Raw genomic sequence first — 114198 nt, forward strand, 5'->3', positions numbered from 1 at the left:
GCGGACGCAGTCGACGAAGTACTCGATGCGCCCGTTGATCATCTCGCCTACGAGCCCATGGATATCCGTATGGAAACCCGGGAAGCGCTCGTTGAACTCGCGCGCGAAACGCAGGTAGTTGACGATCGTCCGGTTGAAGCGCTCGCCTGGAATCAGGAGCGGAATGCCCGGCGGATAAGGCGTGAGCAGGATCGACGTCACGCGGCCCTCGAGTTCGTCGATGGGTACCCGATCGACCTCGCGGTGCGCGAGCTTCGCGAATGCTTCCGATGGTTTCATCGCGGGCTCCATGCTCGACAGATACATCTCGGTCGTCAGACGCGCGATGTCGTTTGCACGGTACACGCTGTGGATCTGCTCGCACAGATCGCGCAGCCCGATGCGCTCGTACGCCGGATGGTGCGACACGAATTCGGGCAGCACGCGCCACAGCGGCTGGTTGTTGTCGTAATCGTCCTTGAACTGCTGCAGCTCGGTCACCATCGAATTCCAGCGGCCCTTGGTGATGCCGATCGTGAACATGATGAAGAACGAATACAGGCCCGTCTTTTCGACGATGATGCCGTGCTCGGCCAGATACTTCGTCACGATCGCGGCCGGAATGCCGGTTTCGCCGAACTCGCCGTCCACGTCGAGCCCCGGTGTGATGATCGTCGCCTTGATCGGGTCGAGCATATTGAAGCCTTCGGCGAGCGGACCGAAGCCGTGCCAGCGGTCGTTCGGACGCAGCATCCAGTCTTCGCGCGAGCCGATGCCTTCTTCAGCCAGTTCTTCCGGGCCCCAGACCTTGAAGAACCATTCGTCGCCATACTCGGCATCGACCTTGCGCATCGCGCGGCGGAAGTCCAGCGCTTCGGCAATCGATTCCTCGACCAGCGCGGTGCCGCCGGGTGGCTCCATCATCGCGGCCGCCACATCGCACGACGCGATGATCGCGTATTGCGGGCTCGTCGACGTATGCATCAGATACGCCTCGTTGAAGCGGTGCTTGTCGAACGTGCTGTTCTCGGAGTCCTGCACGACGATCTGCGAGGCCTGCGAGATGCCGGCGAGCAGCTTGTGCGTCGAGTGCGTCGCGAACACGAGCGCGCCCGTGCGCGGACGGCCCGCGCCGATCGCATGCATGTCCTGGTAAAACTCGTGGAACTCGGCATGCGGCAGCCACGCTTCGTCGAAGTGCAGCGTGTCGAGCAGGTCGCCGAGCAGGTCCTTGATCATCTCGACGTTGTAGATCACGCCGTCGTACGTGCTCTGCGTGATCGTCAGGATGCGCGGCTTGAGGTTCGGGTTCTTTGCGAGCGCTTCGCGCGCGAACGGATTCGCCTCGATCTTCTTGCGGATGTTTTCCGGCTTGAATTCGTCGCGCGGAATCGGGCCGATGATGCCGAAGTGATTGCGCGTCGGCGTGAGGAACACGGGGATCGCACCCGTCATCGTGATCGCGTGGAGGATCGACTTGTGACAGTTGCGGTCCACCAGCACGATGTCGCCCGGCGCGACGGTGGCGTGCCAGACGATCTTGTTCGACGTCGACGTGCCGTTCGTCACGAAGAACAGGTGATCGGCGCTGAAAATGCGCGCCGCATTGCGCTCCGACGCGGCTACCGGGCCGGTATGGTCGAGCAGCTGGCCGAGTTCGTCGACGGCATTGCAGACGTCGGCGCGCAGCATGTTCTCGCCGAAGAACTGGTGGAACATCTGGCCGAGCGGATTTTTCAGGAACGCGACGCCGCCCGAGTGGCCCGGGCAGTGCCACGAATACGAGCCTTCCTCCGCGTACTGCACGAGTTCCTTGAAGAACGGCGGCGCCAGCGAGTCGAGATACACCTTCGCCTCGCGGATGATGTGGCGCGCGACGAACTCCGGCGTGTCCTCGAACATGTGGATGAAGCCGTGCAGTTCGCGCAGGATGTCGTTCGGCAGGTGGCGCGACGTGCGCGTCTCGCCGTACAGGAAGATTGGAATGTCCGCGTTGCGGCGGCGCACTTCGGTCACGAATGCGCGCAGCGCGATGATCGCGGCCGCGAGTTCGGGCGTCTCGCCTTCGACCACGACGTTCTCGACATACGGCAGCAGCTCGTCGTCGTCGATCGACAGGATGAAGCACGACGCGCGGCTCGACTGCTGCGCGAACGAGGTCAGGTCACCATAGCTCGTGAGCCCGAGCACTTCCGCGCCTTCTTTTTCGATGGCTTCGGCCAGTGCCCGGATGCCGGAACCCGAGATATTCTCGGAGCGGAAATCTTCGTCGATGATGACGACGGGAAAACGAAACTTCATGGGCGATTCTCCAAAAAGAACGACCGCTGCTTCTGATGCGCAGCGGTCACCCGTCTAGCCGGTGAGTCAATGCGCGCTGCGCGTTACGTTTTGGGCAGCGTGACGCCGTGCTGGCCTTGATATTTGCCGCCGCGATCCGCGTACGACACCTCGCAAATCTCGTCGCTTTCGAAAAACAGAACCTGCGCGACGCCTTCGTTGGCGTAGATTTTCGCAGGCAAAGGTGTCGTATTCGAGAATTCGAGCGTCACGTGCCCTTCCCACTCCGGCTCGAACGGCGTCACGTTGACGATGATGCCGCAACGCGCGTACGTAGACTTGCCGAGGCAGACGGTCAGCACGCTGCGCGGAATGCGGAAATACTCGACGGTACGCGCGAGCGCAAACGAGTTCGGCGGGATGATGCAGACGTCACCCTTGAAATCGACAAACGACTTCTCGTCGAAGTTCTTCGGGTCGACGATCGTCGAATTGATGTTCGTGAAGATCTTGAATTCGTCGGCGCAGCGGATGTCGTAGCCGTAGCTCGACGTGCCATAGCTGACGATCTTCCGGCCGTCTTCCGAGACGCGAACCTGCTCGGGCGAGAACGGCTCGATCATGTTGTGCTGTTCGGCCATGCGCCGGATCCACTTGTCGGATTTGATGGTCATATATGAATGCTACGTGACACGCGAGAGGGGTGAAAGGCCGGCCGGCAAGGGCCCTGCCGGGCGAAAGGCGCTTATTTTACGCGATCGAACGAAAGCTGACGGACACGCTGTAGAGGGACGCTCGAGAACCTGCCGGAGCCGGCCCGACCGCGCGCGCTCCCGGATGGCATCGAGCGATGCCGCGGCTGGCGACCAGCCGATGACATCATCGCATGTCACTGCTGCCGGATCACCCCGCAGGCGAGCGCAGTACCGGCGCCGTGCTGCGGGTAGGCGTACGGATCGGACGCGTCGCGGTGGAGGAGCACCGAGCGCTGCAGCACCGAGCGGATGCCGTCGAGCGACACATCGGGCGCCACGATAAAGCCGGTCGCCACACCGGTCGCATCTGCGCGAATATTGCCCAGGTCGCCCTCGACGCGCGCACCGATCTTCAGGCGCTCGGCGGCTGGCGAGAAGACCGCACCGGCACTGGAGCCGTCGGTCGCGTTGCAGTCGCCGCGCTCGTGGATCTGCAGCGCGTGGTCGCTATCTGGCGGAAGGCCCGTAAGATTGTAGGTGACCTGCACGCCGTCCGAGCGTTCTATGAAGGTCACGGAGCCGCGAGCGGTACTGCCGACGGTAGGCAGCAGTTGCGCATTGGCATGCTTTTCCTGTGGCCTCAGGAATACAGTACAGCCGCACAGCAGCAGGCTGCTGGCAGTCAGAACGATGAACGCATGCACCGCCCGTCCGTCGATTCGTAGTCTCATGCGATCCTCTTGCCGGCCCGCGACCGCCCGTGCGGCCGCTTTGCCGGACCTTCGAAGCCGACATGATACCGCGCCGCCAGCCTGCCGCATCGACGCTTGCGGCGGGTTGGCCGCATGGCCAGCGCGGTCCGGCCGGAACCGCTCAGGTGTTCTGCACGACGATGTTCGGAAACTTCGAGGTCATGTCGCGCGCGCGCTCGGCGATGTGAAGTGCCACCTTGCGCGCGATCGAACGATAGATTTCCGCGACACGCCCTTCCGGATCCGCCACCACGGTCGGCCGGCCGGAGTCGGCCTGCTCGCGGATCGCGATGTCGAGCGGCAGGCTGCCGAGCACCTCGACGCCGTATTCCTTTGCCATCCGCTCGCCGCCGCCCGCGCCGAAGATATGTTCTTCGTGGCCACAGTTCGAGCAGATATGCATACCCATGTTTTCGACAATGCCGAGAATCGGAATGCCGACCTTCTCGAACATTTTGAGGCCCTTCTTCGCGTCGAGGAGCGCAATGTCCTGCGGCGTCGTGACGATCACCGCGCCCGTCACCGGCACGCGCTGCGAGAGCGTCAACTGGATGTCGCCGGTGCCGGGCGGCATATCGACGATCAGGTAGTCGAGGTCTTGCCAGTTCGTCTGCCGCAGCAGCTGTTCGAGCGCCGACGTGGCCATCGGGCCGCGCCAGACCATCGGGTTGTCCTGCTCGATCAGAAAGCCGATCGAGTTGGCCTGCATGCCGTGGCCGGTCATCGGATTCATCGACTGGCCATCGGGCGACTCAGGACGCCCCTCTATGCCTAGCATGGTCGGCAGCGAGGGGCCGTAGATGTCGGCATCCAGCACGCCGACCGACGCGCCTTCGCTCGCCAGCGCCAGCGCCAGGTTGACCGCGGTCGTGCTTTTGCCGACACCGCCCTTGCCGGACGCGACAGCCACGATGTTCTTGACGTTCGGCAATAGTTTTACGCCACGCTGGACGGTGTGCGCGGCAATGACCTGCGATACCTGGACGCGGGCGTCCTTCACGCCCGGCACCTGAAGCAGCGCATCGACAACCAGCTTCTGGATGGCGTCAAACTGACGCTTCGCCGGATAGCCGAGTACCACGTCGAGGCTAACCGCTGCATCATTGACGGAAACGTTCTTGAAGTTCTTCGCCGCCGCGAACGGACGGCCAGTGTTGGGGTCGGTGACAGCCGCGAGGGCGGCGTCCACCAGGGCCCGATCGATGCTCATTGAAACTCCGCGGGAACAGTTGCGGCGCGGTCGAATCGAAGCATCGGCCGGCTGCACGAAATTGAAAGAAATTGTTGCTCGGCATTGTGCAAACAACGCTTGCCGGGCACCCTTCGGCGGCTGGAATCTATAGGGCCGAATCACTGCGTGCCTCAGCCGTCATTGTAGTGGCTCGCGCCGCGCCCTGCCGGAAGACCCTCTTCCATTATCGGAGTGGGCATCCGGCGCTTGTCATCGACGACTCGTTTTTCTGAAGAGAGGATCCACAATGAACACGAAAACCATCTCCCGCCTCGCGGTCTTCGCGGTCGCGGGCGCGCTGCTCGGCGGCTGCGCCACGCAACAGGGCACTAACACCGCTGTTGGCACGGGCGTCGGAGCGGGTGTCGGCGCAGGTATCGGCGCAATCTTCGGCGGCGGCAAGGGTGCGGCGATCGGCGCGGCGGCAGGTGCAGCGACGGGCGGCATCGTCGGCTATAACTGGCAGTCGATCCACAACAGGCTGTCGGGCGCAACCAAGGGCACCGGCACGCAGATCACCGAGCAGCCGGACGGCTCGCTCAAGCTGAACATCCCGAGCTCGGTCACGTTCGATACGAGCAGCTACGCCATCAAGCCGACGTTCGCACCGGTCCTCGATCAGGTGGGTCAGACGCTGGCCCAGAGCCCGGAGGTGAACGCCCACGTCGTCGGCCACACGGACAGCACGGGCTCCGACGCGTACAACCAGACGCTGTCGGTGAACCGCGCGCAAAGCGTCGTGGATTATCTCGGAACGCACGGCGTCGCGCCGCAGCGCCTGTCGGCTGAAGGCCTCGGCGCGTCGCAGCCGGTCGCCGACAACAACACGGAAGCGGGCCGCGCCCAGAACCGGCGCGTCGAGATCTATCTGCGCGCCATGGCTCAGCCGGGTCAACAGCCTAAGTAACGGTCTCGAACGAGAACAATCGGCACCGGCTGCGTGTCCGTCCGTACCACGCCGGGCGCGCGCCGGCCGTCGAATTGAAGGCTTCGGGTAACTGATTCGAAAAATATTTCGAACTCTCGCGCGAATCCGTTGTCTCTGTTTACGGTACGTGGCTGGCGATGCCGCCGCGTTACCATTCTCCTCTTGTCGTTGTTGCTCCGGGGCCCATTAGCCCCGGTTTTTTTTGGTTCTTCACGGGTGCTCGCCGCGCCATTCCGGCCTCTTCTTTCAGTTCCGGCCAGCTCCGGCTTCAGCCCAGACTCCCTGCCCGCCACTTCCGCCACTTCCGCCACTTCCGCCCCTCCGCATTTCCCGAACGCCGTTCGAACGGCTGCGCGTCAGGCTCCTGCTGCCATGCCTGCCGGCCATCCGGCCTGTCCCGCTGTAGCTCGCTGCCCTGATAGAATTGAAGTTTCGTCTCTCCGCAAGTCCCAGAATCCCTATGTCAGCACCCGCCACCGATCTCACCGCAGGCACGCCGCCGGGCCGTCGCCAGATCCTCGTCACGTCCGCGCTGCCGTACGCAAATGGGCAGATCCATATCGGCCACCTGGTCGAATATATCCAGACGGACATCTGGGTGCGCACCCTGCGCATGCACGGACACGAGGTCTACTACGTGGGCGCCGACGATACGCACGGCACGCCCGTCATGCTGCGCGCGGAGAAGGAGGGCATCACGCCGAAGCAGTTGATCGACCGCGTCTGGCAGGAGCACAAGCGCGATTTCGACAGCTTCGGCATTTCGTTCGACAACTACTATTCAACCGACTCCGAAGAGAACCGCGTTCTGAGCGAATCCGTCTACACGGCGCTTCGCGACGCGGGCCTGATCGAGGCGCGGGAGATCGAACAGGCATACGACCCGGTCAAGGAAATGTTCCTGCCGGACCGCTACATCAAGGGCGAATGTCCGAAGTGCGGCGCAAAAGACCAGTACGGCGACAGTTGCGAAGTGTGCGGCTCGACCTACCAGCCGACCGAGCTGGTCAATCCGTATTCGGTGGTGTCTGGCGCCACGCCAATTCGCAAGAAGTCAACGCATTACTTCTTCCGTCTGTCGGACCCGCGCTGCGAGAACTTCCTGCGTAGCTGGGTCGGCGGCCTCGCGCAGCCGGAAGCAACCAACAAGATGCGTGAATGGCTCGGCGATTCGGGGGAAGCCAAACTCGCCGACTGGGACATCTCGCGCGACGCGCCCTACTTCGGTTTCGAGATTCCCGGCGCGCCGGGCAAGTACTTCTACGTATGGCTGGACGCACCGGTTGGCTATTACGCGAGCTTCAGGAACCTCGCGGAAAAGCGGGGCATCGACTTCGACGCCTGGACCCGCAAGGGCGCGACCGCCGAGCAGTACCACTTCATCGGCAAGGACATCCTCTATTTCCACACGCTGTTCTGGCCGGCGATGCTCGAATTCTCGGGCCATCGCACGCCGACCAACGTGTTCGCGCACGGCTTCCTGACGGTCGACGGCGCGAAAATGTCGAAGTCGCGTGGCACCTTCATCACCGCGCAGAGCGTGATCGACACGGGCCTGAACCCGGAGTGGCTGCGCTACTACTTCGCGGCCAAGCTGAACAGCACGATGGAAGACCTCGACCTGAACCTCGAAGACTTTCAGGCGCGCGTGAACAGCGACCTCGTCGGCAAGTACGTCAATATCGCAAGCCGTGCGGCGGGCTTCCTGATCAAGCGTTTCGACGGCCGCATTCAGGGCAGCGCAATGCACCATCCGCTGCTCGCCACGTTGCGCGCCGCGATACCGCAGATCGCCGCGAACTACGAGGCGCGCGAGTACAACCGCGCGCTTCGCCAGACGATGGAACTCGCCGATACGGTCAACGCGTACGTCGACTCCGCCAAGCCGTGGGATCAGGCGAAAGACCCGGCTAACGCCGTCGCGCTGCACGAGACCTGCTCCGTCAGCATCGAGGCGTTCCGCCTGCTGTCGCTGGCGTTGAAGCCGGTGCTGCCGACGCTCGCGCAATCCGTCGAAGCGTTCCTCGGCATCGCGCCGCTCAAGTGGTCGGACGCCAACGTGCCGTTGAGCGGCGACCGGCCGATCAACGCTTACAAGCATCTGATGACGCGTGTCGATCCGAAGCAGATCGAGGCGCTGCTCGCGGCCAACCGCGACTCCCTGCAGGCAACCGAAACCGGTGCGCCTGCCGCCGACGCGAAAGCCAGGGCAAAGGCGAAAGCCGCCGCGGCGAACGGCAAAGCCGAAGACAAGGCGGACAGCGAAGAATCGGCGATCATCTCGATCGACGACTTTGCGAAGATCGATCTGCGTATTGCGAAGATTGTCAACTGCCAGGCGGTCGAAGGATCGGACAAGCTTTTGCAGCTGACGCTCGACGTCGGCGAAGAGAAAACCCGCAATGTGTTTTCGGGCATCAAGTCTGCCTATCAGCCGGAGCAACTGGTCGGCAAGCTGACGGTGATGGTCGCGAATCTCGCGCCTCGCAAGATGAAGTTCGGCCTGTCCGAAGGGATGGTGCTGGCCGCATCGGCGGCCGATGAGAAGACCGAGCCGGGCATTTACGTGCTCGAACCGGACAGCGGCGCGAAACCAGGCATGCGCGTAAAGTGAAACAGCGTGTCTGAAGCAACCAGCCGTACAAAAAGCACGCCCGAAAGCGTGCTTTTTTATTGCGTAGAATCCGCCGCACTCACCAGCGCCAGCGATCAAACCGCCTCGTGTAAAACAGGACAAAGCCCTGGAACGTGCCGGCATAAACCGCCACTGACCAGTAGCGCGTCAGGTTCACCGTCGCCTTGACCGCGTTGCTCGCCGTCTGCAACCCCTGTTCGTAGCCGATCACGAGCCATTCGTTGATCGCCTTCGCCACCATCACCACCTCCGTATCCGTCAAGCCGACCTCGCTGGGCCCGATCGAAAATTCGTCGAGACCGAATGTCTGCGCGATCCGCTTTCCGCCCGTGCTGCCGAGCAAAGCCAGCGCAGCCGTCATCGTGTTCTGCTGTCCCTGGTTGTTGCCCTGCTCCGTGCCATGGCCGAACAGCAGCCACGAGAGTTTCTCGTTGTCCGGCACGTTCGGCTCCGAAACCAGCTTCACTTGCGGCGACTGGATCGTCCCGATGACCTGCACGCCCGCTTCGACCTGCTGGTTGCGCCGCATCGCCAGAATATTGATGCCAGGATTCGCGACCGGTCCATTGAACGTGAAAAAGCCGTTTTCGATCGCAAGCCTGCGGCCAAACGCGGTGTAGGTCGACCCTTCGGTCACACGGACGTTGCCGACCGCGCGCAACGGCATGTTCGGCGCGCTCATTGCCGTAATCGTGCCGCGCAGGCCGAGGTCCGCGCCCTGTCCACGGAAACGGAAGTCGTTGCCGAGATCGAGATCGATGTTGGCGCGCGGCGCGAACGGGCCGACGGACCGGTCCGAGCCAGCCGCCGAAGGCGGCGGCTGCCGACGGACCGTGCCATCCGGCCGGACGACGACGACATCGTCGCCGAGCCTCGGTGCAGCCTGCTCGGGCATGTCGAAGAGCGCATGGTCGACCTTGAACTTGCCGTTGATCGCGAGTCCGCCGAGCGGCCCCGCACTGACGACAGTCGCGCTGCCGGACAGCGACAGCTGGCGGTCCGGCGAGGCAAACAGTTCAAGCCTGTCCGCCACGATGCTGGCCTTGACGTCGGGATCCGGGCCGCCCAGCTTCACCTCCCCCGTCGCGCGAAGCGTGCCGCTCGCGCCGTGGAACTCGACCTGCTGGAAATCGACGAGGTTTTCCGACAGCGCGATATGAATCACGCCGTCCTTCAATTGCACGCCTTGATCGACGAGTGTGGCGGACAGCCCGTCGCCAGTCAGCGCCCCCGACACCTTCGGCTTCGCCACGGTTCCGGTCAGCGCAAGTTTCAGCGCAATGTGCCCGTCGAGCAGGTAGCTCGGACCGAACAGCCCACCCGTGGTCGTCAGCGAAGGCACTTCCGCGTTCACCGAGCCCGCAAGCGGCGCTTCTTCGCTGAGGGTTAGCAGGCCATCCTGCATGACGAGGTTGGTATGCGCGGCGACGTCGATGACGCCCAGACGGCTCGCCTGCGCGTGAACCGTCGCGTTCATACGATTGCCGGCGCTGAAATCGACGCGAGCCGCGATGTCCGCAATGCCGAGCGACGCGACGCCGCGTCCGACCTCGACGGTCACATCGCCTGCACGGCGTTGCAGCTGGATATGACCGCTCGCCGTATCGCCGAGCGCGAAATCCCAGTCGCCGTCGAAAACAAGATCGGTCTTCAACGGCGGCGGCGTGCTGGTGATTTCCTGCCGCAGCTCCAGCAGGCGCGCCAGCGAAATCCCGTTGATCGAGCCCGCCGAGCGGATGCGGCCGCGGTCGAAAACGAACGACTTCAGATCGAAGACGGCGTTTTCGAGCGTCATGCGCGTCGCACCGAGCGTCACGCGACCGGCGCTGGCGCTCAACGACAGCGGCGACTCGAGATTGACCGCCGGTGTGCCGCGGTTCTGCAGATGCGTCACCGTGCCGTCCCAGTGCGGACCGTCGCGCGCGTCGGTGAGGTGGCCGTTCGCCGCCAGCGTCAAATCCAGTGGGCGTTCGTGCACCTTGCCGGCTGCTTCCGCGTCAAGCGTGTGGTTGGCCCGTGTGCCGCGCAGATGCGCCTTGAGCGTTGCGAGTTCGACGCCGTCGGCAGCCAGGTTGCGCGCATCGGTCGTAAAGACGAGCGCGCCGTTCGCACCGTCGCGCAGTTCAGCATGACCCTCGGCGTGACCGACCCGATTCGCACCGAATTCGACGCCATCGGCCTTGTAGTTGAGCACGACGTCCGGGTGCGCGAAAGTGCCCGTGAGGTCGCCGTCGGCCATCACGACGCCCGCGATGCCAAAGCCGAGCCGCTCCAGCTGCGGCGCATCGACCTTGAAGCGCAGACGGTCTCCGCGCGCACCGAAGCTGCCCTGCACGTCGACATCGTTGCCCGCTACAGACAGATTCGCGCGGCTCGGCAGAATCCGCGAGCCAGCCAGCTGGATCGTGCCTCCGCCTGTCAGCGGCAGGCCGTCGTAGACGCTTTCGCCGAGCCGGAAGTCGGCTTTGGTCGTGAAGGTCGGCCCGAGTACGCCGGCAGCACTGATCGTGCCGTTCACCCGCGCCTCGATCTTGCGCGCCGCGGGTGCCGCCCGGTTCGCCGCGTGCCCGCCCGACGTGCCCCTGGCCGCCGGGGCGGCAGCCGTACGGGACGGCGTCTGGGAGGTCAGCGCGAGCGGATCGAAATCGGTCAGCGTCGCCTTCAGGTTGTAGCTCGAACTGGCGTCGTGCTTGATCGCGCCCGACAGATCGACGCGCCCTTTGCCCGCCGTTACCCTGACGTCGTTGAAACTCATGCGGGCCGGATCGAACGTCACCTTGCCCTGCGCGCGCAACGCGGCCCGCTGGTCAGCGAGATCGAGCGTGATGCTTTGTATGTCGTCGTTCAGGCGGATGCCGATCGGGCCGGCGAGCTGCGTCGGGCGCACGCTCGCCTGAAGTGCGTTCAGATCGAGGCCGGCTACCTGCAGGTTGAACTGCCCGCGTTTGCCCGTGAGCGAGCCGCTGCCCGTGATCGTCGCGTTCCTGACGATGCGCACCTTCAGGTTCGAGATGTGCTGCGCCTCGGCGTCGAGCCGCACGTCCGCGCGAGCGTCGATGAGCGGCAGAAGGTGCTCGCCGATCGCGCCGGGTCTGGCGTTGACGATCGATACCGAGCCGGCCACGGCAAAGGCGCCCGGCTTCGCCGAATGCGCGGACTTCGTGACCGGGGCGCCTCGTGCGCCCGGTGCAGGTGACGTCGGCACGCTACCGGGGGCGCTTGAGGCAGCCGTCGCTGGACCGCTCGTGCCTGCGACACTCGCTGCGAGGCCGCCGCTCGCCCCGCTGGCAACCATCGCGGCGGACGCAGCCGCGCCCGCTTCACCCAGCACCGCGGGCTGCAACTCCGCCCGCACCGCGAGGTCCGCGAACGGTGCACCGGGCGCGAATGCCTGCGGATTCACGTGATCGAAGGTTACCGTCGCGCGTCGCAGCGGCACGGTGTCAAACGGCGTCGCCTCGACGCGTGCTTGCCCCTTAAGCTTCAGGCCGCTCGCGTCGAGTTCGGCGACAAGCATCTCCAGCGTCCCCGTCACATGCGCGTTCACCTGCACCGGTTCATCGTTGACCTTGCCTGAATAACCCGCGTCGCCGGTCAGGGGAAACGGCTTCACGCCGTCGAGCGACGAGCGCGCCGTGACCTCGCCGAACGGCGTATCGAGCCGGTCGACCGCCGCTTCGTGATGCCGGCCATCGCTCTTGCCATGGAAGACAAACCGCGAGAACTCCGTAGTCGATCCACCCTCATGCAGCAGCAACTGGTCGACCCGCAGGTCGCGCACCTCGAGCTGCAACGGCAACTGCAGGTCCGCCGGCAAGGTCATTGGGCCGGCAGTGGACGTCGACGGCGCGACCCGCGCGTCGATTGTGCCGATGTGCAGGTAGTCGACGGCAAAGCGCCAGGGTTCATGGGTCAGCGCCCAGCGGCCCGCGATGCGGTCAACCTTGATATCCGTACCGCTGCCGTCGAGGCTGCGCCATTCGACGTGACGCAGGCGCAGCCCCGTCGCGATCGTCCCGCCGTCGAGCGTGCCGGCAAGCTGCCCGTCCAGCAACTTCACGGCCGCGCGCCATGCGAAAGCCGTACCGCGCTCGGTCGTCAAGACGCCGTACAGCGCGCCCGCGACGAGCACGACGATCAGCACGGGCGCCATGGCCGCCCATGCGAGCCGCCGCCACAGACGCCGACGCGCCCGCGCGGGCGGCGGCGTGTCCGCGCCGCCCGGCCCGTCAGGCGGAGGAGTGCCTGGCGTGTCCGGCGGCGGGATGGCGGAGGAGTCCGTCGTCATGAATGATAGAAATCAGAAAGCGATGCCGAGCGTCAGGTACGGACGCACACTCTTGTTGCGAATACCGTAGGCCAGGTCGACGTTAATCGGCCCGACCGGGCTGCGCCAGCGCGCGCCCACGCCGACGCCGGGGTAGAAGACCTTTTCGCCCCACGTGTCGGTGGCGGTGCCGATGTCGAAAAACGCCGCCGCGCCCCAGTTGCGGCTAAACCAGTGCTGGTACTCGGTCGTGCCGGTGACGAGGTATTTGGTCGGCAGGGTCGAGCCGGCGACGTTGTTACCGATGCTCTGGAAGCTGTAGCCGCGCACTGAGTTCGAACCACCCGCCCGGAACAGCAGCGACGCCGGAATCCCGCTGGAACCGCCGCTCGTGAAGACGCCGCCCAGTTCCGCGCGCAGCAGAATCAGGTCGCGCTGGCCTATCGGCAGATACTGCATGCCACGCGCGTAGCCGCGAATGAACGTCTGGTCGGTCGCCACGTTCTTGATGGCGAAGCCCGCCTCCACGTGGATCAGGTTGCCGGAGCGCGGGAACAGCGGATCGTCGGTATTGCGGCGCGTCCAGCTCCAGGACGGCACGAGCGCGCGGCTCGTGGTCGGCGGCCCGACATTCTGGGTCAACCGGTCCTGGTAGTACAGGATCGAGTACCCGTAGTCGATGAACTGCGCCGTGCGCGTGCGCTCCACACCGACGCGTGCGCTATAGATGTGCGTATCCGACACATCGGTGTCCGTATAGGACGCCAGCACGCTGTTGACCCATGCCCGCTCGCCAGGCGGCATCGACAGCTGGATCTGCCCGAATCGCTGGGTCTGGTCGATGCGCCCTGTGATGGAAAACGGGTAGGCCCGGCCGAACGTGTTGAGATAGGAATACGAACCCTGCACCTGGGGGCCGTTGTCCGTCGAGTAGCCCACGCCGCCGCGGAAACTGTTGTAAGGATATTCGCTGACCTTCACCTGGATCGGCGTTTCGAGCGGTTTTGCGGGGTCATTGCCGACATCGATCGCGACGCTTGCATAGTAGGGCGTGTTCTGCAACTGTCGCTGCAGTTCGGCGACCCGCTGCACATCGTAGATATCGCCGACTGCGATTGGGTTCACGTTATGCACGATCTGCTCCGGGTAGCGGCGGGTACCCGACACATCGAGCGGTCCCATCGTGAAGGTCGGGCCGCTGTCGTAGGTGACGCTCAGAGTGGCTTCATGCGTGCGCGGGTCGATGAGCGCTTCGGAATGGTAAACCTTCGCGGCGACATAGCGGCGCGCCTGGAGGGCTCTGAGCGACGCGTTCTTCGCGTCGTCCCAGCCGCCCTGTGAAAACGGATCACCTTCATGCAGCGTGAATGCAAAACGCGCGGTATTTTCCTGCTCGGGATCTTCGGTCACCACGGGCCCGCGAAACGACAGCGAAATCGACGAGATGGTGGTTTGCGGCCCCGGATCGACGTTGATGATCACCTCGCGGCGGCCGCCGACGGTACGCACGTCAGTGCGTATGACTGGCGAGAAATACCCTTCCGTCGCAATGAGATCGCGCACCTGCTGCGGCGTGGCGGTCACGAGGAATTCGAACTGATCGTCGCTGATGTCGTTGCGGCTGGCGAAACGGGCGATGTCGAGGTGAGCTTCGAGGAGTTTGCGCAGCGAACGGGGCGAGGTGTTGACGTCGACCCTGTAGGCATCCCGCGCGTGGGCTTCGCTGGCGGTCAGGACGGACATTAGTACGAGCGTCCCGGCGACGAGCCACGCGCGCAGATGCCGCCACGGGCGCGATGTCCCGCGCGCGGCGTAAAGGCGCTTGCCACCGGCTGATACACGCCCAATGCGCGATGGTTCGATCACACACCCCGCCAAGCAGGACCTCCGGCCATGGTTGAATTGTTCCGCCCGGCACCGCGCAAACGGACCGAAGCTCGTTATTTGACCACATCAGGGCCAGAGAGCCATATCAAATATGGTGTCACGACGGCGCCGCAAAAACGCGCGTGCCGTCTGGCAGCACCTGGGGAGGCGCCTTCCGGCATGACCGCCGCGCCCGCCTTGGACGCCCCTTCCGGCATCTTGTTCCGCGAGTTTTCGACCGCGCGTAACGCTTGCGGTAAAATTGCGTTCGACATCGCCGGTCGCTGCCTGCGCGGCCGCCGCACTTCTCTATCACGGACGTCGAGCCATGTACCAATCGGACATCACCCAGTTCCTGAATCAGCTGAAGCAGCAAAAGCCCAATCTTGAAGCCGAACAGCGCCGCGGCCGCTCGCTCCTGTGGGACAAGCAGCCGGTCGATCTGGACGAACGCGCAACGCAACAGTCGTCGCGCGTGCAACAGACGCCCTACGTCTATTACCAGAACTTCTGAGCGTGTCCACCGCCGACGAGGCCCGCGCCGCAAAGCAACGTCCCGACGCCGCGCTCGCTGCGCCCGCGACCGACTCGACGCCTGACACCGTCGACGGGATTGCGTTTGCGCGTCTGTACGGCGAGCCGCTGTTCAAGCTCCCGACAGACCTTTACATCCCGCCGGATGCGCTCGAAGTCTTCCTCGAAACGTTCGAAGGCCCGCTGGATCTGTTGCTGTACCTGATCCGCAAGCAGAACTTCAACGTGCTCGACATCCCGATGGCGGATGTGACCGCCCAGTATCTGGGCTACGTCGAGCAGTTGCGCAAGACGAATCTCGAGCTCGCCGCCGAGTATCTGCTGATGGCCGCGATGCTGATCGAGATCAAGTCGCGGATGCTGTTGCCGGTGAAGAAGCACGACACCGGCGAGGAAGCGGAAGATCCGCGCGCCGAACTCGTGCGCCGCCTGCTCGAATACGAGCAGATGAAGCTTGCCGCGCAGCGCCTCGACCAGTTGCCGCAGCTTGGCCGCGATTTCCTGCGCGCGGAAGTCTATATCGAACAAAGTATCACGCCGCGCTTCCCCGACGTGAATTCCGACGACCTGCGCGCAGCGTGGGCCGACGTCATCAAGCGGGCCAAGCTGGTGCAGCATCACCGGATTTCGCGCGAGGAGCTGTCGGTGCGCGAGCACATGAGCGTCATCCTGCGGCGGCTGCAGAACGCGCGTTTCATGGAGTTCTCCGAGCTGTTCGATACGACGCGCGGAGTGCCGGTCGTCGTGGTGAATTTCATCGCGATGCTCGAACTGGCGCGCGAAACGCTGATCGAGATCACGCAGGCCGAGCCGTTCGCCCCGATCTACGTCCGTCTGGCCTATCTGCCGGCCTGACGGCCGGACCGGCGATGCAAACGCCTGCCCAAGTCTGGGATATAAGGTGGCATATGAGCTGGCGAAATGCCTCATTTCGGTGCGGCGTCGTCATAAATCCACTACAATCCCGCGCTCCGAACCCCTCTTCACTGCGCCGGGGAGCGCGCCGTAAAACAGCGGGAGATTCGTCGCCGCGGCGCCCCGCTCCGTGCAAGGAACCCACCGTCCGATCATGAAAGTCATCAGCTCGATCCACGAATTGCGCGACCAGTTGCGTGGCCAGAATCGCACCGCCTTCGTCCCGACGATGGGCAATCTGCACGAAGGGCATCTTTCGCTGATGCGCCTTGCGCGCCAGCACGGCGACCCGGTGGTGGCGAGTATCTTCGTCAACCGGCTTCAGTTCGGCCCGAACGAAGATTTCGACAAGTATCCGCGCACGCTCGAAGCCGACATCGAAAAGCTGCAGAAGGAAAACGTCTACGTGCTGTTCGCACCGACCGAAAGGGATCTGTATCCGGAGCCGCAGGAATACCGCGTGCATCCGCCGCACGATCTGGGCGATATCCTCGAAGGCGAATTCCGGCCGGGCTTCTTCCAGGGCGTGTGCACGGTCGTGATGAAGCTGATGACGTGCGTCCAGCCGCGCGTCGCCGTGTTCGGCAAGAAGGACTATCAGCAGTTGATGATCGTCCGGCAGATGTGTCACCAGTTTGCGATGCCGACCGACATCGTCGCCGCCGAAACCGTGCGCGACGCCGACGGCCTAGCGCTCAGCTCGCGCAATCGCTATCTGCAGGCGGCCGAGCGCGCCGAGGCGCCGGTGCTCGCCGCGACGCTGAACCGGGTGCGCGACGCCGTGCTGGCCGGCAACCGCGATTTCGCGAAGATCGAGCAGGACGCGATGGCGTCGCTAGCCGCGCGCGGCTGGCAGCCCGACTACGTCGCCGTGCGCAAACGCGTGAACCTCTTGCCGCCGACGGCGCAGGATACCGACGCACCGCTCGTCGTCCTCGCAGCCGCGAAGCTTGGCGCAACGCGCCTCATCGACAACCTCGAAATCTGACGCCGCGCACGCAAGTGCATCAAGGCGCCCAAGGCAAAGGAACGGCCATGCAACGCAATATGCTGAAATCGAAGATCCATCGTGCGGCGGTCACGCACTGCGAACTGCACTACGAAGGCTCGTGCGCGATCGACGAGAACCTGCTCGAAGCGGCGAACATCGTCGAAAACGAGCGCATCGATATCTGGAACATCAACAACGGCGAGCGTTTCTCGACCTACGCGATCAAGGGTGAACGCGGCAGCGGCATGATTTCGCTGAACGGCTCGGCCGCGCGACGCGCGCAACTGGGCGATCTGGTGATCATCGCGGCATTCGCGATGGTCGACGAAGCCGAGCTGAAGGCAGGCTGGAAGCCGGATCTGGTGTTCGTCGACGAAAACAACCGCATCAAGGGCAGCCGCGATCACGTGCCGACGCAAAGCTGGACCTGAGCCAGACCGGCCGCGGTCCCATCAGGCGCAGCAAAGCCGACCGCTGCGCTTCTTTATTGCCCGACGCCGAACGAGCGGTCACGCCTTGTTGCTGGTCCAGTCGATGATCGGCTGCCACTGTTCGAGGTCCTTTTCGACGCGGCTTTTCGCAACGTCCCACAACGTCAGGCCGTGCGCGGCCAGCTGCACGTAGTTCTGGGTATCGCGCAGAAAGCCCAGTACAGGCAGATCCAGCCCCTCGACGAACCGGTGCAGCTGATCGGCCGACTTCGTCCGCGCATCGACCCGCATGCCGACTACGCCGACCTCGATGGCGCCCTTCCGGACCGCCTTTTCCTTTGCCAGGCGTTCGAGAAATTCCTGCGTGGCGAGAATATCGAATATCGACGGCTGCAACGGGACGATCACCTTGTCCGCGAGATCCAGCGCGATGCTGAAGCGGTTGCCGTGCAGGCCTGCCGGGGTATCGATGACCGCATGCTCCAGCCCTTTCGGCGGCCTGGCGGGGGAATCGTGATCGACCTCCCACATTTCGATGGCCGCCAGCGTGCCGGGCCGGAGCTCGAGCCAGGCGTGGGCTGATTGCTGCTTGTCCAGGTCGGCGAGCGCCACCCACTCGCCGGAGGCTGCGAAGTAACCAGCCAGATTGGTCGCGAGCGTGCTTTTACCGACGCCGCCCTTCGGGTTCGCCACTACGATTACCGTCATGAATTCTCCCGGGAAGAAGGCTGGCCGGACCAGCCGGTTTGCCGTGCGTTCTCGTCAAGCCGATTCAGGCGTTGATAATATCGGCAAATCCCGCCGCACCGAAGTCTTTGGCGCCGCATTCCTTTTTCTTTTTTGCCCTGGAGTTTGAACACCATGAGCACGCTTCGCCCGGAATATTCGATCGACCGCCTCCACGAGCGGCAGAAGGGCACCCTTCCTGGTCTGCTTGGATTTCGGGTAGTGTCGCTGGAGCAGGGGTCGCTGACTGGCGAGTTGACCGTGCGCGCGGAGTTGCTCGCACCTAATGGGTTCCTGCATGCGGCTTCTGTTATCGGGCTTGCCGATACCGCCTGCGGGTACGCCTGTCTGGCTCATTTGCCTGAGAAGGCTCGCAATTTCACCACAGTTGAGTTGAAGAGTAATTTTCTGGGTACCGCGACTGAAGGGGTCGTGCGGACCGTGGCCACGGGAGTTCATCTTGGGCGGAGCACCCAGATTTGGGATGCCAGCGTTTTTGCGCCCGATGGGCGGACTATTGCGCTTTTCCGTTGTACGCAGATGGTTTTGTATTGAGGTTTTTTGCTTATTTTATTTGGTGTTGTAGTTTGTTTGCCTTTCCTTGATTTTGCTTTTGGTTGATTAGTGTCGCCCCTGTGCGGGGCGACACCAGTAAACCACTCACAAAAACTCAAAAAAATCAGGCATTAGCAACCCGCGGCGCCGGAGCCGCCCCAACCGCATAAAGCCCATTCCCGAGCAAAGCCTGAACAACGAGAGTGACGGCCCAAAAGGCCGGATACTCCCACCCGCCGTTGGGGGAAGCAAACCCCCAACCGTTATGCAGGTGCGCGGACATCGCGCCGAGCATGAACGGCAACAGCACAATCGCGACCCAGCGAACCTGCACACCAAGAATCAGCGCGATCCCACCAAACAGTTCGACGAAGGCTGTCACATAGCCAAGCCAGCCGGGCAATCCGAGCGAGACGAAAAAACCCGCCGTTCCCGGCAGGGTAAAAACGAAGATCTTCTGCAGGCTGTGGGCCAGATAAAGCACACCCAGGGCAAGCCGCAGCAAGGTGGCGGCCGCATCGGCCGTACGGGTCGAGTTCATGTCAGTTCCTCAGAGGTTGAAGGGACGACGCCTGCGCGTCATCGATGGAACGAACTTTATTCGAACCATTAAAGACGAAAAACCACCTCCATCGCTTAGATTATTTCCTGGCAGGAGTTAATCATCAAAGCACCCTTCAACCAATCGCCGAAAACAACTTCGCCAGATCAAGGTGTTGGGCCAGCGTATCGGCAAGCCGGTCGAGCGAAGCCTCCCGCAGCGCGGGATAGTCGATGGCCTGCGCGTCATCGAGCCCCGCCCAGGCGAGCAAGGCGCCGCACGCAGCAGGTGTGTCGAACAGCCCGTGAACATAAGTAGCGAGAATCTGTCCGTCGGCGGAAATCGCGCCATCCGGGCGGGCGCCCTTCCCTCCGTCAGCCGCCAGTTGCAGGGCGGCCCGCTCGAGCGCCGGTCCTGCGGTTTCACCCATGTGAATCTCATAACCCGACACCGCGGCCGGATCCGGAAGCGTCAGGCATCCCGACACGTTTTTTAGCGTCTTGGCCTGCGTCAGCCTCGTCGAAAAATCGAGCCATCCCAAGCCGGCGACCACCTTCCCCGGCGCGCCCTCGACGCCATAAGGGTCCGCAATCTCCTGCCCGAGCATCTGCATGCCGCCGCAAATACCAATCACGCGGCCGCCATAGCGCAGATGGCGTCGCAGCGCGTCTTCCCAGCCTTGCGCCCGCAACCACGCGAGGTCCGCCTGCACATTCTTCGAGCCCGGCAGGATCACGAGGTCGGCCGGCGGCGGCACGACGCCCGCGCGCACGTAGCTGAAATCGACCTGCGGATGCGCACGCAGCGCATCGAAATCCGTGTGGTTGCTGATGTGCGGCAACGCCGGCACGACGACGCGCAGCGTCCGCGCCACATCGCCGGAATGGGTGGCGTGCGGGTCGCGTGGCAGCATATCTTCGGCGTCCAGCGTCAGGCCGTGCAGATACGGCACGACGCCCAGCACCGGCTTGCCGGTCTTCGCTTCGAGCCAGTCGAGCCCAGGCTTCAGCAGACTGATATCGCCGCGAAAGCGGTTGATGATGAAGCCCCGCACGCGCGCCTGCTCGCTCTCCGACAGACACGCCAGTGTGCCCGTCAAGTGCGCGAACACGCCGCCACGGTCGATATCGGCGACCAGTACGACCGGGCAATCCACGGCTTCCGCAAAACCCATGTTGGCGATGTCGCGCTCGCGCAGATTCACTTCAGCGGGACTGCCCGCGCCTTCGACAAAGAGGGTGTCGAAGGCGGCCTGCAGGCGCGCGTAAGACTCCAGCACCGCCTCGAATGCGACCGGCTTGTAGTCGTGATACGCCCGCGCATCGAGATTCATGCGCGCCTTGCCGTGAATGATCACCTGCGCGCCGCGGTCGCTCGTCGGCTTGAGCAGCACGGGGTTCAGATCGGTATGCGCGGCGATGCCCGCGGCAATCGCCTGCAAGGCCTGCGCGCGGCCGATCTCGCCGCCATCGACCGTCACCGCGCTGTTGAGCGCCATGTTCTGCGGCTTGAACGGCGCGACACGTACCCCCGCGCGACGGGCAAGCCGGCACAGTCCGGCGACGAGCGTGCTCTTGCCGGCATCGGACGTGGTGCCCTGGATCATCAGCGTGCCGCGCGGCACATGGATGGCGTCGAGTGGGGAGGAAGTCGTCACGAAAATGGCGCAGAAAGGCGGCAGAGGCGAAGGCGGCATTATCCCTCGCGCGCTACATCAAGGTATACGCGGGGACAGCCGGTACAATCACGCGATGATTCCACGCGACCTCACCTTCGTTCTCGGCGGCGCCCGCTCGGGCAAGAGCGCGCACGCTGAACAACTCGCCAGCGACAGTGCCTGTCCCGTCACCTACATTGCGACTGCACGGGTCGCGGATGAGGAATTCGCGCAGCGCGTCGCCCATCATCGCGAACGGCGTCCGGCACACTGGAATCTGCTCGAAGCACCCGTCGATCTGGCGGGCGCAATCACTTCAGTCGATGCGCCCGGTCACTGCATTCTGATCGACTGCCTGACGCTCTGGCTCGCCAACCTGCTCTGCCCGCCCGATAACGCCCCGCTCGCCGAAGACCCGCACGCACGTATGCTCGCGTTCGAGGCGGCGCTGGTGTCGGCAAGGGGCAGGATCATTGTGGTCAGCAATGAGATCGGCCTCGGCGTCGTGCCGCTCGGCGCGGCGACACGTCTCTATGTCGACGAAATCGGGCGGCTGAACCAGCGCGTGGCGGCCCTGAGCACACAGGTCACGATGATGATCGCGGGCCTGCCGCTTTCGCTGAAAACGGCGGGCCATTGATGATGCTGTCGCTGCCGCTCATCGCAACGCTTGCGACTGCCTCGGTCGCCGTCGATCGCTGGCTTGGCGAGCCGCGAACGGCGCATCCGCTCGTCGGCTTCGGCAAGCTCGCAAGCCGTATCGAGGCGCGCCTGAATAACGGTGTGCGCGCCCGGCTGATGGGCATCGTCGCGTGGCTGCTGGCAGTCGCGCCGCCTGTGCTGATTGCCGCGTGGCTCGTCACCGTACTGCCGTTCGGGTATGCCTGCGCCGTGCACGTCGCGCTGCTGTGGTTCGCGCTCGGTGCCCGTAGTCTGCACGACCATATCGCGCCGATTGCGCGCGCGCTTGCAAAACGTGATCTCGCAGAGGCGCGCTTGCTGACGTCGCGGATCGTATCGCGCGAAACAGCGCATGCGGACGAAGGCGCGCTATCGCGTGCCGCTGTCGAATCCGCGCTGGAAAACGGCAACGATGCGATCTTCGGCGCGCTCTTCTGGTTCGCGATTCTGGGCGGCCCGGGCGCACTTGCGTTCCGGCTCGCCAACACGCTCGACGCGATGTGGGGTTACCGCACACCGCGCTATCTGCGCTTCGGCTGGGCGGCCGCGCGCTTCGACGACGTGCTTAACTGGATTCCGGCACGCCTCACGGCGGCGAGCTATGCGGTGCTCGGCGATACGCGCACCGCGCTGCAATGCTGGCGCGAACAGGCGCATCGCTGGGACAGTCCGAACGCCGGCCCGGTGATGGCTTCAGGCGCGGGCAGTCTGAACGTACTGATCGGCGGACCCGCCACGTATCACGGCGCAACCGAGCAACGCCCGACACTCGGCATGGGTCGCACAGCCAGTGCGCAGCACGTGACGGCGGCGCTGGTCCTGGTGGAACGGACCGTCATTCTCTGGCTCGCCGTGCTGATCGTGCTGGCGCTTCTGAGCGTACCGTTCCATGGCTGAAGCAATCGCGCACGGCGGAAATCTGCACGAAGCGGCGCGACGCTACGGCATCCCGTACGGTGAATGGCTCGACCTGTCGACAGGGATCAATCCGCACGGCTATCCCGTACCCCCCGTTCCCGCCGAAGCATGGCGACGGCTGCCGGACGAAGGCGACGGTTACGCCGCCTGCGCCGCACACTACTATGGCGCGCCGGACACCGCACATGTGCTGCCTGTAGCGGGCAGCCAGGCGGCGATCCGCACGCTGCCGACACTGTTGCCGCGCGGCGTCGTCGGTATTGCGCCGCTCACGTATGGCGAATATGCGCCAGCGTTCCGGCGTGCCGGTCATCGGGTCGCCACGCTCGACATATCGAGCGCGAAGTTGCCGGATGAACTGACGCACGCGGTCGTCGTCAATCCAAACAATCCGACTGCGCAACACGTCCCGGCTGCAACGCTGCTTCAGTGGCATGCCGAACTATCGGCGCGGGGTGGCTCGCTGATCGTCGACGAGGCGTTTGCTGATGCGATGCCATCGGCGTCGCTTGCGAACCGGACCGATCGCGTGGGACTCGTCGTCTTCCGCTCGCCGGGAAAATTCTTCGGGCTTGCCGGCGTGCGCGCGGGTTTCGTGCTTGCTACGCCCACGTTGCTCGCTGGCCTGCGTGATGCGCTCGGTGCGTGGACCGTCAGCGGTCCGGCGCGGCATGCGGTGAGCGCCGCCTTCGGTGATCTCGAATGGCAGCGCGATATGCGCACGCAACTTGAAGCGCAAAGCGCCCGTCTCGCTGCGCTGCTCGGTGCGCAAGGGTTGTCGCTGCATCGCACGCCGCTCTTCGCATGGACCTGCGATGCGCGCGCTCACGCCCTGCATCATGCGCTCGCACGGCGTGGCATCTGGACGCGCTTCTTTGCAGAGCCTGCCAGTGTGCGCTTTGGACTGCCCGGCCCCGATGCGCAATGGGCACGTCTTGAGCATGCTCTCGCCGCGAGCATGCGCGAAATCGCTGCCACTCCTCGTTTTGACAACCGATGATCCGCCGATTGCCGCACGTTGCCTTCCTGATCTTCGCTGGCCTGTTCGCGTGCGCACCGTCGGCGCACGCCACGACGGTCAGCGTCACCGACGACTCCGGCGCCACCGTCACGCTCTCAGCTCCCGCCCAGCGCGTCATCAGCCTCGCGCCGCATGTCACCGAATTGCTCTACGCGGCAGGAGGCGGAGCGAAACTCGTCGGTGCGGTCACCTATAGCGACTATCCGCCTGAAGCAAAACAGATTCCGCGCGTCGGCGACAACAAGGCGCTCGACCTTGAACGCATCGTCGCGCTCAAACCCGATCTGATCGTCGTGTGGCGTCACGGCAATGCGCAGCGGCAGCTCGACCGTCTGCGCGAGCTACATATCCCGCTCTTCTTCAGCGAGCCGCATCGTCTCGACGATGTCGCCGTCACACTGACGAAGCTGGGCGCCCTGCTTGGCACATCGCAGACCGCGGATGCCGCGGCGAACGCCTATCGGGCCGACATTGCGCAACTGCGCGCGCGCTATGCTGCGCGGCCGCCCGTCAGCGTGTTCTACCAGGTGTGGGATCAGCCGCTGATGACGCTCAACGGCGAGCACATGATCAGCGACGTGATCGCATTGTGCGGCGGCCGCAACGTCTTCGCGAAACTGGAGCCGCTTGCGCCCACCGTCTCAACCGAAGCGGTGCTCGCGGCGAATCCGGAGGCGATCGTGACCGCGTCGCGAGGCGCTACCGCACCCGACACGCAAATGCCGCAGCTCGACACATGGCGTGCCTGGCCAGGCCTCGCGGCAGTAGCACACAACAACCTATTTGCAATCGATGGTGACCTGATCAGCCGCCCCGCTCCGCGTATCGCGCAGGGCGCAGCGCTGCTGTGTCAGGATCTGGAGACAGCGCGCTCGAGAAGAGCGGGTGCAGGACAGTAAGCCCGGAGCACTCGAACTCGCGCTACCAGACTGCGCGGTCTCAAGCATTCCAGCGTACGAGCGCCCACCGCCCGGCCGCATCGCCTCCTCGCAACCAGGCCACACTGGCGAAGTCGACCGACCAGGACAGACAACGGTCAAGCGGGATCCCTAGCGCGATGGATGCCAGCACGCGAATCACGCCCGCGTGCGTGACGACGTGCACGCATGCGCGATCAGTCTGCGCCTGCACGTCGTCGAACCATTCCTGTACTCGTGCGCTGAACTGGGCAACGCTCTCGCCGCCATGTGCGCGAGCGTGCTGAAGATCGGCAGCCCATTCGTCGAGCAACGCGCGGTCGATTGCGTCCCAGCGTTGCTGTTCCCACGCGCCGAAATCCATCTCCTGCAGACGCGGGTCCGTGCGCCACTGACAGCCGCAACAGGCTGCCCACGATTCAGCCACCGATGCGCAGCGTCCAAGCGGGCTGGTCAGCGTAACGTCGGGCGCCGGTATGTCGAACTGCGCGAAGCGACTCGCCAGTGCTGAGACGCAAGCCTGCGGGTCGCCTGCAAGCGGTACATTGCTGCGACCATAGCAAACGCCCGCCTCGACCGCGACCGCCGGATGACGGATCAGAACGAGATCCATGCAAGCCCCGTCAGATAGATCGCGAGTTCGAAGACCTGCTGTGCAAAGCCGAGGCAATCGCCGGTGTAGCCGCCGATGCGCCGCACGAAATAGCGCCCCAGGGCGAAGCGAAGTGCGATCAGCACGACAAGCGTGGCGCAGCCCGCGCGCCAGTCCGGCCAGAAGAGCCATGGCAGTCCGAATGCGGCAACGAGCGCCAACGCACCGGGCGTCATGCGCTGCGCAACGGGCCTCGCCTTGCCTTCGGGCCGGACGTAATCGAGCGTCGCCAGATAGCTGATCGCGCAGGCGCGGCTCGCCGTGTGCGCCGTCACAATCAGCGACGCAGCGCGCAATGGCGGCAGCGAGACTAGCGTCTGCCATTTCAACGCGAGCGCAACCACGAGCGCAATGGCGCCGAACGCACCGATGCGCGAGTCATGCATGATGCGCAGCACGTCGTCGCGTGTGCAGCCGCCGCCAAATGCATCGCAGCAGTCTGCGAGACCATCCTCGTGAAACGCGCCGGTCAATAGCAGCGTCGCGGTCATCGACAGCAACACGGCGACGCCCGCCGGAAACACGCGCAACGCCGCGAGATAAACGAGCGCGCCAACCCCGCCCACCAACGCGCCGACGAGTGGAAAATACCGCGCCGCCGCGTTGAGATAGTGCGGCTCATAGCCGACCCAGCGCGGCACCGGTACCCGTGTGAAATAACCCAGCGCAGTAAAGAAATAACGCAGTTCGGCAAGCGGATTCATGATGGCGCGGCCCCTCTACATCCGTATGCGATTGGCTCAGGCGTCGCGGTCAGCCACACCGGCGGATTCGAAACTCGCCATCTCGTTGATGAACGCGACTGCCGCGCGCAACAACGGCAACGCCAGCGCGGCGCCGGTGCCTTCGCCCAGCCGAAGATCGAGCGAGAGCAGCGGAATCGCGCCGAGATAGTCGAGCATGCGCCGATGTCCAGCCTCATTCGACGCATGAGCGAACACGCAGTAGCCGCGCACCTCAGGCGCAAGCGCATCGGCAACGAGCAGCGCGGACGTCGCGATGAAACCGTCGACGAGAATCGTCATCCGCTCCTGCGCCGCCGCGAGGTACGCACCGGCCATCATCGCGATCTCGAAGCCACCGAAGGTGGCGAGCACATCGAGCGGGTCGTCGCTGACTGCGTGAATGGCAAGCGCCGACGCCAGCACGTTGCTCTTCTTCGCGAGACCGGCGTTATCGAGACCGGTGCCGCGTCCGACGCATTCGTCGATCGGCACGCCACAGAGTCGACTCATCAGGCACGCGGCCGCCGACGTATTCGCAATGCCCATCTCACCGAGGCCGATCACATTGGTACCCAGCGCCGCGTGATGGCGCACGCGTGCCGCGCCGGCCTGCATGGCGGCGAGCGCTTCTTCACGCGTCATCGCAGGCTCGTGCGCAAAGTTTCGCGTGCCTCGCGCGATCGGAATATCGACGAGTACATCCGACGGCGGCAACGGCGTCGCCACCCCCGCGTTGACGATTTCGAGCGTGAGCCCCGCCACGCCGCTCAGCGCATTGATCGCCGCGCCGCCCGCAAGAAAGTTGCCGACCATCTGCGCCGTGACGGCCTGCGGATACGGACTCACGCCTTCGTGCGCGATGCCGTGGTCGGCGGCGAATACGATCATCGCCGGACGTTCGATGGTGGGACGCGTCGTGCGCTGGATCATGCCGATCTGGCGCGCGAGCGACTCGAGACGGCCGAGGCTGCCAGGCGGCTTCGTCTTCGTGTCGATGATGTGCTGCAACTCGTTACGCAAGGTCTGATCGAGCGGTTCGACAACTGGTAACGCAAGTAGGGAAGAGGTCATGTTCATTTTCGTTGAGGGATTATTTGTGTCCTGATGCGTCGCCCGGCGCATGCGCGGGTGCATCGCGGGAACGAGTGCTTCATGGTCGCCGTCGCGGATCAGGATGAGCGGATAACCGAAGGCGCGGCTCGCGAGCGCCGGTGTCAGCACGTCGCGCGCGGCGCCCGCGTGCGCGCCGCCGTTTCCTTCGAGCAGTAACGCGTGCGTCGCAAAACGGCGCGCAAGATTGAGGTCGTGACACGAAAAGATGACGATTCGCGGTGTGTGCTGCACCCACGTCGTCAACGCTTCGAGGCAATCGATCTGGTGATGCAGGTCAAGATGCGACAGCGGTTCATCCAGCAGCAACAACGGTGCATCCTGACACAGCACCGCAGCCAGCGCGACCCGCTGACGCTCGCCGCCCGAAAGCGACAACACATCGCGCGTCGCCAGAGGGGCAAGGCCCAGCGTATCGAGCGCCGTGTGCGCCGCCGCGCGATCTTCGGCGCCTTCCCAGCCCCATCCCGAGAGATGCGGAAAGCGGTTGAGCATCACGATGTCCAGCACGCTCGCGCTGAACGCGTCGTGTTCGCCCTGCGGCATCAGCGCGCGGCGGCGTGCAAGATCGACTGGCGACCAGTCCGCGACGCGAAGGCCGTCGACTTCGACATGGCCTGTCGCGGGCGCAAGCAATCCGGCAAGCGCCGAGATCAGCGTCGTCTTGCCGGCACCGTTCGGTCCGGCGATGCACCAGACTTCACCGGCATAAAACGTGTGCGTGAAATCGTCGAGCAACGTGCGTGCGCCTGCACGCAACGTCACACATTGCGCACTAAGTGCAGGCGCATTGAGGGAAGGACGCGTCATCATCGCCGCCTGCGCAAGAGCATCCACAGGAAGACGGGCACGCCCGTCAACGCCGTAATCACGCCAACCGGCAATTGCGCCGGTGCGATCACGGTGCGCGCAACCAGATCGGCGCCCATCACGGCTACGCCTCCGGCAAGCGCGGCTGCGGGCAGCAGCATACGCTGGTCATTGCCGAAGCAAAGCCGCAGCATGTGCGGCACGACAAGGCCGACGAAGCCGATGGTGCCGCCCGTCGTGACGGCAGCGGCTGCTGCCAGCGAGGCCACGAGGTACACCCGCAAACGCAGCCGCATGACGGTGACGCCGAGCGCGTGCGCGGCCGCATCGCCGCGCAGCAGCACGTTCAGTTGCGGGGTAACAGGCACGATTGCGACGAGCCCGATCAGCACCGCGACAAGCGCGACCCATGGCGTGCCGCCGCCGTTCAGGTCGCCAGTGAGCCAGAACAGCATGCCGCGCAGACGGCTCTCCGGCGCGACGCTCAGCAGCAACGTGATGACCGCGCCCCAGCCCGCTGCAATCACGACGCCTGTCAGCAGCAAACGCGGCGATGTGTCCTGCGGCTCGCCTCGCCACAAGTCGTGACGTGCCAGCCCCAGCACAAGCAGGATCGACAGCAATGCGCCGGCAAATGCGCTGGCGTCGACGATCCACCATGCGCAACCCGCGATCATCGCGACAAGCGCGAAGCTGGCCGCGCCGCCCGACACGCCTAGCACGTACGGTTCGGCGAGCGGATTGCGCAGCAGCACCTGCAACAGGGCACCGGCAACGGCGAGCAATGCGCCGCACGCAAATCCGGCAAGCGCGCGCGGCAGGCGCAAGCTGCGGACGATTTCCCCCGCGAGGTCCGTCGATGCCAACGCGCTGCTGCCATGCCACGGCAGCAGCGCAGCCAGCACGCGCAGCGGAGACACGGGCACGCTGCCAAGCATGAGCGATGCGACAAACACGACGACCGCCAGCACGCCGAGCACGAGCCAGATCGTCGCGGCGCGCTTCGCGGTCATGCCGGCAACGGTACGCAGTGCGAGGCGACTCATGGGCGTGGTTTCAGAAGACACAATGGCTCAGTACACCATGCGCATCACTGCTGCTGCCAGCCGAGCGTGAGCCAGGCGCCGCGTCGTGGCGTGTTGTATGTGTAGGCCAGTTCATAGTCCTTGTCGAAGAGATTCTGGATCTGCGCCGCCACGTACCACGCCTTCGTGATGTTGTAGCGCGCGGACAGGTTCACTACACCATAGCCGCCGAGCGTGTTGCCGGTATCGTCGCGCTCGCCGCTTACGATCCACTCGCCGCCCACGCGCCATCCGGCAACGTCGCGGTTCACCGAGAGCGATGCGAAGCGGCGCGCGCGCCGATTCAGATCGGTGTTCGTGTCTTCGTCGACGGGATTCTGCAACGTCACCGAAGCACGCACGTCAGTCTTGCCCAGATGGCCGCTCCACGATCCTTCGAGCCCCTGCACCTTCGCCCGCCCGACGTTCTGCGCAACATACACGCCCGGCGTGACCTGTTGATACTCGATCAGGTTCGTATAGCGCGTCTGGAACGCGGTCAGTCGCAACACGCCCAGGGCATCCGATGCGTACTGCAACGCCGCTTCAATCGAATGACTGTGTTCAGGCTGGATCGACGGATTGCCGCTCCCCGGAAAGTACAGATCGTTGAAGGTCGGCGCGCGGAACGCATTCGACCAGCTTGCGGTCACCTTCCAGTGCTCGTTCAGATCGTGGCCATAGCCGAGATAGTAACTGTTCGCGCCGCCGAAATCGGAGTACTGGTCGCGCCGCACGTTGGCCTGGAACTGGCTTCGGCCGAAGCGCCCCGTATAGCCGATAAACCCGGAGTCCACGTGACGGGCGGGCGCGCCGTACTCATCCGAATCGAGGCTCTGGTCGAGATGCTCGTAGCCTGCCTTGACCTTCTGCTGCGACGCGAACGTGAAATCGTTCTGCCACGTGTACTGATTATTGTCGGTGTTGAAGTGGTCGGCATAAAGGCCGTTCAACGCCGTCGTGCTGCGATCGTTGCCCGTCGCGACGACGAAGTGCGTCGCCCACCAGTCGGTCACGCGACCGTCCGCGAATGCCGACGCCTGCTGAACCCTGCTGTACAGGTTGTTGAGATCGGTGGGCGCGCCGAATGGATCGTCGAAGCTGTTGTTTCCGTTCGACTGGAAATAGCGGATGCCCGCGTCCCACCTGTCGTTGAATGTGTGGCGCAGCGATGCCGAGATGCTTTCGTTCAGATAGCCATTGGCGTTCGGATTGACCGGCGCGAGCGCGGGATCGATCGACGAAAAGCCATCGTCTTTCGTCCGCGCGAGCGACAGGCTGAAGGTCGTCGCGCCGTCCCTGTCGAGCGCACCGTTCACGCCGGCCTGCTGGCTTTGCGTGTGATAGCTGCCGTAGCCGACGGAGAAATTGAAGCGCGGTGGATGATCGCCGCCGTCCTTCGTGAACACCTGCACCACGCCGCCAATCGCGCCGGAACCATACAGCGCCGACACATTGCCGTTCACCACTTCGACGTGATCGACCTGGTCGAGCGGGATCTGCTCGATCTGTGCGCTACCGAGGCTGACCGAATCGACACGCACACCATCTATCAACACGAGCGACTGCTGTGCCGAAGCGCCCCGCAGGAATAGACTCGAGGACGAACCCGGGCCGCCATTGCGCACGATCTGCGCGCCGGGCGCGAGCTGCAGCAAACCCGGCAGATCGCGCGCCGTGGTGTCGGCGATGTCCTGCTGGTCGAACCGCGTGGTCTGAGGGATCGCGTCGGCGAGCGGCTGCGCGCCGCGCTCCGCAGTCACCACGATCGGCGTGAGCGTGGTGCTGGCGGACTTCGTGGCGGGAGCGGCCGTTGTGCTGGAGGTTGCAATGTTGCCCGGCGCGACCGACGGCGCCGTATCCTGCGCGAGCGCAGGCGCTTCATCCGTGGTTGCGGGCAAGGCTTGCGCGCCGAGCGGCAAGCCGGCCACGGCGAGTAGTGCCGTGCCGGCGATGGGCGTGTACATCCGGTTGTTTCCTGTGGATAGCGTGCCCGGCCTGCTTCCCCGCGAGCCGGTGCGTAACAGGGCGGTCCGCCGGCGTGAAGCCACGCGGACGACGCCCCTCACTCTGGCCGGTATCCGGGCTGGCGACACATCGACCCGCCTTCCCACGCAAGAATTGCGCAGTGGCATTGCGCGCCTCGCCGGAGACGCGCCCAGGTCGACCTGCATGACATCATGCGGTCGCTTACCGTTGCGGGGGCAGCACAGGTTGGCTCGTCCTGGCGGACGCGGCTTCCTGTTTCCCGTTTAACTGCGCACGATGTGAAAACGCGCGCGGGCACCAAAGTGCCGCAAGTGTAGGAGGGGCTTCCTGGGGCGTCAAGAATGGTCGATTCCTGCAATTCGCGTGCGCACGTCGCGTGCAATGTGAGCAAAGTTTCCGCATGTCACAGGCACGAAACTCGCTCGAAACAGGCATAAAGCAGGTATAAAGCAGAGATGTTACGTCTCGAAACGAGACAATTGTCGGAAGCTGTCACATTCCGCGCTAAAATGCCGTGTCTTTAGAGGACGCAGCACATGCTCACCGAACTCGAAACACTCTCACAGAATATTGGCCGGCTGATCGAAATCAGCCAGCGTCATCACGAAGCGCGTCGCGCGCTTGAAAAGCAGCTCGCCGACGCTCGCGCAGAATGCGAGGCCGCGCGTGCCGAACTCGAGCAGATGCGCGAAGAGCGCAACGCGCTGCAAGCGGAGCGCGATTCGCTTTCATCGAAGATCGACGACGCCCAGGTGCGGCTGAACGCCATCCTCGAAAAACTCCCGCGTGCGAAAGCGCACGCCGAGCCGGACAATCAACTTGATCTGCTCGCGTCGTCGCAGCAGGAAGTCGAAACCGAAGCCGGCGGCGACGTCACCCGCCACGGAGAAAATGCATGACCACAAAGCAGATCGAAGTCTCGATCCTGGGCCAGCCCTATCGTCTCGCCTGTTCGTCGGAAACGGAAGCCGCACTGCTCGAAGCCGTTGCTCGCGTCGATGCGGAGATGTCGAAGATCCGTTCGACCAGCAACGTTCGCGGCCAGGATCGCATTGCCGTCATGGCTGCGCTGTCGCTGGCATCGGAACTGCTTAAGTTGCAGGCTAGCGTACGTCACGGAGAATCATTTCCCGCCGAGGAAATCCGGCGTACAATGCACTCAATGAACGAACAGCTGGGCGCGGTAATCCAGCAGTACGGTGTGCAGTAAAAGTTGTTCAGAGGCAGGCCATCTGGAACATTGGGCCCGCTTCGGATTCAGAGCAATTCGCGAGGTAACCTCAAGCGTCTGGATCCAGTCAGTTTTATCAGCTTCCCTGCCTGGTTCGCCAAGGTCATATATTCCTTGAACCAATGCCATGTGCACGGTTGCGGAAATTTGCAGCACGGGTGTGCGCGTCACTCTGTCTGATGTACCCGAAGTGCTGCTAACTGCGACCAATTCTGAACTCCCGGTTCAGGATGCCGGCCTAGCGGCTATGGCGGGGACCTATTCAACGGCATCGGACATTCGTCCGATGCCGTTTCCGTTTGTAGTGTTCCGTTCGTAGTTCCGCATCGCTAGCACCGCGTCACGCATTGCGCTTATCCTGTGTTCTTCTCAACGTTCAAATCGACTCATGCGCTACTGGCTAATGAAGTCCGAACCGGACGAAGCAAGCATCGACCACCTCGCCAAAGCCGCTCGGCACACCCTTCCCTGGACGGGCGTGCGCAACTATCAGGCGCGCAACTTCATGCGCGACATGATGCAGGTGGGCGACGGTGTTCTCTTCTATCATTCGAGTTGTCCAGAGCCAGGCATCGCCGGGATCGCAGAGGTATCGTCGACGGCCTACCCCGACCCCACCCAGTTCGATTCGAAAAGTCCGTACTACGATCCGAAATCGAGCCGCGAGACACCGCGCTGGATACTGGTCGACGTGGCCTTCAAGAAGAAGATCCCGTTGATTCCGCTCGCAAAGCTGCGCGAATATCCTGAACTTGCGGACATGCGTGTGCTTGCCAAAGGCAACCGGCTGTCCATCACGCCGGTCACTGAAACCGAATGGCGCTTCATTACAAAGCAACTCGCCTAGCGGCTGTGCGCGACATCGCGCGGCATCGCCTGGCCGGACCGTCGCGTAGAGGAACCAACCTGATCTTACAGACGCCTAACTGATCTGCAAGCACCGTGCCACTCCGATGCACGGTGCCTGCATCGCGACAGCCTCGGCGGGCGCCCGATTGGACTTCAACTGCCTCCCGCCCGATATGAGGCATCGCTTACAACCTGTTCGAAGAAGGAAGCAAACGATGACCAGAAAACACGCACTCGCCTTCGCTCTCGCTGTCGCGTCCGCGGCACCGCTCGCGTTGTCGCTGGCGCCAGCAACCGCCCGCGCGCAGACTATCGTGCAGAATCAGCCGTCGGGCGTGTTGTCGCTGTCGGCGCAGGCCAGCACGGAAGTGCCGCAGGATGTCGTCAACATCACGCTGTTCTATGAACAGGAATCGAGCGACCCAGACTCACTCACCAGCACGCTCAACGAGCGCGCTGACGCGGCTCTGCAAAAGGCCCGCGGTGTGGCTGGCGTCACCGCGCGCACCGGGGCGTTCTCGATCTTCCCGTCAACCGATCGCGACGGGCGCATCTCCGCGTGGCGTGGCCGCACGGAAGTACAACTCGAGTCGCACGACTTCGCTGCGGCATCGAAGCTCGCCGGACAGATGTCGTCGATCATGCGGGTCGGCAATGTGTTGTTCTCGCTGTCGCCGGAAGCGCAGCGCGCCGCCGAACAGAAGCTCACAGGTCAGGCGATCGCGTCGTTCCGTCAGCAGGCCGCTTCATCGGCACAGGCGTTCGGCTACAACGGCTACACCATTCGCGAAGTCAACGTCGGACATAACAGCTTCATACCGCGTCCGATGATGATGATGAGCGCCCATGCAATGAGCGCCGATGCCAAGACCGCCGCGCCGATGCCCCTCGAAGGCGGCACGTCCACGGTGACGGTGAATGTATCGGGTTCGGTCCAGATGAAGTAATACGGCGCGCTCCATTGGGGCGTTTCGTTCATTGCCCGCAGAAAGGCAAAACGCCACGGCATGCCGTGGCGTTTTGCCTTTCTGCCTGTGAAGACGCATCAGTTCGCGCCGACCGCCTGTGATTGCTGACGCTTGCCGCGCCGATACGACCACACCAGCAGCGCGATGCCCACGAGGACCATCGGCAGCGAAAGCCACTGCCCCATCGAAAGCCCCAGCGCCAGCAGTCCCAGAAAATCGTCCGGCTCGCGTGCGAACTCCACTGTGAAGCGGGCCAGCCCATAACCGATCAGGAACACGGCGGACGCAGCACCCACCGGACGCGGCTTGCGCGTAAAAAACCACAGCACGAGGAACAGCGCGACACCTTCGAGCGCGATCTCATACAGCTGCGACGGATGCCGCGGCAGCATGTGATATTGCGCGAACACATCGGCCAGATGCCAGCGCGTCGTCAGTTCCGGATGCGTGGCGAGCCAGCCGGCGTCCTCATTGGCGGCACCCGGAAACAGCATCGCCCATGGCGCCGACGGATCGGTCACGCGCCCCCACAACTCACCATTGATGAAATTGCCGAGGCGCCCCGCGGCGAGCCCGGTGGGCACCATCGGTGCGACAAAATCGGTGACCTGCAACCACGTGCGCTTGCGCTGCCATGCGAACAGCACCATCGCGAACGTCACGCCGAGAAAGCCGCCATGAAACGACATGCCGCCTTCCCAGACCTTGAAGATATCGAGCGGATGCGCGAAGTACCAGTTCGCCTTATAGAACAGCACATAGCCGAGCCGGCCACCGAGAATCGTGCCGAGCACACCGTAGAACAACATGTCGTCGATGTCTTTCGCGGTCCAGCCTTGTGCGGAGACATGCGGCAGGCGCAAACGCAAGCGGCCGACAACGATCGCCGCGATGAACGCCACCAGGTACATCAGGCCGTACCAGCGCACCGCGAGCGGCCCTAGATGAATGGCGACGGGATCGAAATTGGGGTGAATGAGCATGTGTTTTTTTATGGGTGGTTCAACTACGGATTCGGTTACGGCAACTGCGACGGGCGCGGCAACAAAACATGCATTGGACGGCGCGTCGCCAGATGGGTTCGCGATAGCCTCGAAGCCATCCGTCAGCGCTTGCGCGCACCGTGCGCCGCGACCGTGGCCGCATGCGCGCGCACGATGTCGATGAAGCCCGCCAGCACTGGACTCACCTCACCCGTGCGCCAGACGAGACCCGTCTCGATCGCCGGCACGGATTCGCGCAGCGGCCGGTAGACGACGCCCGTGCGCCGCAGATTACGTAACGATTGCGGCACCAGCGCGACACCCATGCCCGCCGACACGATACTGACAATCGTCTGCATCTGGATCGCCTCCTGGCCGATACGCGGCGTGAGCCCCGCGACGCCGTAACAATCCATAATGATGTCATAAAAGCCTGGCGCGAGACGCCTTGGGAAGATCACGAGCGGCGCATCAGCGACGTCGCGCAAGCTGACCGGCTCGTCGCGCCAGTCCCCGTCAGGGTTGCTGCCGGCGTGCTCAGCCATCTCCGACGACATCGCGATCACCAGCGGCTCGCGGGCGATGGGCAGCCAGGATAGCTGGGCGAGATGCCGCGGCGGCAACGGCGCAATCACGAGGCCGGCGTCGATGCGGCCCGCAACGAGCTCGTCGATCTGCACGTCGCTGGTCGCTTCCGCAAGCTGCAGGCGCACGCGCGGATGGCGCGCGCCGAAGTCGCGCAGCAGAAGCGGCAGCAACCCGTAATCGGCCGTCGAGACGAAGGCGAGCGACAGCACGCCCGCTTCGCCCCGCGCGAGGCTCTGCGCGAGCGGCCTCAAGCCCTCGGCGCTTGTGAGAAGGCGCCGCACTTCGGGCAGCAGGTCGGCGCCGACCGGCGTCAACTCGACGGAGCGTTTGGTGCGCGCAAAGAGCTCGACGCCGAGCGTCTCCTCCAGCGCCCGGATCGCCTGCGACAAAGGCGGCTGCGTCATCGACAGGCGCGCCGCCGCCCGTCCGAAGTGCTTTTCTTCGGCGACGGCGATGAAATAGCGCAACTGGCGCAGATCGGGGGTCACGGGTAGCATCGATTAATATATTTTTCGACCTAATACAGCCTCAATAATATATTGGACACGCGCTGCGAGACACTGCATTCTTGCGCCACGTGCTGAACCATCCGCCCTGCACCTCGCGGGCGAAGGTCCCCCAATACCAGCACCCAGGACAAGTCAAACGGAGCTCCCCATGTCGTACAACCGTCGTTCGAAGAACATCACGCAAGGCGTCGCGCGCGCGCCGAACCGTTCGATGTATTACGCGCTTGGCTATGAAAAGGCCGATTTCGACAAGCCTATGATCGGCATCGCGAACGGCCACTCGACGATCACGCCGTGCAACTCGGGCCTGCAACGCCTCGCCGACGCAGCCGTGGCAGCGGTCAAGGACGCCGACGCCAACCCGCAGATCTTCGGCACACCGACCATTTCGGACGGTATGTCGATGGGCACGGAAGGCATGAAGTACTCGCTCGTGTCGCGCGAAGTGATCGCCGACTGCATCGAAACGTGCGTGCAGGGCCAGTGGATGGATGGCGTCGTTGTGATCGGCGGCTGCGACAAGAACATGCCGGGCGGCATGATCGCGCTCGCACGGCTCAACGTGCCGGGTATTTACGTCTATGGCGGCACGATCCGCCCAGGCAACTGGAAGGGCAAGGACTTGACGATCGTGTCGTCGTTCGAAGCCGTTGGCGAGTTCACCGCCGGACGCATGTCGCAGGAAGATTTCGAGGGCATCGAACAGAACGCGTGCCCGTCGTCGGGTTCGTGCGGCGGCATGTACACCGCGAACACAATGAGCTCGTCGTTCGAAGCGCTCGGCATGTCGCTGCTGTATTCGTCGACGATGGCCAATCCGGACGACGAAAAGGTCGGTTCCGCGGCGGAATCGGCGCGCGTGCTGGTCGAAGCGGTCAAGAAGGATCTGAAGCCGCGCGACATCATTACGAAGAAGTCGATCGAGAACGCCGTAGCGGTGATCATGGCAACCGGCGGCTCGACGAACGCGGTGCTGCACTTCCTCGCGATCGCCCACGCGGCCGAAGTGGAATGGACCATCGACGACTTCGAGCGCATGAGGAAGCGCGTGCCGGTAATCTGCGACCTGAAGCCGTCGGGCCAGTTCGTCGCCACCGACCTGCACAAGGCAGGCGGCATTCCGCAGGTCATGAAGATCCTGCTGGACGCGGGTCTCCTGCACGGCGACTGCATGACGATCACCGGCAAGACCATGGCCGAAGAACTGAACGACGTGCCGTCGACGCCGCGCGCCGACCAGAAGGTGATCTTCCCGATCGACAAGGCGCTGTACAAGGAAGGCCACCTCGCGATCCTGAAGGGCAACCTGGCAACGGACGGCGCGGTCGCGAAGATCACGGGCCTGAAGAACCCGGTGATCACGGGCCCGGCACGCGTATTCGACGACGAGCAAAGCGCCATGGAAGCCATCCTCGCCGACAAGATCAAGGCAGGCGACGTCGTCGTGCTGCGTTATCTCGGCCCGAAGGGCGGCCCCGGCATGCCGGAAATGCTCGCACCGACTTCGGCGATCATCGGCAAGGGTCTGGGCGAATCGGTCGGTCTCATCACCGACGGCCGCTTCTCGGGCGGCACGTGGGGCATGGTGGTGGGTCACGTTGCGCCTGAAGCGTATGCAGGCGGCACGATCGGCCTCGTGCAGGAAGGCGATTCGATCACGATCGACGCGCACAAGCTGCTGCTGGAACTGAACGTCGACGCCGCCGAACTGGAGCGCCGCCGCGCCGCATGGCAACAGCCGAAGCCGCGTTACACGAGCGGCGTGCTGGCGAAATACGCGGCGCTCGCGCTGCCGGCCAACAAGGGCGCTGTGACGGGTTGAGCTTGACTGCTCCCCTTCCTAAAGAAAAGGGGATTCCCACTTCGCGGAGCCCAGCCTATGCCTCAAAGAGACACGGGACTTACAGCCTCTCCATGGGCTGACACCGCCAGTCCGGCGGCCAGAACATTACGCGCAGCGTTGACGTCGCGATCGTGCATCGACCCGCATTCCGGGCATGTCCATGCACGGACCTTCAACGACATTTTGGCGACGGTATGTCCGCAATCACTGCATCGCTTGCTCGACGGGTACCACTTGTCGATGCCGATGAGCGTGCGCCCATACCACTGCGCTTTGTACTCGAGTTGCCGTGTGAACTCGGACCAACTCGCATCGCTGATCGACTTCGCAAGGCAACGGTTCTTCTGCATGTTCCTGACGGACAGGCTTTCGATGGCGATCACCTGGTTTTCGTTTATCAACCGGGTCGAAAGTTTGTGCAGGAAGTCCCTGCGGGCGTCTGCCGTCCTGGCATGCATGCGTGCAACTTTGAGCTTCGCCTTCCTGCGATTGGCCGAGCCCTTTTGCTTCTTAGCAAGGCGCCGCGACAACTTCGCGAGCTTCTCCTCGTTCTTGCGGAACACATTCGGCGCGGCGATCTTCTCGTCGGTCGACAGAATCGCGAAGTGCGTAAGCCCGAGGTCGACGCCGATCTTTCCAGCGGCGACCGGGCGCGCGCTCACCACTTCGTCGCACAGCATTGAGACGTGGTATCGGCCCGCCGTGTCCTTCGACACGGTGACCGTCGTTACCTTCGCGCCCCTGGGGATCGTGCGTGACCAGCGGATTGCGAGCGGCTCATCCATCTTCGCCAGCTTGAGCGCGGCGCCGTCCCACCTGAAAGCGCTCGTGGTGTATTCGGCCGACTGCGGGCCATCCTTGCGCCTGAAAGTGGGGTACTTCGCGCGCCTGGCGAAAAAGTTGGCGAACGCGGTTTGCAGGTGCCGAAGCGCCTGCTGCACCGGAACCGAACTCACTTCGTTCAGCCACGCGTGCTCTTCGGTCTTTTTGAGCGCCGTCAACGCCGCGGAGGTCTCGTGATAACCCATGCGTTCCTGCCGCCCATACCACGCATCGGTGCGCTGCCGGAGCATGTGGTTATAGGCGAAGCGCGCGCATCCAAACGTCCGGGCAAGAATCACTGCCTGCCCGGGCGTCGGATAGAACCGGAATCGGTATGCACGCTTGATGTCCATTCTTCACACAATACCATGGATCTGTGCGCTAATCCGAACTTTGAGCATGCGGCGCGCGCAGGTCCTTGAATTGCCGCGGTTACGCGTGTCGGGGGGAGTCGGTTACTGGGTACAGACAGGGCTGATGTTCAGCAGGCGGAAGGCCTTTTCCTGAACGGGTGTGGGCCGCGTGATCATCACGATCTTTGCGTCCGGGTTCAGAGATGTGTGGCAGACGTTGTAGGCGAGCGTGGCCAGATCATCGAGCAGCGTGCGGAAGCTATGGACGGGCAAGCCGTCCTCGCCAAGCCGCGTGGCATCCTTTGCTTTTGCCTGGTCCGAACGTCGTGCCTTGGCCACGGGCGAGGGCCGGGTTGCGCGTGCGAGCTCGATGTATTCATCGTCAAACAGCATCGGCTTCAAGGTCTCGCGCATGTGCCATTCGACGTAGTAGGCGAGCATGCACAGGAAGACGTGCGCCCGTACACGCTCGGCGTTCCAGTGGAATATGGGGCGCACGTTCAGATCGACTGTCTTGAGCGACCGGAAGGCACGCTCCACGACCGCCAGGCCCTTGTACGCCGAGACAGCCGCTTCGGCCGGCAGGTCCTGTTCGGGCACGCTGGTGCGCACCACATACAGGCCGTCGAGCGCCGCTTCCTGCCGGATCTGACCGGCCTTGCGCGTCCAGGTGAAGCCCTCGTCGGTGAAGCTCAGCTCGAAGTGCTTGGCCATCTTGTAGTGGTCGATGACGCGGCCCACGCGCAGGGCAATGGCATCGGCGCCCTTGAGGCGGTTGCGGGCACGCGTGGTCGCCTCGGCGATCTTCGTCAGCTCGGCTTCAGTGGCCTGCAGCAAGTCCTCGCGTTTGCGGGTCCGCTGCTCGGCCAGCAGCGGATTGCGGCACACGATGAGCCGCTCACCGGGGAACGCCTCACTGGTCAGCTCCAGCAGGTTGCGCTCGTCAAACAGCGAGGGCTGGAAAGGCCCCTTCTCCTGGGCAAGCGCGCTCACCTGCGGCGCGCGCAGGCTGCTCACCCAGTCCAGCCCCGCCGGGCGCAATACCGTGTCGATGCGCGCCTGCGTGAGCATGCCCCGGTCGCCCACCCAGGCGATCTTGCCGATGCCATAGCGGTCCCGCAGTTTCTCCACCTGCGAGGCCACGGTAGCCGGATCGGCGGTGTTGCCGGCAAACACCTCGACGGCCACCGGACAGCCTTCAGGAGTGCAAACCAGCCCGAACACGATCTGCGGATCGTCGCGCTTGCCATCGCGGCTGTAGCCGCGCGCGGCAAGCTCGCAGCAGTCTCCGGTCACCCACGTGGACGTGAGGTCATAGAGCACCAGCATGCTGCCGGCCAGATGCTTGCGCGCCAGCCGCTTCTCGATGTCTTCCTGGGCCTCGCCCAGCCAGTCGAGCGCGGTATAGACCTGTCCGAGGTCAACCTCGCCCAGCTTCAGCAGCCGCGACAGCGAGTGGGTCGCGGTCTCGTCGCGCAACATGCGATGGGTGGCCAGCTTCGAAGCGGGAGACACCACCCGCGCCACCAGCAGCGCCATGAGCATCGCGCGCAGCGCGGCCGGTGCAGCCGCAAACCACTGCTCGGCGCCGCAGGCACGCGCCGCGCCCAGCACCGCGGCCACATGTCCGTGCGGCAGGCTGCGCTCGATCACGAAGGCCTCTTCAGCCGAGGGCACTGCGACGCCACCGCGCAGCAGCACCTTCAGTCCTTCGATGACCTCGGCGGGCAGCGATGAGAGGTTGGCCAGGGTGCGCTTCTTCACCTTGTTGCCGTCGCGGAAGGACTCGCGCAACAGGATGGCGGGCGGTGAGTTGCGGTTGGGGACGTGTTCGATATACATGAACACTGATTAAAGCAAATAATCACCGAAAGTCAATATAAAAATACTAACTTACATGGCTACATGATAGTCCCAGAAAATAGCCGAAACCCTGCACTGATGCGGATTCCGGCTATTTGAGAAGTCAAAGCTCGGGCTAATTGGAGCACGGGAGCAACGTCAAAACCGTCTCCTTACCTCCCCGGCCTGAAGGCCGAGGTTTCTCGGAGACACTGATGAAACTGGCGTAGCGTCGACCGGCTGTGTTTGACAGGCCGGCTCGAACGAAGGGGCCAGGACAGGGGCACACGACGGGTCGTCTGCCCCTTTGCTTTTATAATGCCTGCACCACAGGTCGGGCACACGCACCGGCGGAGACCAGAATGAATCGAAAGTCGTATGCGGCATTGGCGCTCATCGGCACGCTGGTAGCCGGTGGAACGGCGTCTGCACAGAAACCCGCGGTCGACGGGCTCGCGCTCGCCACGGCGCAGAACTGCATGAGCTGTCACTCGGTGAACCGGCCACTCATGGGGCCGACATTGCATGACATCGCGGCAAAGTACGCGCCGCGCGGCGATGCGGCGACGTCGTACCTGTCGCGCAAGATCGTCGAAGGCAGCTCGGGTATCTGGGGCCCGGTGCCCATGCCCGCCAACACGCAGCTCACGCCCGATCAGGCCGTGGCGCTTGCGAACTGGATCCTGTCGTTGCGGTAAATCGCGGGCGGTGTTCGCCAGCCAGGCATCGGACAGCCCGCGGGCTGGCATGCACTACATGCATGGCCGACGAGGAGGCGAGTCAGACGTCCGAACGCCGCGCCGCTTCTTCCTTTACCGCGTCCTTCACCCATCCGGCGATTTGCACTTCGAGCGCCGATGCCACTTCGCGCGCGATCTGACCGACGAGCCAGGTCGCGTGGACCCGCATCGCGGCTTGACACCGCTCTTCGATCAGTTCACGCCCTTCGCCGCCCAGATAACTCGCAAGACGGCCGCGCAGACGCTCGGCCAGCAGATCGGCATCGATCTCGTGAGCGCCGTTCCCGCGCGCCAGTTCGGGCGCGTAGGGCTCGGCGAACGGCGTTGTCGCGACTTCAGTTGCGTCGTCGACGGGTGCGGGTTGCGGCACGAACGCAGGCGCTACCGTCTGCCGGTGTTCTGGCGGAAACTGGGGGGCGACCGCTGACGGCACCTCTCGCGCCACTTCCGGTGCAACCTGCGGCGAGGCATGGGCGGCGACATGAGGCACATCTTCCGGCGCAACCACGGGCTCTTCGGTCGTGGCCACGACGACAGGTGGCGGCACGTCTGTCGGTGCCGGAGTGGGCGCGCCAGGCGGCGCCGGTGCCTCGAGTACGTCCTCGACCGGCGCTGCGGCCGGTGCTGCAGCCTCGGCGGACGGATGGCGCGCACGCACGGGACTGCCCGCCACGAGAACGTCACTCAGTACCGGAATCGAAGTATCGTCGCTACCACGGGGACCGTGACTATCGTGGCTATCGTGAGAAGGGGACACGAAAACACTCCGTCGATGAATCGGGCGAACCGATAGGGGTCAAGACAGGCAGCTGAGTCAGGTTCACGCAGCAGACCACGCGAAAGGTAACCGCGGGTAACCGCACGCACCCGGCAGACATCAACCGCCCTGCTTGTAGTTGTTCAAAGGATAGCCGCGATCGCGGTAAAAGCGATAGCGCTCGCGACCTGCGGCGAGTTCGTCGGGCGTATCGCCGACGATTTCCAGAAGCCGTTCGAAGCGCGCGAACTGCGCCGGCACCTCGGCGCCAAGATTGAGCAGTACCTGATGGTGCGGCGCGTTATCCAGATTCGTTGCCAGTACGATAGGCGTCTGCGCGGCGAGCGGGCTGTCCATCATGCAGTGCGGCACGAAGTCGAGCGGCGAAAACGTCCACAACTGCTCGTCGAACGCGCGTAGCCGGGCGGGGTCCGCCAGCACGACGGTCGGCTGTTGCGCCTGATACGCCTTGCGTATCAGGCGGCAGGCGTACAGCAGCGAATCGCCCACGTTCGAATGAAAGTCGATCCGCGTCATGCCCGGCTCCGCCTCGCTACGCTGCAACGCGTCATTGCGCCGCGCGGTCGATCAGGAACTGCGCGAGCAGCGGCACCGGACGGCCCGTCGCACCCTTCGCCGCTCCGCTCTTCCATGCCGTACCGGCGATGTCGAGGTGGGCCCACGGATAGCTTTCAGCGAAACGCGACAGGAAGCACGCCGCCGTCACGCTGCCCGCCGGACGGCCACCAATGTTCGCGAGATCTGCGAAATTCGACTTCAGCTGATCCTGATACTCGTCGTCGAGCGGCAGGCGCCAGGCCGGATCGGCCGCTTCCTTCGATGCGTCGAGCAGTTCGCCGGCAAGCGCGTCGTCCTTCGCGAACAGGCCGCTGTTGTGATGACCGAGCGCGATGATGCACGCGCCCGTCAGCGTCGCGATGTCGATCACGGCGGCCGGTTTGAAGCGCTCCGCGTAGGTGAGCGCGTCACACAGGATCAGACGGCCTTCCGCGTCGGTATTGAGCACTTCGATCGTCAGGCCCTTCATGCTGGTGACGATGTCGCCCGGCTTGGTCGCGTTGCCGGCCGGCATGTTCTCGACGGCCGGAATGATGCCGACGACATTGATCTTCAGGCCCATTTCCGCCACCGCGCGCAGCGTACCCAGCACCGAGCCCGCGCCGCACATGTCGTACTTCATCTCGTCCATGCCTTCGCCCGGTTTCAGCGAAATGCCGCCGGTGTCGAACGTCACCCCCTTGCCGACCAGCACCACCGGCGCAGCCTTCGCGGCGCCACCCTGGTACTGCAGCACGATGAACTGCGGTGGCTCGACGGAACCCCGCGTGACCGACAGGAACGAGCCCATTTTCAGCGCTTCGGCCTGCTTCTCGCCGAGCACTTCAAGTTTCAGCTTCCAGTCTTTCGCGAGCTTCTTCGCGGTGTTCGCGAGGTAGGTCGGCGTGCAGACGTTGGCCGGAAGATTGCCGAGGTCGCGGGTCAGGTCCATGCCGTTGGCGAGCGCGGCGCCCTGCTTCGCGGCAACTTTGGCGGCCTTTTCGTCGGCGCTATCGACACTGAATACGATGCGCTTGAGCGCCCGCACGCTGGTGTCGGGCTTGCTCTTCAACTGGGTGAATTTGTACGTGAGTTCACGCAGTGCGAGGATCGCGGCGCGCACGTTCCAGTCGGCCGTGCGTTCCTGCACCGGCAGTTGCGCCAGCGTGAACGTGACCTGCACGACCTTGGTGCCGAGGAGCGCCCGCCATGCGGCGCGCGCGGCTTCGCCGTAGGCTTTCTGCGTAAAGACATCCTGTTTGCCGAGACCGACGAGCAGCACGCGCGAGGCGCCGATGCCCGACACTTCGTGCAGGAACAGCGTGGTGCCGCTCTTGCCGTCCATGTCGCCGGCCTTGATGATACGGGTCAGGAGGCCCTTGGCGGCGGCGTCGATTTCCAGCGCGGCACCCGACAGCGTCTGCGACTCGAACACGCCGATTACAATGCAATCGGACTTCCCGGTAAGGAACCCGTTTGACGTGCCTTTGTTCCAATCACAGGCTTTTATGCTAAAGTCCATCGCGCTCGTCCTCGGATAAAATCTGGGCTTAGGATGAAAGCCGCAATTATCCGCTATTTTTCCCGCGGCGGCTGCAAGGAAGGCGCAACAGGCGCTTCCGTCGGCACGCCCTCTCTTCATCAACAATGATCTTCGAACGCTCCCTCCAGCGCGAACTCGCGTATACGGCTGGTGCCGTGTTCATGGTTCTGCTGACGCTCGTGCTGACGACGATGATGATCCGCATCGTCGGTTTCGCCGCGTCGGGCGAGGTCGATCCGCGCGACGTGCTGGTTCTGATCGGCCTCACTGTGATCGGCTATCTGGCGATCATGCTTGTCGCGACGCTGTTCGTGTCGATCCTGTTCGTCCTCACACGCTGGTACAAAGACTCCGAAATGGTGGTATGGCACGCGTCCGGCGTGAGCCTCACGCGCCTCATCAAGCCCATTGGCGTGTTTTCGACGCCGATCATCGTCCTCATCATGTTCTTCGTGTTCGTTGGCTGGCCGTGGTCGAACCAGCAGAACAGGCTGATCCGTGCACGTTTCCAGCAGCGCGACGAGGTCTCGATGCTCGCGCCCGGGCAGTTCCGCGAATCGCCGGCCAGCCACCGCGTGTTCTTCATCGAGAAGATGACGTCCGATCAGGGCCGCGTCGAGAACGTGTTCGTGACGAGCACGGAAAACGGCAAGGTCAACGTGGTGGTGTCCAAGAACGGCCATACGGAGACGCACAAGAACGGCGACCGCTTCGTCGTGCTCGAAAACGGCCGCCGCTATGACGGCGAGCCTGGTCACCCCGATTTCCGCATCATGGAATTCGAGCGATATGGCGTGAAGATCCAGAGCCAGCCGGTGGTGAGTGCTCCGACCACGACGGGCACACCGACACTCGACCTGCTGCGCAATCCGACGAACGAAAACCTCGCTGAACTGGCGTGGCGCGCCGGGTTGCCGCTGATCGCGATCAACCTGATGCTGCTGGCCATTCCGCTTGCGCACCAGAATCCGCGCCGCAGCCGCACCATCAACCTCGTGATGGCCGTGTTGATCTATCTGACGTATTCGAACCTGTTGAACGTCGTGCAGTCGTGGATTGAACAGGGCAAGATGCCGTTCGTCGTCGGCCTCGTGTCGCTGCACATTGTCGTGGCGGTGATCGTCGCGGTCATGTTCTGGCTGCGCGTGCGCAATCGCCCGCTCTTTACGCGGGCGATGTTCCACCGCTCGTCGCAGGGAGCCTGACCGATGCGGATCTATGAAAAGTACTTCGCGCGGCAGATCTACCTCACGTTCGTCTTCATCCTGTTCGCGTTTTCCGGGCTGTTCTTCTTTTTCGACCTGATCAACGAACTGGGCACGGTTGGTCACGGCAATTACAAGTTCGGCTACGCAGTGCTGCGCGTCGCGTTGCAGACGCCCTCGCGCTTCTACGAAATCATTCCGGTTGCCGCGTTGATCAGCGCGATCTACGTGTTCGCGCAGATGGCCGCGAACTCCGAGTACACCATCTTCCGCGTGTCGGGTCTCGCGACGAACCAGGCACTGCGCTCGCTGCTCAAGATCGGGATCCCGCTCGTGTTCCTGACCTATCTGATCGGCGAGGTAGTCGGTCCCTACACGGACCAGTTGTCGGAACGTGTGCGGCTCGAAGCGCTCGGCTCGGCGGTATCGACGAATTTCGAATCCGGTGTATGGGTGAAAGACACGCTGACCGCGCGTGCAGACGGCGAGCAGGTGACGCGCTTCGTCAACGTCGGAGAACTGCAGCCCGACGCGACGATCAGCAACGTGCGGATCTATGAATTCGACTCGCTGTTCCGCCTGGCCAACGTGCGCATTGCGAAGAGCGGGAGATACACGCCGCCAGGCCACTGGTTATTGACGGACGTGACGGACACGCAGCTGATCGACGTCGCACCGCCGGGCGCCAAGCCCACCGATGCGCTCAACCCGGTTTATCGGGCGAAGCAGGTGTCGCTGCCCGAATATTCGCTGCGCTCCGAACTGACGCCGCAGATTCTTTCGGTGCTGCTGGTTTCGCCGGACCGGATGTCGATGTTCAATCTGTTCCGCTACATCCAGCATTTGACGGAGAATCATCAGGACACGCAGCGTTACCAGATCGCGTTGTGGCGCAAGCTGTTGTATCCGTTCGCCGTGTTCGTCATGCTGGTGCTGTCGTTGCCGTTCGCTTACCTGCATACGCGGGCCGGCGTGGTGGGTGTGAAGGTGTTCGGCGGGATCATGCTCGGCATGAGCTTCCAGCTCGTGAACACGCTCTTCTCGCACATTGGGACGCTGAATACCTGGCCGGCGCCGCTAACTGCGGCTACGCCGGGGCTGATGTATCTTGTTCTCGGGTTGATCGGGTTGAAGTGGGTGGACCGGCACTAGGGTGTCGTGTTGGTGTTGGTGTTGGTGTCGCTGTCGCGGTCTGCCTGGGGATTGCATGATGGGTATGCACGGTATCGTTCTGTTCGGGCATGGGGCGCGGGATCCGCGATGGGCCGAGCCATTTGCAAGGCTTGCTGCAAAGTTGCAGGCTTTGCGCGGCGAAGCCGGACCTGTGTCGCTCGCCTTTCTGGAACTAATGACGCCGGATCTGCCCGGCGCGATTGCTGCGCAGGTCGCAGGCGGGTGCGATGAGGTGACTGTCGTTCCCGTATTTTTTGGCCAGGGTGGGCATGTGCGGCGGGATTTGCCCAATGTCGTTGAACAATGCCGTGCGGCAAATCCAGGTGTTGTGATTCGTTGTGCTACTGCCGTTGGTGAAGATGAGGGTGTGCTCGATGCTGTTGTTGGGTATTGCCTTCGGCAGGTTCAGCGTTAGGGTTGGCTGTTCTCGCTAAACGGTTTTTGTGCCGGTGTCTGCTGCGGCTGGGAGCCTGTCCGCGTTTTTGTGGGCGAGGCGGTTGATGGAAGGGTTATCCGCGCGCCTGCTTGAATCGATCGACCTCATTTCCCTGACTGGGCGGTCCCCGTGGTGGACGGGACGTCTATCGGATCGTCAACCGGCAGAAAGACGCGCAATGCGCGCCTGCGGTTTGGGGTCAAGGAAAGGCAAAAAACTAGGCAGCGACCAGCAACCCACTTCCAACACCCCGAGCCCTGCGCTCGGCAAATGCCTCGCCAATCATCAAAAGACTCGGCTGCCCCGGATCAAGCCAAACCTGCGCATCGCCAGCTGCAAGCTCATCGAGCGTCAACGTAAGCGTCCGTTCACGAGCCGTACTGCAAGCCTCAACGATGGCGACGGGAGTCGCCCCCGCGCGCCCGGCGTCGATCAACTGCTGCGCGATCTCAGGCGCGCTATCGCGCCCCATGTAAAACACGAGCGAATCAGCATTCACCTGCTCACGGATAGCCTCCGTATCAGGCGCCCGGCTATGCGTGGCCAGCGCAACACTGCGCGACACGCCCCGCAGCGTCAACGACCGCTTCAAAGCCGCCGCACCAGCCAGCGCAGCAGTAATGCCCGGCACGACCTCATACTCGATGCCCGCGGCTTCAAGCGCCCGCATTTCCTCGTCGGCACGGCCAAAGAGCATCGGGTCGCCGCCCTTCAACCGCACAACGACGTCATGTTCCAGCGCCGCATCGACAATCTGCTTGTTGATAAACTGCTGCGCGGTCGAAAGCTGGCCACAGCGCTTACCCACCGCGATCTTGCGCGCATGGGGCGCGTAATCCAGCATCGCCGGCTCGACGAGCGCGTCGTGCAGCACCACATCCGCAGTGCCAAGCAGGCGCGCGCCACGCACGGTGATAAGGTCCGCCGCACCCGGCCCTGCTCCGATCAGATACACCTTACCCATCTGCTTCAACCTCGTTCGTCCAGTCCGTGCGACATGCGTACGCGCATGTCACTTACGCCGAAAACGCCCGGATCATGCCGGCCGCAACGGTGTGGTGCGTGGCCTCGTCGATCAGCACGAACGCGCCCGTACCCGGATGCGAGTCGTATGCGTCGGCGACGATCGGCTTTTGCAACGTCAGCGACACGCGGCCGATGTCGTTCATCGTCAGATCGTGACGATCGGTGGCGTGCGACAGCGTATGCACGTCCAGCACCTGTTTGATCGCGCCGATACGCGCGAACACGGTATTCGTGGCCTGCTTGAGCAGGTACTTGCGCTGCGTCGACAGCGGTGTGTCGTCGAACCAGCACAGGTCGGCTTCGAGCTTCTTCGCCGGTTCCGGCGCCTGCTCACGCCGCACGAACGTGTCGCCGCGCGAGACGTCGACGTCTTCCGCCAGGCGGATCGTCACCGTCTGGCCCGCAAACGCGCGGTCGACCTGCGCCGTGCCGCCCGGCACCGGCGCAATGATTTCCGCCACCGTGGCCTCGCGGCTGGCCGGCAGCACGACGATCGTGTCGCCCAGCTTCACCTCACCGGCTTCGACACGGCCCATATAGCCGCGGAAATCGTCGGCCTGGCTGCCGTCCTGGCGCGCCACCCATTGCACCGGGAAACGCAGCGCCTGACCGGCCGGAATCTCGACCGGCAACGCTTCGAGCAGGTCGAGCAGCGGCTCGCCGGCATACCACGGCATGCGCTCGCTGGCGGTCACGATGTTGTCGCCCTTCAGCGCCGACACCGGCACAAAGCGCACATCCGTCAAGCCCAGCTGGCGCGCGAGTTCCACATACGCATCGCGGATCTCGTTGAAGCGCGTTTCGCTGTAGTCGACCAGATCCATCTTGTTGATCGCGACGATCGCATGCTGCAGGCCAAGCAGCTTGACGATCGCGCTGTGGCGCTTCGTCTGCGGCAGCAGTTGCGCCACGCCGTTCGCGAACGTGACACGGGTCGCGTCAACCAGAATGATCGCCGCATGCGCGGTCGAGGCGCCCGTCACCATGTTGCGCGTGTACTGCTCGTGGCCTGGCGTGTCGGCGATGATGAACTTGCGCTTCGCCGTCGCAAAGTAGCGGTACGCGACGTCGATCGTGATGCCCTGCTCGCGCTCGGCCTCGAGGCCGTCCGTCAGCAGCGACAGGTCGATTTCGTCGCCGACGGTGCGCTTGTTCTTTGCGCGCGACAGCGCCGACAGCTGGTCGGACAGCACCGCCTTGCTGTCGTACAGCAGGCGGCCGATCAGCGTGCTCTTGCCGTCGTCGACGCTGCCCGCGGTGATGAAACGCAGCACGCCGAGGTCTTCTGGTTGACGAATACTCATGATTGCATTGCCCTCGTGTGCCTTAGAAATAACCTTGCTTCTTGCGTGTTTCCATCGCGGCTTCCGACGTCTGGTCGTCCATGCGCGTCGCGCCGCGCTCCGTGATTTCGGTCACGGCCGTCTCGGCGATGATCTTCTCGAGATCGTCGGCGTCGCTTTCCACCGGGCACGTGCAGCTGATGTCGCCCACCGTGCGAAAGCGCACCAGCGCCGTTTCGCTGGTCTCGCCTTCGCGCATCGGCGTGAGCGGCGTCACCGGCACGAGCAGGCCGTTGCGGCGCACGATCTCGCGATGATGCGCATAGTAGATCGACGGCAGTTCGAGCTGCTCGCGGGCGATGTATTGCCACACGTCCAGCTCCGTCCAGTTCGAGATCGGGAACACGCGCAGATGCTCGCCGTTGTGCAGGCGCGCGTTGTAGAGACTCCACAGCTCCGGGCGCTGCGCCTTCGGATCCCACTGGCCGAACTCGTCGCGAAACGAGAAGATGCGCTCTTTCGCCCGCGCCTTTTCCTCGTCGCGGCGCGCCCCGCCGATCATCGCGGTGTAACCGTATTGCTCGATCGTTTCGAGCAGCGTGACGGCCTGCGCCGCGTTGCGCGAATCCGTCTCGCGACGCAGACGCACCGTGCCGCGTTTGATCGAATCCTCGACGTGCCCGACCACCAGTTCCGCACCGATCTCTTTCGCGCGCCGGTCGCGGAAATCGATCACTTCGTCATAGTTGTGGCCCGTGTCGATGTGCACGAGCGGGAACGGCAGCACCGTCCTGCGGTTCGCGCCGAGGCCGAACGCCTTGAGCGCGAGATGCAGCACGACGACCGAATCCTTGCCACCCGAAAACAGCAGCGCGGGACGGCTGCATTCGGCAACCAGTTCGCGCAGGATGTGAATCGACTCGGCTTCCAGCCAGTCGAGGTGATCCATCCGGTTCGCCGTGTTGGCGAGCGGAGCGTTCAGTGCGGGATCGAGCGTCGTGCTCATGGTGTGTCCTTCCTTTTTTCGTGTCGCAGGCGGCGACTCGCGACGCGGGGTATTCATTCAATCGATGGGCTGTTGCAGCTGACGGCAAGGCAAGCGTACCGTCACGCCGCGGAATTTTCCGTGCTGAGCGCGATCGGGATCGTCGTGATGTGCAGCCCGCATTCCTTCGTATCGCGCGACTCCCACCACCAGCGCCCTGCCCGGCTGTCCTCGCCGGGACGGACCGCGCGCGTGCAGGGCTCGCAGCCGATGCTCGGATAGCCGCGTGCGTGCAGCGGATTCACCGGTACGTCGAACGCCTCAAGATACGCCCATACCTCGGTTTCGGTCCAGTCCGCGAGCGGATTGAACTTCGCGATGTTGCGCGCGCCGTCGTGTTCTTCCTCGTGCAGCTCGGCACGTGTCACCGACTGCTCGCGCCGCTGCCCGGTCACCCATGCGCTGACGTCGGACAAGGCGCGGTTAAGCGGCTCGACCTTGCGGATTTCGCAGCAACGCTTGCGCAGATCGATGCTTTCATAGAACGCGTTCAGACCATGCGAAGCGACGTATTCGTCCACGGCCGCGGCCTGCGGATGAAACTGCTCGATCTCGTAGCCGTAGCGTTCGCGCACGCGCTCGATCATGCCGAGCGTCTCCGCATGCAGACGGCCCGTGTTCAGCGAGAAGATCCCGATGCCGACCTTGCGCGACAGGATCGCGTGCGTGAGCAGCATGTCTTCGGCAGCCAGGCTGCTCGCCAGCTTCACGTTCGCGTGACGCGCGGCGATCGAGTCGAGCAGCGCGTCCAGCTGCGCGATTTTCGCAGCGAGTTCCGGCGTGATCTTTTCGCTCATGCTGAAGCCTTTTGTGCGGCAGCTTCACGACGGCGGAACAGCGGCGTGGGGTCGTCGACGGCGCCCTGATACTGCACCGTGAAGTCGTCGAACGCCTTCAGTGCATCGTGAATGTCCTTGTCTTCGCGCACGGCGTACGCGTCGAAACCGCAGCGGTACATCAGCCTGACCTGGTCGCGCAACACGTCGCCGATCGCGCGAAGCTCGCCCTTGTAGCCATAGCGCTCACGCAGGAGGCGGCCGATGCTGTAGCCACGGCCATCGCGGAACACCGGGAAGTCGACGCCGATCAGCGCGAGCTTGTCGAAGTCGCCGGCGATGTCCGCCGGTTCGCTGTCCGGCGCAAGCCATACGCCGAGTTCCGCGACGCTGCGCGAGGCGATCAACGCTTCGCGTTCCGCCTGCCACAACGCGAGCGGCACCAGCACCTTGCCCGCCGGCAGCGCGGCCACTGCGGGCAACGTGCCGTCTTCCGCCGCGCGCACGACAGTCCAGTCATCATTCACGATCGCGCGGTTTTTGATAATCGAAGCCATCTGCTGAATCCTTTGAGCCTTGAATCCCGGCAAATCCCGGGTTACGCGTGAGCCGGTTGACGCGATGCGTACACGCGCTCCTTGAACGGTGCGATGCCGATGCGCTGGTACGTATCGATGAAGCGTTCGCCATCGATGCGGTTTTCCACGAACGTATCGATCACCTTCGACACCACGTCCGGCATCTCTTCCGCCGAGAACGACGGGCCGATCACACGGCCAAGCGCCGCGCCGTTCACGCCCGTGCCCTGCTCGCCGCCAAGCGTCACCTGATACCACTCGGAGCCGTCCTTATCGACGCCAAGCACACCGATGTTGCCGACGTGATGGTGGCCGCACGCGTTGATACAGCCCGAGATGTTCAGCGACACGTCGCCGAGGTCATACACGTAGTCGAGATCGTTGAAGCGTTCCTGAATCGCCAGCGCAATCGGAATCGACTTCGCATTCGCGAGCGAGCAGAAATCGCCGCCCGGGCACGCGATGATGTCGGTCAGAAGACCGATGTTCGGCGTCGCGAAGCCCTGCGCCTTCGCCTCTTCCCACAGCGCGTACAGATCGCGCTTCTTCACGTTCGCGAGAATCAGGTTCTGTTCGTGCGACACGCGGATCTCGCCGAGCGAATACCTGTCGGCCCAGTCGGCGACCGCTTCCATCTGCGTATCGGTGGCGTCGCCGGGCGCCACGGTGCGCGACTTGAGCGAGAGCGTAACCGATGCGTAGCCGGACACCTTGTGCGGCCGCACGTTACGCTCGACCCAGCGCGCGAACCCACGGTTTTCAAGCAGATGGTTTTCGAACGTCGCGTCGGTGTCCGGCAGCTTGTCGTACTGCGGGGGCGCGAAGTATTGCGACACGCGGTCAACTTCAGCCTGCGTCAGCGTCGAAGGGCCATCCTTCAGATGCTGCCACTCTTCCTCGACCTGCTTTGCGAACTTCTCCGGGCTCAACGCCTTCACGAGAATCTTGATGCGGGCCTTGTACATGTTGTCGCGACGGCCGTAGCGGTTATACACACGCAGCACGGCTTCGCAGTAGGTCAGCAGATGCTGCCACGGCAGGTCTTCACGAATGATCGAGCCGACGATCGGCGTACGGCCCAGGCCCCCGCCCGCGAGGATGCTGGCAACCAGTTCGCCCTGCGCGTTCTTCTTCAGATAGACGGCGAGATCGTGCACCTGCGCGGCGGCACGGTCTTCTGTCGAACCCGACACGGCGATCTTGAACTTGCGCGGCAGCCACGCGAATTCCGGATGGAACGTCGACCATTGACGCAGGATTTCGGCCCACGGGCGCGGATCGACGACTTCATCGGGTGCCACACCGGCGAACTGGTCGGCCGTGATGTTGCGGATGCAGTTGCCCGACGTCTGGATGCCGTGCATCTGGACGGACGCGAGCTTCGCGAGAATCTCAGGCGTTTCTTCGAGCTTGATCCAGTTGTACTGGATGTTGGAGCGCGTCGAGAAATGGCCGTAGCCGCGGTCGTGTTCGTGCGCGATGCGCGCCAGCATGCGCATCTGGTCGCTGCGCAGGTTGCCGTACGGAATCGCGATGCGGTGCATGTACGCGTGGCGCTGCAGGTACAGGCCGTTCTGCAGGCGCAACGGACGAAACTCCTCTTCGCTCAATTCGTCCGACAGCCGGCGGCGAACCTGGTCGGCGTACTGCGCGACACGTTCATCGACGATGGTCTGGTCGTACTGATCGTATTGGTACATTCGGGGACCCCAGTTTTTGCGTTACTCGCAGCGTTCCGGCGGCCGGTGATCCGGCGGCCGGCGACCCGGTTATGCCGCGCCAGGCTATCCGCGTTTGTCAGCGCAAAAGACCGGGCGTTTAGACCGATCTCTCATTTGCTTATGACAAATACAGATATCCATATTGAAAAAGTTGGACAAATCGTAATAAACTCGCCTTATATTTCAAACGACTTAAAAATTGTTTTCATATGCTGAGGGGTTATAAATGAACCTGCACCAGTTTCGCTTCGTGCGCGAGGCGGTCCGGCAGAACTTCAACCTCACGGAAGCCGCCAAGGCACTGTATACAAGCCAGCCAGGCGTCTCGAAGGCGATCATCGAGCTGGAGGACGAACTCGGCGTGGAAATCTTCACGCGGCACGGCAAACGCGTCCGCTCGCTGACCGAGCCGGGGCGGATCATTCTTCAGTCGGTTGAGCGGATCCTGCAGGAAGTCGAGAGCCTGAAGCGGGTCGGTAAAGATTACGCGGCCCAGGATCAGGGCAATCTGGTCATCGCCGCCACCCACACGCAGGCGCGCTACTCCCTTCCGGCCGCGATCGCCGAATTCAAGAAGCGCTTTCCCAAAGTTCACCTTTCGATCCTGCAAGGCAGCCCGACGCAGGTCGCGGAAATGGTCATCCACGACCAGGCGGACCTCGCGATCGCCACCGAGGCGATCTCAAACTATAAGGAGCTGGTGTCGCTGCCATGCTTCCAGTGGCATCACGTGGCCGTGATGCAGCCGGATCACCCGCTGCTGGACCGCAAGCAGCTGTCGCTCGACGATCTGACGCAATACCCGCTGATTACGTACGACAACGCGTTCGCCGGCCGCACCAAGATCAACGAGGCGTTCCGCCTGCGCGGCCTGCATCCCGATATCGTGCTCGAAGCGATCGACGCCGACGTGATCAAGACCTACGTCGAACTGGGACTCGGGGTCGGCATCATGGCGGATATCGCGTTCAACGCCGAGCGCGACCGTCACCTGCGGGCGATGCCGGTCGGCCATCTGTTTGGCAGCAATGTGACGCGCGTCGCGCTGAAACAGGGCGCGTACCTGCGCAGCTATGTGTACACGCTGGTCGAACTGCTGTCGCCGAGCATGAACCGCCGGCTGATCGAGCAGGCGCTCAAGGGCGAGCATGAGACCTATGAGCTGTAAGCCTGTCCTTAAAACAAGCCTTGAAGCGACCCTTGAAGCACCGTTGATCCCACCGCCGATAAAAATCGCTGTTTCCCTTTCCGCCACGGAGACCCAACCGATGAGCTTTACGTCGTACAAAAAGAACCTGCGCCAGGTAGCCGCCGCTGCGGCACTGCTGGTCAGCACGGTCGCGCATGCCGATCTGAAGGTTGGCATCGATCTGTCGAGCACCGGCCCCGCCGCCGCGATCGGCATTACCAGCAAGAACGCGATGCTGATGTGGCCGAAGACGATTGCCGGCCAGAACGCCCAGTACATCATTCTCGACGACGGCTCCGATCCGGGCGCCGCCGTGCGCAACATCCGCAAGCTCATCAACGAGGACCACGTTGACGTGATCGTCGGGCCGAACATTACGCCGGCCGCGCTGGCCGCGCTCGATCCCGTCGCCGAAAGCCAGACGCCGATGATTACGCTGATCGGCTCGGCGAGCGTCGTCGAACCGCAGGAAGGCAAGCGCGTGTGGGCGTTCAAGATGGCCCAGACCGACAGCGCAATGGCCGACGTGATGACGCGCCATATGGCAAATCACAACGTGAAGACAGTGGGCTTCATCGGCTTCGCTGACAGCTACGGCGACAGCTGGCTCAACGAATTCACGAAGTTCGCGGCGCTGCGGCACATTCAGGTGGTCGCGACCGAACGCTTCAACCGCACCGACGCGAGCGTCACCGGACAGATCCTCAAGCTGATGGCCGCCAAGCCGGACGCGATCCTGATCGCCGGCGCCGGCACGCCGACCGTGCTGCCGCAACGCACGCTCGTCGAGCGCGGCTTCAAGGGGCCGATCTATCAGACGCACGGCATTGCCACGCCGGAGTTCATCAAGCTGGGCGGCAAGGATGTCGAGGGGACGCTGTTTCCGACGCAGCCGGTCGTCGTCGCGCGGACGCTGCCGGCCGATCATCCGGCGAAAAAGGCGGCGCTCGCGTTCGTCAACGCGTATGAAGCGCAATACGGCGCGAACACCGTCACGCAATTCGCGGGCGACGCGGCCGGCGTGTACCCTCGCCTGCATGACGCCGTGACCCGCGCGCTGAAGACGGCGCAGCCGGGTACGCCGGCGTTTCGCGCCGCGCTGCGCGATGAACTGGAGCACGCGCATGAGCTGGTGGTGCCGAACGGGGTCGTCAATACGAGCGCGAAGGATCACGTCGGGCTCGATCAGCGCGCCAGCGTGATGGGCATCATCAAGGACGGCAAGTTCACCTGGCTGAGCCAGTGACGCCTGCTGGACGGACCGCCCGGGCGATCGGCGGCAGGCGGCGACATTGCACCGCCGCTACCGACGCTCGTGGTGACACCGGAGGTTCGTACGATGCCGGACACCTCGGCAGCGTGGGTGAAGCGCACCGGACTGACGCACCCTGTCCGCGTTACTGATAGAGTGTTTGACTTCACCCTGCATTCACCATCATGCGCACTACCCGAGCCATCCACGCCGTCGAGCGGCTGAAAACCCGCACCGGTAATCCGCTTTACGCAGCGATCAGCCTGTCCGGTGGGCTCTTCTATCTTGTCGACAAGTCGAGCGGCACCGATAAAAAGGTCTCCGATCCGCTCACGCTCGACGACTTCGTGAAGTTTGTCGACGCATTCGGCCCGCAAAAACCCCGCAAAGCGAGCAAGCTCGACCTCGCGTTTGAAGAGCAGATCAAAAGAAGCCGCCGCTGAGCGTTGCGCTTTGCCGGTGATGTGATTCAGGGGCCTATGCCGGCTGTGCAAGTCCGCGGTGTGACTCAGCGGAGCAACCCAGCGGCGCGATGCAGTGCGTCGTTTTCGATGATCGTCACGCCCTGCCCGTCGCCGAGCGCGGCCGATACCAGCGCACGTGCCACTTCGTCGGCGGCGATCGAGCGCCACTTCAGCGGCAACACCACACCGAACCCACGCGCGATACTCTCCAACCGACGGCTCTCCTGCCGCTCCCCCATCAGGAACGACGGGCGCACGATCGTGACGGCCGGATAGCCGAGCTTCAGCAGCCCGTCTTCGACTTCGCCCTTTACGCGGCTGTAGAACGTTCTTGCGTGCGCGCTGGCGCCGATCGCACTGATGAGCGCATAGCGCGACGCGCCGCGACGGCGCGCCTCTAGTCCAACGCTCAATGGATACTCATGGTCGACCTTGCGGAAGGCCGCCTGGGAACCCGCCGTCCTGATCGTCGTGCCGAGCGCGCAGATCACGGCATCGACGGCAAAGATCTCGTTGCCATCGGGCAGCGCGTCAAGTCGATCGAAATCGACGACATGTTCGATCACGCGGTTCGCATGCCCCGCCCCCGTTATCGCTGCGCCCGAGGCCCGCCGCACGAGCGAACGCACTTCGGCCACGCGTGCGTCGCGCGCGAGCAGCTTGAGACACGCACTGCCGACCAGCCCCGTGCCGCCAACCAGCAGAACAGTGCGTTTGCGCGATGCGCCCGTAACGGTCGACGACGGTTGGGTAGACATGCCGGAACCCGCGGAGAGATGACGTGCCGCATCTTACCGTGCGTTCGTTACAGGTCAGCCGTTCTGCACCTCCTGAAACCCGGCATTGTTCGCGCTGCTCTTCAGCACGGCATCGATGAACCGCATGCCCGCGACACCGTCGTCGACCGTGGTCAGCAGACGGCTTTCCGGCGGAATCGGACGGCCCGCATCGAGCGCTTCGATCTGCAACGCGGCATCGCGATACAACTGCGCGAACGCCTCCAGATAGCCTTCCGGATGCCCGGGCGGCACGCGCGTCGCATGCGCGGCGACCGCGCTTGTCACCCGTGCGCGCGTGAAACGCACAGACGCCCCGCCAAGCGGCGTGAACCACAATTCGTTCGGGTTCTCCTGATCGAACGCGAGGCCCGCCTTCGTGCCATACACGCGCAGGCGCAGCGCGTTTTCCGCGCCACTCGCGACCTGGCTCGCCCACAGCATGCCGCGCGCGCCGTTGGCGTAGCGCAGCATCGCCTGCACGTGATCGTCGACACGGCGTCCGGGAACGAAGGTATGCAGTTCCGCCGACAGCGACTCCGGCGTCATACCCGTGACGAACGCCGCGAGGTGATACGCATGCGTGCCGATATCGCCGAGGCAGCCGGCAGGGCCCGATTGCGCCGGATCGGTTCGCCACCCCGCCTGCTTGTTCGTGCCCGCCCGCTCGACCGGTTCCGCGAGCCAGTCCTGCGCATACTCGACCTGCACGACCCGCACTTCGCCGATCTCACCGGATTCCACCAGTTCGCGCGCGTGCCGCACCAGCGGATAACCGGAATACGTATGCGTCAGTGCAAAGAGCCGCTGCTTCTCCCGCGCGAGCTTCGCGAGCGCCTGGGCTTGCGCCAGCGAAATCGCGAGCGGCTTGTCGCAGATCACGTGAATCCCCGCTTCGAGAAATGCCGTCGCCACCGGCGCGTGCAGGTGATTCGGCGTGACGATCGCGACCACGTCGATGCCGTCATCGCGTGCCGCTTCGACCTTCGCCATCTCGCGCCAGTCCGCGTAGCTGCGCGCGATGCCGAGCTCCGCTGCACTCGCCTTCGCGCGCCCGGCGTCGGACGACAGCGCGCCCGCGACAAGTTCATACTGGTCGTCGAGACGCGCGGCGATCCGGTGGACCGCGCCGATAAACGCGCCCTGCCCGCCGCCGACCATGCCCAACCGCAATCTTCGTATCATCGAATGCTCCTGAGGGACGCGGATGGACGCGCTACAGACCCAGCACCCGCCGGATCTGCGCCGTATCGACGCCACTGCCCGCGAAATCGTCGAAGGCCTTCTCCGCCACGCGAATGATGTGCCGCCGGATGAATTCCGCCCCTTCGCGCGCCCCGTCTTCCGGGTGCTTCAACGCGCACTCCCATTCGAGCACCGCCCAGCCGGGATAGTCGTACTGAGCCATCTTCGAAAAGATCGCGCCAAAGTCGATCTGCCCGTCGCCCAGCGAACGGAAGCGGCCCGGGCGTTCCGTCCAGCCGCTGTAGCTGCCGTACACGCCGGCCTTGCCCGTCGGCCGGAACTCCGCATCCTTCACATGGAAGACCTTGATACGCTCGTGATAGATATCGATGAACCCGAGGTAGTCGAGTTGCTGCAGCACGTAGTGGCTCGGATCGAACAGGATGTTCGCGCGCCTGTGTCCTTTCACGCGATCCAGAAAGCGCTCGAATGTCACGCCGTCGTGCAGGTCTTCGCCTGGATGCAGTTCGTAGGCGACATCGACGCCCACTTCGTCGAACGCATCGAGGATCGGCGTCCAGCGGCGTGCGAGTTCATCGAACGCGGCTTCGACGAGACCCACGGGCCGCTGCGGCCAGGGGTACACGTACGGCCACGCGAGCGCGCCCGAAAACGACACGTGCGTGTCGAGCCCGAGACGCCGCGAAGCCTGCGCCGCCAGCTTCAGCTGCTGGATCGCCCACGCGGTGCGCGCCTCTGGATTGCCGCGCACATGCGGCGCGGCAAAGCCGTCGAACAACTGGTCATACGCCGGATGCACGGCAACGAGCTGGCCTTGCAGATGCGACGCCAGTTCGGTGATCTCGACACCCGCGTCGGCGACGACCCCCAGCAGTTCGTCGCAATACGTCTGGCTCGATGCGGCCTGTTCAAGGTCGATCAAACGTCCGTCGACGGGCACCTGGATGCCCTTGTAGCCGAGACTCGCGGCCCACGTGGCCATGTTCCCGAGCGTGTCGAAAGGCGGCTTGTCACCCAGGAACTGGGCCAGGTAGATCGCTGGCCCCTTGATGGTTTTCATCGTTCGGCTCCCCGGTTAAAGGATGGAGTGCACGCCGCCGGGCGTGCGCGAGCGCCGCTCTTGCGGTCCCAGTCCCGCACCTCGCGCGCAGCAGCAATACGAAGCACATCAGAATGGCGATGCAGGGAAGTAATATTCTTTGGCGTTCTCCGACGTAACGAGCACCGAAGGCACGATCGTCGTCGGCGGCAGCTTCTCGCCCTTCAGGCGGGCTTCGCCCGTCAGCTTGATTGCGTCGTAGATGAACTTGGGCGAATACGTGACATCGGCCTTGATCAGCTTGTCGCCATCCATCACGCGCTTGACCATTTCCTTCGACCCCGCGCCGCCCAGCACTTCCTTGATGTCGGTGCGCTTCGCCTGGTCGATGGCCTTGAGCACGCCAACCGACATGTCGTCATCGGCGGACCAGACCGCGTCGATATGCTTGAAGCGTGTGAGGTAGTCCTGCATCACCTTGAACGCATCGTCGCGGTTCCAGTTCGCGTACTTCGCGTCGAGCACCTTCACGCCTGGGCATGCCTTCAGGGCGTTCGTGAAGGCCGTATAGCGTTCGTTATCGAGCGTGGTCGGGATACCGCGCAGCGCGACGATGTCGCCCTTGCCATCCAGCGACTTGCAGAAATATTCTCCGGCGAGCCTGCCGAAGGCGGTGTTGTCACCCGCGACGTAGGCGTCCTGCGCACTCGTGTCGGTCAACCCGCGGTCCACCACCGTCACGTAGACGCCCTTCTTGTGCACCTGCGCGACCGGCTGTGTCAGCGAAGCGGATTCATGCGGGAAGATCACGAGCGCATTGATCTTGTTGACGGTCACCAGATCCTGCAACTGGTTGGCCTGTTCGGGCGCGCTGGCCGATGACTTCAGGATCACCTTCAGATCCGGATGCGCTTTCTCCATGTCCTCCTTCGCCTTGTTTGCCCACCAGACGATGCCACCGGTGAAGCCGTGATCGGCAGTGGGAATGGCCACGCCCAGCGTGACCTTGTCATCGGCTCTCGCCGCACCCGCTGTACCCAGCATGCCCAACGCCAGCACGCCGGCACTGATCGCCCGAATGACCTGCTTCATGGTTGTGTCTCCTGTCATGGGGCGCATGGCGCCCGGTTTTTGGGTTTCCGGCGCTGACGCCGGGCACAGCGGTTACCGCTTGCTTCGGTTTCGAAAACGACTGCCTGCCTGATCGCCTGACGCAGGTTCAACGCCGCCCGCGCTGCAGGAACGCGACGATGATGATCACGACGCCCTGCACCGCTGCGTTCAGGTACACACTGATGATGCTGGTGAGATTGAGAATGTTCGCGATGACCGACAGCAGTACCGCGCCGATCACCGTGCCGACCACGCGCCCTTCGCCGCCCTTCAGCGCCGTGCCGCCGACCACCACCGACGCGATCGCTTCCAGCTCCCACAGGAGCCCGGTCGTGGGCGTAGCAGACCCAAGGCGCGGCACGTAAAGCACCGTCGCGACGCCCACGCAGATACCGAGCAGCATGTACGTGACGATCTTCACGCGATCGACGCGAATCGCCGCATAGCGCGCGACCTGCTCGTTGGAGCCGATCGCCTGCACGTGCCGGCCAAAGGCGGTGCGATTGAGAATGAGCGCGCCGCCGGCCGCGACAATCAGGAACACCCAGATCGGTATCGGCACGCCAAACACGCTGGCGTAGTAAACCGGCCCGTACAGATCGGACAGCGCGTTGTCGAGCGTGAGTGCGCCGCCGTCGGCGAGCCACGTCAGCACGGCGCGGAAAATGCCCAGCGTGCCGAGCGTCACGATAAACGGCTCGATGCGGCCTTTCGTGATCAATAGCCCATGCGCGATGCCGAACACGCCGCCGAGCACCAGTGCGAGCACGATGCCGATGAGCACGATCGACAGCGGCGCGAACGTATGGCTGCCGATGCCGTTCGCCAGCGCGTTCATCGTGTAGATCATGCTGCCCGCGATCAGCGCGGCCATCGATCCCACCGACAGGTCGATGCCACCCGAGATGATCACGAAGGTCATGCCCACCGCGATGATGCCGATGAACGACGTGCGCGTGAGCACGTTCATGAGGTTGTCGAAGGTCGCGAAGTCGTGATTCAGCAACTGCCCCGCGACGCACAGCACGATCAGGCCGAGTAGCGGACCGAGCCCGTACAGCCGGCGTGCGAGGCGCATCGCACGGCCCGGTTGCGTGGGTTCAGTGTGTGCCGGTTGCATGAGCGATCAACTCCTCTTCGGTTAGCTGGTCGAGCGTGAGCGTGGTCTGCAGACGGCCTGTGCGCATCACCGCAACGCGGTGGCACAGCCCGATCAGCTCGATCAGTTCGGACGAGATCACGATCACCGCGCGCCCCTCTCCGGCGAGCCGATGGATCAGGAAGTAGATGTCGCGCTTCGCACCGACATCGACGCCGCGCGTCGGTTCGTCGAGCACGATCACGGCCGGATCGGGATGCAGGAACTTCGCAAGCGCCAGCTTCTGCTGGTTGCCGCCGGAAAGCATGCGCGCGCGGATCGACGTATCGCCCGTGCGGATGCCGAATTGGGCGATGCCTTTCCCGAGTGCTTCGCGCTCCGCTTTCAGGTCGAGGAGCGGATGCGCATAGCGTTCGAGCGTCATCAGCGTGAGGTTGTCCTGCAGGTTCAGGTTCAGATGCAGCGCCTTGTTCTTGCGATCCTCGCTCAGATACGTGAGGCCGCGGCGCATCGCATCGCGCGGGTTGCGGATATCGGCCACGCGGCCCGAGAGTTCGATGCGGCCCGCCGTGCGTCTGCGCAGGCCGAGGATCGCCTCGAACGCTTCCGTGCGCCCCGCGCCGACAAGGCCCGCGAAGCCCAGCACTTCACCCCTGCGCACTTCGAACGACAGCGACTCGACCCAGCCCGGCACCGACAACCCTTCCACGCGCATCGCCACCAGTGCATCCGCGGGCGGCGGTGCCTTGTCGGGGAACATGTCGGACAGCTCGCGGCCCACCATCAGGTTGGCCATCTGCTGGCGCGCGAGGCTCGTCGTCTCGCCGCGTGCCACGAAACGGCCGTCGCGCATGACGATCACTTCGTCGGTGATGTGCTCGACTTCATCGAGCTTGTGAGAGATGTAGACGATCGTCACGCCGTCGGCCTTCAGCTTGCGCATCAGCGCGAACAGGCGCTCGGTTTCCGCGGGCGTGAGCGTCGCCGTCGGTTCGTCCATGATCAGGAAGCGCGCGCGCCGCGACAGCGCCTTGGCGATTTCCACCATCTGCTTTTCCGCGACGATCAGGCTGCGCACCTGCGTATCCGGCGATTTCGTCAGGCCGACCTGTTCGAGATAGCGCGCGGCCTCCTTGCGCATCGCGCCATCGTCGAGCAGCCAGCCGCGCTTCTTCTCGTGGCCCAGATACATGTTCTCGGCGATCGACAGATGATCGGCAAGATTGAATTCCTGGTGAATCAGCACGATGCCCGCGGCCTCCGCGTCGCGCGAACTCGTGAAGTGCCGCGTTGCGCCATCGACGGTAAGCGTGCCTTCGGTCGCGCTTTCGTAGCCGGCGAGAATCTTCATCAGCGTCGACTTGCCCGCGCCGTTTTCGCCGAGCAGGCCATAGATGCGTCCCGGCGCAAGATCGAACGACACGCCGTGCAGCACGCGTACCGGGCCGAAATCTTTCCGGATGTCATCGAAGCGGACCGACAGACTCATTGCGACTGCGCTCCTCTCTCGTTATATCTGCGTGACACGCAGAAGCGCTTATGCGCTCCCGCGCACGACAAGCCGGTGTGGCAACAGCACGCCCGGCACATTTGCCCGCGGGTCCGCGAGGCGTTTCAGCAACAGCCGCGCCGCGGTCTCGCCAAGTTCGCGCATCGGCTGCGCGACGGTGGTGAGCGGCGGATCGATCTGTGCCGCCACCGAGATATCGTCGAAGCCCACCACCGCGACATCGTCCGGCGTGCGCTTGCCGATGCTGCGCAGGCCGTTGATCGCGCCGATCGCAAGCGTGTCGGATACCGCGAAAATGGCGCTCGGCGCCTCTGCGCCTCGCTGCCCTGCCAGTTCAGCGGCGGCTTTCGCGCCCGCCTCGTAGTCGAGGCTATAGACATTGCGACGCCACGCGGGCAGTGGCATCAGGCCGGCATCGCCGAGCGCGTCGAGATAGCCTTGCTGACGCTGGCGCGCGTACAGATAACCGTCGTCGGAATTGATGAGGCCGATCCTGCGATGCCCGCGCGCAAGCAAATGCCGCACTGCGTCACCTGCCGCGCAATAATTGTCGATGCCCACATACGGCACGCCCATATCAGTATCGAACTCGCAGCACGCGACCCAGGGCAGCGCGCCCGAGTCTTCCAGCAGCGCGTGCTGAACCGTGTCGGGGTCGAGGCAGATCGCGCCGTCGGCCCGGTGGCGGCGCAGCATGTCGAAGTAGCTGCGCTCGCGGCCCGGGTCGGCGCCCGTGTCGCACAGCAGCATGAAATAGCCGTGCTGGCGCGCGACCACGTCGATACCGCGCACGACTTCCGAATAGAACGGGTTGCCGAAGTCCGGCACCATCGTGAGCAGCAGACGGCTCTCCGCGGTGCGCAGATTGCGCGCGAGTTCGTTCACGCGATAGCCGCTGGTCTCGACGGCGGCCAGCACCCTGTCCCGCGTCTGCGCACGCACGTTCGAGTGGCCGTTCAGCACGCGCGACACGGTTGCCACCGACACACCCGCCTGCTCGGCGACGCCGGCAATCGACAGGTCGTCGGACGATCGAACCGATGAAACCGGTTGGGGCGATTGAGCCGGCTGAGGCGTTCGAGCGTCACCCTGCCGCGGTCTGGACACAGAAGACGTCTCCGGAAAATGTAATCGATTACATTCTTGGACTACCAGAGGGCGAATCTCAAGGTCGATTGCGTAGGGATTTACACGGAGGACCGGCTCGCGCCCCATGTCCTGCTCGACACGGAACCGCCGTCCGGTTTGGTACAATCCCGCAGTTCCCCACACCTTCCAGTTGCCTACAACTCGCCGAACCCATCATGAATATCGAGCAAGCGCGTTTCAACATGATCGAACAGCAGATTCGCCCCTGGGAAGTGCTGGACCAGGATGTGCTGAACCTGCTGTCGATCGTCAAGCGTGAAAACTTCGTCCCGGCGGCATACCGCGATCTGGCTTTCGTGGACTTCGAAGTGCCGTTGCCCGCCGGCCAGCACATGCTGGCGCCGCGCATCGAGGCGCGCGTGCTGCAGGAACTGGTGGTGAAGAAGCATGAAAGCGTGCTGGAGATCGGCGCGGGCTCGGGCTACATGGCAGCGCTCCTCGCGCACCGCAGCCAGCAGGTGCTGACCGTCGATATCGAACCGGAACTCGCCGAACTGGCGCGCACGAACCTCGCGAACAACGGCGTGCTGAACGCCGAAGTCGCCATCGGCGACGCGTCACGCGGCTGGGAAGCCGCCGCGCCCTATGACGTGATCTGCGTGTCGGGCGGCCTGCCGGTGCTGCCACAGGAAATCCTCGAACAGCTGAAGATTGGTGGCCGTCTGGCCGCCTTTGTCGGCACTGCGCCGGTGATGAAGGCGCAGATCATCACGCGCATCGACGAAAAGCAGTTCCGCATTGCCGACGTATTCGAAACCTACGTCGAGCCGCTCATCAACGCGGTGCAGCCGCCGCGCTTCAAGTTCTGAGCGCTGCCGGTCCCGTAGTCTGCCGCACTGACTGCACCTATAACTGAAAGTCCCGCTGATGCAAAACCTGTCCGCTTCCGCTCTCGCCGAATGGCTCGCCGATACCTCACGCGCAGCACCCGTGCTGCTCGATGTGCGCGAGCCGTGGGAAATCGCAACGGCGAACATCGCCGGTAGCGTGTCGATCCCGATGCGGGAGATTCCGGCCCGCAGCGAAGAACTCGACGACGACGCCGAAATCGTCTGCGTTTGCCATCACGGCGCACGCAGCGCGCAGGTTGCGATGTTCCTCGAGTCGCGCGGCCATGCGAAGGTCTTCAACCTGCAAGGCGGGATCGACGCCTGGTCGCGTCAGGTCGATCCGTCGGTTCCCACCTACTGATCCACGCTGTGCCATGCACCGGGCCGTGATGGCCCGGTTGCCCCACGCTGCTAGTCCGTCTCGCGCAACACCTCCGCCACTGTCCCGAAGATCTCGTCGATCTGTGCTTCATCAATGATGAGCGGCGGCGAGAACGCAAGAATGTCGCCGGTATAGCGCGTCAGCACGCCCTTCTGGAAGCACCGCACGAAGACGTCGAACGCACGCGCACCCGGCGCGCCGTCGCGCGGCTGCAACTCGACGCCTCCCACCAGCCCGAGATTGCGCACATCGATCACATGCCGCTCGCCGCGCAGCTTGTGGATCGCGTTCTCGAAGATGGGCGACATCTGCGCGGCGCGCTCGAACAGGTTCTCGCGCTCGTAGAGATCGATGGTCGCGCACGCAGCGGCGACCGCAATCGGATGCCCCGAGTACGTGTAGCCATGAAACAGCTCGATCCCGGCCGGCGCGCCGTTGACGATCGAATCGTGCACCTTGTGGCTTGCCGCGACGGCGCCCATCGGCGCGGCGGCGTTATTCGTACCTTTTGCCATCGTCAGCAGGTCGGGCGTCACGCCGAAGTATTGCGCGGCGAACGGCGCACCAAGCCGCCCCCAGCCCGTGATCACTTCGTCGAAGATCAGCAGGATGCCGTGTTTGTCGCAGATCTCGCGCAGCCGCTGCAGATAGCCCTGCGGCGGAATCAACACACCGGTCGAGCCGGCCACCGGTTCGACGATCACCGCGGCAATCGTCGATGCATCGTGCAGCGTGACGAGCCGCTCCAGTTCGTCGGCAAGGTGCGCGCCCCACACGGGCTGCCCCTTCGAAAACGCCGCTTCCTTGATGTTGAGCGTATGCGGCAGATGATCGACCGCGGGCAGCAGCCCGCCGGAGAACGCCTTGCGGTTCGGCGCAATGCCGCCCACCGAGATGCCGCCGAAGCCGACGCCGTGATACCCCCGCTCACGTCCGATGAAGCGCGTGCGCTGCCCTTCTCCCCGGGAGCGGTGATACGCGAGCGCGATCTTCAATGCGGTATCGACCGCTTCCGAGCCTGAGTTCACGAAGAAGATGTGCTTCAGGTCAGCCGGCGTGTGCTTCGCGATTTTAGTTGCGGCCTCAAACGCTTTCGGGTGCCCCATCTGGAACGTCGGCGCGAAATCCATCTCCTCGGCCTGCGCTTTCACGGCCGCGACAATCTCGTCCCGGCAATGGCCCGCATTGACGCACCAGAGCCCCGCCGTGCCGTCGAGAATGCGCCGCCCGTCGTGCGAGGTGTAGTACATCCCTTTGGCCTTTGCCAGCAGGCGCGGCGCGCTCTTGAACTGACGGTTCGCCGTGAAAGGCATCCAGAACGCGGACAGGTCGAGCGATGCGGCGCCGGCGCCCTCAGCCGGATTGCCGGCGGCAGGCTGAACAGGTTCGCCGGGCTGCCCCGGGGTTTCACGTTGATTCATGTTGTGTCTCCTCGCAGTCGGTCTTCCCAGGTAGGTTGTTCAGCTGCGTCTTCCGGCTGGGTCTTTCAGTGTAGGCAGCGATACCCGCATGCACAACGGCGCAGCGTTGATGCACCGCATCCGCCCGCCTGAATGACGATGCGCTTCGTTGCAGCGCGGCACGCACCTTCGCGAGGCGCGAGCGGCCTGTCTGCACCAGATTCGCTCCCAAGCCGCATAACGCCGCGAAACATCCAACCGCGTTGCAGCGCGCCTCCCCCGCGACCTGAGCATCTTCCACTGCCTGGCATATGCCTTGCAGTAGGAGTTGGGCAATAAGCACGAAAACCGTCACAGCCGTACCGACGCCCAAACAGTCACTACTCAGATGGCAAGGGGAAACACATGAAACGTCGCAGTCTGCTGAAACTTGGCTCGATGTCGGGCGCGCTCGCGCTCGCGGGTCAGAGTCCTTTCGCAAATGCCCAGTCCAGCAGCGGTCCGATCAAGGTCGGCATTCTGCACTCGCTCTCGGGCACGATGGCAATCTCGGAGACATCGCTGAAAGACACCGCGTTGATGACCATCTCGGACATCAACAAGAACGGCGGCGTAATGGGCCGTCAGATCGAGCCGGTGGTGGTCGATCCTGCTTCGAACTGGCCGCTCTTCGCTGAAAAAGCCCGCCAGCTGATCACCCAGGACAAGTGCGCGGTCGTCTTCGGCTGCTGGACATCGGTATCGCGCAAGTCGGTGCTGCCGGTGTTCGAAGAGCTGAACGGCCTGCTCTTCTACCCGGTGCAGTACGAGGGTGAAGAGATGTCGCGCAACGTGTTCTACACGGGCGCCGCGCCGAACCAGCAGGCGATTCCCGCCACCGAATACCTGATGAGCGCGGAAGGCGGCGGCGCGAAGCGCTTCTTCCTGCTCGGCACCGACTACGTGTATCCGCGCACGACAAACAAGATCCTGCGCGCCTTCCTGAAATCGAAGGGTGTGCAGGAAACCGACATCCAGGAGGTCTACACGCCGTTCGGCCATAGCGACTACCAGACCATCGTCGCGAACATCAAGACCTTCTCGCAAGGCGGCAAGACGGCCGTGATCTCGACCGTCAACGGCGATTCGAACGTGCCCTTCTACAAGGAACTCGGCAACCAGGGCCTCAAGGCGACGGACGTGCCGGTCGTCGCGTTCTCGGTCGGCGAGGAAGAACTGCGCGGCATCGATACGAAGCCGCTGGTCGGCAACCTGGCGGCATGGAACTACTTCATGTCGGTGAAAGGCCCGGCAAACACGAAGTTCAAGAACCAATGGGCCGAGTGGGTCAAGACGCAAGACCTGCCCGGCGGCTCGAAGCGTGTGACCAACGATCCGATGGAAGCGACCTTTGTCGGCATCCATATGTGGAAGCAGGCCGTCGAAAAGGCCAAGAGCACCGATGTCGACAAGGTCCGCGTGGCGATGATCGGTCAGAAGGTTGCCGCTCCATCTGGCTTCACGCTGGAAATGGATGGCAACCACCATCTGCATAAGCCTGTGATGATCGGCGAAGTACGCGCGGACGGCCAGTTCAACGTCGTCTGGAAGACGAAGACGGCTATCCGTGCCCAGCCGTGGAGTCCGTTTATCGCCGGCAACGCGGGCAAGCCGGACGTCGTCAGCTCGATTCCGGCGTTCCTGCGCCGCTCGCGCGTTGCCTGAGTTCCGGGCCGATTCTGGAGTTGTAGTGCAGTAGCACGTCGGTCGTGCTGTAACGACGGCGCGGCATCGTTGCTCGTTTCGATGCCGCGCCGCCCCGCCGGTTCATCCCCAAAGGCCACCATGGCGTTTTCCATTTCCAGGTTCGCTCGCGGCATTGGCATCGGCATGGCGTTCTGCGCGCTGATGCCGGTTTCGTCGTTTGCGTTGACGCAGGCTGACGTCGCCCCGCTCGCAGGCGACGACTTCGACGCGAAGTCCGCCGCCATCGACAGGTTGATCGCCAATCACGACGCGCCCTCGATGGCGCTCCTGAAGGCGATGTCCGAAGACAGTGCGCTCGCCACCGATGGCGGCGAAGTGCTGATACAGGACAATGACACCGCCCGCGATGCCGTCACAGGAAAGACGGTTGCCGCAGGAGACGCGCAGGCAATCACGCTGAACAACATCCTGCGCTCGAAGGTATCGGGCGCGCTGTCGGGCCTTCAGCTCGACTCCACCGATCCGGCTGCACGAAAAGCCGCGATCGACGCCTTGCTGCAAAACCCCGATGCCGCGATGAAACCGATGATCGACCGGGCGCGCGCGCAGGAGACCGACCCTGTCCTCAAGAAGCGTCTCGATACGCTCTGGGCGATGACCGCGCTGCATGACAGCGATCCGGCAAAACGCCTCGAAGCCGTGCAGCTCGTGGCCGCACGGCACGATCTCGACATGAACGAACTGCTGCGTCCGCTGGTGGCGAAGAAGCCGGACGGCAGGTTCGCCGAAAGCGACGACCGCGTGCGCGCCGCCGCGCAGGTCGGCATCGATGAACTCGACGCGATCCAGCGACGCAGCCAGATCGCCGGCACGCTGTTCGCCGGCCTGTCGCTTGGCAGCGTGCTGTTGCTCGCCGCGCTGGGCCTCGCGATCACCTACGGCCTGATCGGCGTGATCAACATGGCGCACGGCGAATTTCTGATGATCGGCGCTTACGCGACGTACGTCGTGCAGAACCTCGTGCAACGCTACGCGCCCGGTGCGTTCGACTGGTATCCGCTCTTCGCGGTGCCGGCTGCGTTCGTGGCGGCCGCGCTGGTCGGCATCGTGCTGGAGCGGCTCGTGCTGAAGCATCTCTATGGACGCCCGCTCGAAACGCTGCTGACGACCTTCGGTATCAGCCTGATCCTGATCCAGGCGACGCGCATGTTGTTCGGCGCGCAGAACGTGCAGGTGGTGAATCCTTCGTGGATGAGCGGCGGCGTCAACGTGATGCCAAGCCTGATCCTGCCGTACAACCGGCTCGCCATTCTGGCGTTCTCGATGATCGTCGTCGCGATTGCGTGGGCGGTGCTGACCAAAACGCGTCTGGGCCTCTTCGTGCGCGCCGTCACGCAGAACCGGCGGATGGCCGCGTGCGTCGGCGTGAAGACCGCGCGTGTCGATTCGTATGCGTTCGCGTTCGGCGCGGGCATCGCCGGCCTCGGCGGCTGTGCGCTGTCGCAGATCGGCAATGTCGGCCCGGATCTCGGGCAGAGCTACATCATCGATTCGTTCATGGCCGTGGTGCTGGGCGGCGTCGGGCAACTGGCCGGGACGGTGATCGGCGGCTTTGGGCTCGGCCTCATCAGCAAGGCGATCGAGCCGTTCTGGGGCGCCGTGCTCGCGAAGATTGCCGTGCTCGTGCTGATCGTGCTTTTCATCCAGAAGCGTCCGCAGGGCATGTTTGCCCTGAAGGGCCGCAGCGCGGAGGCATGAGATGACATCCGCGACTTCTCCCGCTTCCGCTTCAGGTTCCGCTGCGTCGTCGGGCGCGACGCCGCCTGACGAACGCGCGGCGCTCGCGGGCTTTGCGCTCGGGCTTCCGCCTCGTCCCGCGCTGCTGTCGAGACGCGCATGGCAGGCGCTGATTGCGCTCATCATCGCGATCGGACTTGGCGTGCCGTTCACGGCGCTCGTGGTACCTGAAACAAGCTCGTTCCACCTGTCCGCGTACGCGATGACGCTATCCGGCAAGTTCATGTGCTACGCGATTGCCGCGCTCGCACTCGATCTCGTCTGGGGGTACTGCGGCATCCTGAGTCTCGGCCATGCGCTGTTCTTTGCGCTGGGCGGCTACGCGATCGGCATGTACCTGATGCGGGCGATTGGCCATGACGGCAAGTACGGCAGCGATCTGCCCGACTTCATGGTGTTTCTCGACTGGCACGCGCTGCCCTGGTATTGGGAAGGCACGCAGCACTTCTGGTATGCGCTGCTGCTGGTCGTACTGGTGCCGGCGGTAATCGCGTGGGTGTTCGGCTTCTTTACGTTCCGCTCGCGCGTGAAGGGCGTGTATCTGTCGATCATCACCCAGGCGATGACCTTCGCCGCGATGCTGCTGTTCTACCGCAACGAGACCGGCTTCGGCGGCAATAATGGCTTCACGGACTTCAAGCGGATTGCGGGCTTTCCGATCACCCATCCGGGCACGCGCACTGCCCTGCTGCTGATCACATTCGCGGTGCTGGTGCTGTCGTTCATTGGCGCACGCGCGATCGTGACGTCGAAGCTTGGACGCGTCGTCACGGCCGTGCGGGACGGCGAAACGCGGCTGATGTTCCTCGGCTACAGCCCGCTTGGCTACAAGCTGTTCGTGTGGACAGTATCGGCGGTGCTATGCGGGATTGCGGGCGCGCTGTATGTGCCGCAGGTCGGCATCATCAACCCGGGCGAGATGTCGCCGGGCAATTCGATCGAGATGGCGATCTGGGTGGCGGTCGGCGGACGCGGCACGTTGATCGGGCCGATCATCGGCGCGTTTGCAGTGAATGGTGCGAAGAGCTTTTTTACGGCGAATTTTGCTGAATACTGGCTGTTCTTCCTGGGGGCGATTTTCGTGCTGGTGCCGCTGTTGCTTCCGAACGGGATCATGGGTCTCATCGAACTTGCCACGCGCAGGAGGAGCCGATGATGAACGAGAATCCGATGGTTCCCGACCTTGCCTTGCCTGAGGAACCGGATGGCGGCCGTGCGCTGAGCGGCGTTGCATCGATGGGCCACGCGGTTACGCCTGGCGAAATCGATGTCTCGCACGGGACGATTCTTTATCTGGAGGACGTGACTGTCAGCTTCGACGGGTTTCGGGCGCTGAATGCTTTATCGCTGTCGATCGATGTGGGCGAACTGCGTTGCATCATCGGACCAAACGGCGCGGGCAAGACGACGATGATGGATGTGATTACCGGAAAGACCGAGCCTGATGCCGGCAAGGTATTTCTTGGACAGTCGATCGATCTGACGAGGATGAACGAACCGTCGATTGCGCGCGCCGGGATTGGGCGCAAGTTCCAGAAACCGACCGTGTTCGAACAGCATCCTGTGTGGGAAAACCTCGAACTGGCGATGAAGACCGACAAGGGGTGGTGGGCTTCGTTGAAAGCCCGGCTCGATCGCGAGGCGCAGGCGCGGATTGAGGAGACGCTTGGGCTGATCCGCCTGGAGAACGAGGCTCGCAGGCTGGCTGGCGAACTCTCGCATGGGCAGAAGCAGCGGCTCGAGATTGGGATGTTGCTTATGCAGCAACCGGCGCTTTTGTTGCTCGATGAGCCTGCGGCTGGCATGACTGATGATGAGACGATGGAGTTGGCTGTTCTGCTTAACAAGCTGCGCGGGACCTGCTCCATGATGGTGGTTGAGCATGATATGGAGTTTGTTGCCGCGCTTGCTGGTGACGCCGGAAGGGTCACCGTTATGGCGGAAGGGCGTGTGCTGGCTCACGGGAGTCTTGATGAGGTTAAGCGGGATGAGGCGGTGATTGAGTCTTACCTGGGGCGGTAGGTTTTTTGCGAGTGCGCTGGTTGTTGGTGCGTTTTCTTTTGCTTCTGGTTTATTAGCGTTGCCCCTGTGTGGGGCGGTGCCTACTAAGGGTTTGTTGGGGGGTTGGCGGTTTTCCCGGGTGGTTGCCTTTCCTTGTTTTGTTTTTGGTTTATTGGCGTTGCCCCTGTGCGGGGCGGCACCTACTTTTCTTTGTCCCCCAAGGGGACTTCCTTCGGGGCGTCTTCCAAAGAAAAGTAGGCAAAAGAAAAGCGCTTCGAAAACTTGTCTGTTCCCGGTGCGTCACCAATCGGGAATGGCAACCCATGAAGTGTCGCCCTCGCAAGGGACGCGACATTGGTCCGACGCCAGACCGTCCCTCGCGCAGTACAGCCTGTGACAAAGGGCTCATTCATCCCGCTCCGCACTACGTGCCTCGCGGAAGGGCCTGACAGGCGGTGAGCAGGATATTCGGGGCGTTGGAGCCGCCTGGGGTCACGTCTGTCGCCCGCCGCTAGTGCCGAAGTAAGCAGGTGTCTCACCGATTGGATGCTTGAGTGCGGGATGTTGGTGGCACATGAGATTGAGGTGGCTATGCATGAGCATGTGGTTGCAATGCGTGAGAGGCGAGACGATATGCAGCAGGCTGCTATGCCACACGGCGACGCACGTAGTGCAGAGTCGGATGAATGAGTGCTTTGTCACAAGCGGTACTGCGCGAGGGACGGTCCGGCGTCGGACCGATGCCACCTCTTTTGCGGGGGCGACACTTCATGGGGTGCCATTCCCCGTGGGTCACACACCTTTGAGCAGACGCGTTTTCGGCGCCTTTCTTTTGCCTACTTTTCTTTGGCAAGACAAAGAAAAGTAGGTGCCGCCCCGCACAGGGGCGACGCTAATAAACCAGAAGCAAATCAAGGAAACGCGACAATCCAAAACATCCAGAAAGAAAAAACCTGACCCGAGGCACAAGCCAAAAATGCTAGAAGTAGAAGCCCTAAACCAGTACTACGGCGGTAGCCACATCCTCCGGGATGTGAAACTAACCGTGCCGGACGGCAAACTAACCGTCCTGCTGGGCCGCAACGGCGTAGGCAAGACGACGCTCTTGAGATGCCTGATGGGCACAGTACACGCAAAGAGCGGTTCAATCGCCTGGCGCGGCACGCCGCTAACAAAACTCCCAACGTACGCGCGCGTGGCGCAAGGCCTGGCCTACGTGCCTCAAGGCCGCGACATCTTCCCGCGCTTGACCGTCGAAGAAAACCTTCTGGTCGGCGCCGCCAGCAAAAAAGCCCCTTCAAAAATCCCCGACAGGATCTATGAGCTCTTTCCGGTCCTCAAAGACATGCGCAGCCGCCGCGGCGGCGACCTGTCCGGCGGGCAGCAGCAACAACTGGCCATCGGCCGCGCATTGATGAGCGATCCGCAACTCCTGATCCTCGACGAACCGACCGAAGGCATTCAGCCATCGATCATTCAGGACATCGGACGTACACTGCGTCAGCTCGTCGAGGAAATGGGCCTCACGGTACTGCTCGTCGAACAGTATTACGATTTCGCCAAGGCGATCGCCGACCGCTACTGGGTCATGAGCCGCGGTGAAATCGTCGCGGGCGGCGAAGGCGCAAACATGGATTCAGACGGCGTGCGCCATCTCATCGCCGTGTAAGTCACATATAAAACCGGCATCAACCGGCATGCTATGCTCGACGACTCCAGCCGTCCTGATGCATTGCCGCGCGGCTGCACTCTCGAACCATTACGCATGTCGCTTCACGAAAACCACGCCGCACTCGCCACCGCGCAGACCGTCGCACACCGCGAGTGGCGCGCGCGGCTCGAACTCGGCTTCGCACTGCACGGCGAACGCACGACGCTCACGCATCGCCGGCATGACGGCCCGCTGCGCGTGCAACGGCCGCTCTACCCCGAAGGCCATGCAATCTGTCTTGCGGTGATCGTGCATCCACCTGGCGGTGTCGCAGGCGGCGACCAGCTCGATATCGATATCTCGCTCGATCCCGGCACGCACGCCGTGCTTACCACACCGGGCGCCACCAAGTGGTACAAGTCGAACGGACGCGTAGCCCGGCAGCACATCGAGATTCGCGTCGGCGCATGCGCAAAACTCGACTGGCTGCCGCAGAACAACATTGTGTTCGATCATGCGCACGCCGATCTGGACTTCACGCTGACGCTGGCCGAAGGCGCTACCGCGCTCGGCTGGGATGCAACGCAGCTTGGCCGTCAGGCTGCCGGCGAGCGCTGGTCGGCGGGCACGCTGCGCGCGGTGTGGCGTATCGTCGGGGCCGATGGCCAGCCGCTCTGGCTGGAACGCGCCCAACTCACCGCGAACGATCCGCTGCGCGATTCGCCACAAGGCCTCGCCGGTTTCCCGGCCTACGGCACGCTATGGGCCGTCGGCCCCGCCTGCAACGACGCGCTCGCAGAATCGCTCAGCGCGCAACTGCCTTTCGACGACGCGCTGCGCGCCGCAGCATCCTGCATATGCGAAGGCGTGCTGCTCGTGCGCGTAGTGTCCCGGTCGATGGAAACGCTGCAACGGGCGCTGACCAACTGCTGGTTGCAACTGCGCCCGGTGGTTCATGGCGTCGATGCCGTGCCTCTGCGCCTCTGGACCACCTGAGGCTGGACGGCTAAGGCGCTGCCGCCGCGTGGCAGGCGTTTCGGTAGTCGCGGTCGCCAGCCTTTACGCCGTCCGCGGCTCAACCAATCTTCGCCCTGCGCGGCGGTCCCGCGTGAATTTGCGTATTCTGCCCAAAAAAGACGACTCGCGGGCGCGCGTTGAGCGTCGACTCTCAAAGGCGGCCGATGCGGCTCGCGACGTCGGTGCGGCGCTCCGGCAGGTCGATGTTGAACTCGTTGATGTCACGCTTGAGGCCTGATTGCGGAAGCAGAATCATGAAGACGACGTCACGGTCACGCTCGTGATGCGGCCTTCATCGTAGTGCACGTGCAAGCAGCGCGCCTCGCGCCACACCGGCAGTTGCGACACTGGCACACCCGCGGCCCCGAAGTGCGGCTCGGGCGGCAGCGCCGGCACGGCATGCAGGGCATCGGGCTGTCGCGACAAGGTTTGTCGACGAAACACTCCAAACAAGGTGATCCAGGCAATAAGGACTGCCGCAACCCAGAGAAAGGGCACCAGGTCCACCTCGAATCCGACATCGACCATTTTCCGGAGAAGCACCCCGAGCCCCGGGTGCAGCCATCCGATGAAGACCACGAGCGGCTCACGCAAAATCCAAAGATAGGCCAGCCAGGCCGCGATGGTCAGCACCAGGTCTCGAAAACGCATCCACCACGGCGCCTGTGCCGGCGGAATCCAGGGCGGCCATTGCAGTGGCAGCACCAGCTTGACTGGGAGCTCGCCGTCCCGCGGGCTGGTTTGGGCAGGCGTTTCTGGATGCGTTGACGCTTCTGAAGCCAGGCGCACGCCCCGATCAGGACTGACCCAGGTGCCGCGCATCCGGCCAAGGCGCCAGATGGCGCGTGGCAGCCCGACAATCGATGACAGGGCCTGAAAGATCCAGAACACCAGGGGATACCAGACGAGCCAGAACAATGAGCGAAATATCCCGCGCTCGAAGCGCTCGTCCATCCACGCGCTGGTGAGGGCCTGTGCGAGGTAGGTCAGTGCGAGAACCTGGCCCCAGTCGTGTGGGTGGAGCCCTATGGCTGGCCAGAATCCCAGGAAGTTCGGCCCCGGATGGGACAGCAGTGAAACTTCCGCCCAGCTCAGAATGCCGATTCCGACCGCGTAGGCCCAGCAGGTGGACACTACGAAGTTGATCCAGACCGGTAGCAGGCGTGGCTGCTTCAGCAAGGCAGGAAAGACCGTCAGCATGACCGTCGTCCCACCCTCGCTCCATCGAACGCGCTGGCGCCACAGCCCGCGCAGGGTCTCTGGCATCAGGATCCAGCATAGCGCCTTGGGCTCGAATGCCAGGCGCCATCCAGCGAGCTGGACGCGCCAGCTCACATCGACGTCGTCGGTCAGGGCCGTACGTGACCACCAGCCGGCGTCCTGCAACGCGCGCTTGCGGAAGGCGCAAATGACCCCGGAGACGGTGAAAAGCGATCCATACACGGTCTGCGCGCGCTTGATGAGTCCGACGAGGGACGAAAACTCCCCGACCTGCAAGCGACCCAGGAGCGTTGCATGATTGCGTACACGCGGATTGCCGGTGAGCCCGCCGATCCGCGCATCAGTCTGGAAGCGGCGGACCAGCCATGTCAGCGCGTGCGGCTCGAGCAGCGCGTCGCCGTCAATGCACACCAGCAACTCGTGCCGGGCGGCCAGCGCCCCAGTGTTCATCGCAGTGGACTTGCCCTGGTTGGTATCCAGATGCACCACACGCAGCGCCGGCATCTGCAGGGTCAGCGCGTCGAGCCAGGCGCCGGTCCGGTCAGTGGAACCGTCGTCGATCGCGACGATCTCGAAGTTCGGGTAGTCGATGAGCGTTAGCGCCCCAAAGGTCTCGGCCAACTGCCGCTCCTCGTTGTGGCAAGGCACCAGAACCGACACCCCCGGATAGTCCCAGAGCCGGGGCGGTTCCTCTGGGCGCGGCTCATGGCGGCCGCGCAACCAGACGTAGAGCCAGCCGCCGCTGATCCAGTAAAACGCAGCCACGAAGGGATAACCGAAGCAGAAAGCGGTGATGATGGCGTGGAAGGTCATTGGAGTCACTCGCCGGGCGACCGTGCGTCAATGCCGCACAGGGAAGACAGCCGCCGACACTCCGGGCGCCGCGACAACCGCCTCGGGCAGGTCTGCAACAGGATTGTCAGGGCACCAGCCCAGTGAGACGCCGCCGTGGCGCTCGAAGTCCATGGCCGTACGGGCGAGCAGGTGTGCATCAGGCGGCGTGGCACCGGTGAACCAGCGGGCAAGCGTGGGATCGACCGGCGCGACGCGATTGTCGGCGACCTGATCGCCGAAGCCCGCGGGCACCAGGCTGATATCGGCGAGCGGGTGCGGCGTGGTGGTGGCGCGGCTCGGCGCGAGCCATAGCAACTTCAGCCCGGGTCGCGCGGCATCCAGCACGGCGAAAGCCCGCCAGCCGAGCGCATCTGGGCGATCGCTCTGGACGAGGGTATCGAGCATCGCCTCTCGTCGTTTGCGCGCCGCCCATGCGGACCAGCTCAGGGGAATGTCCGGGCGATGATCGAACAGGGGTGGCGGATCGTCGAAGCGCATAGACTGCGTCGGCGCGTCGGTGTCTTCGAGGAGCCACCCGTCCAGTGGCACCAGTCCGCCCAGGTCTTTGTAGAGACGCAGAACACGCGCTTCGTCGCCCAAGGCGGCGAGCGCTGCGCGGTGAGGCAGGCGAGCGTAGACCTCTACGCCGGCACGGGTGTGCATCTGCCAGGCAACGCGCGAGAGCCAGTCACCCGCAAGTGGCAGTTCGCCGGTCGGGAACCAGGCGGCGGTGATTCGCCCCTGGACGTCGCGGCGCACCGCGTCGACCACGACGCCGGTCACGCCCAGCGCGCGCACCCGCTCGATCGCATGGCCCAGGCGTTCGTTGCTCGCGTTCTCGTCGCCTGCCCACAAAGCGGCCGGGTCGAGGCAAACAAGACGATCTACCCGCCTCACATTCGGATCGGGCTGCAAATTCTCGACCAGTTCCACCAGCGGCGGGTTGTAGGTGGGCAGGTAGCGAGCGATTCTCAAGGGCTCGTTCAGGTAAGAGGGGCCCTGGTCGAGCGCGAATGCGAACTCGAAGCCCAGGTCGCGTGCCGCTTGAGTGCCGATCGCGTTGTAGCGACCGTAAGGCCACACCAGCGCACGCGGCGCGCGGCCCAGCTCCCGCCGCAGCGTGGCGCTGCCGGCCTCAAGGTCGGTCCGCAAGGCCGCCGCGAAATCTGCCTCGCTCTGGTAGCCGGCTCCGGCCGAATAGCTACGCGTCACGGTTGCGGGCATGGTGTTGCCCTGCGGGTTGCCGACGACTTCATCGTGCAGCGATTGGGTGTGCAGCGCGAATTCGACCAGGCCGGAGCGCTGCATCTCGCGCGCCTGATCCCAGGTGATGAAGCGCTCGCGCGACACCATCCGGCCGCCATAGCTGACCATCGCGCCCGCGGGCGGCTGCATCCAGTCGGTCACCAGCGCGGCTACGATCGGATAACCGTAAGCCAGAGCGAGCGAATAGACCCGGGTGTACAGACTACGGTAGCCATCATCGAACGTGATCAGCACCGCCTTGGCCGGCAGCGCCTTCTCGCCGCGACCGGCGCGCGCGAGGTCATCAAGCGAAATTGCGGTCCAGCCGTTGCCACGCAGCCAGTCGAAGAAGCTCACCAGGCGCTCGGCGGTGATCGCCTCATCGTCCAGGTCAGGCCTGGCGTCGACGACGTCGTGGAACGAGACCGTGGCGAAGGTTGGGCCTGGTGCGGCCGGCACAGAGGGTTGCTGCGCGAACGCGGGCCGCGCGTCAATGTACATGCCCGCCAGCACCAGCAACAGCGCCAGCCCGCGCGCCAAGGCGTGTTTCGCGGTGTTCAGGGAATGGTTCGCGCTCATCTTCCGAACTTGTGTTCGAACTTCAGGTAGCCGACCAGGGTGCGCTCGCGCTGCCCGTCGTACACATTGCTCGTCCACTCGATGCCCCAGGTCAGCTCGGTCCAGGGATCGGAACGCCAGCTCTGTTCGTATGCGGCGCCGCCGACCGCATGTGTGCCAAAGCCTTGCTCGTTGAACACACCCGCAGTCAGCCGCAACTGCTGCACGAACGTGCGTTCGTAGACACGCCACATGACATGCTTGATCTGTACTTCCAGGGAAGGATGCCACGCCTCTGTGGGATTGAAGTACGGTGTGAGTGCAAGGCTGTTGCGCTGCCATTCAATACGTGGTTTGAGCGTGACGTCCAGGTGCGGCCGATTGAGCAGCGGGAGAGCGCCATCAATCATCACCTGCTCCCGGCGGTTGCCGTCGCTGAAGTTCATGTGCTGCACGTTCAGGCCCGCATGCGTCGATCCGTTCCACGCATAGCGCAGGCCGCCGCGAATCGAATCCGCGGTGATGCCGTGGAAGTCCGCCTGCAACGGCGCTTCGGGTGAATGCTTCGCGGCATCTGCAAGGAAGGTCCAGTGATCGGTGGGCTCCCATTGCGCGGCGAGCGAGCCACCTGATGTGTTCAGGGAACCCATCTGAGACCATGCGAGTGCAGTCAGCTTCCAGTCCGGCCAGAGCGCCTGCGCGCCGCCGCCTACGCGGTAGCGTTCGGCGCGCCCCTCCTCCAGAGAGTCGGAGCTGCTGTCAGCCAGGCCGATTAACCGCCATGTGCCCGCGAAGGTCGCGGACTCGACCTGAAGGCTGGCGTCCATGCCGTTTCCGGGCCCGCGAAGTGCCTGGCTCGAAGCGTGCCTGCCAGCCAGATCGAATTGCACACTGGGCCCCGTTTCGGCGTCGAGTTCCCGCTCCACCCGCTGGACGCTCGAAATATCCGCTCCTTGCTCCAGCAGCGGCGCGAGGCGCTCGTCGGCCCGCAATATGCGATGGCGGCGTATGTCCGAATCCACCTGCTGGACGCGGATGCCGAAGTCTTCAGGTGCAAGCGCAGCTGCCGTGTCAATCTCGTCCTCGGCCAGGCGGGGCCAGCCCTGCTGCGCAGCGATGTCGGACTCCTGCGCGCGCAGCCAGGAAAGGCCAGGGGCGCCACGCTCGAGCGGCGCGACGAGTGCCCATGCGGCGGCCGGCATGTCGGCATAGCTGTGAATGGCGGCGTCCAACGACTGAGCGTCGAGCCAGGTGGCGTTCGCGCGCGGTGTCTGCAGTTTGCCGGCAGATTGCCACGGTGGCCCTGCCGCGGCCACAAGGGCGTCGACGGTCGCAAAGGCGGCATCGAAGTCTTCGCTTTCTACCTCGGCGTAGGCGCGCCCCGTCATCAGCGAGCGCCATGGGCTGTCCTCGTCCGCGCGCCCGGCGGGCGGTAGCTGCTCCAGCGCTTCCTGATAGACGCGGCGCGCTTGCGTGGGGCGCCGCAGTGCGAGCAGTGCATCCGCCTCGGCCTCCAGGACATAGACAGGCACCGTGTCCCCCGCCGAGCGCAGGGCTTCAATCTGGTCTACCGCATCCTGCCAGCGCTCGCGGTATCGCAGGGCCACCGCACGGTCGCGCTGCAACCGGATGATTAGCCCGGTGTCGGGCGGCACAGCGGCGCGTGCCTCGGCGAGCAGTGCGTCCAGGCGAGCCAGTGCGAGATCGACATCGTCGAAACGACGCCGCGGATCCGGTGAGCGCGAGTGGATGTCGATGGCCCAGCGCAGGCGCTGGCCAGCCACGCGACTGCGCACGCCCGCGTCGATGTGCGAGCCCAGCACATGGGCCGCTTCGCTCGGGGCACCGAGTTCCATCAGCACATCGGCCAGGGCCTGGGTAATTTCGGTGTTGCCGGGTTGCAGCCGCAAGGCCTGCGCAATGGCGGCGAGGGCTGCGTAGCGGTCGCCGGCACGCAACGCGGCGCGACCGCGCTCGAGCAGCACCGACGCATCCGTCCCGGGATCGGGTGGATTGTCGCGCCCGGATTGCGCGCTGACGGCTTCGACTACGCCGGGCGCAGTGATGACCTGGGCGTGCTGCGATGCGATCTGACCTGCCGCGCCACCGCACACGACCACCCCGGCCATTCCGATCCGCCACCTGAGGTAAGCCAGACAACTCCTCATAATCCTTGACGTCATGACGATTGCGATTCTTATTCTCTGCATGAACAAGATAGATCAAGCCGCAAACGCCTGACTGAACTGCCAGGTCCGCTTGATCTCGTCGGTGAGCGTTGGTGCATGAAGGCGACAGGCACACTCTACCTCTTACTACAGGTACTATGTGCCACGAAGCTGACGGCGGACGGACTTCGGGGATGCGGCGGCCAGCAAGTGGTTGAGGACCGCCACACCGATGGCTGCATTTGCCGGCGACAACCGGATTCACTTTACCCTGCGAACGGCCACTCGCCATCGCCGGGCGCTTACTGCATCGTATGGAAGGTTCACAACTACCGACTTCGCGATTGACGTGATCCGTACACAAAGGTCCGTGGTCCTGGCGAAGTCGACGTTTGAATGGATACTCGGATCGATCCCGCAGCAATCCCCATGTTCCGCCTGAACTCGGGACCTGCTTGCTTCCAGAGCAGTCGTCGTCGGCGTTCCGTGGTGATGCTCGTGTATTCCATGACCTGACTTCGACGATCCATTTGTCACGACCTTGCCTTCCCGGCTCGACATTCGACAAGCGAAGTGACTGAAACTAGCTAAACACGCGACGCCAGCAGTCTGATCCCGGCAATCCCGAATACTACGGCGAGGCAGCCTTCCAGTGCGCGACGGGTCCGCACGTACATCCTGCGAGCCGAGTCCGTCGAAAACAGTACGGCATAGCCGCCGAACACCAGGCATCCGATGGCCGCACAGCCTGGAATTAAAGCACTATGGGAAGATCCCGTGCTGTTCGACGATAGAGCAACAATTGAAACCCACACGAGGATAGCTTTTGGATTGGTGAGATGGAGCATCGCGCCGCGGGCGTAGACGCTCGTCAATGTCGGCGTTCGTTCGACCTTCAGCACGGATGCAGTTGCTGTCGCAAGCGCATTGCGTCCGGATTTGAAGGCCAGCCACAAGAGATATAGACCACCAAAAATCTTGACTGCAATGATGAATTGAGAATAGGCGATCAGGGCAGCCGACACGCCTAGCGTTGCCACCGTCGCCCAAAACATCGACCCCGAGATCACGCCGAGTGCGAACATCAACGCCGCTTTCCGGCCATGATTGGCCGCTATGGACATAATTGCAAGGTTGCTCGGCCCGGGACTCGCGGTGCCAACGAAATACGCTGCATAGGCAAGCAGCAGGCCTGTCGAGAAGTAGGCGTGTCCAGTCATGTCTGGGCTCCAGAAATTCAGAATGTCGATCAGTTCTTTCATCGAACGTGCTTCCGCCTCAGGCGTCAAGGCGTCTTCCGGACAGAGCGCGGCGATCATTGGCATGGCGTTATTTCTACTTCAGGTGTTTCTCTGAAGAGATCTTCGGGCTTTCACGGACCAGTTTCGTCGTGGACTCGCACAGGCGGGCCTACCGAGGCCCGTCATTGAGGCCGTGGCCTGGTCAAACGGCTCATGCGCGTCATGATGTTGCCCGTCTGTGTCTACCACCGCCTTCATCGCCACAACGGCGAGATACCCCGCCCGCGTTGCCTGCCTCTCCAGGAAAACCGGCGGCGCAGCAGCCCAGTACGCCCTGGCGCTTTCTACTGGGGGGAAGGCGGATTCAAAAGCTTGCTCAACGGCTTCAGTGGGCCAATTGGGAGGAGCGAGAATGTCATTAAGTGCGCTTTCCCCAAGGGAAGTGCCTCAAGCATTTCATGCGCTTGATTTACGTCCGTAACGTTCAGGATGAACGCCACCCCAGCCCGGTCTTGCAGTGAATACCACTGGTCAATCTTGCCCTCGAGGTAGAGCTGCGCCGTCTCGCGAACTTCGGTCGGAAGAATGTGTTGGGCAAGTTGCATGTCCGTGCCCGGCGGAAAGGTGCCAATCGCCAATATCTTCGTGGTTGGCGTGGTTGGCATCGGAGTGGTTTGCGCCATGGAGACTCCAGCAGAAGCGACCAGCACAGAGGCTGTTGTCAAATTAAGAAGAAGGCGTTTCATCATGTCCCGTTCTTTTCGCATTAGCCTGAAGGCTGCCGCTCAGAGATGTTCATCGCCACGTGCCGCAGCAATACGGCGTCGAAACAGTTGCCGTCGAAGGAAAAGTCCAGCGCACTGGCGGTATGGAACGACACACGTTCGCTCTACCCTGTGCGCTGGGTGAGATAGCGTGCGGCATCCACGAACGGCTCGCCGAGGGCCGGTCGCGCGATAGTGTTCGCGTACGCCATCAAGTGCATCAGGCATTGCAAAGGTACCATCGATTTTCACGAGCGACTATTCATCACAACGTTGACGGGTTATGAAGCAGAACTTCACAGTCAGCCAGGGCGTGCTCGACGGCGTGGAGGTGTTCCTGAGCGTTGCCCAGCATCGCAGTTTTCGCAAGGCAGCCGCGGAGCTCGGCGTGACGCCGTCGGCTATCAGCCAGACGGTGCGTGTACTCGAAGCGCGCATTGGTGCAGCGCTCTTCATACGCACCACGCGCAGTGTCGGCTTGACCGAAGCCGGCGAGCGATTTCTTGCGCGCGCAAAGCCCGCCTTCGAGGAACTGGTCGCCGCCAGTGAGGTTGCGCGTGAATTCGGCCAGCGGCCCGCCGGATTGCTGCGTCTCTCTGTGCCGCGCGCGGTCATCCCGATTCTGCAGGAGCTGATCGCATCGTTCTGCCGGGCTTATCCCGAGGTCGAGGTGGAGCTTGCTGCGAGCAAGGAGGTGATCGACCTCGCGGCCGAAGGATTCGATGCCGCCGTCCGGCAGGGGCATCTCGTTGCTCCCGACATGGTCGCAGTGCCGTTGACGCCACCATTTCGTCTCATCGTCGTCGGCAGCCCTGCCTACTTCGCGGAGCACAGCCAGCCCAGGCACCCGAACGATCTGCGCCAACATGCATGCTTGCGATGGCGGCGATCCAACGGCGCGCTCGCGCTATGGTCATTCAACGACAACGACAACGACCAGACGATCGAGATCGCCGTATCCGGCCCCCTCATCGTCAGTGACTTTCCCACCATGCTTGGCGCGGCGATCGAAGGCATGGGCCTTGCCCAGCTACCTGAACCGCTGGCAGCTACCGGGTTGAAATCCGGAGAACTGGTACAGGTGCTGGAGGCATACGCGCCGGTGAGGCCGGGGGTGTTTCTCTGCTATCCAGGCCGCCAGCAGATCATGCCGAAGCTGCGCGCGTTCATCGATCATGTGAAAAGCCGCGCGGCTGGCGATGGCAAGGTCCGGGTACAAGCTGACGCGAGGCGCGCGGGGTCTCGAAAAAGAGGCTGATAGTCTGCGTGAATTCCATGCATGGGACCGCGTTCGACTCGTCCCTGCTGCGTCGTTATTTCTCGGGTCAAGGACAGGCTTCGGAAGCAGAAGGGACGCTTGAGCGTCCGGGAGCCGTTCCCTCTGAATGGCCGTAGATGGCCGGGTGCTGCCTCATGCAATAGGAATACGCAGCCCGAACCTCACGAGGCTGCGACCGGCAGCACGCGACCCGGTGCGGACGGTCCCAGCCGTCGCAAGCATACGGCAGGTCTGGAGCGTACAGCGGTCAGTCAGGACGTGAAGCTCGGCGCCGGCACCAACGGAGTGGGCTTCGACGTCGGCATGGGCGGGAGGTTCGACGATGGTCGATTGGCAGGCACTCATCATAGTCGACGACGCGCGGGCGAGGCCGCAGGACAAAATCCCGCGCTCACGCCGCGACGCGCGGATCGCGCGCGCATGCGGCGTGATCCGCGATTCATCGTGTGCCAGGTTAGCCGTGGCCGAGCCGGCCGTCGCGCACCCGCCAGAGATCGAGCGGGTTGTCGTCTTGCAGCGCGGGCGGCAGCAGTTCCGCAGGTAGATCCTGATAGCAAACCGGCCGCAGAAAACGCTCGATCGCCGTCGCGCCGACCGATGTCGTGCGCGGATCGGACGTCGCCGGGAACGGCCCGCCATGCACCATCGCATGCGACACCTCGACGCCGGTCGGATAGCCGTTCGCGAGAATCCGTCCCGCCTTGCGTTCGAGCGTCGGCAGCAGGCGCCGCGCGAGCGCGACGTCGTCCGCCTCGACGTGCAGCGTCGCCGTGAGCTGCCCTTCGACGTGCTCCGCGAGCGCGATCATCTCGTCGACGTTCTTGCAGGTCACGATCAGCGACGTCGGCCCGAAGATCTCGTCCTCGAGTTGCGGGTCCGACACGAACGCTTGCTGGGTCGTCGCGAACAACGCCGGGCACGCGGCGCTCTTCGCGTCCGTGTCGGCGCCGCGCGCGAGAGCACGCACGTCCGCGCCCGCCCCACGCTTGGCGATGCCGTTCGCATACGCGGCCGCAATGCCGGCGGTCAGCATCGTCTGCGCGCCCTTCTGCCCGAGCGCCTGGGCGGCCGCATCCACGAACGCCTGCGTATCCGGCCCGTCGAGCACGACGACGAGCCCCGGATTCGTGCAGAACTGCCCGACGCCGAGCGTCAGCGAATCGACGAACCCGCGCGCGATCTCCGCGCCGCGCTTCGCGAGCGCGCCCGGCAGCACGAAGAACGGATTGATGCTGCTCATCTCCGCATACACCGGAATCGGCTCACGACGCTTCGCGGCGATGTCCATCAGCGCGAGGCCGCCGCCGCGCGAGCCGGTGAAGCCGACCGCCTTGATCGCCGGATGCGCGACGAGCGCCCCGCCGATCGCGTTGCCCGCGCCGATCGCGAGCGAGAACGTGCCTTCCGGCAGCCCGCACGCGCGCACCGCCTGCTGGATCGCGCGCCCGACGAGCTCCGACGTGCCGAGATGCGCGGGATGCGCCTTCACGACGACCGGGCACCCGGCCGCGAACGCGGATGCGGTATCGCCGCCCGCGACCGAGAACGCAAGCGGGAAATTGCTCGCGCCGAACACCGCGACCGGCCCGACCGGAACCTTCTGCAGACGCAGATCCGCACGCGGCAGCGGCTTGCGCTCGGGCTGCGCGGAATCGATCGTCGCGGCGAGCCAGCGCCCGTCGCGCACGTGCGACGCAAAGAGCCGCAATTGCCCGATCGTCCGCCCGCGCTCGCCTTCGAGCCGCGCGACCGGCAGCGCCGATTCCTGATGCGCGCGCTCGATCAGCGCGTCGCCGAGCGCGAGAATGTTCTCGGCGATCGTCTCGAGAAAGCGCGCGCGCGTTTCGAACGGCGCCGCCCGGAACATATCGAACGCCGCGTGCGCGAGCCAGCACGCGCGATCGACGTCGTCCGCGCTGCTCTCCCCAAACGGCGGCTCGAGCGCCGTGCCGCGCGCCGGGTCGAACGCGAACATCGTCCCTGCCGCGCCGCGTACCGACGCGCCGCCAATCAACATCTCTCCGGTGATCTGCATCATCGTCCTGTCTGTGTGCCCAGTTTGCGAGGTTCGTCGAGATCGATCCGGTAGATCCGGATCGCGTTGTCATGCCAGATCGCGCGGCGTGCCGCGTCGCTCAGCTGCCGGTCCGCCATCGCGGCCGCGAACGTCCGCACCAGCGCCGGATACGCGATCCGCAATCCGGCGACCGGGAAGTTGCTCGCGAACATGCTGCGCTCGGCGCCGAAGATCGCGACCGCGTCGCCGATGATGCGGCGATTCTCCGCGTCGTTCCATGCGGCGTCGCGCAGCCCGAATTCGGACAGCTTCACCGACACGCGCGGCTGCTCGGCGAGCGCCTCCATCCCGCGCCGCCAGCGCGCGAGGCCTGTGTCCGAACGGTCCCACGGCAGCCCCGCGTGTTCGAGCACGACGTCGACGGCTGGCGCATCGGCGAGCCGCGCGGCCGTTTCGTCGAGATGCCAGAACGGCACGCGCAGATCCCAGCGCAGCCCATGCGCGGCGAGCCGTTCGAGCGCGCGGGGCCAGCGCGGGTCGCTCAGCGCGCCAGGGCCGTCGACCGTGGCGTCCGGCGTCGCCGACGTGCGCGGCTTGAAGCGCACGCCGCGCACGAGCGGATACGCGGCCTGCTCAGCGAGGCGCTCGTCGGCATCGTCGGCGAGCAGGTCGACCCACGCGACGACGGCCGACGGAATCGGATGACGCGCCGCGACGTCATGCAGCCAGCGCGTTTCCGCGAGCGCGTCGTCGCGCAGGCACTCCGCCTCGACGTGCACACTCGCGACGACCGGCGCGCCGCCGGCCGCGCGCCGGAATTCGTCGACGCCGAAGTCGTTGCACAGGTCCACGTAATCGCCGAGGATGAAGTGCTCGGGATCGTACGCGCCCTGCAGCCATGGATAGCGGACTTCGCCGTTCAGGCGCCACAAGTGATGGTGCGCGTCGACGATCGCATCGGGCAGCGCGAGCGCCGCGTCGTCCGCGCGCGGATCAGCGACCGCCTGCGAGCACATAGGAGGCGTCCGGCTCGCGCAGCGTCGGCATCTCGTTGACAAAGCACCACGCAGTCAGGTCGAGCTCGCGCACGTGATCGTCCTGGAACGACACGTACGCGGCGGGCCGCGACGGATGGAACGACAGCGCGGTCGGATTCGCCGGCAACGCGATGCGCTCGATTTCCTCGAGCCGCTCCGCGTCGAATACCGAGATCGACTGCTCGCCCGAATTCGTCAGCAGCAGCAGGTCGCGGCCGTCGACCGAACTCGTCCGGTAAATGCGGTTCGGATCGCTGCGCGTCTTCACGCGGCGGCCGCAGGTCATCGTCGCGGTGTCGATCGCGACGAGCGTGTCGTCGCCGCGGTTCGCGACGAAGAGCGTCTTCTCGTCGCTCGACAGAGCGTTGCCTTCGGGGCGCGGCCCCGGCATCACCGCGCGCGGCGTCACCGTCGCATCGCGCGGATCGAACCGCGTGACCGTGTTCGACAGCAGATGCACGCCGTATGCGCGGCTCGCGTCGCGCGTCAACGTGACGAGGTGCGTCTTCACACCTCCGGACGGCACCGCCATGTTCGGCACAGTCTGCTCGCGCGGACGATCGAACACGAGCAGCATGTCGCTTGCCTCGCTCATCGCGTACAGGCGCCCGTCGGCGTCGCTCGCCATCCCGTGTGGCCGGTAGTACGGCCAAAGGTCGAGCATCCGCGTGAGTTTGCGCTCGTGCAGATCGATCTCGGCGATCCGGTGATCGCCGTCCTGGCCGCGCGTCCACGCGGTTTCGATCCCGAAGATGCCAACGTACGCGAAGCGGCGCTCCGCGTCGACGGTGAACTCGTGCGGGAAGCTCGGCAGCACGATGTGCTTGAGCGCCGCCTTCGTCTCGAGATCGTAGAAGCTGAAGGTATGGGCGCATTTCTGCACCAGCAGCAGGATGTGGTTCATCGTGAATCTCCGTCCTTCGAGGTTTCGCCGCGGCACGCATGTCGCGACGCGGCGAGTGTGGGTTCGTTGCGTGCGCAACCGTCAGTCGGTTTCTCAGTCCTCGCAGCGCTTCGGCAGCGTCAGCGCGAGCAGGCCGGCCACCGCGAGCGTGACCGCGAGGCTGTACACGCCGGCCGCCGAGCTCACGTGCTGGGTCAGCACACCGACCGCGTACGGGCCGCAGAAGCCGCCGAGGTTGCCGAGCGCGTTAATCAGGCCGCGCGCACTGCCGGCGGTCTCAGGGCTGCAGAGCTTCGGCGGAATCGCCCAGAACACGCCGGCTGCCGCCTGCAGGAAGAAGCCGCAGCCGATCAGGAACGCGAACGACACGAGCATCGTCTCGTGCGTCAGCACCGACAGCGTGAGGCATGCGGCGAAGCCGACGAGCGGCAGCAGCACGAACAGGCGGCGCTTGCCGGTCCGGTCGGACAGATACGACGTCGCGAACATGCCGACCATCATCGCGATGTAAGGCAGCATCGCGAGCAGGCCGATATTGCCCATCCCGGTGTGCGTGAGGTTCTTCAGCAGCGTCGGCAACCACATCGTGTAGCCGTAGATGCCGACCTGGTAGCAGAAGTTGATCGCGATCAGCAGCCAGATCGTCGGGTTGCGCATCATCGCGCCGAACGAGGCCGCGTCCGGCGTGCCCGACGCGCGCTTGCGCTCCTGCTCTTCGCGCAGCGCGTCGAGGATGTACGCCTTCTCGCGCGGCGATACCCAGCGCGCGGTCTTCGGGCCGTCGTCGGCGAACAGCATCCAGACGATCAGGAACAGCAGCGACAGCACGCCCGTGCTGAAGAACAGGTGGCGCCAGTCGTACGCGGCGAGGATGTAGCCGGACAGCGGCGCGGTGATCATCCCGGCGAGCGGCACGAACATGATGACCATCGCGTTCGCGCGCCCGCGTTCGCGATCGGGGAACCAGTTGCTGACCATCGTCAGCACGACGGGCAGCATCCCGCCTTCGGCGACGCCGAGCAGGAAGCGCAGCGTCAGCAGCTCCCACGTATGCGTGACGAGGCCGGTCAGCCCCGACAGCGCGGCCCAGCTGATGAGCGACCACGCGATGAATTTCTTGCCGCTGCCGAGCGCCGCGCGCTTGCCGCCGGGAATCTGGAGGAACAGGTAGCCGAAGAAGAAGATCCCGCCGGCCAGACCGGCCATCGTCGCGTCCATGCCGAGATCGGCGTTCATCCCGCCCGGCATCGCGAACGCGATGTTCACGCGATCCATGTAAGAGATGATGCACGCGAGCAGCAGCGGCGGAATCACGCGCAGCCAGCGGCGGCGTGGAATGGCTTCGCCGGCGTCGTAAGCCGGGTTGGCCGGGGTCAGCATGGTCATGATGTCTCCAGTTTTGGTGGTCGGCAGCGACGGACTTCTGATGGACCGCCTGTCACGCCGTGACGAACCGGCGCAGGGCCGGCCGCCGGCGCGGAACGCACGTGCGTTCCGCCTCTGCGCGGACGCCTGCCCGTCCGCGCGGCAAACGCGGTTCGCACATGGAACCGCGAAACGCGTGCCGCGCGCGAACGGACCTCAGCGGCCCCAGCGCAGCACGAGCGGATCGAGCCGGCGCGCGGCGTCGAGCAGCCCAGCGCGAACCTGCGGATGCAGCTCGGGCCACGGCGCGCGCGCCTTGTCGCACGCGATCACGCCGCCTTCCTTCAACAGCGCCTTCGCGGTCAGAAAGCCTGCCTGGCGGTTCTCGTAGTTGATCAGCGGCAGCCAGCGCGCGTACTGCGCGACCGCTTCGTCGCGCTTGCCCGCGAAGTACGCGTCGGTGATCTGGCGAATCCCGTCCGGATAGCCGCCGCCCGTCATCGCGCCGGTCGCGCCCGCGTCGAGATCGGCGAGCAGCGTGATCCCCTCCTCGCCGTCCCACGGGCCTTCGATCGCCTCGCCGCCGAGCGCGATAAGCTCGCGCAGTTTCGACGCGGCACCCGCGGTCTCGATCTTGAAGTACGACAAGGCCTCGATCTGGCGCGCGAGCTTTGCGAGGAACGGAGCGGACAGTGTCGTGCCGCTCGCGGGCGCGTCCTGGATCATCAGCGGGATGTCGAGGCCGTCGGTCACTTCCTCGAAGAACGCCTGGATCTGCGCTTCGGACACGCGGAACGTCGCGCCGTGATATGGCGGCATCACCATCACCATCGCGGCGCCCAGCGCCTGCGCGTGACGATTGCGCTCCGCGCAGATCCGCGCGCTGAAGTGCGACGTCGTGACGATCACCGGCACGCGGCCGGCGACGTGCTCGAGCGTCGTGCGCGTGATCAGTTCGCGCTCATCGTCGCCGAGCGCGAACTGCTCCGAATAGTTCGCGTGGATGCAGATCCCCTGCGAGCCCGCGTCGATCATGAAGTCGAGGCAGCGGCGCTGGCCGTCGAGGTCGAGCGCGCCGTCCTCGGTGAAGATCGTCGGCGCGACTGGGAACACGCCTTGGTAACGAGCTTTCATGATCACTCCACGATCTCGAACTGGTCGAGGAACTCGGTCTTCAGCGTGAGGCCGAGACCCGGCACGTCGTCGCGCAACTGCAGGTAGCCGTTCTCGGCGACCGGCTCGCCGTCGAAGATGTAGTAGAACAGCTCGTTGCCGACCTCGACGTCGAACATCGGGAAGTACTCGCTCATCGGCGACGCGAGCGTGCTCATCGTCAGATGATAGTTGTGCATCTGGCCCGCATGCGGGATCACCGGCACGCTGTACGCTTCGCACAGCGCGTTGATCTTGTGCGCCATCGTGATGCCGCCGACGCGGTTCGTGTCGTACTGGACCACCGACACCGCCTTGCGGTCGAGCAGCTGCTTGAAGCCGTACAGCGTGAACTCGTGCTCGCCGCCCGAGATCGGGATGCTCGTCAGCTGGTTCAGCTCCGCGTAGCCGTCCATGTCGTCGGCGATCACTGGCTCTTCCAGCCAGCGCGGCTGATACTTCTCGAGCTTCGGCAGAATCCGCTTCGCATACTCGAGGTTCCAGCCCATGTAGCACTCGAGCATCAGGTCGTTGTCGTAGCCGATCACTTCACGGACCGCGGCGACCGACTTCAGGTTCTCGACGACGCCCTGCTGCCCGTGCGCGGGCCCGTAGCCGAAGCGCATCTTGAATGCTCGGAAGCCCTGGTCGAGGAATTTCTGCGCCTCGGCCTGCATTTCCTTGAGGTCGGTGCGATAGAGCTTCGAGTAGTAGCACGGAATCTTCTCCTTCGTGCGGCCGCCGAGCAGCTTGAAGACCGGCTTGCCAACGCTCTTGCCGAGGATGTCCCAGATCGCGATGTCGACGCCCGAGATCGCGGCCATCCCGATCCCCTTGCGCCCCCATGCGTGCGTCGCGCGGTACATCCGCTGGTTCAGGTACTCGTAGTCCCACGGGTCCTGGCCGATCACGAGCGGCGCGAGGTACTGGTCGATGATCACCTTCGCGACCTGCGGCGCGAGCGCGACGTTGCCGTAGCCGACAGTCCCGTCGTCGGTCTCGACTTCGATGACCGTCCACGAATGGAAGCGGAACGTGCTCATCGTTTCCTGCGGCGCGTACAGCAGGTCCATCGCATTCGCGCAGAAATTGCCCTGCGGCGGCACGGTCTTGCCCTTCCATTGGAATACGCGGGCGCGGACGGACTTGATCTTCATTGCGGTGTCTCCTGAGATTCGATGTGTTTTGATGTGTCGTGAAGCGCGCGAGCGGCCGGGCGACCGTTACGCGGAAATCGTCTGCTGCCGGCGCGCGGCGCCCATCCGGCAGGCGATCTGCAAGGCCTGCCAGGTCGCGCCGACGTCGGCGGTGCCGCGGCCCGCGATGTCATACGCAGTGCCGTGCGCGGGCGTCGTGATCGGCACGGGCAGCCCGCCCTGCACGGTCACGCCGCGCGAGAAACCGAGCAGCTTGATCGCGATCTGCCCCTGGTCGTGGTACATCGTGACGATCGCCTGGTAATCGCCGGCCTGCGCCTTCAGGAAGATCGTGTCGGCGGGGAACGGGCCGTGGAACGGCGCGTCGGTCGGCCAGTCGCGCGCCTGCAGCTTCGTCACCGCGGGCTCGATGATGTCGATCTCTTCGCGGCCGCAGCTGCCGCCGTCGCCGCCGTGCGGATTGAACGCGGCGATCGCGATCTTTGGCGCCGCGATGCCGTTCGCGAGCAGCGACCGGTAGATCAACTCCGAAGCCTGCTCGATCCGCTCGACGCTCAGGTAGCCCGGCGCGTCCTTCAGTGGCACGTGCGACGAGATGCGCGACGTCCACAGCTCGCCGAGGGTGTTGAATTCGCAGAAGTAGCCGGTCACGCCGAGGTATTCGGCGAAGTGGTGGAGCTCGTCCTCGTGCTTCAGGCCGCCGAGCTTCATCGCGTGCTTGTTCAGCGGCGCGAAGCAGATCGCGTCGACCTCGCCGGCGAGCGTGGCGTCCATGCACAGGTTCAGCACGGTCAGCACCGAGTGGCCGCCGGCCGCGCAGACCTCGCCGACCTTCACTTGTGCCGGGTCGATCGTGTCGACTTCGACGAACGCGGGACGCGCGATCGACGGCCGGTTGCGCGCGGCGGCGAGCGACGCGATCGGCTCGACGTCGACTTGCACGCCGGCGACGCGCTGGCCGGCTTCCCACAGCCAGCGGTCGCCGATCAGCACCAGGTTCGCGCGGGACGTCGCGTCGGGGCGCGCGAGCAGCTTCGCGATCAGCTCGGCACCGATGCCAGCGGGATCGCCGAGCGTCAGCGCGACGACGGGCAAGGTCGACGGGGCCGTCATGCCGGTTCTCCTGCGGGCGCCGCGCGGTGCGCGACCGTTGAATTCGTCTGCATAATGTGTCTCCGTTTTCGCCGGAATCCGGCTGTTCCTGATATGGGGTTCATGCTAGGTAGACGGACCCCGCCCGTAAATTGAAAACTCTTGATGAATCGATAACCTGAGGTAATCAAATATGGGCTCGATCGACAAACGCGACTCGACGCCGCAGCTGCTGAACCGGCTGCGGATGCGTCAGATCGCGCTGTTGCTCGCAGTCGACGAATGCTCGACGCTGCACGCGGCGGCCGACCGGCTCGGCCTCACGCAGCCGGCCGCGACAAAGATGCTGCACGAACTCGAGAACGCGCTCGGTCAGCGGCTGTTCGATCGCGTCGGGCGCGGCCTCGTGTTGAATCCGGCCGGCGAGCGCGTGCTCGGCTACTTTCGCGGGATCCGGGGCAGCATGGAGGCGCTGAACCGCGAGCTCGCGGAGCTGCAGCTCGGCAGCGCCGGGCGGCTCGCGATCGGCAGCATCATGGCCGCGTCGCCGGGGCGGCTCACCGAGGCGCTCGTGCAGCTGAAGGCGCGCTATCCGCTGCTCGCGATCGACATCGCGGTCGACACCAGCGACCGGCTGATGCCGCAATTGCAGGAAGGCGTGCTCGAGGTCGTGATCGGCCGCGACGCCGGCAGCGACTGCGTGTTCCGCGCGGTCGACGACGAGGCGCTCGCGGTCGTCTCCGGCCGCAACCATCCGCTCGCGGGCGCGGGGCCGGTCGGGTTCGACGCGCTGCTCGAGTATCCGTGGATCCTGCAGCCGGGCGGCAGCCCGGCGCGCGAGGTCATCGAGGGCGAGTTCCGGATGCATCACGAGCCGATGCCGCGCGGGCTGATCGAGACCGGCTCGATGCTGACGACGATGAACCTCGTCGACCGCTCGCAGATGCTCGGCGTGATCCCGCTGACGGTCGCGCAGCGCAACGTGGAGCACGGGCTCGTCGCGATCGTCGACTACACGCTTGCGCAGAAGCTGCCGTCGTACGGCAGCCTCGTCCGGCGCGACCGGCCGCTCAGCATCCCCGCGCGGCAGTTCCTCACGCTGTTCCATCACGAGGACGACGGCGAGCAGCCAGGCGGTCAGTTGTCCGGCGTCGACACCAGCAGCACGTAAGCCGGCACGTCGGTCGTGCCGGCCAGCGGATGCACGACCGTCGCCTGCACCGACAGCGCGGCGGCGATGTCCGGCGCGCTGTCGATCGTCCCCGTGCGCGTGATCGTCACCAGGCGCGTGGGGCAGCGCAGCGTCTCGCGATACAGCGCTCCGTACCACAGCGGCCCCGTGCGGTGCGCGTCCTCGAGCACGTCAGACGCCGCGCGCCATTGCAGCGGCAGGAACTCCTCGCGATCGCATATGGGGTCGGTCGCGAGCCTGAAGACGATGGCCGAGCAGATCGCGGAGAACGCGCGAAGGCTCGTGAAAGGCGAGCCGCTGCTGAACGTCGTCGACGTCGGTCGCGGTTACTGAGTGCCGTTGCGACGATTGATCCGCACCTCGGCGCAATGCCGATCGATAACATACGGATATCGATATATCGCGTAATGAGATCGCTCAGAAATACGGGGTTCACCCGGTTATGGTTGGGCAGTGGAAGAAGGAGATTGTGGAGCGTGCAGCGGCGCTGTTTGAAGTGAAGCGTGGACCGAAGCCGGTGGACGATCAAAACGCGCCGGAGCGGCTGTACGGCGAGATTGGAAAGCTGAAGATGGAAGTGGACTGGCTCAAAAAAAAGTTGTCGCAGTGAGCCGGCAGCTACCTGCCAGCTGTGACCAGTATCACCGAATGCGGGACAGGCTACCTATACCGCAAGGTGCTGTCCGGGCGCATCAGCAACAGCATGGACGCCGGGTTCTGCGTCGACTGCCTGGAAGAGGCGTTGAGCCAGTACGGCAGGCCGGAGATCTTCAACAGCGACCAGGGTTCGCAGTTCACCAGCGACGCGTTCACCGGGGTGCTCAAGGGTGCCGGTGTGGCGATCAGCATGGACGGTCGGGGCCGGGCGCTGGACAATATTTTCGTTGAACGCCTGTGGCGCAACGTCAAGCATGAGGATGTCTATCTGAAGGGCTATGCGACGATGGGCGAACTGACGGTGGGGCTGGCGCAGTACTTTGCCTACTATAACGGCGAGCGGCCTCATCAGTCGCTCGGATACCAGACCCCAGCCGCGGTCTATCCGAGTGGCTGCGGTGGTGGGGCCAGGATTGTCGACAGGTTCAGCGGGGCGCTGGCGGAACCGGGGCAGCGCTGTTCAGCTGCGTGTGGTATCGATGCAGCTTAAATTGCGGTCCACTCTGTCTTGACACTGGGGTCCACTTTATCTGCCGCCAGCATCCAGGTCCATCGTCACCAGCTTCCTGACCACGACCATTGCAGTGTCCTCACCGCCCAGGTCGTGATCGAAGGAAATTTCGAACGGACAGCCGCGAGCTTCGAGAAGCGTAGTGGCCTCGAGGGACGTACGTGCGATTACCCAATCGGATGCGACGGGGTCACGGATGTCATCGATAAACAAGCGGTATCGGGCTTCCATTTTTACCGATCCTCAGAGCCTGGTCACGGCGACATCTGCGGTCTAAATGCGCCAGATACGCTGCGAGCTGCCGGTGCTGAGGATCTCCCTTGATGCCACCAACAACGTAAGACAGCTCCTCATTCGACGTAAGCGCAGCCTTCGTGATGTTAGCTGACCCCACAATTGCAGAATACCGGTCGCCCGCCTCGAAGTAGTACAGCTTCGTGTGGAGATACGAGCGACTGTGATCCACGACGATGTGCTCGACACCGAGCGTGGCCAGCCCATCGGCGGCGTCCTGTTCTGTGTGCTTGTCGTTGGAGTAAAAGATGACGCGGGCTCCCCGATCTACGGCCTTTTTCAGTTCATCCGCAATCGCTTTGATCCCGCCGAATTTCAGATGACCAGAGCACATCGAGATGATGTGTGCGTCGACCAACCCTTTCCTGATAGCTGCAAGATGACCGTGCTCGCCCGTCTTAGATTGATTCCAGATGAAAGTCGACATGGGTTGAATATTGTTTGTTAGCAAGGGCCTGCCCTGAAGCGAGGTTTCGGGCAGAAACCGGCCGTATCGCTGGCGATCTGAGCTGCGCGTTGGCGCCACCTAAGGAAATCGAACGATTGTAAACCTTGCGACAACGTCGGGTGGACCTTTCGTGCCTACGGCAGCCATGCGCCAAAAAGCAGACGCACGTCGACCCAAGAGAGCTGCTGGCCGGTCTGGAAGGCATTGCGGTAACTTCTTACCCTGTACGTGACGGCAGCACTTTTCCGTTTCGGCCCTCGCGGGCCGATCTTTCTCCTGGGTGGACGCAGTGTGCGGGATATCCCGATTTTTGCTGCGGCGCAAGGTGCAGACTTAAGTGAACAAAGTTCAAAGTAAGTGAATCTCGACATGAACCGACGCGCGGCTCGTTTAAACCAAATGGGAATGTCTTGTATCTCGTTTGGTAATCGGCTAAACTGTATCCCAGTTGGGCATCAATCGTTGCTCATTTGGGAGAAAATCATGACGGCAGAAGCAGTGGCAGGACGGCAGCATTCGCGACGTGCGAAGCCTAGCGCTTCGGCGGCAAAATCTGCAGCGGCCTCCAGGCTCGCTCACATAGGCACCAATGGGCTCGGCGCTCAGGAAGACGATTTGACGTTCTTTCTCGGTCTCGCCCCTACCGAACAGTCACGCCTGATTCGAGATGGCATGGAGGCGGTAATCGTCAGCCGAATCGCCACCGAACTGCTGGCAATTCCGGTGCAAACCCTGCTCGCCAGTCTGCGCCTTCCCAGCAGCACTATCAACCGCAAGATTGCGCAGGGAGAGCGGCTCAGTGCGGGAGAATCGGACCGTGCAGCTCGTACGATGCTGATTTACGCTCAGGCCAAGGATGTTCTCGAAGACGGCCGTCTGGCCGCTGAATGGCTGCTGCGTCCGAATGTTGAACTGGGCGGCGAACGGCCGCTGGACACGCTGGATACGCAAACGGGGTTTGACCGCGTGCGTGACATTCTGGTGCGTCTCGAACACGGCGTGACCGTATGAAGGTGTTTCGTCTTGCCAAAGAGAAGCCCGGAAAATACCGGGCCGATGATCTGAGCGGCAACGGTGCGGCGCTGGCAGGCGGCCGCTGGAATCCGCGGGGAATGCCGGTGCTTTATACGTGCTGCCACGCGTCGACGGCGGTCCTTGAGGCGCGTGTCCATGCGTCAGGATTGCTGCCGGTGGCCAACTTTTATCTGGTCACACTGGAAGTGCCGGACAGGGCTGCATCGAGCGCCTACGTGCCGGACCTGCCCGAGGACTGGAACGTGCTGGATCGCGATCCAGCGTCGACCGTGGACCTCGCGCGGCAGTGGCTCGAAGCCGGGAAACGGCTCGCGATGCGAGTGCCATCTGTTGTTTGCCCGAGTGACGACAACCTGATTCTTAATCCGTTGCATCCGGGCATGAAGCACGTAGTAGTACTGCACAAGCAGCGCTTCGAGCTGGACCGGCGGCTTTTCAAATAAACCCGGCGGCGATCGCGTTTGCGCGGTCGCCGTCAGACAGGACCATGACAGGCGGAGTGGTGGTATGAATCCCGTTGAAGCGAAAACGACCCTTGAGCAGCTGGCGCGCGGCATCGATCCCGAGACGGGCGAGATCATCGCTGGGCAAAGCCCGTTCAATAACCCGCAGGTGATCCGGGCCTTGTTTTTCGCTGTCAAGGAACTCGACAAGCTCGGCGGTGCTCCGGAGCCTGCCGGCCGAGCTGCCCGCGAGCGACCTGAGAATGCTGGCCGCTCGTGGTCGGATGAAGAGGATGCGGACCTGTTGAACACCTTCGACGCGGGCATGTCTCCGAAGGATCTGGCCGTAAAACACAGGCGCACCAAGGGTGCGATCGACTCGCGGCTGGTTCGCCTCGGCCGGGTGGCCCCTTGAAAGCAGGTTGCGTGGGAGTCGCGAAGCGCCTCATGTAGGGTAGGTGTAGCGGCCCGATAACATCTAGGGAAGCGCTGATCAATATGTTGGCACGCCGAGTTGCCGACGATGCCGCTCAAGCTTTTTTCGATGGGAGAAGGAAATGGCTACATTCGACGCGAGTTTGGCCCGATTGCGGACCTCACTTCGCGCTTTTTTCGTCTTCAGGACGGATTTCCCCTGCCCCGGCGCACATTTCCAGTGACGTGAATTGGCTCATGATTTCTTTCTCTTTGATAGTTGGCTCTTTTCTTGCTCTGAGCGCATAAATTCTCGAAGCACGTCGGACGCTAGCCGCTTTTCGGCCGCGCATGCGCCTTGGCGATCCGGGAAGGTATGCAGCGGTGCAGCTGCGATACGCCGGCTATCTCTTGACGATGGCCCGCTCCTCCCAATGGGTTTGCGACGGAGCATGGACACGGACTTGTGAGTGGCGGTACATCCGCTCAAATTCCAGAATGTTTGCCGGTCGCTGGAACAGAAAGCCCTGCGCGAACCTGATGCCGATTTCCTTCAACGCGTCGCGTTGCTCAACTTCTTCGACGCCTTCCGCGACGATCGTCAGATCCAGCTTGTTCGCGAGATAAGTGATGCCTTCAACGAGTTGGCGGCTTTGGTTCGCCACTCCATCAGTGAACTGCCGGTCAATCTTGATGAAATCGAAAGCGAAACGCTGCAACAGTGCGAGGTTGCTGTTGTCCGTACCAAAATCATCGACGGCGAACTTTACGCCGTAAGTCTTGAGATTCATCAAATTTTCGTGACTGTTTGCGAGGCCTGTGAGTAATCCGCGCTCCGTGATTTCAAGCACCACCTGAAAACGGGTCGGGCTTCGCTTGAGCGTCGAACTGATGTCGTGGGGAAAACAATGCATTTCGATGTGCTTCGGTGCGAGATTGACGTTCACCCGGAAGCCGTCCGGAAATTCACAAGCATCCAGTTCAGTAAGCGCCGTAGCCAGTACGAACTCCGTCAGGGGAGCAATCACGGTGGTCATTTCTATCTCACCGATGAACTTTCCCGGCAATACCAGCCCGAGACGCGGATGCTTCCAGCGTAACAGCGCCTCGGCGCCGACCCATTGCCCGCTTTCCAGATCAACGATTGCCTGGTATTCCACGTAAAACTCGTTACGCCGCAAACCTGCCCTAACCTGCCTTTCTAAGCGCTGCCGGGGCGTGAAGCCCGCGATATAGCCGGCGAGGAGCGTCGCAAACACAAAGAGACCGATGAACAGTGCAAGCACCTCGGTCGCGATCAGATCGGCCCGCAGTTTGTCGCCGTCGCGTTCGACCCCGACAACGATTTCACTCATGCTGGACTCGCGGGCGGCGGTCTTCAGGAAGCGCCCGTCGCTTGTGAGCGTTCCCCCCGTTCCGTCAGATACCGACGCGCTCTTCGCCCCCGACGCTTTCGCCCGGGCAAGGATGTCCACGACGTACGCCCCCTCAACGATGTATAAAACGCCATGCCGGCTGTCGACCGGAGCGTAAATTGCCATGACCGGTGTGCCCGGAATGAGTTGTGTTCCGCCAAGGAAGGCGATCTGCTGGGCATCGCCCGTCGGAACGAGATAGGAGGCGAGTGGAATGGACACCGGTCCACGGACGGTTGAACAGTATGCGCTACCATCCTTGACCAGCATGGCGGTCCGGCGATAGGGGACGGACACGTCTTTGAGCGTGAGTTGCGTCTGGACCTCGGAACACGGCCGTCCCGCAAGATTCGCCAGTTTGCGTTCGCCAGCGCGGGTCTCTGAAACGATGCGGTCGATCGCGTCGTCAATGTCCTGTGCAACAACCTTTTGCTGAGCTTGCGCCCGCTCAGACACGATGTGGTAGCCAGCCAGAAGAGCCAGCACGGTTACAGCCATCAGAAGCACCGCTCCGATGATCTTGCGCCGGCGGGACGCGGCGATTTCCCGCCACAGGACGGTTGCGGGTATTGCTGGTTTCGGCTTCATGCGCTTCCCCCTTTTTGCGCTTGGCGACACACCTCGATTTGCACCAACGCGGGTTGCAGCGGCAATCGGCCGTCGTCAGGTAAGCCGCCGCTTAAGAGCAAACATATGATTTATACCATTTCATGGATTGGAGGCAATCGATAGCCTGATGCGCATGGGGACTTTGAACCAGAAGCTGTCGCTCGCGTCGCCAATGCCTTGACGCGTTATTGGCTTGCGCATTCGAACGCCCGTCGCGGCTCACGTCGATCGATTTCCAGAAGTCCAATCCGACGCTCTACCAGAAGCTCCACAAGTGATAGGGAGAACTGGAACGCCTCCCCTTTAACGGTATCGGAAAGCAGAGAGCCCACGGGCACAAAGTGACCGCCGGCTCGACGCCGCCTGAGTCAGCCCGGTGCTCGCGCGAACTGGTCGCAAGTCCGGTACGACGCGTGTGACTGGCTTTGCCGCTGTCGTCCGCCGAGGCTACCGTGAGATATTTCAAAATGGACTTCGGAACATTTGGTTGCCCGAAGCCGTTCGTTATGGTGGTGCTGCCGTGAACTGCAGACGCCCGCGACGGCCGATGAAGCAACCTTGGCCTTTGCCAATCGAATGGCCGTTCGCTGGTGCTGAACCGCCGTCTGAACGTCCGAGCGACGTGACAGGCGAATGACGGTTCATGGCCGCGTGCTGCCTCATGCAGTCGGCATATGCAAGTCTAGCGCGATAGGTCTCGATCGGGAGCACGCGAGCCAGTATAGCGAACACCCGCATTTCTACATGACAGCCGGTCACGGTAGTGATCCGCGGATCGTCTTCGGTGGATAGCTCGCCAGCACGACAGCGGTGGTCACCGGGCCAAATCTCGCCAACGTGTCGATTGCAACTTCGAGTTGCGTCATGTCTTCGACCACGATGCGCACCATGAAGCAGTCTTCGCCAGTTATTCGATGCGCCTCGACTATTTCCGGCATTGCTTCGAAGGCGCACAGGCATTGCTTGATCTGAGCATGAGTGGTCCGGATCCGAAGGATGGCTGCAATGCCACGGCCCACGAGACCGGGATTGATCCGCGCCGCGTAACCTTCAATGACGCCTTGTTCCTCCAGTCGTTTGATACGGGCGGTGACGGCCGGCTGTGAAAGTCCGATCTGCTTGCCAAGCTCGGTGTTGCTGATGCGCGCATTGCTCTGAAGAGCCTCCAGTATCCGCCAGTCCAGCCGGTCTAAAGTTGCTTGCTTAGTTTTCATTTGTGCAGTCCGGCAATTTTCTCTGTTTTAACCGGTGGTAGCCGTCAATTCATTTGATCCGGCATGTTGCCAGAATCCATGCGCTTTTACACTGGATGCTCATTTAACATTGGAGAGCTGGCAGATGGACTACCCCGTTTTGGTTGTTCCCGGTATCGGCAATTCCGGTCCATTGCACTGGCAAAGTAGGTGGGAGGCGGCGCATCCCGAGTGGCGGCGACTCGTTGTCGAAGACTGGGATCAGGTCGCCTGTAACGATTGGATATCGGCCATCGGGCGGCAGGTAGCGAAAAGCGGCGACGACACCGTCATCGTTGCGCACAGCCTCGGATGCCTGGCGGTCGTGCATTGGGCGGCACACCGTTCGCCCCGGATCCGTGGCGCGCTGCTTGTCGCTGTTCCCGACCCGGTCACCCCGGCGTTTCCTGCGGCGGCCGCAACGGGATTTGCGCCGTTACCATCGGAACGGCTACCGTTTCCTACGATCGTTGTATCCAGCTCCAACGATCCCTATGGCGGCGCAGATCATGCGCGTCACTGCGCCAAAGCATGGCGGAGCACACTCATCGAAGTTGGAGAGAAGGGGCACCTCAATGCGGATAGCGACCTGGGCGATTGGCCTGAAGGGTTCAGGCTGCTCCAATCACTGGGCAAGTGATTGATATTTTGACTAGATCCGCTCGTTTCTCGCGCGACGCGGCGTACGGATTAAGCGGGTCACGGCCGCCGAAGCCGCATTCGCCGAAGTCCGGAAATCGTACCTAGTCGACAAAATGCCAACGATCTTGACTTTCGGGGGAAGTCCTTGCAAACGAAATAGGCCGACTTCAGCCCGATATGCGTCTCGCATTGCCGTCGTCGGTTTTGTTACCGAAGGCGAAGAGCGATGCTCGTCGGCCGATGCGGTCATTTTTATGGCGGCCGGTCAACTTCGCCATCGACCAATGCATCTTCAACGCTGACCTCTATAATGACCGAGCCCATACGATCGTTGCGCTGCGGGTGACCGATTCGCTACGGAGGGAGCAATGCTCAAAGGCGGCTGCTTTTGCGGAAAGGTCCGTTACGAGGTCTTGGGTACGCCCTTCGACTCCACAATCTGCCACTGCGTGGACTGTCGCCGCGCATCGGCCGCCCCGTTCGTCGCCTGGTTTAGCGTCAGGCAATCCGAGTTTCGATTCGTCCTTGGCGAACCAGGGAGCTTCGCAAGCAGCAAAGCGGTTTTGCGAGCATTCTGCGCGGACTGCGGCACGCACTTAACCTACCAACACGACGATTTCCCCGACGAGATTGATATATCGACGTGCAGTCTCGACGTGCCGGAGCAGGTTCCGCCCGAGCATCACACCTGGATGTCGCAGAGGTTGTCGTGGATTCATGTATCTGACGCCTTGCCAAAGCACGCGGGCAGCTATTCAAAACCCTGAATTCGAATGGCAGGCTTACACTCTGCCGACGGTCTGCGACGTCGCCCGGTGGCTGGCTCACGCGTGAAACACGCAAGGCTTCGAATCGCACGAGTTTTACGCGCATACTCGAGGCCGACGGACACCGCACGCGTTATCCGTTTCGTGATCGCAGCAGACACTCTTCCCCGCAGACTGGAGATCCGAATGAATGAAGACACCTTCAACCTCAGCGTACGCAAGTTTTTGAAAATGGTCGGCGTGAGTTCGCAGCGTGAAATAGAGCATGCAGTCGCCAAGGCCATCGCCAGCAGCGCCATTGCGGGCAATGAATCCTTTCCCGCGAAAGTTACGTTGGAGGTCCCGGGGCTCAAGCTGAAAGTCGATTTCGAAGACGAAATCAGGCTTGAGTAAGAGGACGAACACCACCCGCAGAGAACGCGTTTACCCGGATCAGATCCGCGGCCGCCGGAACGTTCTCGGCCACTCCGGTCATTCGAGCCCACCGGCGTCTGGCCAATTTTCAATGACCGGTGTCGGAAAAATCGAACAGGCGCTATCGACCCACTCCCGTCGTCCGCCTCCCATCGGCGGATGTCGGCTGTTCACCCGCAAACCGGACACTCGCTGGCGTTGCCGGATAGCCGTTCGTCACCGGAAACGCCGCAGTCCTACTGCAGCTTCAGTAAGCCGCTGAGCGCCAGAGCGACGGTCTTCGTAGCCCGCCTCAGATCTTCTATCGCCACTCGCTCGTCCGCCCGGTGTCCGTTTGCCTCAAGGAGTGTGCGAGGTCCGGCTCCGTAGATCACGGTCGGCACACCGGCTTCGCAGTACAGGCGGGCATCGGTATAGAGCGGCACACCTTCCGCCGTAATCTCCGTCTGGATCGTGACGCGAGCCGCCGCCTGCAATGCGGCGACGAGCTGCTCCGCGCCGGGCAACTGCCTCATCGGTGAGGCGATCAGCACCTCGCGGAATTCGACGCTGATGCCGGGCAGCCCGGCGACAGCGTGCCGCACGACTTCCTCCACGCGCGTTCGCGCGGCAGCCGCGTCTTCCTCCGGCGTCACGCGCCGATCGAGCCGCAGGGTCACCAGATCGGGCACGACGTTGGTATTGATGCCGCCTTCGATCAGCCCCACTACGAGTGTCGGATGTTCGATTCCGGTGGTCGCGGAGCGAATCGTGGCCAGTTCCGCGCGATGCGCATAGAGCGCCTGCAACACCGCCGTGGCCGCCTCAAGCGCGTCGTGTCCGGTGTCGGGGCGAGCGGCGTGCGCGGACTTGCCGCGCACGGCGACTTCGAGATGCACGCAACCGTTGTGAGCGGTCGTGATTGCATACGAGAAGCCGGCGCAGATCGCGAAGTCGGGCTTTACGATGCCGTTCGCAAGCAGCCAGCCGGGACCCAGCAAGCCGCCGCTTTCCTCGTCGTAGGTCAAATGCAGTTCGACCGTGCCTTGCAGCGGGGCAGCCGTCTCGATCAACGCGCGCAATGCGAAAGCGTACGTGGCGAAGTCGGACTTCGAGACTGCCGCACCGCGTCCGATCATATAGCCGTCCCGGATCTCGGCGCCGTAAGGATCGCTCGACCAGCCCTCGCCGGGCGGCACGACATCGCCGTGTGCGTTCAGTGCAATCGTCGGGCCGTCGCCGAAGCGATGCCGAACGACCAGGTTGGTCACACTGATCATGCCAGCCTGAACGACAGCGTCTGCCGGCACGACGTGTCGCTCGACTTCAAGGCCGAGCGCTTCTAGCGCGCGGGCGGCCAGATCGGCGTGACCCGCACAATCGCCGGGCGGGTTGTCAGAGGGCTCGCGAACGAGGGCGGCCAGAAATTCGACTTCAGCGTCGAAGCGATCGTCGACCGCTTCCAAAAGGGCTTGCGTGGTCATTCGGTCCATCAGTTCCGTGATGAAGGGGCGTAAAACGGCTGACGCGGCGGTGTTTCAGCAAAATAGTCGGTGTAAAAGGCCTTTACATGAGGGAACACGGCCGTGCCCAGTTCCCGCTCCGCCTGCTTCACCTCGTTGCGCGGCTTCGCGAGAGTCTGTTCGATCTCGTTGAGGATCGCATCGCGATCCACGCGCGTGAACCGGCCATCCCGGTACACCACTTCGCCGGCAATCATCACGGCATCGACAGCATTGGTCTTGGCGCGCTGCATGAGCGCATCGAGCATCGGAATGTTATCGTCCTGATACGGATACGTGGCGGTCTTCCAGTTCATCAGCACCAGATCGGCCAGGCGTCCGGTTTCCAGGCGCCCAATTTGTGCGCCGAACGGGGTGGTTCGAGCGCCATCCTCAGTGGCCATTTTCAGTATTTGTGGGCAGGTCGGCACGTCGTCGTCCATTCCCGGCGTGCGGTGTACCCGCAGTGCGAGGCGCATCTCCTGCAACATGTCGCGGTCTTCGTTGATACCCGCTTCGTCGAGCCCCATGCCGACCGTCACACCGTATCTGGCGAACGCATTCAAGGGTGCCACGCCACTGCGCAAACGGAGATTCGAACTGCAGTTATGGCAGATGCAGGTGCCGGTATGCGCGACCATTTCGATGTCTGCTTCCGTCAGCCACACGCCATGGCCGAGGGTTAGCGACGGACCGAGCAGACCGAGATCGTTCAGATGCGCGACCGCCGTCTTGCCGGTCCGGCGGCGCGCGTATTCCTTCTGATAGGCGGTTTCGAGCAAATGCATATGCATCGGTACGCCGGCTTTGTCGGCGCGTTCCTTGATGGTAAGCAGTGTCTCATCGCTACACCAGTGCAGGTTGGCAGGTGCAAGCTGAATCCGGGTCAGCGATTGGCCTTCGTTGTCCTGCGTGAGCATGTCGAACAACTGCAGATGATCGGCCAGCGGGACCTGCTGCGCTTTCAGATGCGCAGCGAGCTTAGGTCCGATGTCGGCCGGCAGGCGTTTGACGAAGTCTTCGTCGGCTTCGTAGACGAGCAGATTCTGCTCGCGCACGGCGAAGCTGTACGACGCGCGCATACCGATGTCCCGATACGCCTTCAGGACGCCTGAAGCGGCTTCATGTATCGACGACAGCGGACCAGGCCGCCAACCGTGGATGTGCTGCACGGTGGTAATGCCGGACGCAATCATTTCGAAGGCGGAGTACAGGGTATCGAGGTAAAGATCGATCTCGCGCGTACCCATCCGGCTCGCAAACCACAGTTCCAGCGCGTAGTCCGGAGAGCCGTGTTGCAGCGGCGTCAGGCCGACGTGATGGTGACTGTTGACGAAGCCAGGCAGCAACACCGTATCGGGCGAGCCGAGGCGCGGCGCGTTCGGATACTTTGCGATCAGCTGCTGCGCATCGCCGATCTCGACTATTACGCCGTCGCGTTGATACAGCGCGCCGTCGCGGATGACCTCTGCGGTGTGCCGGTCGGCAACGCCCTTGACGATCCAGCCAGCGACAATCAATGTTTCTGACATGGTTGCTTTTACCTGAATAGAGGAGAGTTTCAGAACGATGGTGTGTCGTATAGATCGACACGCCGATGGTCGAAGTAAGACAGCTTTTCGCGGGTCGCCGCGATCTCTGCATGCGCGAGCGTCGCGCTGACGATGCCAGGTCCTTCGTTGCCGGGCCGGCGGGCGAGTACAGCGCCGTCGGCGGCAATCACACACGACTCGCCATAGTTGTCGATGCGCACGCCATCGAGGAATTCGTCACCGGTCTTGTTCGCGCAAACGACCGCCAGCCCATTTTCCCGCGCGTGCGTGCGCAACTCCCCGACGAAGAAATCCATATCGTCGCCACCGCTGCCCGCGACGGGCACGATGACGAGATCGGCGCCGGCCGCACGCAACGCGCGCCAGCATTCTGGAAAGCGGCGGTCGTAGCAGACCAGAACGCCGATGCGCCATGCGCCTACCTGCACGACGTGCAGTGCGTCGCCAGGCGTGAAGTGCGCGGCTTCATCGTAGCCGGGCGGCGGGTCGTCGCCGACAGGCAGGTGAAGCTTGCGCGCAACCGGACCGGCGCGCAGCGGATTGCCGTCGGCGTCGAAGCCGAGCACGGCGTTGTGATACCGACCACTCGCCCGATCGATTTCGTAGAACGGTACGAACAGGGCGATGCCACGCTCCCTGGCCAGCGCGGCGCAGCGTGCGGCGAGGGGACCGTCGGCGGGCTGCGCCCAGTCACGATATTGCCCGCCCGGCGCGCTCGCGAAGTACGGCACCATTGAGAACTCGGGCAAGACGATCAACTGGGCGCCGTCATCAGCGGCGGCGCGCACGGCGGCAAATGCCACGGCCTCGTTGCCGGCAAGGTCGGTTGTGCAGGGAGGCAATTGCAGTGCCGCGGCCCGAAGTGTGCTCAGGGTTACCAGTCGATTCATCGGACCCGCTCCTGCTCGGCGAAGGCGCGATCGACTTCATCGCGCATCAGGTCGGTCAGGTGGACGCTGAGATCGTGGAACGCCCGGCTGCGCGTGTCCCGCGGACGAGGAAGATCGACCGGAATGATGGTCTTGATGCGCCCCGGGCGTGCCGTAAACACGACAATGCGGTCGGCGAGCGCAATCGCTTCGTCGATGTGGTGAGTGACGAAGACCATCGACACATTGCTTCGTTGCCAGACCTGGATCAGGAAGTCCTGCATCTTCGCACGCGTTTGCACGTCCAGCGCGGCGAACGGCTCGTCGAGCAGCAGTATCTCGGGCTTCAGCGCGAGTGCACGCCCCACGGCAACACGCTGGCGCATGCCGCCCGAGAGCTGGTCGGGCCGTTTGTCGATGGCTTCGGACAAGCCGACACGCTCGAGAATTTCCTCTGCGACACGCCGCCGGTTTTCCTTGGGCATGTGCTGCATTTTCAGGCCGAAGGTGATGTTTTCGCCCACGCTCAGCCACGGAAAGAGCGAGGCGTCCTGGAAGACGAGTCCACGGTCCGTGCCCGGTCCGCTCACCTCGGCACCGCCGCACACGATGCGGCCGCTGGATATCTGTTCCAGTCCTGAGATTAGATAGAGCAGAGTACTTTTGCCGCACCCGCTTGGGCCGAGGAACACGACGAATTCGCGGCGAGCGATATTCAGGTCGATGTCACGCAAGGCAACGAACGGTGCGCCGTCTGTCTGCCATGTCTTGCCGACGCCCTTGCAGGTGACGAGCGGCGGTTGCATGGAAGCTGATTCATTCTGGCTCATATCATTTCCCCAAACCGTTACCTGGCACCCAGAACAGCACCTTGCGCTGGACGATTCGCAGCGCAACGTCGAAGGCGAAGCCGGTGACGCCGATCAGCGTCATCGTGAAGAACGACAGGCTCGAGTTGAAGGTATTGCGCGCGAGCATGACGACCTGACCGAGCCCGCTGCCGACGCCGGTCGCTTCCGCCACCAGCACTACCATCCACGCGCCGAACAGGTTCATGCGCAGCACCATGAAGAGCGACGGCAAGATGGCCGGCAGAATCACATGACGGAACGTCTGCGCGCGCGTCGCGCCCATCACGGCGGCGACGTTAAGGTGGGTACGGCTGACGTTGTCGATCTGGCTGATCGTCGAGACGGTCATGACAAAAAAAAGCGAGATGAACACCATGAATACAGCGGGCGCATTCCCGATTCCGAACAGGAAGATCGCGACCGGGAGCCACGCGATCGGTGAAATGGGAGCCAGCAGCGTGATCGTCGGTAAGGTGAGGTTGCCGAGCAGGCGGAAGTAGCGGATCGCGACGCCCATCGCCACGCTGCAGACGAAGCCCAGCACCAGGCCGCTTAACACCCGCAACGTTGTTGCGACGATTGTCATGGCGAGCGACTTCAGCGCTGTCGCGTTGGACGTCTCGCCGATCACGTCAGTCGGGATGAAGTACTGAGCCTGCGACGCGAAGTTGCGCAGGAAGATGTGCGGCGGCGGCAACAGAAGCGGATCTGCCCAACCTGCGGCCCACGCCAGTTCCCATGCGGCAATGAAGCACGCCAGCGAGGCGACTCCCCAGCCAAGCGGCACGAGTCGCCGGACGAGGTTGGAGCGTGGCCGGCCACTTGCTGCCGGGCGCACCACGCGCCGGTGCGCGAAGAGGGTCGTCGGATCGGCTTTCATGCGGATTTCAGCTTGAGCTGGCCATAGAGATCGCCGTTTTCCTTGATCACCTCATTGAGCGGCCCCCAGTCGAACATGTCAGGGCCAGGAAGTCGCTTGATGTAGCGCAGGTCCTTCAGATTCTGCGCCCGCTGCAGGATGAAATTCTGGTTGCTGCGCTGATCGATCATCGCCGGCTGCTTCGCGGCTGCGTCGAGCGTGGCGTCGTAGCTCGTTTTGAAGTACTTGCCGACGGTGTCCTTGACGGCCGAGGCGCGGTCCAGTTCTTCCTGATGCTGCGCGACCATCATCGCCTTGATCAGCGCCTTCACCGCATCGCGGTTTTCGTGCAGGAGCTTGCTGCGCACCGCGAGAACGCAGTCGGAGTAGTTCGCGCCGTATACATCCACACCGTTCGAAAGCTGCACGGAGCCCGGCCTCGCCTTCAACGCCTGCGTCGCGTAGGGCTCGATGTGGCACATTGCATCGACGTTCCCGGCGATGAACGCCTGCGCCAGCTCCGGCGACGTGCCGAAGTAGCGCACCTTGACGTCGGCGAAACTCATGCCGGCCTTCTTCAGGTAATCGTACGGGAGCATTTCGAGCGTATCGGCCTGGAATGTGCCGATGGTCTTGCCGCGCAGTTGGGCCGCTGACGTGATGCCCGCCTGCGCGACGATCACGCAGCCCTGCACGCCCGAGCCTGCGACGATCTTGATCGGTGCGCCGGCATCGTAGAGCGTCATGAAGTTGGTGTACGGAACCACGGAGACGTCCACCACGCCCGCGCCGAAGAGCGCCGCGATGTCCGCATTGGACGGGGTGGTGACGAAGTCGAGCGTGACGCCCTGCGCGAGATTGCGTTCCTTGACGAGAAAGAACGGACAATTGCAGAGACCCGTGCCGTGCGTCGCCTTGAGGGTCAGCGGGCCGGCCGCCATGGCCTGTGGTAGATAGGCACCGCCCAACGCCGCGGCGCCGGCCAGACACGCACCGCGCATCAGGAATTCGCGCCGCGTACTGCCGAGTTCGGTCAATGGGTAACCATTCGGGTCTTGCTGAACAAATTTCCTGAACATCGCGTGGTCCTTAGAGAGGTTGAACGGCAGATGGGCATGTGAAAGTTTCCGCAGGCGACTGCGCAAGCGTTTGTTCCAGCAGATCGAAGCTGAAAATCTGTCCAATCGAGCCGGAAACCTGCATTCGTCCGAGCGCTTCCAGCGACCGGGCACGTGCGAGAATGCACTCGCGAAGCGGGCGAATATCGATGATCGGCGGCTGCGCGGCGACGCCGGCCAGCAGTTCGTCAAGCGCGAATTCGGGGTAGCGGTACGCGCTGGCGCGCAGGGCTTCGCGGGGATTGTTCGTAATCGCTTCCTGCGCATCGAGCATTGCGCGTAAGGCCGCGCGGATGATCTCAGGATGTGCGTCGAGAAAACTCTTGCGGGCGACGAGCAACGTGTCGGGATAGTCGCCGCCCCAAGCGTGCAAGCCGTCGCACAGCACCTCGAAGCCGCGCAGCCGAAGGCGGGAAATCCACGGTTCGATCAACGTCAGCGCCGCGAGGCGGCCGTCGGTCAGATCGGCGACCGCCTCGGCGAGCGATGGGTACAGCACGCGTTCGACCTGCATGAGATCCATTCCGTGTACCCGCAGTGCATCGTGCAGCAGGACTTCCATTGGATCGTCGGCGAAGGTTCCTACACGCTGGCCGCGCAGATCGCTCATCGACAGGCCCGGCTGCCCCACGAGCGCCATGCCGAGCTTGCCGCTGCCACCGACAATGCGCAGCGGGTCGGGCCGGGCATGATCGACCAGCGGCTGTGTAAAGCCGGTGGTGCCGAGATCAGCCTCTCCGCTTCTCAGCAATGCGGCGGTGGAGCTGAAATGTGTCAGCGGCGGTGCTTCGACCTGCAGGCCATGACGCTCGAACAGGCCGGTATCGACCGCAACGAACAACGCGAGATTGGAAAGCGCACTGCCGTGCGCCAGGAGCAGTTTTTGCATGACAGGATCTGGGAGTCAGGGAATCGCTGGGGCAGACGGCTTGCCGCACGCGAGGGCTTGACGATGTTTAGCGAAGACCGTGCCAGCGAGCGGGGCTTCGTATGAGCTCAAGCGCATCGCTTTGTTTACAGGATGTTGAGGATATTGTTTTAAATAAATCTTAAAACTTGTACACAATTGTGTCTCATCCTGTCTTCGAAAAACGCACCACAATGTGGCCGAAAGGCTGATTTTGCACCGCCATGTTGCGCTCGGCACAGTGACTGGGCATCATGCGTTCAAGCATTTTTAGCTTGATCTAACAAGGAATGACGGGACACAGTCGTACAATCTGCTTTGCAACAAAAATACAATCTGGCATATAACTTGTGTGCAATATCGGCGATAATTTGCACTGCGGCGAGGCAGTGCAATTGGTGTAGTCAACCGCGCACGTCGCCCTTGTCGTGATTCAACTCATTACCAGGACCCTTTCATGTCGACTGATAAGAAGAGGGCGAAGACGGCCGAAAACGAAGTGGCTGGCTCCTTCGACGGCGCGCATCGCCACGTGATTTACGAGCGCTTGATGAATGCGATCTCGGAGCATCGGCTGCAGCCCGGCACGAAGCTCGCCGAAGACCGGCTCGCCACTATTTTTGGCGTCAGCCGCACCACTGTGCGGACAGTGTTGCAGCAACTGGCGCACGAACTTGTCGTCACGATCGTGCCGAATCGCGGCGCGTTTGTTGCGAGCCCGACGGTGGAGGAGGCGCGCGAGTTGTTCGAGGCGCGGCGTCAGATCGAATTGCCGATCATCGAAAAGGTGTGCCGTTGCGCGACGAAGAAAGACCTGGCGCGTTTGCGCGCGCATGTGGCACAGGAAGATGAGGCCCGTAAGCGTGATGACCGGCGCACCTCGGTACGACTTTCAGGCGAATTCCACGTGATGCTCGCGCAGGTGTCGGGCAATCGCTTCGTCGAGCGTACGATGCGCGGCCTGCAGATGCTCACCTGCCTGACCATCCTGCTCTACAACGCGCCGACGGCGAAGGCGTGTCCACATGACGAACATACGCGCCTGATCGATGCGCTGGAAGCGGGCAACTTGAAGCTGGCGCAAAAAGTGATGATCGAGCATCTCGAACATATCGAAGCCACGCTCCGGTTGCATGAGCCCGAGGAAGAGCACGACGATCTGGAGGCGATCCTGTTCGATGGCCAATGACGTCGGCGTGCTTCAGGGCGCGGTGAGCGTTTCGAGTACCTGCCGCAGGAAGTGGTCGCATTCCGCGAGTTGCCACAACTCGACGGATTCGTCCGCCTTGTGGGCATCGTCGATGCTGCCAGGACCGCAGATGACAGTCGGAATTCCAGCCTGCGAGAACAGGCCGGCCTCGGTACCGTAGGTCACCTTGCGTGTCTCGAAGTCGTTGCACAGGCTCCGCACGAGTCGCGTGACGGCGGCTTGTTCCGCGCTGTCGAGCGCCGGGGTCGTGCCGACCTTTTCAAACGAGATCGACGCCATGTCGGCCACCGCGCGCATCTCCGGTTCGAGTTGCTCGCGGGCATAGCGGGCGATCTGTTCGAAAAAGCGTTCTGGATCTTCTGAAGGCAGGTTGCGATACTCAAAGAAGAACTCGCACTGCTCGGGAATCGTGTTGATCGCGATGCCGCCTGAGATCATGCCGGTCTGCGCCGTCGAAAATGGCACGTCGAAGGCGCGATCGAACGGGCCGTTGCGGCGAAGTAGATCGGCGGCCTCGCGGATGCGGCAGATCAGCCGCGCCGCATATTCGATCGCGTTGACGCCGCTCGGCGTGCGGGACGAATGGCCGGCCAGACCCTTCACGCAGCATCGGTAAGCATTGTTGCCTTTGTGCGCGACGACGGGCCGCATGCTTGTCGGTTCACCGACGATGCACCCAGCCGGGCGAATGCCGCGTTTCGCAAGTTCCGCCAGCAGCAACGGCGCGCCGAGACAGCCGACTTCCTCGTCGAAAGAAAATGCGAGATGAATCGGCTCGCGCAGCCGGCGCTTCTGGATGTCGGGTAACAAGCCGAGCGTCACGGCGATAAACCCTTTCATGTCGCACGAGCCGCGGCCGTAGATTCGATCGCCGCGGATGACCGGATCGAAGGGATCACTTGACCAGTTCTGGCCGGTTACGGGAACGACATCGGTGTGTCCGGACAGCACGACGCCGCCATTCGTCTCGCCGTGCATCGCTGGCAACGTCGCGAACAGATTCGCCTTTTGCCGGGACCGGTCATAGACGAGAAGCGCTTCGACGTCGCGGGCTCGAAGGCGATCCCGGATTGCTTCGATCAGGCCGAGATTCGAGCGGCTGCTGGTCGTGTCGTATCGAATGAGCTCCTCAACTAGCGCAAGGTAAGGCGCGCGATTGCTTGCGCTAGCTGTCGGCTGATCAGGCATGGCCAGTGACCTCTTTGTCTCGGTGTTAGATCGATCAATTCTATGCCGACGAAATTCTTTGAGGTGTGAATGCATATCCCGAGCCGCGGGGTGCGTTGATAGAGCGTTTTCGGCAGCTCCGAATGCCCGAATTCGGCCGGGGGTTAGTTGAGTTGAGGCGGAGTTCCCGAAGCTGCAACCCCTTCTGACCGTGCGCAACGGCCGAACGGACTAAGCCACTCGCGCGGTAAGGTGCTCCGATTGAGCTCTGGTGGTGCCCGAGAAGAAACCCGCTCTGCTTTCTGGACGAGGCAATCCGCGTCGTTCCTCCCCAGGAGCAGAGCTTTGACTCCGATACATATTGATCCTTCACCCAGACCGATCTCTGTAACGCCTGCACCGATTTGCTTAAGAGTACGTCGTAGCGGTCGACAGAGCCGGCGTCCTCTTCTTGTTTCAGGGTCCTATAAACGGTCGGACGCTGCCGATCGCGACAGGCAGCAGCCGGGCCACCTTCGGCCGTTCGAGCCGACATCGCGACCGGCTCTTTCTGGCCGACTACTGCCTGACGTGATGGTGTAGCCGGGTTGAATTCATTCGCATATGAAAGAGGAGCAACAGCCGAACCCTATGGCTGTTGCCCCTCGCTGAGACGTCTGACCGACGTCAACAGGCTCGACCCGCTTTTCGTCGCCTATCTGTCGAACCTCCATGAGCGCATTCGAATCTTCTCTCGCGCCGCCTCTTCGGCCGTAACCTCCGTAAGGCGCTCGTTGAAGTGACGCAGGTTCGGCAGCAAGTCGGCAAGCGGGCCGC

At 63.5% G+C, this 114198-nt stretch carries 101 protein-coding genes, 1 other RNA gene, 2 pseudogenes and 1 riboswitch (2 of these 105 cut by a window edge); of the genes and pseudogenes, 42 read left to right on the forward strand and 62 right to left on the reverse strand.

Annotated elements, in window-relative coordinates:
- The 4 genes from B0G77_RS00805 to apbC all read right to left on the reverse strand — a co-directional run.
- A protein-coding gene (locus tag B0G77_RS00805) for an arginine/lysine/ornithine decarboxylase (protein ID WP_133660431.1) crosses the window boundary here: on the reverse strand, positions 1-2280 show its 5' portion. The gene continues 6 nt to the left of window position 1, outside the view; the window shows 2280 of its 2286 coding nt (coding positions 1-2280); the start codon lies at positions 2278-2280; its stop codon lies beyond the left edge, outside the window.
- Positions 2281-2363: 83 nt separating this feature from the next.
- The gene (gene dcd / locus B0G77_RS00810) at positions 2364-2933 is read right to left on the reverse strand and encodes a dCTP deaminase (protein ID WP_133660432.1); all 570 of its coding nucleotides are present in this window, start codon (positions 2931-2933) and stop codon (positions 2364-2366) included.
- A 215-nt stretch (positions 2934-3148) separates the two neighbouring features.
- A complete protein-coding gene (locus tag B0G77_RS00815) occupies positions 3149-3685 on the reverse strand; it encodes a superoxide dismutase family protein (protein ID WP_133660433.1) in 537 nt (178 codons plus the stop codon).
- A 142-nt stretch (positions 3686-3827) separates the two neighbouring features.
- Positions 3828-4916: an iron-sulfur cluster carrier protein ApbC gene (gene apbC / locus B0G77_RS00820; RefSeq protein WP_133660434.1), complete on the reverse strand. Its 1089-nt coding sequence runs from the start codon at positions 4914-4916 to the stop codon at positions 3828-3830.
- Positions 4917-5184: 268 nt separating this feature from the next.
- Between apbC and B0G77_RS00825 the strand changes: the two genes are divergently transcribed.
- Together B0G77_RS00825 and metG are read left to right on the forward strand one after the other, a co-directional pair.
- On the forward strand, positions 5185-5844 hold the full coding sequence (locus B0G77_RS00825) for an OmpA family protein (protein WP_133660435.1): 660 nt from the start codon (positions 5185-5187) through the stop codon (positions 5842-5844).
- Between the two features lie 481 nt (positions 5845-6325).
- On the forward strand, positions 6326-8479 hold the full coding sequence (gene metG / locus B0G77_RS00830; RefSeq protein ID WP_133660436.1) for a methionine--tRNA ligase: 2154 nt from the start codon (positions 6326-6328) through the stop codon (positions 8477-8479).
- A 79-nt stretch (positions 8480-8558) separates the two neighbouring features.
- Here metG and B0G77_RS00835 read toward each other — a convergent pair whose 3' ends face one another.
- Both B0G77_RS00835 and B0G77_RS00840 read right to left on the reverse strand, forming a co-directional pair.
- Positions 8559-12788 (reverse strand): translocation/assembly module TamB domain-containing protein, encoded by a 4230-nt coding sequence (locus tag B0G77_RS00835; RefSeq protein WP_133660437.1) that lies wholly within the window; start codon positions 12786-12788, stop codon positions 8559-8561.
- A 12-nt stretch (positions 12789-12800) separates the two neighbouring features.
- A complete protein-coding gene (locus B0G77_RS00840; RefSeq protein ID WP_133663978.1) occupies positions 12801-14510 on the reverse strand; it encodes an autotransporter assembly complex family protein in 1710 nt (569 codons plus the stop codon).
- A gap of 451 nt (positions 14511-14961) precedes the next feature.
- Here B0G77_RS00840 and B0G77_RS00845 point away from each other — a divergent pair, with 451 nt between their 5' ends.
- The 4 genes from B0G77_RS00845 (at position 14962) to panD (ending at position 17504) form a co-directional block, all read left to right on the forward strand.
- Positions 14962-15147 (forward strand): DUF3460 family protein, encoded by a 186-nt coding sequence (locus tag B0G77_RS00845; RefSeq protein ID WP_133660438.1) that lies wholly within the window; start codon positions 14962-14964, stop codon positions 15145-15147.
- A 2-nt stretch (positions 15148-15149) separates the two neighbouring features.
- Positions 15150-16022 (forward strand): ScpA family protein, encoded by an 873-nt coding sequence (locus B0G77_RS00850; RefSeq protein ID WP_133660439.1) that lies wholly within the window; start codon positions 15150-15152, stop codon positions 16020-16022.
- A 214-nt stretch (positions 16023-16236) separates the two neighbouring features.
- On the forward strand, positions 16237-17070 hold the full coding sequence (gene panC, locus B0G77_RS00855; protein ID WP_133660440.1) for a pantoate--beta-alanine ligase: 834 nt from the start codon (positions 16237-16239) through the stop codon (positions 17068-17070).
- A gap of 47 nt (positions 17071-17117) precedes the next feature.
- Entirely contained in the window at positions 17118-17504 is a 387-nt protein-coding gene (gene panD / locus B0G77_RS00860; RefSeq protein WP_133660441.1) for an aspartate 1-decarboxylase, read from the forward strand.
- 78 nt (positions 17505-17582) lie between these two features.
- On the opposite strand, the gene B0G77_RS00865 is transcribed toward panD, so the two are convergent.
- Positions 17583-18212, reverse strand: a complete 630-nt coding sequence (locus B0G77_RS00865) for a ParA family protein (RefSeq protein WP_133660442.1) — start codon at positions 18210-18212, stop codon at positions 17583-17585.
- Positions 18213-18365: 153 nt separating this feature from the next.
- On the opposite strand from B0G77_RS00865, the gene B0G77_RS00870 reads away from it, so the two are divergent.
- Positions 18366-18785 carry a PaaI family thioesterase gene (locus tag B0G77_RS00870; protein WP_133660443.1) on the forward strand — a complete coding sequence of 140 codons (420 nt, stop codon included), beginning with the start codon at positions 18366-18368 and terminating at the stop codon, positions 18783-18785.
- A 124-nt stretch (positions 18786-18909) separates the two neighbouring features.
- Here the strand turns inward: B0G77_RS00870 and B0G77_RS00875 are convergent, their stop codons facing one another.
- Both B0G77_RS00875 and B0G77_RS00880 read right to left on the reverse strand, forming a co-directional pair.
- Positions 18910-19326 carry a DoxX family protein gene (locus B0G77_RS00875; protein WP_133660444.1) on the reverse strand — a complete coding sequence of 139 codons (417 nt, stop codon included), beginning with the start codon at positions 19324-19326 and terminating at the stop codon, positions 18910-18912.
- Between the two features lie 136 nt (positions 19327-19462).
- Positions 19463-21022, reverse strand: a complete 1560-nt coding sequence (locus tag B0G77_RS00880) for a cobyric acid synthase (RefSeq protein WP_133660445.1) — start codon at positions 21020-21022, stop codon at positions 19463-19465.
- Between the two features lie 55 nt (positions 21023-21077).
- On the opposite strand from B0G77_RS00880, the gene cobU reads away from it, so the two are divergent.
- Genes cobU through B0G77_RS00900 form a run of 4 tightly spaced genes read left to right on the forward strand, consistent with a single transcriptional unit; the run spans position 21078 to position 24502 of the window.
- Positions 21078-21623 (forward strand): bifunctional adenosylcobinamide kinase/adenosylcobinamide-phosphate guanylyltransferase, encoded by a 546-nt coding sequence (gene cobU / locus B0G77_RS00885; RefSeq protein ID WP_133660446.1) that lies wholly within the window; start codon positions 21078-21080, stop codon positions 21621-21623.
- 2 nt (positions 21624-21625) lie between these two features.
- Entirely contained in the window at positions 21626-22561 is a 936-nt protein-coding gene (gene cbiB, locus B0G77_RS00890; protein WP_208116446.1) for an adenosylcobinamide-phosphate synthase CbiB, read from the forward strand.
- Positions 22554-23582, forward strand: coding sequence for a threonine-phosphate decarboxylase CobD (cobD, locus tag B0G77_RS00895; protein ID WP_133660448.1), 1029 nt, complete (start codon positions 22554-22556; stop codon positions 23580-23582). The genes cbiB and cobD overlap by 8 nt, the downstream gene beginning before the upstream one ends.
- Positions 23579-24502 (forward strand): cobalamin-binding protein, encoded by a 924-nt coding sequence (locus B0G77_RS00900; RefSeq protein ID WP_133660449.1) that lies wholly within the window; start codon positions 23579-23581, stop codon positions 24500-24502. The genes cobD and B0G77_RS00900 overlap by 4 nt, the downstream gene beginning before the upstream one ends.
- A 40-nt stretch (positions 24503-24542) precedes the next feature.
- Here B0G77_RS00900 and cobC read toward each other — a convergent pair whose 3' ends face one another.
- From cobC to B0G77_RS00925, 6 genes and pseudogenes are all read right to left on the reverse strand, one after another.
- Positions 24543-25133 carry an alpha-ribazole phosphatase gene (gene cobC / locus B0G77_RS00905; protein ID WP_133660450.1) on the reverse strand — a complete coding sequence of 197 codons (591 nt, stop codon included), beginning with the start codon at positions 25131-25133 and terminating at the stop codon, positions 24543-24545.
- Positions 25118-25876, reverse strand: a complete 759-nt coding sequence (locus B0G77_RS00910) for an adenosylcobinamide-GDP ribazoletransferase (RefSeq protein ID WP_133660451.1) — start codon at positions 25874-25876, stop codon at positions 25118-25120. Before B0G77_RS00910 ends, cobC begins: the two co-directional genes overlap by 16 nt.
- Before the next feature lie 36 nt (positions 25877-25912).
- Positions 25913-26968 carry a nicotinate-nucleotide--dimethylbenzimidazole phosphoribosyltransferase gene (cobT, locus tag B0G77_RS44000; protein WP_243751085.1) on the reverse strand — a complete coding sequence of 352 codons (1056 nt, stop codon included), beginning with the start codon at positions 26966-26968 and terminating at the stop codon, positions 25913-25915.
- Between the two features lie 63 nt (positions 26969-27031).
- Positions 27032-27820, reverse strand: a pseudogene (locus tag B0G77_RS44005) (ABC transporter ATP-binding protein); the annotation flags it as partial.
- On the reverse strand, positions 27817-28863 hold the full coding sequence (locus B0G77_RS00920; RefSeq protein WP_133660453.1) for an iron ABC transporter permease: 1047 nt from the start codon (positions 28861-28863) through the stop codon (positions 27817-27819). The gene B0G77_RS00920 and the pseudogene B0G77_RS44005, both read right to left, overlap by 4 nt.
- 44 nt (positions 28864-28907) lie before the next feature.
- Complete coding sequence (locus B0G77_RS00925; RefSeq protein WP_133660454.1) at positions 28908-30848, reverse strand: TonB-dependent receptor; 1941 nt, start codon at positions 30846-30848, stop codon at positions 28908-28910.
- Between the two features lie 87 nt (positions 30849-30935).
- A riboswitch (cobalamin riboswitch) is annotated at positions 30936-31187 on the reverse strand.
- A 219-nt stretch (positions 31188-31406) separates the two neighbouring features.
- Between B0G77_RS00925 and B0G77_RS00930 the strand changes: the two genes are divergently transcribed.
- From B0G77_RS00930 to B0G77_RS00950, 5 genes are all read left to right on the forward strand, one after another.
- Positions 31407-31769 carry an ATPase gene (locus B0G77_RS00930; protein ID WP_133660455.1) on the forward strand — a complete coding sequence of 121 codons (363 nt, stop codon included), beginning with the start codon at positions 31407-31409 and terminating at the stop codon, positions 31767-31769.
- On the forward strand, positions 31766-32080 hold the full coding sequence (locus tag B0G77_RS00935; RefSeq protein ID WP_133660456.1) for a cell division protein ZapA: 315 nt from the start codon (positions 31766-31768) through the stop codon (positions 32078-32080). Before B0G77_RS00930 ends, B0G77_RS00935 begins: the two co-directional genes overlap by 4 nt.
- 100 nt (positions 32081-32180) lie before the next feature.
- A non-coding RNA gene (gene ssrS / locus B0G77_RS00940) (6S RNA) lies at positions 32181-32362 on the forward strand.
- Between the two features lie 127 nt (positions 32363-32489).
- Complete coding sequence (locus B0G77_RS00945) at positions 32490-32948, forward strand: EVE domain-containing protein (protein ID WP_133660457.1); 459 nt, start codon at positions 32490-32492, stop codon at positions 32946-32948.
- A gap of 217 nt (positions 32949-33165) precedes the next feature.
- Positions 33166-33897, forward strand: a complete 732-nt coding sequence (locus tag B0G77_RS00950) for an SIMPL domain-containing protein (RefSeq protein WP_133660458.1) — start codon at positions 33166-33168, stop codon at positions 33895-33897.
- Between the two features lie 98 nt (positions 33898-33995).
- On the opposite strand, the gene lgt is transcribed toward B0G77_RS00950, so the two are convergent.
- Together lgt and B0G77_RS00960 are read right to left on the reverse strand one after the other, a co-directional pair.
- Positions 33996-34901, reverse strand: coding sequence for a prolipoprotein diacylglyceryl transferase (lgt, locus tag B0G77_RS00955; protein WP_133660459.1), 906 nt, complete (start codon positions 34899-34901; stop codon positions 33996-33998).
- Positions 34902-35023: 122 nt separating this feature from the next.
- Positions 35024-35986 (reverse strand): LysR family transcriptional regulator, encoded by a 963-nt coding sequence (locus B0G77_RS00960; protein ID WP_133660460.1) that lies wholly within the window; start codon positions 35984-35986, stop codon positions 35024-35026.
- 160 nt (positions 35987-36146) lie between these two features.
- Here B0G77_RS00960 and ilvD point away from each other — a divergent pair, with 160 nt between their 5' ends.
- Positions 36147-37820, forward strand: coding sequence for a dihydroxy-acid dehydratase (gene ilvD / locus B0G77_RS00965; protein WP_133660461.1), 1674 nt, complete (start codon positions 36147-36149; stop codon positions 37818-37820).
- Between the two features lie 62 nt (positions 37821-37882).
- Here the strand turns inward: ilvD and B0G77_RS00970 are convergent, their stop codons facing one another.
- Positions 37883-39016: an RNA-guided endonuclease TnpB family protein gene (locus B0G77_RS00970; protein WP_133660462.1), complete on the reverse strand. Its 1134-nt coding sequence runs from the start codon at positions 39014-39016 to the stop codon at positions 37883-37885.
- Between the two features lie 102 nt (positions 39017-39118).
- Complete coding sequence (locus B0G77_RS00975) at positions 39119-40858, reverse strand: IS1634 family transposase (protein ID WP_133660463.1); 1740 nt, start codon at positions 40856-40858, stop codon at positions 39119-39121.
- A 362-nt stretch (positions 40859-41220) separates the two neighbouring features.
- Between B0G77_RS00975 and B0G77_RS00980 the strand changes: the two genes are divergently transcribed.
- Positions 41221-41556, forward strand: coding sequence for a c-type cytochrome (locus tag B0G77_RS00980; protein ID WP_133660464.1), 336 nt, complete (start codon positions 41221-41223; stop codon positions 41554-41556).
- 82 nt (positions 41557-41638) lie between these two features.
- Here the strand turns inward: B0G77_RS00980 and B0G77_RS00985 are convergent, their stop codons facing one another.
- From B0G77_RS00985 to B0G77_RS00995, 3 genes are all read right to left on the reverse strand, one after another.
- Positions 41639-42355 carry a DUF2486 family protein gene (locus B0G77_RS00985; RefSeq protein ID WP_166656096.1) on the reverse strand — a complete coding sequence of 239 codons (717 nt, stop codon included), beginning with the start codon at positions 42353-42355 and terminating at the stop codon, positions 41639-41641.
- A gap of 120 nt (positions 42356-42475) precedes the next feature.
- Positions 42476-42892 carry a DNA polymerase III subunit chi gene (locus B0G77_RS00990; protein ID WP_133660466.1) on the reverse strand — a complete coding sequence of 139 codons (417 nt, stop codon included), beginning with the start codon at positions 42890-42892 and terminating at the stop codon, positions 42476-42478.
- Between the two features lie 31 nt (positions 42893-42923).
- Complete coding sequence (locus B0G77_RS00995; protein WP_133660467.1) at positions 42924-44435, reverse strand: leucyl aminopeptidase; 1512 nt, start codon at positions 44433-44435, stop codon at positions 42924-42926.
- 125 nt (positions 44436-44560) lie between these two features.
- Here B0G77_RS00995 and lptF point away from each other — a divergent pair, with 125 nt between their 5' ends.
- Genes lptF through B0G77_RS01010 form a run of 3 tightly spaced genes read left to right on the forward strand, consistent with a single transcriptional unit; the run spans position 44561 to position 47249 of the window.
- Positions 44561-45661, forward strand: a complete 1101-nt coding sequence (gene lptF, locus B0G77_RS01000; RefSeq protein WP_133660468.1) for an LPS export ABC transporter permease LptF — start codon at positions 44561-44563, stop codon at positions 45659-45661.
- Positions 45662-45664: 3 nt separating this feature from the next.
- Positions 45665-46813 (forward strand): LPS export ABC transporter permease LptG, encoded by a 1149-nt coding sequence (lptG, locus tag B0G77_RS01005; protein ID WP_133660469.1) that lies wholly within the window; start codon positions 45665-45667, stop codon positions 46811-46813.
- A 58-nt stretch (positions 46814-46871) separates the two neighbouring features.
- Positions 46872-47249, forward strand: coding sequence for a CbiX/SirB N-terminal domain-containing protein (locus B0G77_RS01010; protein ID WP_133663979.1), 378 nt, complete (start codon positions 46872-46874; stop codon positions 47247-47249).
- Between the two features lie 238 nt (positions 47250-47487).
- Here B0G77_RS01010 and cobA read toward each other — a convergent pair whose 3' ends face one another.
- The 6 genes from cobA to B0G77_RS01040 form a co-directional block, all read right to left on the reverse strand.
- Entirely contained in the window at positions 47488-48234 is a 747-nt protein-coding gene (gene cobA / locus B0G77_RS01015) for a uroporphyrinogen-III C-methyltransferase (protein ID WP_133660470.1), read from the reverse strand.
- Between the two features lie 52 nt (positions 48235-48286).
- On the reverse strand, positions 48287-49600 hold the full coding sequence (locus tag B0G77_RS01020; protein ID WP_133660471.1) for a GTP-binding protein: 1314 nt from the start codon (positions 49598-49600) through the stop codon (positions 48287-48289).
- Between the two features lie 22 nt (positions 49601-49622).
- A complete protein-coding gene (gene cysD / locus B0G77_RS01025) occupies positions 49623-50585 on the reverse strand; it encodes a sulfate adenylyltransferase subunit CysD (RefSeq protein WP_133660472.1) in 963 nt (320 codons plus the stop codon).
- 101 nt (positions 50586-50686) lie between these two features.
- Complete coding sequence (locus B0G77_RS01030; protein ID WP_133660473.1) at positions 50687-51421, reverse strand: phosphoadenylyl-sulfate reductase; 735 nt, start codon at positions 51419-51421, stop codon at positions 50687-50689.
- Positions 51418-51957 carry a DUF934 domain-containing protein gene (locus B0G77_RS01035; RefSeq protein WP_133660474.1) on the reverse strand — a complete coding sequence of 180 codons (540 nt, stop codon included), beginning with the start codon at positions 51955-51957 and terminating at the stop codon, positions 51418-51420. Before B0G77_RS01035 ends, B0G77_RS01030 begins: the two co-directional genes overlap by 4 nt.
- Before the next feature lie 41 nt (positions 51958-51998).
- Positions 51999-53678: a nitrite/sulfite reductase gene (locus tag B0G77_RS01040; protein ID WP_133660475.1), complete on the reverse strand. Its 1680-nt coding sequence runs from the start codon at positions 53676-53678 to the stop codon at positions 51999-52001.
- A gap of 247 nt (positions 53679-53925) precedes the next feature.
- Between B0G77_RS01040 and B0G77_RS01045 the strand changes: the two genes are divergently transcribed.
- The 3 genes from B0G77_RS01045 to B0G77_RS01055 all read left to right on the forward strand — a co-directional run bounded on the left by B0G77_RS01045 (position 53926) and on the right by B0G77_RS01055 (position 56583).
- Positions 53926-54867 (forward strand): CysB family HTH-type transcriptional regulator, encoded by a 942-nt coding sequence (locus B0G77_RS01045; protein ID WP_133660476.1) that lies wholly within the window; start codon positions 53926-53928, stop codon positions 54865-54867.
- Positions 54868-54967: 100 nt separating this feature from the next.
- Positions 54968-56134 (forward strand): ABC transporter substrate-binding protein, encoded by a 1167-nt coding sequence (locus B0G77_RS01050; RefSeq protein ID WP_133660477.1) that lies wholly within the window; start codon positions 54968-54970, stop codon positions 56132-56134.
- Between the two features lie 191 nt (positions 56135-56325).
- The gene (locus B0G77_RS01055) at positions 56326-56583 is read left to right on the forward strand and encodes a hypothetical protein (RefSeq protein ID WP_133660478.1); all 258 of its coding nucleotides are present in this window, start codon (positions 56326-56328) and stop codon (positions 56581-56583) included.
- A 65-nt stretch (positions 56584-56648) separates the two neighbouring features.
- Here the strand turns inward: B0G77_RS01055 and B0G77_RS01060 are convergent, their stop codons facing one another.
- The 7 genes from B0G77_RS01060 to B0G77_RS01090 all read right to left on the reverse strand — a co-directional run bounded on the left by B0G77_RS01060 (position 56649) and on the right by B0G77_RS01090 (position 64367).
- Complete coding sequence (locus B0G77_RS01060) at positions 56649-57362, reverse strand: NAD(P)H-binding protein (protein WP_133660479.1); 714 nt, start codon at positions 57360-57362, stop codon at positions 56649-56651.
- A 54-nt stretch (positions 57363-57416) separates the two neighbouring features.
- Positions 57417-58565: a Gfo/Idh/MocA family oxidoreductase gene (locus tag B0G77_RS01065; RefSeq protein ID WP_243750883.1), complete on the reverse strand. Its 1149-nt coding sequence runs from the start codon at positions 58563-58565 to the stop codon at positions 57417-57419.
- Positions 58566-58596: 31 nt separating this feature from the next.
- The gene (locus tag B0G77_RS01070; protein WP_133660480.1) at positions 58597-59646 is read right to left on the reverse strand and encodes a sugar phosphate isomerase/epimerase; all 1050 of its coding nucleotides are present in this window, start codon (positions 59644-59646) and stop codon (positions 58597-58599) included.
- Between the two features lie 108 nt (positions 59647-59754).
- The gene (locus B0G77_RS01075) at positions 59755-60717 is read right to left on the reverse strand and encodes a substrate-binding domain-containing protein (protein ID WP_133660481.1); all 963 of its coding nucleotides are present in this window, start codon (positions 60715-60717) and stop codon (positions 59755-59757) included.
- 127 nt (positions 60718-60844) lie between these two features.
- On the reverse strand, positions 60845-61858 hold the full coding sequence (locus B0G77_RS01080) for an ABC transporter permease (RefSeq protein ID WP_133660482.1): 1014 nt from the start codon (positions 61856-61858) through the stop codon (positions 60845-60847).
- Positions 61839-63326, reverse strand: a complete 1488-nt coding sequence (locus tag B0G77_RS01085; RefSeq protein WP_133660483.1) for a sugar ABC transporter ATP-binding protein — start codon at positions 63324-63326, stop codon at positions 61839-61841. The genes B0G77_RS01080 and B0G77_RS01085 overlap by 20 nt, the downstream gene beginning before the upstream one ends.
- Positions 63327-63374: 48 nt before the next feature.
- Positions 63375-64367, reverse strand: a complete 993-nt coding sequence (locus tag B0G77_RS01090) for a LacI family DNA-binding transcriptional regulator (RefSeq protein WP_243751086.1) — start codon at positions 64365-64367, stop codon at positions 63375-63377.
- A gap of 284 nt (positions 64368-64651) precedes the next feature.
- On the opposite strand from B0G77_RS01090, the gene B0G77_RS01095 reads away from it, so the two are divergent.
- Complete coding sequence (locus tag B0G77_RS01095; RefSeq protein WP_133660484.1) at positions 64652-65305, forward strand: protein-L-isoaspartate O-methyltransferase; 654 nt, start codon at positions 64652-64654, stop codon at positions 65303-65305.
- Positions 65306-65363: 58 nt separating this feature from the next.
- The gene (locus tag B0G77_RS01100; protein WP_133660485.1) at positions 65364-65687 is read left to right on the forward strand and encodes a rhodanese-like domain-containing protein; all 324 of its coding nucleotides are present in this window, start codon (positions 65364-65366) and stop codon (positions 65685-65687) included.
- A 50-nt stretch (positions 65688-65737) separates the two neighbouring features.
- Here B0G77_RS01100 and B0G77_RS01105 read toward each other — a convergent pair whose 3' ends face one another.
- A complete protein-coding gene (locus B0G77_RS01105; RefSeq protein ID WP_133663982.1) occupies positions 65738-67021 on the reverse strand; it encodes an aspartate aminotransferase family protein in 1284 nt (427 codons plus the stop codon).
- A 492-nt stretch (positions 67022-67513) separates the two neighbouring features.
- Between B0G77_RS01105 and urtA the strand changes: the two genes are divergently transcribed.
- The 6 genes from urtA (at position 67514) to B0G77_RS01140 (ending at position 75239) form a co-directional block, all read left to right on the forward strand.
- Positions 67514-68812 carry an urea ABC transporter substrate-binding protein gene (urtA, locus tag B0G77_RS01110; RefSeq protein ID WP_133660486.1) on the forward strand — a complete coding sequence of 433 codons (1299 nt, stop codon included), beginning with the start codon at positions 67514-67516 and terminating at the stop codon, positions 68810-68812.
- A 120-nt stretch (positions 68813-68932) separates the two neighbouring features.
- Positions 68933-70552 carry an urea ABC transporter permease subunit UrtB gene (gene urtB / locus B0G77_RS01115; RefSeq protein ID WP_133660487.1) on the forward strand — a complete coding sequence of 540 codons (1620 nt, stop codon included), beginning with the start codon at positions 68933-68935 and terminating at the stop codon, positions 70550-70552.
- Between the two features lies 1 nt (position 70553).
- Positions 70554-71747: an urea ABC transporter permease subunit UrtC gene (gene urtC, locus B0G77_RS01120; RefSeq protein ID WP_133660488.1), complete on the forward strand. Its 1194-nt coding sequence runs from the start codon at positions 70554-70556 to the stop codon at positions 71745-71747.
- Positions 71747-72613 (forward strand): urea ABC transporter ATP-binding protein UrtD, encoded by an 867-nt coding sequence (gene urtD, locus B0G77_RS01125; protein ID WP_133663983.1) that lies wholly within the window; start codon positions 71747-71749, stop codon positions 72611-72613. Before urtC ends, urtD begins: the two co-directional genes overlap by 1 nt.
- Positions 72614-73568: 955 nt before the next feature.
- Positions 73569-74261 carry an urea ABC transporter ATP-binding subunit UrtE gene (urtE, locus tag B0G77_RS01135; protein WP_133663984.1) on the forward strand — a complete coding sequence of 231 codons (693 nt, stop codon included), beginning with the start codon at positions 73569-73571 and terminating at the stop codon, positions 74259-74261.
- A 96-nt stretch (positions 74262-74357) separates the two neighbouring features.
- Complete coding sequence (locus B0G77_RS01140; RefSeq protein ID WP_133660489.1) at positions 74358-75239, forward strand: urease accessory protein UreD; 882 nt, start codon at positions 74358-74360, stop codon at positions 75237-75239.
- A 273-nt stretch (positions 75240-75512) separates the two neighbouring features.
- On the opposite strand, the gene pgaC is transcribed toward B0G77_RS01140, so the two are convergent.
- The 5 genes from pgaC to B0G77_RS01165 form a co-directional block, all read right to left on the reverse strand.
- Positions 75513-77294, reverse strand: coding sequence for a poly-beta-1,6-N-acetyl-D-glucosamine synthase (pgaC, locus tag B0G77_RS01145; protein WP_208116375.1), 1782 nt, complete (start codon positions 77292-77294; stop codon positions 75513-75515).
- Positions 77295-77321: 27 nt separating this feature from the next.
- Entirely contained in the window at positions 77322-79139 is a 1818-nt protein-coding gene (gene pgaB, locus B0G77_RS01150; protein ID WP_133660490.1) for a poly-beta-1,6-N-acetyl-D-glucosamine N-deacetylase PgaB, read from the reverse strand.
- Positions 79136-81328 carry a poly-beta-1,6 N-acetyl-D-glucosamine export porin PgaA gene (gene pgaA, locus B0G77_RS01155; RefSeq protein ID WP_133660491.1) on the reverse strand — a complete coding sequence of 731 codons (2193 nt, stop codon included), beginning with the start codon at positions 81326-81328 and terminating at the stop codon, positions 79136-79138. Before pgaA ends, pgaB begins: the two co-directional genes overlap by 4 nt.
- A gap of 545 nt (positions 81329-81873) precedes the next feature.
- Positions 81874-82506 carry a LysE family translocator gene (locus B0G77_RS01160; RefSeq protein ID WP_133663985.1) on the reverse strand — a complete coding sequence of 211 codons (633 nt, stop codon included), beginning with the start codon at positions 82504-82506 and terminating at the stop codon, positions 81874-81876.
- 365 nt (positions 82507-82871) lie between these two features.
- Positions 82872-83276 (reverse strand): hypothetical protein, encoded by a 405-nt coding sequence (locus B0G77_RS01165; protein WP_243750884.1) that lies wholly within the window; start codon positions 83274-83276, stop codon positions 82872-82874.
- Between the two features lie 298 nt (positions 83277-83574).
- Between B0G77_RS01165 and B0G77_RS01175 the strand changes: the two genes are divergently transcribed.
- Positions 83575-84549, forward strand: coding sequence for a LysR family transcriptional regulator (locus tag B0G77_RS01175; RefSeq protein ID WP_133660492.1), 975 nt, complete (start codon positions 83575-83577; stop codon positions 84547-84549).
- Positions 84550-85024: 475 nt separating this feature from the next.
- On the opposite strand, the gene B0G77_RS01180 is transcribed toward B0G77_RS01175, so the two are convergent.
- From B0G77_RS01180 to B0G77_RS01210, 7 genes are all read right to left on the reverse strand, one after another.
- Positions 85025-86605, reverse strand: a complete 1581-nt coding sequence (locus tag B0G77_RS01180) for an aldehyde dehydrogenase (NADP(+)) (RefSeq protein WP_133663987.1) — start codon at positions 86603-86605, stop codon at positions 85025-85027.
- On the reverse strand, positions 86605-87603 hold the full coding sequence (locus B0G77_RS01185) for an amidohydrolase family protein (RefSeq protein ID WP_133660493.1): 999 nt from the start codon (positions 87601-87603) through the stop codon (positions 86605-86607). The genes B0G77_RS01180 and B0G77_RS01185 overlap by 1 nt, the downstream gene beginning before the upstream one ends.
- A complete protein-coding gene (locus B0G77_RS01190; RefSeq protein ID WP_133660494.1) occupies positions 87581-88528 on the reverse strand; it encodes a YncE family protein in 948 nt (315 codons plus the stop codon). The genes B0G77_RS01185 and B0G77_RS01190 overlap by 23 nt, the downstream gene beginning before the upstream one ends.
- Before the next feature lie 93 nt (positions 88529-88621).
- Positions 88622-89914, reverse strand: a complete 1293-nt coding sequence (locus B0G77_RS01195; protein WP_133660495.1) for an MFS transporter — start codon at positions 89912-89914, stop codon at positions 88622-88624.
- 195 nt (positions 89915-90109) lie between these two features.
- Positions 90110-91027 carry a dihydrodipicolinate synthase family protein gene (locus B0G77_RS01200; protein WP_133660496.1) on the reverse strand — a complete coding sequence of 306 codons (918 nt, stop codon included), beginning with the start codon at positions 91025-91027 and terminating at the stop codon, positions 90110-90112.
- Between the two features lie 2 nt (positions 91028-91029).
- Positions 91030-92202: an L-rhamnonate dehydratase gene (locus B0G77_RS01205; protein WP_133660497.1), complete on the reverse strand. Its 1173-nt coding sequence runs from the start codon at positions 92200-92202 to the stop codon at positions 91030-91032.
- Positions 92203-92268: 66 nt separating this feature from the next.
- Entirely contained in the window at positions 92269-93315 is a 1047-nt protein-coding gene (locus tag B0G77_RS01210; protein ID WP_133660498.1) for a 4-hydroxythreonine-4-phosphate dehydrogenase PdxA, read from the reverse strand.
- Between the two features lie 172 nt (positions 93316-93487).
- Here B0G77_RS01210 and B0G77_RS01215 point away from each other — a divergent pair, with 172 nt between their 5' ends.
- A complete protein-coding gene (locus B0G77_RS01215) occupies positions 93488-94465 on the forward strand; it encodes a LysR family transcriptional regulator (RefSeq protein ID WP_133660499.1) in 978 nt (325 codons plus the stop codon).
- On the opposite strand, the gene B0G77_RS01220 is transcribed toward B0G77_RS01215, so the two are convergent.
- Positions 94432-94656 carry a hypothetical protein gene (locus B0G77_RS01220; protein WP_133660500.1) on the reverse strand — a complete coding sequence of 75 codons (225 nt, stop codon included), beginning with the start codon at positions 94654-94656 and terminating at the stop codon, positions 94432-94434. The two genes, B0G77_RS01215 and B0G77_RS01220, sit on opposite strands and share 34 nt — an antisense overlap.
- Positions 94657-94895: 239 nt before the next feature.
- On the opposite strand from B0G77_RS01220, the pseudogene B0G77_RS01225 reads away from it, so the two are divergent.
- Positions 94896-95633: pseudogene (locus B0G77_RS01225) on the forward strand (integrase core domain-containing protein); the annotation flags it as partial.
- 36 nt (positions 95634-95669) lie between these two features.
- Here B0G77_RS01225 and B0G77_RS45470 read toward each other — a convergent pair.
- Together B0G77_RS45470 and B0G77_RS01235 are read right to left on the reverse strand one after the other, a co-directional pair.
- Positions 95670-95885, reverse strand: coding sequence for a cyclic-phosphate processing receiver domain-containing protein (locus B0G77_RS45470; RefSeq protein ID WP_347814146.1), 216 nt, complete (start codon positions 95883-95885; stop codon positions 95670-95672).
- Complete coding sequence (locus B0G77_RS01235; protein WP_208116376.1) at positions 95854-96375, reverse strand: phospholipase D-like domain-containing protein; 522 nt, start codon at positions 96373-96375, stop codon at positions 95854-95856. Before B0G77_RS01235 ends, B0G77_RS45470 begins: the two co-directional genes overlap by 32 nt.
- 378 nt (positions 96376-96753) lie before the next feature.
- Here B0G77_RS01235 and B0G77_RS01240 point away from each other — a divergent pair, with 378 nt between their 5' ends.
- From B0G77_RS01240 to B0G77_RS01250, 3 genes are all read left to right on the forward strand, one after another.
- Positions 96754-97407: an antitoxin Xre/MbcA/ParS toxin-binding domain-containing protein gene (locus tag B0G77_RS01240; protein ID WP_347814147.1), complete on the forward strand. Its 654-nt coding sequence runs from the start codon at positions 96754-96756 to the stop codon at positions 97405-97407.
- Complete coding sequence (locus tag B0G77_RS01245) at positions 97404-97874, forward strand: RES family NAD+ phosphorylase (RefSeq protein WP_133660501.1); 471 nt, start codon at positions 97404-97406, stop codon at positions 97872-97874. Before B0G77_RS01240 ends, B0G77_RS01245 begins: the two co-directional genes overlap by 4 nt.
- Before the next feature lie 64 nt (positions 97875-97938).
- Positions 97939-98289, forward strand: a complete 351-nt coding sequence (locus tag B0G77_RS01250; RefSeq protein ID WP_133660502.1) for a hypothetical protein — start codon at positions 97939-97941, stop codon at positions 98287-98289.
- Positions 98290-98692: 403 nt separating this feature from the next.
- Here B0G77_RS01250 and B0G77_RS01255 read toward each other — a convergent pair whose 3' ends face one another.
- Positions 98693-100291 carry an EAL domain-containing protein gene (locus B0G77_RS01255; protein ID WP_243750885.1) on the reverse strand — a complete coding sequence of 533 codons (1599 nt, stop codon included), beginning with the start codon at positions 100289-100291 and terminating at the stop codon, positions 98693-98695.
- A 776-nt stretch (positions 100292-101067) separates the two neighbouring features.
- Entirely contained in the window at positions 101068-101526 is a 459-nt protein-coding gene (locus B0G77_RS01260; protein ID WP_133660503.1) for an Lrp/AsnC family transcriptional regulator, read from the reverse strand.
- Between the two features lie 124 nt (positions 101527-101650).
- On the opposite strand from B0G77_RS01260, the gene B0G77_RS01265 reads away from it, so the two are divergent.
- From B0G77_RS01265 to B0G77_RS01275, 3 genes are all read left to right on the forward strand, one after another.
- Positions 101651-102184 carry an alpha/beta hydrolase gene (locus B0G77_RS01265; RefSeq protein WP_133660504.1) on the forward strand — a complete coding sequence of 178 codons (534 nt, stop codon included), beginning with the start codon at positions 101651-101653 and terminating at the stop codon, positions 102182-102184.
- Between the two features lie 370 nt (positions 102185-102554).
- The gene (locus tag B0G77_RS01270; RefSeq protein ID WP_133660505.1) at positions 102555-102953 is read left to right on the forward strand and encodes a GFA family protein; all 399 of its coding nucleotides are present in this window, start codon (positions 102555-102557) and stop codon (positions 102951-102953) included.
- A gap of 186 nt (positions 102954-103139) precedes the next feature.
- Positions 103140-103346: a DUF6494 family protein gene (locus B0G77_RS01275; RefSeq protein ID WP_133660506.1), complete on the forward strand. Its 207-nt coding sequence runs from the start codon at positions 103140-103142 to the stop codon at positions 103344-103346.
- A gap of 257 nt (positions 103347-103603) precedes the next feature.
- On the opposite strand, the gene B0G77_RS01280 is transcribed toward B0G77_RS01275, so the two are convergent.
- From B0G77_RS01280 to B0G77_RS01310, 7 genes are read right to left on the reverse strand one after another with little or no spacing between them, the layout of a single operon-like run.
- A complete protein-coding gene (locus B0G77_RS01280) occupies positions 103604-104839 on the reverse strand; it encodes a M20/M25/M40 family metallo-hydrolase (RefSeq protein ID WP_133660507.1) in 1236 nt (411 codons plus the stop codon).
- Positions 104839-106380 (reverse strand): amidohydrolase family protein, encoded by a 1542-nt coding sequence (locus B0G77_RS01285; RefSeq protein WP_133660508.1) that lies wholly within the window; start codon positions 106378-106380, stop codon positions 104839-104841. The genes B0G77_RS01280 and B0G77_RS01285 overlap by 1 nt, the downstream gene beginning before the upstream one ends.
- A 29-nt stretch (positions 106381-106409) precedes the next feature.
- Entirely contained in the window at positions 106410-107291 is an 882-nt protein-coding gene (locus B0G77_RS01290) for a carbon-nitrogen hydrolase family protein (protein ID WP_133660509.1), read from the reverse strand.
- Positions 107288-108100, reverse strand: a complete 813-nt coding sequence (locus B0G77_RS01295) for an ABC transporter ATP-binding protein (protein ID WP_208116377.1) — start codon at positions 108098-108100, stop codon at positions 107288-107290. The genes B0G77_RS01290 and B0G77_RS01295 overlap by 4 nt, the downstream gene beginning before the upstream one ends.
- Before the next feature lies 1 nt (position 108101).
- A complete protein-coding gene (locus B0G77_RS01300; protein WP_133660510.1) occupies positions 108102-109001 on the reverse strand; it encodes an ABC transporter permease in 900 nt (299 codons plus the stop codon).
- Complete coding sequence (locus B0G77_RS01305) at positions 108998-110059, reverse strand: ABC transporter substrate-binding protein (RefSeq protein ID WP_208116378.1); 1062 nt, start codon at positions 110057-110059, stop codon at positions 108998-109000. The genes B0G77_RS01300 and B0G77_RS01305 overlap by 4 nt, the downstream gene beginning before the upstream one ends.
- Positions 110060-110069: 10 nt before the next feature.
- Positions 110070-110987 carry an ABC transporter substrate-binding protein gene (locus B0G77_RS01310; protein WP_133660511.1) on the reverse strand — a complete coding sequence of 306 codons (918 nt, stop codon included), beginning with the start codon at positions 110985-110987 and terminating at the stop codon, positions 110070-110072.
- 475 nt (positions 110988-111462) lie between these two features.
- Between B0G77_RS01310 and B0G77_RS01315 the strand changes: the two genes are divergently transcribed.
- Positions 111463-112194: a GntR family transcriptional regulator gene (locus B0G77_RS01315; protein ID WP_133660512.1), complete on the forward strand. Its 732-nt coding sequence runs from the start codon at positions 111463-111465 to the stop codon at positions 112192-112194.
- Positions 112195-112206: 12 nt separating this feature from the next.
- Here the strand turns inward: B0G77_RS01315 and argE are convergent, their stop codons facing one another.
- Together argE and B0G77_RS01325 are read right to left on the reverse strand one after the other, a co-directional pair.
- On the reverse strand, positions 112207-113403 hold the full coding sequence (gene argE / locus B0G77_RS01320; protein WP_133660513.1) for an acetylornithine deacetylase: 1197 nt from the start codon (positions 113401-113403) through the stop codon (positions 112207-112209).
- Positions 113404-114076: 673 nt separating this feature from the next.
- On the reverse strand, positions 114077-114198 hold the 3' portion of the coding sequence (locus tag B0G77_RS01325) for a hypothetical protein (RefSeq protein WP_133660514.1). The gene runs 295 nt beyond the window's last position; 122 of the gene's 417 nt are visible here — the last part of the coding sequence; the start codon falls outside the window, past its right edge; the stop codon is at positions 114077-114079.

Source organism: Paraburkholderia sp. BL10I2N1, assembly GCF_004361815.1.
In the GTDB taxonomy this organism is placed as follows: domain Bacteria; phylum Pseudomonadota; class Gammaproteobacteria; order Burkholderiales; family Burkholderiaceae; genus Paraburkholderia.

Excerpts from the sequence above, each read along its gene's own strand:
- B0G77_RS01045 (WP_133660476.1), top strand. The coding sequence starts at position 53,926 with ATGAACCTGCACCAGTTTCGCTTCGTGCGCGAGGCGGTCCGGCAGAAC.
- B0G77_RS01095 (WP_133660484.1), top strand. The coding sequence starts at position 64,652 with ATGAATATCGAGCAAGCGCGTTTCAACATGATCGAACAGCAGATTCGC.
- panC (WP_133660440.1), top strand. The coding sequence starts at position 16,237 with ATGAAAGTCATCAGCTCGATCCACGAATTGCGCGACCAGTTGCGTGGC.
- B0G77_RS00995 (WP_133660467.1), bottom strand. The coding sequence starts at position 44,435 with ATGGACTTTAGCATAAAAGCCTGTGATTGGAACAAAGGCACGTCAAAC.
- B0G77_RS00950 (WP_133660458.1), top strand. The coding sequence starts at position 33,166 with ATGACCAGAAAACACGCACTCGCCTTCGCTCTCGCTGTCGCGTCCGCG.
- B0G77_RS01270 (WP_133660505.1), top strand. The coding sequence starts at position 102,555 with ATGCTCAAAGGCGGCTGCTTTTGCGGAAAGGTCCGTTACGAGGTCTTG.
- B0G77_RS01160 (WP_133663985.1), bottom strand. The coding sequence starts at position 82,506 with ATGACTGGACACGCCTACTTCTCGACAGGCCTGCTGCTTGCCTATGCA.
- cobA (WP_133660470.1), bottom strand. The coding sequence starts at position 48,234 with ATGGGTAAGGTGTATCTGATCGGAGCAGGGCCGGGTGCGGCGGACCTT.
- B0G77_RS01250 (WP_133660502.1), top strand. The coding sequence starts at position 97,939 with ATGAATCCCGTTGAAGCGAAAACGACCCTTGAGCAGCTGGCGCGCGGC.
- B0G77_RS00945 (WP_133660457.1), top strand. The coding sequence starts at position 32,490 with ATGCGCTACTGGCTAATGAAGTCCGAACCGGACGAAGCAAGCATCGAC.
- B0G77_RS01195 (WP_133660495.1), bottom strand. The coding sequence starts at position 89,914 with ATGACCATGCTGACCCCGGCCAACCCGGCTTACGACGCCGGCGAAGCC.
- metG (WP_133660436.1), top strand. The coding sequence starts at position 6,326 with ATGTCAGCACCCGCCACCGATCTCACCGCAGGCACGCCGCCGGGCCGT.
- B0G77_RS00920 (WP_133660453.1), bottom strand. The coding sequence starts at position 28,863 with ATGAGTCGCCTCGCACTGCGTACCGTTGCCGGCATGACCGCGAAGCGC.
- B0G77_RS01200 (WP_133660496.1), bottom strand. The coding sequence starts at position 91,027 with ATGAAAGCTCGTTACCAAGGCGTGTTCCCAGTCGCGCCGACGATCTTC.
- B0G77_RS01105 (WP_133663982.1), bottom strand. The coding sequence starts at position 67,021 with ATGCCTTTCACGGCGAACCGTCAGTTCAAGAGCGCGCCGCGCCTGCTG.
- B0G77_RS00970 (WP_133660462.1), bottom strand. The coding sequence starts at position 39,016 with ATGGACATCAAGCGTGCATACCGATTCCGGTTCTATCCGACGCCCGGG.
- B0G77_RS01085 (WP_133660483.1), bottom strand. The coding sequence starts at position 63,326 with ATGAGTCTGTCGGTCCGCTTCGATGACATCCGGAAAGATTTCGGCCCG.
- B0G77_RS00870 (WP_133660443.1), top strand. The coding sequence starts at position 18,366 with ATGAGCACGCTTCGCCCGGAATATTCGATCGACCGCCTCCACGAGCGG.
- B0G77_RS01100 (WP_133660485.1), top strand. The coding sequence starts at position 65,364 with ATGCAAAACCTGTCCGCTTCCGCTCTCGCCGAATGGCTCGCCGATACC.
- B0G77_RS01010 (WP_133663979.1), top strand. The coding sequence starts at position 46,872 with ATGGGTATGCACGGTATCGTTCTGTTCGGGCATGGGGCGCGGGATCCG.
- B0G77_RS01175 (WP_133660492.1), top strand. The coding sequence starts at position 83,575 with ATGAAGCAGAACTTCACAGTCAGCCAGGGCGTGCTCGACGGCGTGGAG.
- apbC (WP_133660434.1), bottom strand. The coding sequence starts at position 4,916 with ATGAGCATCGATCGGGCCCTGGTGGACGCCGCCCTCGCGGCTGTCACC.
- B0G77_RS00865 (WP_133660442.1), bottom strand. The coding sequence starts at position 18,212 with ATGACGGTAATCGTAGTGGCGAACCCGAAGGGCGGCGTCGGTAAAAGC.
- B0G77_RS00815 (WP_133660433.1), bottom strand. The coding sequence starts at position 3,685 with ATGAGACTACGAATCGACGGACGGGCGGTGCATGCGTTCATCGTTCTG.
- urtA (WP_133660486.1), top strand. The coding sequence starts at position 67,514 with ATGAAACGTCGCAGTCTGCTGAAACTTGGCTCGATGTCGGGCGCGCTC.
- B0G77_RS01295 (WP_208116377.1), bottom strand. The coding sequence starts at position 108,100 with ATGAGCCAGAATGAATCAGCTTCCATGCAACCGCCGCTCGTCACCTGC.
- ilvD (WP_133660461.1), top strand. The coding sequence starts at position 36,147 with ATGTCGTACAACCGTCGTTCGAAGAACATCACGCAAGGCGTCGCGCGC.
- B0G77_RS01205 (WP_133660497.1), bottom strand. The coding sequence starts at position 92,202 with ATGAAGATCAAGTCCGTCCGCGCCCGCGTATTCCAATGGAAGGGCAAG.
- urtB (WP_133660487.1), top strand. The coding sequence starts at position 68,933 with ATGGCGTTTTCCATTTCCAGGTTCGCTCGCGGCATTGGCATCGGCATG.
- panD (WP_133660441.1), top strand. The coding sequence starts at position 17,118 with ATGCAACGCAATATGCTGAAATCGAAGATCCATCGTGCGGCGGTCACG.
- cobU (WP_133660446.1), top strand. The coding sequence starts at position 21,078 with ATGATTCCACGCGACCTCACCTTCGTTCTCGGCGGCGCCCGCTCGGGC.
- urtE (WP_133663984.1), top strand. The coding sequence starts at position 73,569 with ATGCTAGAAGTAGAAGCCCTAAACCAGTACTACGGCGGTAGCCACATC.
- B0G77_RS01285 (WP_133660508.1), bottom strand. The coding sequence starts at position 106,380 with ATGTCAGAAACATTGATTGTCGCTGGCTGGATCGTCAAGGGCGTTGCC.
- B0G77_RS01190 (WP_133660494.1), bottom strand. The coding sequence starts at position 88,528 with ATGAACCACATCCTGCTGCTGGTGCAGAAATGCGCCCATACCTTCAGC.
- B0G77_RS01265 (WP_133660504.1), top strand. The coding sequence starts at position 101,651 with ATGGACTACCCCGTTTTGGTTGTTCCCGGTATCGGCAATTCCGGTCCA.
- B0G77_RS01060 (WP_133660479.1), bottom strand. The coding sequence starts at position 57,362 with ATGTCTACCCAACCGTCGTCGACCGTTACGGGCGCATCGCGCAAACGC.
- B0G77_RS01030 (WP_133660473.1), bottom strand. The coding sequence starts at position 51,421 with ATGAGCGAAAAGATCACGCCGGAACTCGCTGCGAAAATCGCGCAGCTG.
- B0G77_RS00925 (WP_133660454.1), bottom strand. The coding sequence starts at position 30,848 with ATGTACACGCCCATCGCCGGCACGGCACTACTCGCCGTGGCCGGCTTG.
- lptF (WP_133660468.1), top strand. The coding sequence starts at position 44,561 with ATGATCTTCGAACGCTCCCTCCAGCGCGAACTCGCGTATACGGCTGGT.
- B0G77_RS00990 (WP_133660466.1), bottom strand. The coding sequence starts at position 42,892 with ATGACGCGGATCGACTTTCATTCGAACGTGGGCGATTCGCTGCTGTAC.
- pgaC (WP_208116375.1), bottom strand. The coding sequence starts at position 77,294 with ATGACCTTCCACGCCATCATCACCGCTTTCTGCTTCGGTTATCCCTTC.
- B0G77_RS01185 (WP_133660493.1), bottom strand. The coding sequence starts at position 87,603 with ATGTGCTCGCAGGCGGTCGCTGATCCGCGCGCGGACGACGCGGCGCTC.
- pgaB (WP_133660490.1), bottom strand. The coding sequence starts at position 79,139 with ATGAGCGCGAACCATTCCCTGAACACCGCGAAACACGCCTTGGCGCGC.
- urtC (WP_133660488.1), top strand. The coding sequence starts at position 70,554 with ATGACATCCGCGACTTCTCCCGCTTCCGCTTCAGGTTCCGCTGCGTCG.
- B0G77_RS00825 (WP_133660435.1), top strand. The coding sequence starts at position 5,185 with ATGAACACGAAAACCATCTCCCGCCTCGCGGTCTTCGCGGTCGCGGGC.
- B0G77_RS01255 (WP_243750885.1), bottom strand. The coding sequence starts at position 100,291 with ATGAAGCCGAAACCAGCAATACCCGCAACCGTCCTGTGGCGGGAAATC.
- cobT (WP_243751085.1), bottom strand. The coding sequence starts at position 26,968 with ATGACCTCTTCCCTACTTGCGTTACCAGTTGTCGAACCGCTCGATCAG.
- dcd (WP_133660432.1), bottom strand. The coding sequence starts at position 2,933 with ATGACCATCAAATCCGACAAGTGGATCCGGCGCATGGCCGAACAGCAC.
- B0G77_RS01275 (WP_133660506.1), top strand. The coding sequence starts at position 103,140 with ATGAATGAAGACACCTTCAACCTCAGCGTACGCAAGTTTTTGAAAATG.
- B0G77_RS01315 (WP_133660512.1), top strand. The coding sequence starts at position 111,463 with ATGTCGACTGATAAGAAGAGGGCGAAGACGGCCGAAAACGAAGTGGCT.
- B0G77_RS00900 (WP_133660449.1), top strand. The coding sequence starts at position 23,579 with ATGATCCGCCGATTGCCGCACGTTGCCTTCCTGATCTTCGCTGGCCTG.
- B0G77_RS00880 (WP_133660445.1), bottom strand. The coding sequence starts at position 21,022 with ATGCCGCCTTCGCCTCTGCCGCCTTTCTGCGCCATTTTCGTGACGACT.
- B0G77_RS45470 (WP_347814146.1), bottom strand. The coding sequence starts at position 95,885 with ATGGAAGCCCGATACCGCTTGTTTATCGATGACATCCGTGACCCCGTC.
- B0G77_RS01055 (WP_133660478.1), top strand. The coding sequence starts at position 56,326 with ATGCGCACTACCCGAGCCATCCACGCCGTCGAGCGGCTGAAAACCCGC.
- B0G77_RS00875 (WP_133660444.1), bottom strand. The coding sequence starts at position 19,326 with ATGAACTCGACCCGTACGGCCGATGCGGCCGCCACCTTGCTGCGGCTT.
- B0G77_RS01300 (WP_133660510.1), bottom strand. The coding sequence starts at position 109,001 with ATGAAAGCCGATCCGACGACCCTCTTCGCGCACCGGCGCGTGGTGCGC.
- cysD (WP_133660472.1), bottom strand. The coding sequence starts at position 50,585 with ATGAGCACGACGCTCGATCCCGCACTGAACGCTCCGCTCGCCAACACG.
- B0G77_RS01080 (WP_133660482.1), bottom strand. The coding sequence starts at position 61,858 with ATGCAACCGGCACACACTGAACCCACGCAACCGGGCCGTGCGATGCGC.
- B0G77_RS01290 (WP_133660509.1), bottom strand. The coding sequence starts at position 107,291 with ATGAATCGACTGGTAACCCTGAGCACACTTCGGGCCGCGGCACTGCAA.
- B0G77_RS01260 (WP_133660503.1), bottom strand. The coding sequence starts at position 101,526 with ATGAAAACTAAGCAAGCAACTTTAGACCGGCTGGACTGGCGGATACTG.
- B0G77_RS01035 (WP_133660474.1), bottom strand. The coding sequence starts at position 51,957 with ATGGCTTCGATTATCAAAAACCGCGCGATCGTGAATGATGACTGGACT.
- B0G77_RS01210 (WP_133660498.1), bottom strand. The coding sequence starts at position 93,315 with ATGACGGCCCCGTCGACCTTGCCCGTCGTCGCGCTGACGCTCGGCGAT.
- B0G77_RS01040 (WP_133660475.1), bottom strand. The coding sequence starts at position 53,678 with ATGTACCAATACGATCAGTACGACCAGACCATCGTCGATGAACGTGTC.
- lptG (WP_133660469.1), top strand. The coding sequence starts at position 45,665 with ATGCGGATCTATGAAAAGTACTTCGCGCGGCAGATCTACCTCACGTTC.
- B0G77_RS00845 (WP_133660438.1), top strand. The coding sequence starts at position 14,962 with ATGTACCAATCGGACATCACCCAGTTCCTGAATCAGCTGAAGCAGCAA.
- B0G77_RS00910 (WP_133660451.1), bottom strand. The coding sequence starts at position 25,876 with ATGAATCCGCTTGCCGAACTGCGTTATTTCTTTACTGCGCTGGGTTAT.
- urtD (WP_133663983.1), top strand. The coding sequence starts at position 71,747 with ATGAACGAGAATCCGATGGTTCCCGACCTTGCCTTGCCTGAGGAACCG.
- B0G77_RS01310 (WP_133660511.1), bottom strand. The coding sequence starts at position 110,987 with ATGCAAAAACTGCTCCTGGCGCACGGCAGTGCGCTTTCCAATCTCGCG.
- cbiB (WP_208116446.1), top strand. The coding sequence starts at position 21,626 with ATGCTGTCGCTGCCGCTCATCGCAACGCTTGCGACTGCCTCGGTCGCC.
- B0G77_RS00840 (WP_133663978.1), bottom strand. The coding sequence starts at position 14,510 with ATGTCCGTCCTGACCGCCAGCGAAGCCCACGCGCGGGATGCCTACAGG.
- B0G77_RS00975 (WP_133660463.1), bottom strand. The coding sequence starts at position 40,858 with ATGTATATCGAACACGTCCCCAACCGCAACTCACCGCCCGCCATCCTG.
- B0G77_RS01235 (WP_208116376.1), bottom strand. The coding sequence starts at position 96,375 with ATGTCGACTTTCATCTGGAATCAATCTAAGACGGGCGAGCACGGTCAT.
- B0G77_RS01245 (WP_133660501.1), top strand. The coding sequence starts at position 97,404 with ATGAAGGTGTTTCGTCTTGCCAAAGAGAAGCCCGGAAAATACCGGGCC.
- B0G77_RS00935 (WP_133660456.1), top strand. The coding sequence starts at position 31,766 with ATGACCACAAAGCAGATCGAAGTCTCGATCCTGGGCCAGCCCTATCGT.
- lgt (WP_133660459.1), bottom strand. The coding sequence starts at position 34,901 with ATGCTCATTCACCCCAATTTCGATCCCGTCGCCATTCATCTAGGGCCG.
- B0G77_RS00835 (WP_133660437.1), bottom strand. The coding sequence starts at position 12,788 with ATGACGACGGACTCCTCCGCCATCCCGCCGCCGGACACGCCAGGCACT.
- B0G77_RS01020 (WP_133660471.1), bottom strand. The coding sequence starts at position 49,600 with ATGAGTATTCGTCAACCAGAAGACCTCGGCGTGCTGCGTTTCATCACC.
- cobD (WP_133660448.1), top strand. The coding sequence starts at position 22,554 with ATGGCTGAAGCAATCGCGCACGGCGGAAATCTGCACGAAGCGGCGCGA.
- B0G77_RS01165 (WP_243750884.1), bottom strand. The coding sequence starts at position 83,276 with ATGATGAAACGCCTTCTTCTTAATTTGACAACAGCCTCTGTGCTGGTC.
- B0G77_RS01280 (WP_133660507.1), bottom strand. The coding sequence starts at position 104,839 with ATGGACCGAATGACCACGCAAGCCCTTTTGGAAGCGGTCGACGATCGC.
- B0G77_RS00930 (WP_133660455.1), top strand. The coding sequence starts at position 31,407 with ATGCTCACCGAACTCGAAACACTCTCACAGAATATTGGCCGGCTGATC.
- B0G77_RS01065 (WP_243750883.1), bottom strand. The coding sequence starts at position 58,565 with ATGATACGAAGATTGCGGTTGGGCATGGTCGGCGGCGGGCAGGGCGCG.
- argE (WP_133660513.1), bottom strand. The coding sequence starts at position 113,403 with ATGCCTGATCAGCCGACAGCTAGCGCAAGCAATCGCGCGCCTTACCTT.
- B0G77_RS01140 (WP_133660489.1), top strand. The coding sequence starts at position 74,358 with ATGTCGCTTCACGAAAACCACGCCGCACTCGCCACCGCGCAGACCGTC.
- B0G77_RS01075 (WP_133660481.1), bottom strand. The coding sequence starts at position 60,717 with ATGAAGCAGGTCATTCGGGCGATCAGTGCCGGCGTGCTGGCGTTGGGC.
- B0G77_RS01180 (WP_133663987.1), bottom strand. The coding sequence starts at position 86,605 with ATGCAGATCACCGGAGAGATGTTGATTGGCGGCGCGTCGGTACGCGGC.
- B0G77_RS00980 (WP_133660464.1), top strand. The coding sequence starts at position 41,221 with ATGAATCGAAAGTCGTATGCGGCATTGGCGCTCATCGGCACGCTGGTA.
- B0G77_RS01305 (WP_208116378.1), bottom strand. The coding sequence starts at position 110,059 with ATGTTCAGGAAATTTGTTCAGCAAGACCCGAATGGTTACCCATTGACC.
- B0G77_RS00960 (WP_133660460.1), bottom strand. The coding sequence starts at position 35,986 with ATGCTACCCGTGACCCCCGATCTGCGCCAGTTGCGCTATTTCATCGCC.
- B0G77_RS01070 (WP_133660480.1), bottom strand. The coding sequence starts at position 59,646 with ATGAAAACCATCAAGGGGCCAGCGATCTACCTGGCCCAGTTCCTGGGT.
- B0G77_RS01050 (WP_133660477.1), top strand. The coding sequence starts at position 54,968 with ATGAGCTTTACGTCGTACAAAAAGAACCTGCGCCAGGTAGCCGCCGCT.
- pgaA (WP_133660491.1), bottom strand. The coding sequence starts at position 81,328 with ATGCAGAGAATAAGAATCGCAATCGTCATGACGTCAAGGATTATGAGG.
- B0G77_RS01215 (WP_133660499.1), top strand. The coding sequence starts at position 93,488 with ATGGGCTCGATCGACAAACGCGACTCGACGCCGCAGCTGCTGAACCGG.
- cobC (WP_133660450.1), bottom strand. The coding sequence starts at position 25,133 with ATGGATCTCGTTCTGATCCGTCATCCGGCGGTCGCGGTCGAGGCGGGC.